Raw genomic sequence first — 109,508 nt, 5'->3', positions numbered from 1 at the left:
GCGCATCGAGGACATCACCCATGACCGCGTGCTGGTTTCTCCTGCCTTCGGGCAGCCGGGCAAGCTTCCCTTCTGGAAGGGCGATTCCCTGGGCAGGCCGGTGGAACTGGGCCGGGCACTCGGCAAGTTCGTCCGCGAACTTTCGAATGCATCGGAGGACGACGCCGCTGCCCGGTGCCGCGCGAGCGGCCTGGACGAGTGGGCGGCCGGCAACCTGCTCGCGTATCTCCGTGAGCAGCAGCAGTCCACGGAAGTGGTGCCGAGTGACCGCACGCTGGTGGTTGAGCGCTTCCACGATGAGCTCGGTGACTGGCGGGTAGTCCTCCACAGCCCGTTCGGCATGCCCGTGCATGCGCCGTGGGCGCTCGCGGTCGGTGCCCGCCTTGAGCAGCGGTACGGGATGGACGGCTCCGCCATGGCGTCCGATGACGGCATTGTGCTGCGAGTGCCGCTGATGGAAGACGAGCCTCCCGGCGCCGACCTGTTCCTCTTCGATGCGGAGGAACTGGACGGCATTGTCACGGCGCAGGTAGGCGGGTCAGCGCTCTTCGCATCCCGGTTCCGGGAATGTGCAGCGCGGGCGTTGCTGCTGCCACGGAACAACCCGTCCAAGCGCAGCCCGCTGTGGCAGCAGCGGCAGCGCTCCGCACAACTGCTGGACGTGGCACGCAAGTTCCCCACCTTCCCGATCATCCTCGAGACAGTCCGCGAGTGCCTCCAGGACGTTTATGATCTTCCGGCGCTCAAGGACATCGCCGCGCAGATCGACCGCCGTGAACTCCGGATTGTCGAGACCACCACGTCCCAACCGTCGCCGTTCGCGCGCACCATGCTGTTCGGGTACGTTGCGTCCTTCCTCTACGAGGGCGACTCACCGCTCGCCGAGCGCCGCGCCGCAGCGCTCTCGCTCGACCCCACGCTCCTCAACGAACTGCTGGGCCGGGCGGAACTACGTGAACTCCTCGACGCCGGCGTCATCGCTGACACCGAGCAGGAGCTTCAGCGCCTCGCTCCTGACCGGAAAGCACGCGGCCTCGAGGGCGTCGCGGACCTCCTGCGCCTGCTTGGCCCCCTGACCCCCGCCGAAATCGCCGAGCGGTCCGAGGAACCCGGGGAAGCGGCCACGTCCGCGGACGCGCTGGTCAAGGCCAACCGGGCACTGCGCGTCAACGTTGCCGGGGAAGAACGCATTGCTGCCATCGAGGACGCCGCGCGGTTGCGTGATGCCCTCGGAGTGCCGCTGCCCATGGGTGTCCCGCTGGCGTTCATCGAACCGGTCCCGGACCCGCTGGGTGACCTCGTCGGCCGCTACGCCCGCACGCATGGTCCCTTCACGGCAGCGGAAGCCGCCGCGCGGCTGGGACTGGGTGTCGCCGTCGTCGTCACCGCCCTGCAGCGGCTGGTCGCGGATGGCCGCGTGGTGGAGGGCGAGTTCCGCCCCACGGCTTCAGCCCCGGGCCATGAGGCTGCCTCGAGCGAGTGGTGCGATGCCGAGGTGCTTCGCCGGCTCCGCCGCCGGTCGCTCGCTGCGTTGCGCCACGAAGTGGAGCCGGTGGACCCTGCCGCCTATGGCCGGTTCCTGCCCGCGTGGCAGCATGTCGGTTCCGGCCTGCGCGGTCTCGACGGCGTGGCCACGGTGATCGACCAGCTTTCCGGAGTGCCGATTCCGGCGTCTGCGTGGGAACCGCTGATCCTGCGCACGCGGGTCTCCAACTACAACCCGGCCATGCTGGACGAGCTGGCGGCAACGGGTGAGGTGGTCTGGTCCGGTGCCGGATCCTTGCCCGGGAACGACGGCTGGATCTCGCTTCACCTCGCGGAGAACGCGCCGCTTACCCTACGCCCGGATCCGGAGTTCGAGCCCAGCCCCCTGCAACAGGAACTCCTTGACCTGCTCTCCGGCGGCGGTGCCTATTTCTTCCGGCAACTAGTCCAGGGACTGACCAACGGGAACCAACCCGCGGACGGCGCGGTGACCGCCGCGCTATGGGAGCTGGTCTGGGCCGGACGGATCGGCAACGACACGTTCACTCCGGTGCGTTCCCTGCTGGCGGGCGGGAAGACTGCGCACAAGCAGCGCACACCCGCCCCGCGGGCACGGACCGCAAGGATAGGTCGGCTCGGCAGGGCGCCGTCCCTGACCGGCGGCAGCCTGCGGACGGGCGCATTGTCAGCCGGGAACGACGGCGGAACCGGCTACCAGCGCAGCACTCCTCCACAAGTGGCCGGGCGGTGGTCGCTGCTGCCGGGCATCGAAGGTGACACCACCATCCGGGCGCACGCCACCGCGGAACTGCTCATGGACCGCTACGGCGTTCTCACCCGCGGTTCCGTTGCGAGTGAGGGTATTCCGGGCGGATTCGGGCTCATGTACAAAATGCTGTCGCGCCTGGAGGAAATGGGGCGGTGCCGCCGCGGCTACTTCATCGAGCATCTCGGCGCCGCGCAGTTCGCGGTGCCGGCCACGGTGGACCGACTGCGCTCCTTCAGCGCGGACGCACGCCCGGATGCCGCCCTCGCGAAGAAGCCCACCGCCGTCGCGCTTGCTGCTACAGATCCGGCGAACCCCTTCGGAGCGGCGCTGGGCTGGCCACAGCACGACGGCGGACACCGGCCCGGCCGCAAAGCCGGCGCCCTGGTGGTACTGGTCGACGGGCAGCTTGCGCTCTATGTTGAGCGCGGCGGTAAAACCATGCTTACCTACACCGCAGACACCGAACCCCTCACCGCCGCAGCGGAGGCGCTGGTTGCCGCAATCCGGCACGGGGCAGCGGACAAGATGGCCGTCGAGAAAATCAACGGCGAATCCGTCCTCGACTCCGCAGCCGGACGAGCCCTTGCCGATGCCGGCTTCTACAGCACGCCCCGGGGGCTGAGAATCCGTGCCTGAGGGAGATACCGTCTGGCGCGCCGCCCGCGACCTCAACCGCGCACTCCACGGCAAGGAGCTCACCCGCTGCGACATCCGCGTGCCGAAATTCGCGACGGTGGATTTCACCGGCCGGACGGTGCGCGACGTCGTCGCCCGCGGCAAGCATCTGCTCATCCGTGTGGAGGAAGAGTGGAGCATCCACTCCCACCTGAAGATGGAGGGCCTCTGGCACGTCTATCCCAAAGGCGGGAAGTGGCGCCGCCCAGCGTTCAAGGCACGCTGCATCCTGGAAACGGAAACCTCCACAATCGTGGGTTTCGAACTCGGATTCCTCCGCATCATCCCGCAGGCAGAGGAGGACGACGCCGTCGGCTACCTCGGACCCGACCTGCTCGGGCCCGACTGGAACGCCGAGGAAGCGCTGCGCCGGCTGCGCGCGGACCCGGCTCGCCCCGTGGGCCTGGCGCTGCTCGATCAGCGGAACCTCGCCGGCATCGGTAACGTTTACCGATGCGAGTTGTGTTTCCTCGCTGGGGAGCATCCGCTCACCCCGGTGGGCGAAGTCAAAAACCTTCCGCGTATGGTGGAACTCGCTCACCGGCTGCTCGAGGTGAACAAAGGCAGGTCAACGCGCGTCACCACCGGGTCCATGCTGCGTGACCCGCTGTGGGTGTACGGGCGGACGGACCGGGGCTGCCTGCGTTGCGGAACCCGCGTTGTGCGCAGCGAGCTCGGCGACAACGAGTTGGAGCAGCGGGTGCTCTATCACTGCCCGCACTGCCAGCCCGCGCGGGATACGGCGTGAGCATCATCCGCGCGCACATGACCATCCGCAGCACCCTGACCATCCGTACCATCCGCACTGACTACCGAGGGAGACCATGAGCTGGCTCAGCACGCTTCCAGGCTTCTTCGTTGCGCTGCTGGTGCTCCTTGGCCCCGGGCTGCTGTGGGGCGCCGTCTTCGGTCTGCGTCGCCTCACACTGCTTGCACTGGCCGGTCCGCTGAGCGTCAGTGCCGTGGTCATCGCCTCCGAGTCGGCCGCGCTGGCGGGCGTCCGCTGGTCGATTGTGCCGCTGCTCGGAGTCACCGCCGCTGTAGCACTCCTGCTCTGGCTCATCCGGCGACGCTTCGGGGAGGCGGTCGCCACGGACCCCGGCGGGCCACTGCGGCACTCGCTTGCTGCGTGGGCTGCTGCGGCGATCCCGGTCGGTCTGATCACGCTGTGGATCTTCGGTGACCCGGAAAACATCGCGCAGTCACACGACAACATTTTCCATCTCAACGCTGTCCGGTACATCGCGGAAACCGGCAACGCGTCCTCCCCGGACCTCGGATACCTGGGAACACGGGCGGCCACGTTCTACCCGGCGGGATGGCACGCCATCGTGTCGGTGGTCCTCCTGTCTTCCGGGCTGTCCGTACCCGCAGCCATCAATGTGGTGAACCTCGCCATAGTCCTGGCGATCTGGTGTATCGGGTGCCTTTTCCTCGTGACCCGTGTGACCGGCGAGCGCCGCACGGCCCTGCTTAGCGCCGCCGTGCTGTCCGGTGCCTACAGCAGTTTCCCCTACCTCCTGTATGAATTCGGCGTGGTCTATCCATTCATGCTGTCCATCGCCCTGCTGCCGGCTGTGCTCGGCCTGGTGGTGCAGCTGATGCGCGTCGGCGCACCGTTGCGTACGACGACGGCGGCCAACCTCCTGCTGCTGTTGGGGGTTCTGCCGGGGCTGGCTCTGGCGCACCCATCGTCGGTGGTCGGCGCACTCGGCCTCAGCCTGCCCATGGTGCTCGCGGCAGCGTACAGCAGACTTCGCCGCAGCGCTGAGCCGGCCTGGCGCACCCTCGTACCCACAGCGGTTTTCCTGGTGGTCCTCGCAGTTGTCTGGATGCGGATCCGGCCCTCGCGCGGCAGCTCGGACAACTGGAACGAACTCGGTAACGCCGGCGTCGCCCTGATCGAGGTGGTCCTGCACTCCCCGCTTTTCCGGCCACCAGCCTATTTGGTGGCGGCGCTGACACTAGTGGGTGCCGCCGTCGTACTCCGCCGCAAACGGCACCGCTGGACGCTTGCCCTGTACGGCTTCGCGGCGATGCTGTTTGTGGTCGCGAACTGGAAGGAAGCCCCGGACCTGCGGTGGATCGTGGCCGGCGTCTGGTACAACGACTACTTCCGGATCAGCGCCATGCTGCCGGTGGCTGGGATCATCATTGCCTCCCTCGGAGCGGTGGCCCTCGTCGACCTCGCGAAACGCCTGCCGAAGGTGCGTGCTCTCCTCCGTGAGGGGAGCAGGAAGCGGGGAGCCGCCGTCGTCGTCGTGCTGGTTGTTGTGGGTGTGCTGCTGGCGCCGCTGGGAGCGGTACAGCGCGGGGTTGCGGAAGCCGCCGCGAAGTACCGGTTCACCGAGGATTCCCAACTGCTGACTGTCGATGAGCTCGCGCTCATCGAGCGGGTGCCGGAGACTGTGGAGGAGGGGTCAGGCATTGTGGGGGTTCCGCTGACGGGGGCGTCGTTGTCCTACTCCTACACGGGAATCCCCACGCTGCTGCCGTACGGAACCCTACCTGCATCGGCCGCCGGCAAGATCATCTACGAGTCCCTGGACGAGCTCACCACCAATCCGGAAGTCTGCCCTGCGGCTCAGGAGATGGGGGTGGAGTACGTCCTCGATTTCGGCATCAGCTCCGTGCATCCGGGAGAAACGGAGGTAGTGCCGGGGCTGCAGGATCTGACCCCGGAGAACGGGTTCGAACGCGTGGACAGCGAGGGAGAAGCCGTTCTCTACCGGATCGTGGGTTGCTGAGAGCGTGCCGGCTCCCAGTCCCGCTACCCTAGATAAGTGATGCAATCCCCTCTTCCCGTGCGCAACGGCGTGAACGCCACGCGGCTGCGGCTTCCCTCGGAGGGGCCGTGGGATACCGCGCTGGAGTACATCCTGGACCGCTGGAACCACGTGGACCCGGACGGAATTGCCGAGCGCTTTGACCGCGGTGAAGTGGTTGCCCTGGGCGGTGAGCGGCTTACCCGGGCAACTCCCCTCAACGAGCACACGTTCATTTGGTACTACCGGGAACTGCCGGTGGAGAAGCGCCTGCCGGTGGAGCTGAGCATCCTGCACCAGGACGAGAACCTGCTGGTCGTGGATAAACCGCACTTCCTGCCGACGACGCCGGGCGGAATGTATGTGGCGGAGTCGGCTCTGGTGCGGCTGCGGGTGCAGCTGGACCTGCCGGACCTGATTCCCATGCACCGCCTCGACCGGATGACCGCCGGAATCCTCATGTTCTCCATCAACCCGGCAACGCGCGGCGCGTACCAGCTCCTGTTCGAGAATCGCCGCATCCGCAAAGAGTATGAGGCCGCTGCTCCCATCGATCCGTCTTTGGAGCTCGACACTCATCCGCGCACCGTCCACAGCCGCATCGTTAAATCCCGCGACTACCTCCTCGCGCAGGAGGTCCCCGGTGACCCCAACGCGGAAACCAGGGTGCAGCTTGTCGGGGAGCACCACGGCGTGGGCCGCTACCGGCTGCAGCCGCACACCGGGAAGACGCATCAGCTGCGGCTGCATATGGCCGGCCTGGGCCTCGGAATTGTCAACGATCCGTTTTACCCGGTCCTGCAGCCGCAGCAGGAAGACGACTACTCGAAACCCCTGCAACTCCTGGCCCGGCACATCGAGTTTGTCGACCCGCTGTCCTCCCGGCCGGCGTCCTTCACGAGCGGGTTGGAACTGTCTTCGCTCGGGTGAGGTCCCAGAATCTGTGCCGGCAGCCGGTCACGCCTTGGCGTCCCGCTGTAAATTGGTACGGGTGGACCTGTCAACCATTGCCGAGTGGTCCCTCATGATCCATCCGGTCACGCTTCTGGTGGTCATCGCTGACGTTTTCGCGCCCATAATGCCCTCTGAATTCCTGGTCATCGCATCAGGCTCGCTTGCATCCGAGGGCTCAGTGCTCCTTTCCATCGCCCTCCTGACCGCTGCAACCGGCAGCCTGCTGGGGGACCTCGCTCTGTACCTGCTCTTCCGAAAAAAGCTGACACACTGGCTGGACCGCTTCCGCTGGGGCCGCGCCGTCCACCGCGGCATCCGCAACGCAGTCGAGAAGGCGGGCAAGTCCCCCACCTACGCCGGCCTGGTTGCTCTCCGGTTCCTTCCGGGCGGTCGGACCGCGGGTATTGCCGCTGCCGGGATCGCCGAACTGCCCCTGCGGCCTTTCCTGGGATTTGCCGCCGTGGGCGGGGTGCTGTGGTCCATTTGGCTGGTGGGCCTTGGGTACATTTCGGACGTCACAACCGGTTTCCCCATGTGGGCCAGTGCACTTCTGGGAATGGGGGTGGGTACTCTGGTGGGACTGATCATTGCAGCGTTCTTCGCGCTGAAGCAGCGCCGGGAGGTCCGAAAGACACATGAGCATGCCGACTCCGTCCAACCACCGGCTGCCCCAGGCTCCGCCCGTACCGCCCGGGGAGAACACCGAAGCGTCCCCTCCGCGGACCGAGACGAGCAGCGTCCTTGAGCGGCTGAAAGCCGCACAACCGAAGGCGCCGGTTTCCGCCGGAGATGAAAAACCAAGAACGACGACGGCGGCACCGCCGGCCGCTGGTCCTGCTGCGACCGCCGGTCCCACAGCGCCCGCCGGTGCTGCTCCCAGCACAACCCGCACCCCGAACCAGACGCAGGACGACCAGGCGCAAGCACGTGAGAAGGCCCGCGCTGCGGAACTCAGGGCGGCGCGTGCAGAGAAGTTGAAAGCGGCCTCCGCCGCCGCCTCCGCATGGGCCGCCAAGTCAGGGAGACAGACCGCCGCCTGGACCGCGACCACCTCCCGGAGCGCTGCAGCAAACGTTCGGTCGTGGCGGGCTGACCAGGTACGACGCAATCTTGTCACCCTGACGGTGATCGGCGCACTGGTGGGAACCGCGTCCGTGGCCGGGTTCTTCGGTGGAACTGAAATCTGGACCAGTGAACTGCTGCGTCCCGACCTCACACTCGTCTCCCCCAGCCTCAACTCGCTGTACATCTGGGCCTTGATCGGGCTCGGCCTGATCGCCTACACCGTTCACCAATGGCTGCCCGGCCAGGCAGACAGCCCGCGGCACCGCCGGTTGGGCTGGGTGGTCATCGCCGCCCTGTTACTGAATCTTGCGTTGGCCCTCACCATCCAAGCGGAGCTCTACGCACCGAGCCTGATGGTGCACGGCGTGCTGCTCGTCCTGCTCCTGGTGTCGCTGCGCTGGCTGAACCGGTGGTCGGCCGCCACCCGGCTGGAAGGAACGCTGGTCGACGTACCGCTCGGCCTTTTCCTGGGCTGGACGGGCTTCACGGCGCTCAGCCATACCGCGGCGTTCCTGTCCCTTGAGGGGTTTTCCTGGCTCACGGAAAACGAGTTCGCCTGGGCACTTGCGGGCCTCGGCGTCGTCGTCGTGATGGGAAGTGCAGTCTGCTCGATGGACCGCGGCCGCATTGCGGTTGCCCTTGCCCTGGTGTGGGGCCTGGGCTGGATTATCGTGGAGAGGCTCATCGGGGAACCGCAGTCGCTGCCCACGGCCGCGGCGACGGCGCTGGCGGTCTTCCTCGTCCTCATCACCGCCGGATCGCGCCGTCACCGCGTGGACCACTCCTATCGCCGGGCCCTGCGCCGTCACCAGACCGCCAACCTCCCACCGATTGACCTCGCTGATGATGACGACGATGAGTACGAATACGACGACGACCACCACGACGGTGAGGAAGTGCACGGCGGCCCGGCGCGGGCTTAGCCGACCGTGATCGCGATCTTCCCGCGCGTGTGACCCTCCATGTTGGCTGCAAAGGCTTCCGCCGCTCGCTCCAACGGATAGGTCTCGGCAAGCACCGGCTTCACCGTGCCGGCTTCGATCAGGTCAGCAAGCGTGGCGAGGTCGGCAGCTACCGGGCGCACAAAGACGTACCGCCCGCCGTGTTCCTTCACACCGGCGTCGGCAATGGATGCAACGCGCCCCTGCCGGGTGAGGTTGTCCAGTGATGCCTGCCAGTCGTCGCCGCCCACGAAGTCGACGACGGCGCTGACACCGTCCGGTGCAATCTCACGGACACGATCAGCGACACCCTCGCCGTAGGAGACGGGTTCAGCGCCGAGTTCACGCAGGAAGTCGTGGTTCCGCTCGGACGCGGTGGCAATGACGCGGGCTCCGCGGCCACGTGCAATCTGGATGGCGAAAGTGCCCACGCCGCCAGCACCGTTGTGGATCAGCACGGTGTCACCGCTGGAGACGTCCAGCGCGTCCAGCGTCTGCAGTGCGGTGAGGCCGGTCAGCGGGACAGTTGCCGCCTCTGCCCACGAGAGGTTCGCGGGTTTGCGGGAGAGGGTTCGCACCGGCGCGGCGACACGCTCCGCGAAGGTTCCCTGGCCAACGGTGTCCATCCGGACGTAGCCCATGACCTCGTCACCAGCGGAAAATTCAGGAACTGCGGGGCCGGGCTGAACAACGACGCCGGAAACATCCCACCCCGGGATTACCGGGAAGTGCGCGGTGATGGCACCGTCAAGGTAACCCGCCATGACCTTCCAGTCCACCGGGTTGACCGATGCCGCTTTGACCTCGATGAGGACCGTGTCCGGGCCTACCTTCGGTTCCGGCTGGTCACCATACTCAAGGACGCCCGGGTCACCGTACGTTGAATAGAACACTGCTTTCACTGCTGATTCCTTCCATCGGGTACTGAGGACTCACTCGGTGGAACCCCGGACACCCGCGCGTCATTCCAGAATCGAACCGTGCATCGGGTCACAGTAGGTGCGGTAACTTCCTCAACGGTAGGCAGGGGCCGTCGTGAAGCGCAGTGAATAGTTGTCGAGGGTGCCCGGCAACGGTCCGACATTCAGCCGCTCCGCCGACTCCAGCTGCAGCTCCGTTCCGTCCAGAACGTGGGCAAGGAAGGCGCTGGTCAGCATCAACACGAGGTGGCGTCCCGGGCACGCGGCAGGGCCTTCACTGAAGGGAATGAGCGCCCAGTCGCCGTCGTCGTCGTTGTTCAGCCAGCGTTCCGGAGTGTACGCATCCGGCTGGGGGACGGTCCGCTGATCGCGATGGAAAAAGGGAGCGTAGATGAGAACACCGCACTTGGTCGGCATGGTCCCCGCGTCCCAGGACACCTCCCCCGTGGACTGCCGCAGCACCATGGGCGTGGTCGGCCAGAGCCGCAGGGACTCCAGGACACAGGCCCGGAGCCAGGGGAGATACTCCCGCCGTGAGCGGTTTTCGGCGACTTCCCGAAGCGCCCTGGCTCGAACCTCCGGATGCGCCGCCACGGCAGCGAGCGCACGGAACGTTGCCATGCCGGCAGGATCGAAGGCGAACAGCCACTGCGGGATCTGCTCAACCGGCGCGGTGCTGTCCTGTGGGTTCATCCCCGACATCACAGACGCGAGGCTGCCCTGCGGTGCCGCCTGCATCCGATGCCCGACGGCGGCGAGAAACTGTGCGCGCAGTTTCCGTTTGCGGGGCTTCAGAAACGCCCAGTTTCCGTCAGCGCGGAGCTGGGCGAGCATATCCGTGAGTTCCTCGTCATGTGCGGCCGCATCCCCGAAGACCACCCGCCGAACCATCCGGTACCAGGACTGGATGAACTCATCCCAGGTCAACGCGCCGGACCTGCGCACCACGCGCAACAGATCCTCCGCCTCCTCGGCGACGATGGGAAGGAACGACTCCGCCAAGCGGTGCACAGGGCTTCCTGAATCCAACACCTGGTCCTGCAGAGCCCGCCGCACGCTCCGCTCCCTGCCCGAGGAGATGAGGGAGTTCCGCGGCTGGAAGTGCGACAGGGCTGCCTTCTTTTCGCTGCTGGCAGCGGCGAAAGGCTCCGGAGTTTCGGCAAGGATACGGTGCACGTCCCTGGGCTCCAGGACTATCGCCTGTCGGCGCAGCGGCAAGCGGAGGAGAACGGGCGAGGCCGGATACTTCGCCGCCAACTGAGTGAGGGTGGCGACTGCCCGCTCATCGAGGTGCAACTTCTCTGCAAGCGCGACCATCCGTGGCCGCCGGATGATCGGTCCCTTGGCCAGGGTGGGCACAAACACCTTCGACAGGAAGGTTGCGGTTTCCCGGACTGTCAGCTGGGGCAGCGATTCAACAGAGCTCATACTCCACTGTCCCGGTGGATTGCTCACCCTGGCAACCACCACTTCCGCGCTGGCTGCAGCAACAACCGTCAGAGGATCGCAGATACTCCCGTGACCGCACGCCCCACAATGAGGGTATTGATTTCGAAAGAACCCTCGTAGGTGTAGATTGCCTCGGCGTCCGCGAAAATCTTCGCCATCTTGTAGTCCGTCACGATCCCGTTGCCGCCGAAGATCGACCTGCCCATTGCCACCGTCTCCCGCATCAGGGACGACGTGTAGGACTTCGCGAGCGCGGCCTGCGCCATGTCCGCTCCGCTGCGCTGCTCCTGCTGCTGTCCTTCATGCAATTCGCGGTGCGCGTCCTCCTGCAACTGCGCAACCCGCGCCATCATGCCGAGGCTCGCGGTGGTGTTGCCCAGCATGCGCACCAGCTGCTGCTGGATGAGCTGGAAGCTCGTCAGCGGACGCCCGAACTGATGGCGTTCGACGGCGTAGGCACGCGCAGCGTCGAACGCCGCCAACTGCTGGCCCACCGCCTGCCAGCCCACCAGGATGCGGGAACCGCGCAGCAGGTGCTTGGTGTCAGTGAAAGTGTTGATCCCTGCGAAGCGGTCTGCTTCTGACACCCGGACGTTGTCCAGGATGATGTCCGCGTTCTGCACCGTCCGCAGCGCAATCTTGTTTTCGATGGCCGTCCGGGTAACCCCGGGCAGTGTTGCGTCCAGGATGAAGCCCCGCACGGCGCCGTCCGCGGTGTCCCGCGCCCACAAGAGCATGTAGTCGCAGAACGTTCCGTTTCCAATCCAGCGCTTTGCGCCGTTCAGGATCCAGGTGTCCCCGTCCCTCGTTGCGGTGGTTCCCATGCCGCCCGCCACATCGGACCCGTGCTGGGGCTCGGTGAGGGCAAAGGCACCCGTGATGGTGAGGTCCATGGCATCGTTCAGCAGCCGTGCCTTCTGATCCTCTGTCCCGAACTCGTGCAAGGCCTCAACGAAGAGATCGTGATGCACCATGAAGAACGTTGCCAGCGACGTATCGGCCCGGGTGAGTTCGGCGATGACCATGCCGCTGAACAGGTAGCTGTACCCCTGTTGGACCGGCGTACTCAGGTTCAGGGCGGCAAGTTTGGGCAGCACCTCCAACGGAAATTCCGCTCGGTTCCACCAATCGGTGGCGAACGGCGCCACTTCCTTGGCGAGGAAGTCCCGCACGTCCTGCAGCTTCGCCCGTTCGGCGTCACTGAGCAGGGACTCGAATCCGTAGAAGTCTGCGGATGGGAGGCTGCTCTCCATTGAGCTGTCCTTTCGGGTGTTCTCAGAAATCAAGAGGATCTACTTCGGTGCCATGCGGATGGCACCGTCAAGCCGGATGGTCTCGCCGTTGAGCATCTGGTTCTCAACGATGTGCGCAACCAGCGAAGCGTATTCGGTGGCCTTGCCGAGCCTGGATGGGTGCGGCACCTGCTTTCCGAGGGAGTCCTGGGCCTCCTGCGGCAAGCCGGCCATCATGGGGGTTTCGAAGATGCCCGGTGCGATGGTCATGACGCGGATGAAGGACCGCGCGAGTTCACGCGCGACGGGCAGGGTCATCGCCGCGACAGCACCCTTGGACGCGGAGTAGGCAGGCTGGCCGATCTGCCCGTCGAACGCCGCGACGGATGCCGTGTTGATGATGACCCCGCGCTCGTTCGTGCCGGTCGACGTCTGTACCGGCTCGGTGGCTACCATGGCGGCCGCCGCCAGCCGCAGCACGTTGAAGGTGCCGATCAGGTTGATGCTGATGACCTTGTTGAACTGCTCCAGCGGCAGCACGCCGTCCCTGCCCAGTACCTTGCCGGGCGTTGCCACTCCTGCGCAGTTGACAACAATTCGTAGCGGGCCCCGCTCAACCGCCGCGTCCACCGCGGCCTGAACCTGTTCCTCGCTGGTCACGTCAGCAGGAACAAACCGCGCCCGCGCCCCCAGCGACAGGGCAAAATCTGCGCCATCCGACTGCGGAAGATCCAGGATCACCACTGATGCGCCGTCGTCATACAGCCGCTGCGCCGTCGCCCGGCCGAGCCCGGACGCTCCGCCGGTCACCAGGGCTACCGTTCCTGCACACTCCATGACATCTCCTTTGCGTCGGGGGTCGATTCGAGGGGTGAGTCGAAGACTCAGCTGCGAACACTCCTTCGAGCCTACTGTGATGCAGCACACCGCAGCATCCACCGGCCGCCGCACTGTGCATAGTGCTCAAACATAAGGACGACGGCGCCCTTTAGGGTGGCTCTATGCCCACAGAACTGCCCGCCGAGAAACTCCCTGAAGAACATCGGGAAGCACAACTGCGCGCCGCAGCAGCCGCCGCGTCCGTCCCCGCGGCCTTCGGCCACCGGCTGCTCGGCCTGCCCGGAACGCACCTCGCGCAGGTCAATCTCCCGAACCGGAGCACAGTTCCGTGGCACTACTGGTGGCAGGCGCACTATCTCGATTGCCTCCTCGATGCGGCGGAGCGCGCAGACATCACCCATCACGACGACGGCGCCGCTCACCGCACGCGCGCTCGCCGCCTCCTGCGCACCATCCGCCTGCGCAACGGCGGGCGCTGGAGAAACAGCTACTACGACGACATGGCCTGGCTAGCCCTCGCTGCCCTGCGCTCAGCCGATATCGCAGGCACCAGACCGCTTCCCACACTGACCGCGGCCCTGATCTCAGCACACACTTCAGACCTCGGCGGCGGCCTCTTCTGGAACACATCCCGCGATTTCAAGAACACCCCGGCTACGGCCCCGGCGGCGCTCTACTTCGCACGCATCGGGCGGAAGGACGAGTCGGCACAATTGGTGGACTGGCTCTTCGCCCGGCTGCTGGATCCGGCAACCGGGCTCCTCTTCGACGGCATCCGCATGCCCGGCGAACGGCTGGTCACCGACCTCTACACCTACAACCAGGGCCCGGCCCTCGGCGCTTTGCTGGCCCTCGGAGACCAACGAAGCCTTGACCGCGCCAGCGGCCTGATCACCGCCATAGCAACCCACCTCGTCCAGCCGGACGGCGCCCTGCGCACCCACGGCGGCGGCGACGGGGGCCTGTTCACGGGAATCCTCGCCCGCTACCTTGCGCTCGCGGCGGTTTCACCGCACCTGCCGGAAGCAACCCGCACAATCGCCCGCACCCTGATCACGACGACGGCGCGCGCCCTGTGGGAGGGGCGCACGGAGCGGGAAGCCGGCGGCCGCCGTCGTCGTACTGTCCTGGTCTTTTCTGCCGCGCCGGGAGCTTCGGCCGGTAAGGGCCCAATGGAGCTGTCCACGCAGCTTCAGGCGTGGATGATTTTCGAAGCCGCGTGGCAGGTTACTGGTAGGACCGGACGCGCGGGCGGCTGAGTGCTACGAGCAGGATCCCCGCCGCGAGTGACCCGAGGGTGGCAACGGCGAGGTCGCCCATGGTGTCCGCATAGGTTACGTAGATGTCCTCGGTGACCCAGGCATCACCGGCCCACTCGGCGAATTCCCACAGGACGCTGAGCGCCATGCCGAGGAGCACCACCTGCAGCACCACACCCACGCGGTTCCGGCGTCCGTGGCCGGCGGCGGGCAAGACCTGCAGGTGCGATCCAAGCACGTACGCCATGCCGGCCACCGGCCCGGTGCAGACGCAGTGCACCAGCAGGTCCCACCAGGCAATAAGTTCGTACACATTCAGGACGCTGCTCCAGCATGCGAACAGCAGCGCGCATCCGTACACCGCATCGAACACCGGGTGCGGACGGGCATAGCGGGACAACGTGAGGCCACCGAGCGCGAGGAAGAACACGGCGACGTCCACCGGCCCCCACCAGAACACCATCACGATGGTGCTGAGTGCGGCTGCAGCCCGCACGCCGTCCGCTGCGACTTCGGCGTGCGTGGCCGGCCGTCGGATGAGGTCGGCGATCATGAACTCAAGCCTACTGGCCGCGTTGCGCGCTGTGCGTGAGGCCTTCCAAAGCGCCCCTGCCTGGCAGTGAATGGCGCTTGACAGTAGACAGCGTGTAAAGCAAGCTTGTCATGTCAAGCAAGGTTTACATGATGGAGAGGAACCAATGCACGATCAACAGGTACGCACACCGTGGGGCACCACAAAAAGGGGCGGTTTCCCAGCACTGGGGGTAGCTATTCCCGCCGGGCTGGCGCTAGCGGCAGCGCTCGGGGTGGTGGCAGCTGCAATGGGCGTCACCGAGTCCAATCCGATGCTTGGCGGCGTGGTCTTTGCCCTTTGCCTGGCCCTGCCCTTGGTCGCCCTCGTCTACGCCGTCGTGGTGGACCGCGGCACCATCAAGGGTGCCGCCGACCGGCCGGAGGAATCCGTTGAATCCGGGTGGTATGACCGTGCGGCCGCCGGCGCATTCACCGACCTCATCCTGCTCGCCGGAGCGGGCGCGACCATCCTTGCGTTCATCCCCGCAAACTTTCCCGTCGACCTCAAGCTCGTCCTTCCCGCTGTTGTGCTCGCCTGCTTTGCCTCCTTCGGCATCCGCTACCTGGTCCTCCAACGCAAGGGCTGATGTGCGCAACTCTGTCCACGATTCCCGCCAGCGGTTGGCGTGGTCCCAACAGCGGCTCGCCGATGAACTGGGCGTCTCGCGACAAACCATCATCTCCATCGAACGCGGCCGGTTTGATCCCTCCCTGCCGCTGGCATTCCGGCTGGCCGCGATCTTCGGCTGCACCATCGAGGATCTCTTCTTCCCTGGAGACGACACCGAAAGAACTGCAGGCGGCGGCTAGGATCAGCACATGCCGTCCCTGTCCGTGGTGATCCCCTGCAAGGACGACGCCGGTCCGCTGACTCGCTGCCTTGAAGCACTCGCCGAGCAGACAACGGCCCCGCTGGAGGTCATCGTGGTGGACAACAATTCCATCGATGACAGTGCGGAGGTGGCTGCCCGGTTCGGTGCCCGCGTGCTGAGGGAGCCGGCGCCCGGAATCGCTGCTGCTGCCTCCGCCGGCTACGACGCCGCGCTCGGCAGCATCATTGTCCGCTGCGACGCGGACACGCTCCCGCCGGTTGACTGGCTTCAACGCATCGCGGACCGTTTTGACGCGGAACCCGACCTCGCCGTGCTGACCGGTCCCGGGAACTTTTACGACGCCGGACCCCTCCGTGCGTGGCTGGCCAACCTTGCTTATATGCAGGCGTACTTCGTCTCCATGGGGCTCGCCATGGCCCACTGGCCGCCGTTCGGCTCGAACTGCGCCTTCCGGCGCGCGGACTGGGAGAGCGTGCGTTCACGGATCCACCGTCTGGACCCGGAGGTGCACGACGACGTCGACTTCGGCTTCGCGCTCGCCCCCTCCAGACGCACGGCCTACGACCGGTCACTCAAGGTTGGGATTTCCGCCCGCTCATTGGCGGGCGGCACTGCCGGCCGCCGCCGTTTCCGCCGCGCGTTCCATACGCTGGCCCTGCACTGGCGGGTGGCACCGCCGTGGGAACGCTGGGCCTGGACGCTGCACCAGAACCGGGAGCGCCGTCGTCGGGCACTGAGCTCGTGACCAGCCCTCAGGCGGAGGCAGGGAACCATTCCGGATAAAGCAGCGGAAGCTGCAGGGTCAGCCACGGGCTGAAGGCCCAGGGTGCGGCGGCAACGGCCGCGGTGAGCTGCAGCGGGTCCGCCCACTGCACCTGCATCACCTCGTCCTCGCGGGGGTTCACCGGGGAAACCGCGCGTGCCGTGTAAACGGGGCAGATCTCGTTTTCCACCACGCCCGAGGCATCCACCGCCCGGTACCGGAAGTCCGGAAGCCGTAGCTCAATCAGATCAAGGCGCAGCCCCAGCTCGTGGTCCGCGCGGCGCGCCACGGCATCCTCGGTTGCCTCACCCGGGCCCGGGTGGCCGCAGAAGGAGTTGGTCCACACGCCCGGCCAGGTGCGCTTGGACAGCGCGCGGCGCGTGAGGAGGATGCGGCCGGCGTCGTCATACACGTGCGTCGAGAAGGCCAAGTGCAGCGGGGTGGAGGTCGAATGGACCGTCGCCTTGTCCGCCGTGCCGACGGGCGTTCCGTCGTCAGCCGCCAGGACAACCAGCTCTGCGGTGCGGTTCATTTCCCTCCAATGGGTGACGCGTGTTTACTTTACCTATGGACAAGGAGATCACACTGGCTGGATCCACCGACAGCCAGCTGGTAGATGACGTCCTGACGTCCTTCTTCGCCCGGTCCAAATCACGCGCCGAAGCGATGCATCCCGATTACCGCACCATGTGGGAGCACCTCGAAACGTGCACCGTGGGAGGCAAGCGGTTCCGCCCCCGCCTCGTGATGACTGTCTACAGCCTGCTGGGCGGCACTGAAAGGGTCACGGCGGCCACCGTCGCTGCATCCTTCGAACTCCTCCACACCTCGCTGATTGTGCATGACGACGTCGTGGACCGGGACTTTACCCGCCGTGGAATCCCCAACGTGTCAGGGACGTACCGCAACCTCGCCGCCGCGCAGGGAAGCAGTCCCTCGCGTGCCGAGCATGCCGGGCTGTCCGTGGGAGTGATTGCCGGTGATTTGGCGCTGTCCAACGCCTACCGGCTGCTCGGCGAGGTGGACACAGACCTCGCTACCCGGCAGCGGCTGGGAGATCTTCTCGATGAAGCCATCTTTGCGTCCGCGGCCGGCGAACTACTTGATGTGTTAGCTCCTTTTGATCCAACTCCGCAGCCTGTTGAGGAAGTGCTCGACATGGCGCGGCTGAAAACTGCTGTGTACTCCTTCGAAGCGCCGCTGCAGGCCGGTGCGGTGCTTGCCGGCGGCGATGACCTGCTGGTGAACGCGCTGGGAGAGTTTGGCCGCTGCATCGGGATTGCGTACCAGGTGGCTGATGACCTGATCGGCGTCTTCGGCGACGAGAGCCGCACGGGCAAAGTCGGCTGGAGTGACCTGCGCGAGGGTAAACGTACTGCGCTGATCTCCTACGCAGCGGACCAGCCGCAGTGGCCGCGGATCGCGGCGCTGCTGGCGGACCCGGACCTGACCGCAACCGGTGCGGCGGAGGTCCGAGAGCTGCTGATTGAATCGGGTGCGCGCGACCAGGCCACCCGTCTCGCCGCCGACCTGACCGAGCGCGCGCTGCAGGCCCTCGTGGAACCGTATGTGCCGCAGGCCCTGCGTGACGGTCTGGCGCCCATCTCCGACGTCGTCAGCGAAAGGGTTCGGGCGTGAGCCGGGACCGCGATGCGCTCGCTGACTACACGGCTGCTGCACTGAAGTCTTCCGCCGTAGTGCTGCGCTCCTACTCGACCTCCTTCGGGTTGGCTTCGCGGCTGTTCGAGGGCAGCGTGCGCCGGCAGGTGGAGTCCGTGTACGCGCTGGTGCGGGTTGCTGATGAAATTGTCGACGGCGTCACCTCCGCCGCGGGATTGACTCCTGAGGACACCCGGCGCCAGCTTGACGACTTCGAACGCGAAACGGAACGCGCGCTGGATACCGGGTACAGCACCAACCTGGTGGTCCACGCTTTTGCCCATACCGCCCGCCGCACCGGGATCGGCACTGACCTTACCCGCCCATTCTTTGCCTCCATGCGCGCGGACCTGGAGCAGGCGGAACACACCCCTGAGTCCTTCGCCGTGTACGTCTACGGATCCGCGGAAGTAGTCGGGCTGATGTGCCTGAAGTGCTTCCTCGACGGGCACGCGGTGAGCGCCACGGAAACGAAGAAGCTCGAGCGCGGCGCCCGGCACCTCGGCGCAGCCTTCCAGAAGGTCAACTTCCTCCGGGACCTCGCCGAGGATTTCGAGGCGCTTGGCCGCAGCTACTTCCCGGACGTCTCCCCGGACAACTTCGATGAGGCGCACAAGGAACGGTTGCTTGCGGACATCGAACACGATCTGAGCGAATCCCGTGCCGTGCTCCGCGGGCTGCCGCCATCCAGCCGCAGGGCCGTGGCCCTGGCACAGGAACTGTTCGCCGAACTGGCCGCGCGCATCCGCGCGACTCCTGCCTCAGAACTGATGCGCACGCGAATCAGCGTGCCCAACACGGTGAAGCTGCGCATCGCGGCCGCTGTCCTCACCGGCAAGCGCGGGCTGGAATCCTCCAGCCCGCATCCATCCCGCGTGGAGGCACAGTGAAGGCACGCACACCGTCCGGACGCGCCGTCGTCGTCATCGGTGGCGGTATCAGCGGACTGGCAACCGCAGCGCTGCTGGCCACCGAAGGCCATTCCGTCACGGTGCTGGAAAAGCAGGACACCGTGGGCGGCAGGGCCGGCTCCTGGAGCGAGGACGGCTTCCGGTTTGACGCCGGGCCCTCCTGGTACCTCATGCCCGAGGTGATCGACCACTACTTCCGGCTGCTGGGCACCTCGGCCGATGAGCAGCTGGACCTCGTGAAACTCGATCCGGGCTACCGGCTCCTGTCCGAGGGCTACCCCGAACCCGTTGATGTTCCCGCCGAGAGGCACCGGGTGGTGGAACTCTTCGAGCGGCTGGAACCGGGTGCCGGCGCAAAGCTGGAGCAGTACCTCGATTCCGCTGCGGACACATACACCATGGCCACGCGCCGGTTCCTCTACTCCACCTTCGAATCGTTCACTTCGCTGTTGACACCGGATGTGCTCGGGCGCCTGCCGCGGCTCGGTCGGCTGCTGCTGGAACCGCTCCACAACTACGCCCGCCGCTATGTGAGCGACCCGCGGCTGCAGCAGATCCTCGAATACCCTGCGGTGTTCCTCGGGACCTCCCCGTTCACCGCGCCCAGCATGTACCACCTGATGAGCCATCTGGACCTCGACGACGGCGTGCTCTATCCCATGGGCGGCTTCACCCGGCTGGTGGACGCGCTGGAGGGCCTGGCCCGGAATGCCGGCGTCACCATCACCACGGGCGCCGAGGTCACCGGGATCGAGACCACTGCGACGGCCTCCCGCAAGCGACCCGCGGCCGTCCGTGGGGTGAGCTACCGCTCCGCTGACAGGAGGGAGCACACCATCGCGGCCGACGTCGTCGTCTCCGCAGCGGACCTTCACCACACCGAAACCACGCTGCTCCCCCGCGAACTGCAGACCTATCCCCAGCGGTACTGGAACCGCAGCACAGCCGGGCCCAGCGCGCTTCTGCTCTACCTGGGCGTCCGCGGCGAGCTGCCGGAGCTGCAGCACCACACACTGCTGTTCACGGGTGACTGGGAGGAGAACTTCCGTGCGATCTTCGGCCGAACTCCCTTCATTCCCACGCCCGCGTCCATGTATGTGTGCAAGCCCAGCGCCACGGATCCCACCGTGGCTCCGGAGGGACACGAGAACGTCTTTGTCCTGGTCCCGATCCCGGCGGATCCAAGCCTGGGAGGTGCGGGCGGCGAGCGCATCGAGCGCGTCGCTGATGCTGTTATCCAACAGCTGAGCGAGTGGGCCGGCATCCCGGACCTCGCTGAGCGCACTGTGCTCCGGCGCAGCTACGGCCCGGCGGACTTCGAGCGCGACTACCACTCGTGGAAAGGCACCTCGCTGGGCCCGGCCCACACGCTGCAGCAGAGCGCGTTCTTCCGGGCGGGCAACGTCAGCCGCAAGGTCCAGGGCCTGTACTACGCGGGCGGTTCCACCATCCCCGGGATCGGGATCCCGATGTGCCTGATCAGCGCCGAACTGGTGATCAAGCGGCTGCGCCGGGATTTGAGCACCGGTCCGCTTCCTGTGCCGTTGCGGGCCGGCAAGGTCCGCGAAACCACGGTCACCTGATGGGCGCTGCCTACATGCTGTTCCTCCTGATCTCGCTGGGCTGCATGGTGCTTCTCGACCAGCGTCTGCGCCTGTTTTTCTGGCACGACGCCCGCCGGGCCGCCGTCGTTCTGATCACCGGAGTGCTGTTTTTCCTCGTGTGGGACCTCGCCGGGATCGGGTTGGGGATCTTCTACCGGGGTACCGCAGCGATGACGGGAGTGATGCTCGCGCCCGAGTTGCCCCTGGAGGAACCGATCTTCCTCGCCTTCCTGTGCTATCTGGTGATGAACCTGTTCCTGTGGTTCCGGCGCATCTTCACCGAGCGCAGCAGCAGTCCCCGGGATGCACGGCAACTGTCGGACGAGCCGGGAGGGCAATCGTGACCTACTGGGCGCTCAATGCGGTGTTCCTCCTTCCGGCGCTTCTTGTCGGCGGCCTAACAGCGGCGGCATTGAAAGACGGCAGGCGCAGGACTGCGCTCGCTGCGGCAGGTGCCGCCGCCGTCGTCGTGCTGGTTCTGACCGCCGTGTTCGACAGCATGATGATCGCGTTCGGGCTCTTCAGTTACTCCGAGGAGCTGATCTCCGGCGTCTACATCGGGTTCGCTCCGATTGAAGACTTCGCCTATCCCGTGGCGGCTGTGCTCCTGCTACCCGCGCTGTGGATCCTGCTGGGCAAACGGGCGGGGAAGCCGCAGCCATGAAGACCCTCCGCACCTTGCTGGTGTCCTCGCGCCCGCTGTCCTGGGTGAACACGGCGTTCCCGTTTGCGGCCGCCTACCTGCTGACCGCCGGGCGGATCGACCTCGCCTGGATTATTGGAACCCTCTACTTCCTGATCCCCTACAACCTGGCGATGTACGGGATCAATGACGTGTTCGACTACGAGTCTGACCTCCGCAATCCCCGCAAGGGCGGCGTGGAAGGTGCCGTGCTTGACCGGACCATGCACGCGACCACTCTCCGCGCGGCGATTGCCACCAATGTGCCGTTCCTCGCGGCGCTGGTTTTGCTGGGCGGGCCGTTGTCCTGGCTGGTGCTGGCCGTCAGCGTCTTCGCGGTCATCGCGTACAGCGCTCCGAAACTCCGCTTCAAGGAACGCCCCTTCCTGGACTCAATCACCTCGAGCACGCACTTTGTCAGCCCGGCGGTCTATGGGCTGGTGCTGGCGCAGGCCGAGTTCACGCCGGCGCTGTGGGCACTGCTGGCCTCGTTTTTCCTGTGGGGCGTGGCGAGCCAGGCGTTCGGCGCGGTGCAGGACGTCGTGGCAGACCGGGCCGGCGGTATCGCCTCCATTGCGACGGTGACCGGTGGCCGGGCGACCGTGAGGTTTGCTATCGCCTCCTATCTGGTCAGCGGTGCTCTCCTGCTCTTCACCCCGTGGCCTGGACCGCTGGCCTCCTTCCTGGTTCTGCTGTATGTGGTCAATATCGTCCCCTTTGCTTCCCTGGAGGACGACGACGCCGAGCTCGCCCACCGCGGTTGGGAACGGTTCCTGTGGCTGAACTATGTCACCGGGTTCTTTGTAACGATGCTGCTCATCTGGTACGCGGTAATCCGCTGATTCGGCAATTACGCAACGCTTTTGTTGCTCCGGCGCAGCTGGCGGCTGGTCTGCTGACCGCACTGCTCGGTGCGCCGTACTTCGTATACCTGCTGTTCCGTAGCCGGCTTACGCGGTGAGGGTTCAGGATTTCGACGCCGCAGCGCGTCTCTTGATCTCGCGATAGATAGTTGTCCGGGAGACTGAGAATATCTCCGCCAGTTCCATCTGTGTGTACTTGTCTTCGTCGACCAGCTCGTATAGGTGACGGCGGCGAGTGAGAGACAGTTTGGGCGGCTTGCCCCGCAGCCGGCCTTTGGCTTTCGCCACGGCCATGCCTTCGCGCGTGCGGGCTCGAATCAGGTCTGACTCGAACTCGGCGACCATGCCGAGCACGTTGAACATGAGGCGGCCCACCGGGTCAGTCGGATCGTAGACACTGTTACCGAGACTTAGCGACACACCTTTTCGGGTAAGTTCATCGGCGATATCCCGGGCGTCGGGTAACGACCGCGCAAGCCGGTCAAGTTTGGTGACGACAAGCGTGTCACCGGCCCGGACTGCAGCCAATGCCTGGAGAAGTCCGGGGCGGGCTCGGTTGGTGCCGGTCAGCCCGTGGTCGACGTAAGTGTTGTCCGCTTCTACTCCGAGAGCGGCCAGGCCTTCCCTTTGAATGGTGAGGTCTTGCTGATGTGTAGAGACTCGCGCGTAGCCGATCTTCACCATTTCAGTGTTGCACTTATCGTTCCTTCACGGGGCTTTTCATCGTGCGGGTTTTACGCGCATTTGATGGTCGGTCGAGCACTCGATGGCATTTGGGCGCCGTGAACGCCGACCGATCGAGTCGCGGTGCTACGAGCCGCAGCCGCTAGGATGGCGCCGTGAAGCTTCTCCTTACGTCGGCTGGCGTCACCAATCCAACGATCTTCGCAGCACTCGAAGAACTGATCGGCGAGCCGATCAGCGAGTCCGACGCACTGTGCATTCCCACCGCCCAATATGGTCACCCATGGGTCAGCCCCGGCATCAAGGCATGGGAATTTATCAGTGGAAGATCCGAGAATCCCATGGTTGACCTGGGATGGGAATCGGTCGGCGTGCTGGAATTGACCGCGCTGCCGAGCATCGATGAAGAGCGGTGGAAGCCACTCGTTCTCGAAACCGACGTGTTACTGGCGGCTGGCGGTGACGCTCTATACCTCAACCACTGGGTGCAGCAGTCCGGACTGGCCGATATGTTCCCGTCGCTGACGAAAACTGTGTGGGTTGGGATGAGCGCTGGCAGCATGGTGATGACCCCGCAGATCGGTCGTGAGTTCGTCGGCTGGAAGTCGATGACCGGTGACGACAGCACACTGGGAGTAGTTCCCTTTTCGATTTGCCCGCACCTCGCGCCCGACGGTGCACCCGGTAACTCTTTAGCGGCAGCAGAGAAATGGGCTGGCGGTATACAGCAACCGTCCTACGCCATCGATGACCAAACGGCCATCAGCGTGACTGATGATGCGGTAGACGTCCTCACAGAGGGCATCTGGCGGTACTTCCCAAAGTAGACGACGGCCAACCTCACCGCCAGAAGGACCGGCTTGCGGGCAGTGGGGCAGTCGTCAGATGCCTATCGGAACGCTGAGGGTTCGGCTTACGACCACCTTTCAGACCCGCTGCGCAGGAAGGGTCAGCCTGGCCCTCCTACTCTTGTCTGCAATTCTGAGGGCGATACTGTTGCATCGTGACGAACTCCTACGACCAAAGCGATCTGAACATTTACGGTGCCGAAGATGACTTCGAGATGGACGCCATCCTCGATGCGATTGACAAGGCGACTTCGTCGACAACGTCCGACTCCGCTGAGCCTGCGGGCAAGGATTGGAGTCGACTCCTTGCGGTGCCGAGACGTGCTGCAAGTGGTTTGACCCGCGCGGATGTGCCGAATGAGCCGGGGGTTTACCTGTGGTCGCGTGGTGGGGCACCGCAGTATGTCGGTACGGCGACGAGTCTGCAGAAGCGGCTCTCGACGCACCTTGGCGGAGGTGTGAGCCTCGCGGGATCTTCGTTGCGTCGGAACGTATGTGAACTGCTATTTCAGATCCCGCCCAATGTCACGGGCAATCCGACCCGACAGAAGGTAACGACTGGTCAGGCGACAGCGATTCGGAGTTGGCTGCTGGGCTGTGACGTCTCTTGGCTCCGAGCGCGTAATGAGCGTGACGCTGCCGCGTTGGAGGCTCGGCTTCGGCACGTATTTCGGCCGCCGTTCAACCGGGTGTAGCCCTCAAGCTACGGACAGCGAGGCCACCACGGCCATGCGCGCCTATCGACTCCTTCCATGGGCGCGAGCGACCAGTATCTGGCAGTCGAAGAGCTGCCAGGCAAATTCATTGAGTCGCCCTGCAAGCTGTGCCAGGTCATCGACGGTGAGCGTTCGGTCTGGGTTACCCCGCGGGCTACGAAAGGTTGCGACTCCTGCACGCGCTGACGTACCTACCATGGCGTGAATCACCGCGTTACGTTCTTGAAGTAGTTTTCGGACCTCATCCAGGACCCGATACACCTCGTTCCGCTCGTCGGGCAGTAGAACAGCGCTGTCGCGCACTAGCTTCCGATTCTTCTTCACCGCTTCAGAGCCGGAGAGAGTGGCGTTCTTCTTGTTCGCGGCAGAATCGGCGCCTTCGAGAAAGCGGATGAGGTCCACAAGATTCCGCTCCGCCATTGCTGCCCAGATTGCGATACGACCTACAGCTGCCTCCCCTTCAGGGGTTAGCTGTGTGGTCTTTACCATGCTCTCAGCCATGATTTGATCCTAAAGCCATCGGCGTACGCCCTCCGCTTAGGATGCAGTGATGAGCTCCTTGAACGTCCTGACGTTCCGTCCGCAGGATCCTGTCTTTGTCGCTTCGGAGTTCAGCCACAGATCCCGCCGCTCAAGACGTCGAGAGAGCAAGCGGTTAGACATCCTCATTGATGGCCGGCCTTTGCGATTGTGGTGGCGGGACTGGGAACAACCGGAGTACGACTTCGACGTACCCGTACCGCCCCTAGTCACTCGCCTTTCTCGATCATCGATGCGGGAAGCTCTGATACAGCTAGGGCAGCTCCGTGGGTCAAGTCCCGGAGGTAGACCGATGACCGCTGAGCTGTTCTATTGCGGGGAATGTTTCGACGTATCGGACGGAATCCTCGGCGTACAGGTCAGTCGGGGCCAGAGCACAGTGACGTGGCAGAGGTTTGGTTGGATTGATGAGTCCGACGGCATCACCGAAGATGCTCTGATCACCAACGCACCACCCATCACCTTCGATGCTGCCGCGTACGACCGCGCCCTCGATGCTGCTCAAGCCGCCCTCGCCAGCTTTTTCCGCCGCAGTCGGTAAAGACAAACAGCTCCGGCATGAACTGTCCGGTCAGGGATCGGCGATTGGGTGTAGTTCCGCGATTGATCACTCTGTTGGCTTCACCCTTCGGCTTATTTGTGGAAGAGTGCCTTGAAAGTCCATGTGGGGGTGGGAAAGTGATGAAATTACGACGTTCGCTGGGTGCAACCGCTGGCGCCCTTCTTTCTCTTGTCTTTCTAGCGGGATGCACCAATCAACCCGAGGACAAGGGCCTGTCTACATTCAGCTCGATGGATCAGGCTTACGCGGCCGTGGATGAGGTATTAAAATGCGAGTCCGATCCGGTCGGTGATCCGATCGTGCCTGTGGGAAATTCCGGGAAACTGACTACTGAGCAGAGGCTGTGCTCCGAGCACGTGCAGGTCGACCTGTATCCGAATGAAGCCGCACTGCAGACAAGCTTCGAAATTTTGGTCAATTCACACCAGGGCGAAGTCCATCTGGTCCGAGGGGCTAATTGGATTGTTGTCGACGTGACCGATGTAGCGACCGGCGAGCCGACGACCTGGGACATCCAACGCCTAGCCGAGGAACTGGACGGCCGGTACACGACTGCTGGCACATAACCGATCCATAGCCGCTGAGGAGCCCATCATCTTGAACAGCATATTGGTCGCCACTTCGCCCGCTTCCCCAACTATCGGAGGAATCGTCGGATTCGCGATACTCCTGATCATCCTCGTGGGCGTCCTCGTTAGGTTGATCATCGTCATGGTGCGCCGTGGAAAAGACGGGGTCAAAAAGGAAGTACTCGGACCGGTCTTCAAGTCCGGTGGCGTTCAATCCGAACTATATGGCTTCAAACCGACCGAAGCCCAAGATCTAAAGCCAGAAGAACACGGCTATGGATCTGACGACTCACGCCGGAAGAGGTAGTCGGCCGCTGCTGTCTGAGGGAGCTTGTCTCAGTCGACCTAGGTCGGAGAGGTGCGGTGAGAGGGATCAGTGATTGCAAGCCTCCGTCTAGAGTTGAGGTAGTTTTCGTACAGGACGGACGGAAGTATTAGGGGAACTGTAATGCTTGCATGGACAACTCAAAGCTCCTCTAACCCGCTCATCCCAAATCAGTGGGAGTTCACTGTCCTAGGGATCGGAATGCTCGCGCTGTTCCTCTTCGTCGTAGCTCTCATCGACATTGCGCGCTCCCGCCATCTCACCGGACTTGCACGGGCCGTGTGGGTGCTTGTCGTGCTTGCCTTGCCTCTAGTGGGTCCGCTGCTGTGGCTCGTCATCGGTCGTCTTGGCAACGCCACGACCCGCGTTGCCAAGAAGAGCCCCGCTAGCAGCGCCAGATAAAGACCCGCTTCTTGCTGGCACGGTGAGGGATCCGTAGGGAGTCTGCCTCCTGCCCACCCGTGCACGACACAAGCCCCCTCCGCTTCGCTGCTTGTCCCGCACACACGACGCTCCTATAGCTGTCAATTGCCGTGAAAGTGTGCGCTCTTCGTACCGCTGTCCACCACCGGGGACAGTTCCTACGGGTTATCCACCGCTACTACTGCCAGGGAGCTACTGATTGGCTCCCAATTCCAAGCCGTGGATAACCCGACTGCCCCCAGTCATGGACAGCTCAGCCAAGGAGTTGCGAGTGCCAAAACGCTTTCTACGCGGTGGCCATCTGTCCCTCATGGACGGGACCAGAATCCGAAGGAACTACACGGAAGTCCACGACGTCGACGAACGCATCAACGGGCATCAGCGGGTAGTGCTGCCGGAGGCCCTCGATGTATCCCTCTACTGATCCGCCCTCCGGAAGCCGCAGACGTTCAGGAGTTAGGTCATCGATCTGATACCGCTTTGCTTCAAGAATCTCACCCCGCAGCGGCGCGCACTCTGCATCATCTTCGAAGTAGAAAATTGCAGGACCAACGGCAATTTGCTCGTCCCATCGGACTGAGGAGGTTTTCCGTCCGCTCACCACGGCGTCGTAATAACGCCGGTTGAAGCGGAATACTCGCTCAGCCTGGGCATCCGGAAAGAAGTACGTGTCCGATAGGAGCTTCGCGATCGGTCGCATCTGGGGTCCAGTCTCTGTTTGGACAGCGACAAGGAGATCGGGATGTAAATCCAGCATCACCTGCCGACAGCGGCCACACGGTGGGATGAGGCCTCGCCCCCCGTCTCCAGCTGCCGCCATCGCGACCAAGGGCCCAGCTTCAGCAGTTGCAGCAACTCCCAGCGTGACCAGCTCCGCGCAAGGTCCGCCGGTGAAGTGATAAACATTCACAGCGGTGTGGATGCGTCCATTCGTGTCCATAGCGGCGGCCGCCACGGTGTGGTTCGGGTTGTTGCCGAGGGAGAGGGCAAGCGTCTCTGCCGCCTCGATCACGCGGCGTTCCGTGTTCAGGGGTTCCATAGGAACCAGCATTCCATGCACTCTGCGCGCCGTCGTCCTTCGGCAGCCGGGTAATGAAACGCCCTTGGAACGCTCAGTTCAGAGGCCTCGGAGCTTCGTGCAGGAGCAGGTCGGTCATGCTTATGCCGCCACCACCGCTATCTACACCGGAGTCTCTGATGCCTACCGCAACACCTTGCTTCGCCGCGCCATCTCGGCGCACCAACCTGACCTTTGGCGGACCGAAAAAGGGGATGAGTCGCCGTGAATAGAAAGATGGGCGTTGAATGGAACCTTCGCTTGCGCATGGCCGAACGCGGATTGTTCGCCACCACCGATCTGGTGCCCCTTCTGGCAGAACGCGGCATTCACCTTTCGCGAGAACAGGTCTACCGACTTGTCACCTCAGCGCCACAACGCTTGAGCACCGACATCTTGGCAGCCTTATGCGACATTCTGAGTTGCACCCCGAATGATCTCATCACCGTTGTGAAGGTCGATGCCCAGGTAGCGAAGCGGTCGGCAGCAGGTGGCGGATCGGCAAGCAGCCCGCCGGTTCGGCGTACGACCATTCGACGCCCGAACTTGGAATGATCTCGTATAGGAGCCAGCCGTGATTGCCCTATGCGTAACGTGCGGGCAGACCGCTCGGCGGGCCGCCGAGTGGCCGATCGGCGCGATCTGCTTCTCCTGCTACCAGAAGGCCCGCTCGCGGCCGGGTCAGTGCTCGAGCTGCTCTGAATTACGCGTCCTCGTGGCTGGTGCGCATCTGGATCCGATTACCGGTCTGATTACGCCGACCGTTTGTGGTGGCTGCGTGGGCAGCAAGTTCGTCTACTTGTGTCAGCGATGCGGCGGAAGTGAAGAACCTTACAAGGGCGGTCTATGCGTGCGTTGCGCCGCCCGAGAGCAACTGCAGGCAGCGTTCGCGTCCGCGAGCAACACAAGTCCCGCAGATCCGGCAGCGATTCTCATAGAAGCGCTCAGCACTAGTCGGCGACCCCGGTCGGTGATCAAATGGCTTTCCAATCCTCGAGGAGGCGCGCGGGTTGTGAAGGAGCTGCTCGGCCAGAACATCGCCGTTGATCATGCAGCCCTCGACACTTTCGATGAGAGGGAGGTCTGGTCTTTGCGGCGAAGCCTCGTCGACTTGGGCGCCCTACCGGAACGACATGAACCCATCGCACGCCTGGATGCCTTACTGGCGAAAAAGGTTGCTCCCCTTCCAACCGAGATGCACCAACTCGTTCACACCTACGGCTCCTGGTGGCTACTGCGGCGATCACGGCAACGATTCGAACGGACAGGCAAATTCACCTACAACTCCTTCCGCGCTATCTGGAATCGCTTGGATCAGGTCATTGGCTTCCTGTCCTGGCTGGCAGACAACGGCATTCCCCTTGACGCATTAGACCAGCGAACCGTTGACACTTGGCTCGCTGACCCAAAGAAGGACGCCCGAGCGGTTTCCGATTTCCTGCGCTGGGCCTCACGCCACCATCTGGCACCGCGGCTGACAACGACCGGATCACCCGACCGTGAACCCGCTGCAGGGATGACCGAGCAGCAGCGCTGGGCTGAGTTATCACGCTGCCTCACCGACGACTCGATCCCCGATGATGTGCGCGCAGCTGGTGCGCTCGTGCTGCTTTATGGTCTGCAATTGGCGCAAGTCATGCGGCTCACCACCGACCACCTCCACGGGGACAAAACCAGGCCAGGAAAAACCATAGAGGGCTTTTCGGTTCACGTCGGCGGTCCGTTCATCCTCGTACCTCCGGCGCTCGGGCTCATTCTTGACCGGCTACCGGCCACCCCCGCCACGCGAGGCAGATCGCTTATCACCGCAAACCCCGAAGGACCATCGTGGCTTTTCCCAGGAAGGGGCTCCTCCGGCCACATCACGTACACGGGTCTGGCCACCAGAATGAGAAAACACCAACTGCGGGTGCGTCCTGCCCGCAATACAGCCCTAATCTCCCTGGCTGCTGACCTTCCCGCACCGGTCATCAGCGACCTGTTCGGAATCAGTATCGCTGCCTCCGTGAAATGGACCAGGCGCGCCGGCCGAGACTGGCAGGGCTACATCTCAGCGCTACGACAGCGCGAACGCCGAACTCACGACCAGAGGATCCGCAATCCATACGCGGGCGAGCTTGGATGAAACACGAATCCAAATAATCGGTCAACAGCGATATGATCGCCTAGTGACGATCATAGAGACCGGCGAGGACGTTCGTCCTGCCGTAGCCCTGTTCCATTCCTTGGCGGACCAAACGCGGCTGGCGATTATCCGGCGGCTCATGCTGGGCGAGCAACGGGTACGGGACCTCGTCGGGGATCTGGGTCTCGCCCAATCGACTGTGTCAGCGCACATGGCTTGCCTACGTGACTGCGGCCTGGTCGAGGGACGCAACGAGGGACGGCAGACGTATTACTCGCTGAGTCGGCCCGAACTGATGGACACGTTGGTCGCGGCCGAGGCGCTGCTAACGGCCACTGGCAACAAGGTGGCGCTTTGCCCGAACTACGGAAACCCCGAGGAGGCCCGATGAGCACCGAAACACTCTCGGAGCAGAAGATCGAACAGCTGACCCGCAAAGGCCTGCGCCTGGCTCAGTTCACCGTGGCCTATAACGTCTTGGAAGGCGCGGCCGCGATCACCGTAGGGTTGATGGCCGGGCTGGTGTCCGTCGTCGGTTTCGGCATCGATTCAGGCATCGAATCCATCGCCGCCATTCTCGTCGGAATCCGCTTAGCGGCACGCCTTCGCCACGGCCACGCGGATGAACGCAAGGAACGGATCGCCCTCAAACTCGTCGCGGTGACATTCTTCATCCTCGCCGCCTACGTGACGTTCGAGGGCATCCGCAGCCTCATCGAAGCCGAAACACCGGAGAACTCCCCGATCAGCATCGTCATCCTGGTGCTGTCCCTGTTGATCATGCCTGTCCTGGCAGTCATGAAAAAGCGAGTCGGCACTGCACTCGGGGACAACCTAATCCTCGCGGACGCCGCAGAAACGAAGATCTGCGTCCTGCTGAGCATCTCCACTCTGCTCGGCGTGGGCCTCTACATGCTCACCGGCGCCACCTGGCTTGACCCAGTGGCCGGCTTCATCATCGCCGCCTTCGCTATCTGGGAGGGCAAGGAAGCGTGGGAAGGCGAACTCGTCGAAGACGACGATGACGATGACGACTGACCTCCTTCTGGATCCTGGGGCTCCGTCCATGTCCTATCCAGATTGATCACCCCTGCACGACGTGTACCGCCAAAAAAGGAACATCCATCCCATGGCATCCCGCCCCGCGCTGAGCACACCCAACAAGATCGCGATCGGACTGCTACTGGCCGCAGTACTGGCCGTCATCGCCATCGTGGTGACAGCGAACATCAGAAGCACCGCGAACCAGACTGCACTGGCAGGCACGGCGCAGATAGTACGCCCGGACAGCCACCGTCTGTCCACCGCAACCAATGAGAAGGCCGTCCTAGTCGAATTCCTCGATTTCGAATGCGAATCATGCCTGGCCGCCAAGCCTTTCATCGAGGACCTGAGCGTGAAATACGGGAACGAACTGACCATCGTGACCCGTTACTTCCCCCTCCCGGGACATCCGAACTCCGTGACGGCCGCCCTCGCGGTGGAAGCCGCAGCACAGCAGGGCGAATTCGAGAGCATGTACCACCGGATGTTTGACACCCAGACCGACTGGTCACACAACGAGGAATCCCAAGCCGACACCTTCCGCGGCTATGCAGAAGAGTTGGGGCTAGACATGGTGGCCTATGACGCGGCCATCGCAGATCCAGCCACAGCCGATCGCATCGAAAAAGACAAAAACGACGGCATCGGTCTCGGTGTCAGTGGCACCCCAACCTTCTTCCTCGACGGGGAACTAATCGAACCGGCCACCCTCGAAGAGTTCGAACAACTCGTCGCCGACGCGGTCTCCAAATAGCAGGACGGCGAGAGAATACCTACGGCTTCGAATACCGGATCCCGCCAGGTGTCCGTCCGGAGCTCGACCCTACCGACGTCGAACTCCCACCGAACCTCCAACCCCGCTAACATCCTCCCGTTCCACAGGATGTTCAAGCAGCCTACGCGGGGTTATTCTCGGGAGATGAACGACAACTTGGTTCCGGCCGAGGCCGAGGGATACACATTTCAGTTCGGCATCAGCCGAACTACGCTGCGGATAGTTGGGTTATGCGCAGTCGTTGCGGTGACAGTCCTTACTGTTTTGATAAACGCCACTGAGCCGTTCCGCATCCCATTGGGCATTACTCTCGGAGCCCTCGCGATCACCTTGCTAGTCGCCTACGCCGTCAGCTCCTCCGCCCGCGCTCGTAAGCTGAAACCGGCGAGGAATGAAAACACCAGGGAGCGCCAAGTGGTGTTCGGCAAGATAACGGGCAGGAAGTCCTTAGCAGCGGAACTAGCTCTCCTTTCAGAACTCCATAGGAGTGGTGAGCTTTCGGACGAGGAATTTACCGTCGCCAAACGCCGCACCCTCGACAGCAAGTAGCCCAGGAGCGCGTTTCCGCCTCCGAATAACGGACTCCGCCAGGTGCCCGTCCCGAGTTGGCTCCAAACAATGTCGCGCTCCCCCAGCACCTTGTCCGTGGCCTCTGATACTGGGCGGTACGGTGGCAAGAATGGAACTCACAGGCACGATCCGCGACGCGGAAGCAGCAGAAACCAGCCATCTCACCGCTACTGGCGCAACCTACGACGAAGCCCGGGCGGCCCTGGATGCCCTAATTCCGGACGGTGCCCAACTGATCGCTCTGCGCACCGACCGCACATGACTATCATTCGAACTCGTGTTCTAATTTAAGCCATTCCCTCGAAGGGGTTAAACGACCAGTGCCGGCGCCGTACGAATGGGGGAAACGTACGGAAAACCGGCACCGGGAGGAAAAGTCCTCTATCGCTACCACCAATTGAGGGAATCGGTGTTGCTGTTGTTCAGCCTATCGACCGCACTCGTGAGGTGCTGGGATGTTCGACCTGAGCGTGCCCGCACTGCCAGTCGGAAGGGAGGTGGCGGCGATCGGCGAGAGCAAAAGATACCGCGCCAACCCTGCGGAAATGCATCAGATGCAAGTCTCTTGATCCATAAGGGCGTCGAATACCGTCAACCTCCTCCCTCTTCGGAGATTCCTGACTTGACTTACCGCATCGGACTCGCATCTAATGCATGATATGGGCATTGGATGGGAAGGTTAGGGGTGGGCGTAGGGCACCCGTTCGGGCTTTCCGCGGTGCACTTGGTGGAGGGTGTCGCCTTCATTAAGGAAGACTCATCTGTTTTCGAGGCAATGCTGGATGGTTGGCATGCCCAGCAATCTGGCGGGCGTCGTCTTCAGAAGAAGACTGTTGAGGACCGTCTGCTGATGGTGCGTCGGTTCCAGGCACACTCAGGCGTCTGGCCGTGGGAGTGGACGGCCGCCGTATTCGATGAGTGGATGACCGACTTGGTCTCGATCCGTAAATTGACGGCGGCGACGATTCGTGGATACCAGATCGCCATCCGGCAGTTCTGCGATTTCATCTGTTCACCCCATTATGGGTGGGTCCAGCAGTGTGAGGAGCGCTTCGGAACGCATCCGGTGCAGATTTGCCATGAGTGGAACACTCGCCCCCATGTGCAGGAATACGAGGGAGATCCGCATCGACGACCACTGACACGCCCGGAGCTGCAGCTACTTTTTGATCGGGCAGACGAGGAGGTCCAGCTGCGCTTGTCGGCCGGCCGCAAAGGAGCCGCCGCCGCGTACCGTGATGCCACACTGCTGAAAGTTGTGTACGCGTGGGGTTTGAGGGCAAATGAGGCCGTGCGACTTGATGTGACCGACATGTACCGCAACCCAAAAGTGAGCGCCTTCGGGGACTATGGCTTCGTCCGGATCCGGTATGGAAAGGCTTCCAGAGGGTCACCCCCGAAGCCCCGGACGGTGACAACAGTGATGCCTTGGGCGGTGGACTCGCTGCGTGACTACGTTGAGAATGTATTGCCGCTGATGCGCGCCGGTTCGAGTACGGCAATGTGGTTCTCGGAGCGTTCCGGCCGACTCAGCGCACGATCGCTGAGTGACCGCTTCGCGCTCTACCGGGACGAACTCGGATTGGATCGGCAACTTTCACCGCACTGCCTGAGGCACAGCTACGCGACGCACCTTACCGAGGACGGTCATGATCCGTTGTTCATCCAACGACAGCTCGGTCACGCATACCAATCGACAACCGGGATTTATACGCACGTCTCTGAAGACTTCGCGAACCACATCCTGAACGAAGCTCTCACCAAGATCCCAACGTTCGCCACGCTGAAATGAGGACAAGATGGGCAAGATCATCGGATACGAATGGCGCCTGCGAGAGCAGTTGGCGGCAGCTGGAATGTTCAGCACCACAAAGCTCATCCCGCTCCTCGAGGAACGAGGTGTCCACTTGTCTGCCAGCCAGGTGTATCGGCTCGTCGCTGAGCGACCGGAGCGTTTGAATCTTCACGTGCTGATGGCCCTGACCGATATTCTTGGCTGCAGTGCCGATGATCTCGTTGTGAAGGTAGACCTCGGTCAAGCCCAGAAGGATAAGGCCGTCGGTGAACAGGGCAAGGCAGATCCCGCGTCTGCTGTGATCCGCTCCCGCGCGCTGCGCCCTCGACCAGCACGCATAACTGAGTAGCCCGGTGATTCATGCACCTTCGGAAAGTTCCTCGACGACGTGCGGCCACCCTGGCCGCACTGCTCTGATCCTGCCCAGCGGTAGGTATTGCGAACACTGCTGGAAAAATTCACCTGTAACACGCCGCAGGTGCTTGCGGTGCAACGAACTGGACCACTTGAACCGGCCGGGTCTTTGCAAACGGTGCCGAGCCACAGACGCGATCAACGAACTGTTCTCTGAGATCGTACTCCTTCGGCGCCCCGAGCTGCTCCCAGTCCGCAATCACCTCATGGCAGCCGACGGGCATTACCTGCTGCAACTCATCAAGAGCAAGAAGACCTGGAGGGTGCTCAGCACCGTCGTGTCGCTTCCAGATACCGCCCGACACGAAGATCTCGACCAGATGGGAGCTGCGCGGTCCGTTAATCAGGTCCGCTCACTCCTAGTCGAATTGGGCGCTTTACCGGAACGGGACGAGTATCTGCACCGCCTCCAGAAGTGGACCACTGACCAGATCGCAGCGATACCGCATTCAGCCGATCAACTTGCCCTTCAACAGTTTGTCCGTTGGTGTCAACAGCGACGGCCAAGGAAAGGGCCGACAACCAACACCCAGGCAGCGAACGACAAGCGCGAACTCCGCCTCATTTTCTCGCTGCTAAGCCACCTTAACGCAGCCGAACAGACTGCATCGACGGCAACCCAGGGACATTTAGACGCGTGGGCAGTGAACGCACCACGCGATGCCTTCCGTGTCCGTGGCTTCATCCGCTGGTGCGCTAAAACCGGCACCAATCGATTTCTTACTCCGCCCGACTACCCACGACTCTCCTTTCGGATTGGAGGCAGCCTTGGACCGGGGAACGAAGGCGCCTTGCAATCGGCCCTCTCGGACCAGAACCACGATCCACGGATGGCGTTGGCCCTCCTTCTCAACGTTGTTTACGGAATCCGGGTGCATCGAATCGTTGCCTTGCAACTGGCTGACCTCTCGATCACCGACGGAATTGCAAGCATTCAACTTGGCTCAGTCCGGTTGGATCTTCCAGCAGCGGCAGCTGCTTGGGTGGCCGTTATCCTGGCCGGGAAGATAGACAAACGTCGCTTCGGCGGCGCGGCTCATGATGAAACGTGGGTCTTCCCCGGGTACCGACACGGCAATCACCAACTGGCATCAAGTCTCGCCGCGCGTCTCAAGAAACTGGGTGTCGAGCCCGCCGTGGCTCACCAAGCGTCAAGCGCGGCGATCATCACTCAAGTACCGCCCGCAGTCGCAGCACGGATTCTCGGCATCAGCATCACCACGGCAGCTCACTGGCACAAGCTCACCGGCGACGCTCCAACCTATCGATAGCCCTGTCCGAAATTCCTAGGCCCCGCCTCCCACGCTTGCCGTTCGTGAGCAGGCTCGGAACCAGGAATCCGTGCTGCTTGCCTCAAAGACCACGAGTAGGGAACCGCACGACCTCGTCCTAATCAGTCGCTGCTCCATACTTTCTCGAGATCACGCCTCGGGCGAGAATCAGCCCAATCCCAAGTATCATGAAGGCAAGCCCGAAGTATAGGATTCCTCGCTCCGTGGGATTGATACTGACTAACTGTCTGAATGCTTGCGAACTCTCATCGATGCCGGAGTCTTCGACCCAGAAATACCGGGACATTAACGACATCCACAAGGTTGCGTCGACTGCCACACCGGCCACGAGGGTAAGAAGACCCGCCGTAACAACATCGCGTCGAATCTTCGATACTTCCAAACCTTCACTGGTCATCATTGAGTTGCCTAGCTAGGACCATGCGCCGTCGTAGGGATTACAACGATATTGCACTAGGGATATGGACCAGTTGATCGTCGGCCGCCAAGATTCCATATTGTAGGTAGGCAAGGACGCTGGGTACCCATGGATGTGACAGTAGAACTGCTCCTGAATGGAATTGGTCCACCGCCAAGCGTTGTTTCCCATTTTACTAACCACTTCATCCCGGTGGGCCCACCACATTTCGAATGCCCGGTTCTGCTGGCCCCAGCTCGTCGGCGTAACGTTCACCTTGTAACCTTGCGAGACGAAGCTGTAGAACGGCTGATAATAGAGGTGTATACCAAACCAGGGGTCGGCGACGACCGGGTAAGAACTGTCCGGGAGGTTTGAGTGGTGCACCTCTTGAACGATGTTCTTGCCGCGAATCTTGAACTCGGTAGCGACTGGATTACCCGCTACATCCCTGGCCCAGGGAGCAGTGGCACCTCCAAGGTATGCTCCATCTGAGCCGATTATCTGTACGCCACCCTCAGGCGTCAACGACATCTTCGCTTGTGGTGGGAGATCTAGCTTGTACACATACTCGGTGGGTGCATCTCCATGGGAAAGAGTGTTGATGAACTGAAGCGAACCACCTTCCTTCGGGATGGCTGTGGTCATACTGCCATCTCTGTTGTCGTACTGAATTTCTTTGTTCGGCCCGATAGTTGCTTTGGCCCGATTGCCCGGTTTGGGCATTGTGATCCCGATCTTGTGTCCATTGGACCTGATCTCAGCAGGAATGTCCGTGCTTGGTGGAAGGTGCACCTCCGCGCCAGCGGCAGCATCTTCGAGGTTGACGCCTGTTATAAACCCACCTCCCTCGAGTGGGACCAGCTCCTCGACCGACAGCGCATCTTCGAGCACTTCGGGTGCTAGTTCATTGAGCGTTTTCTGCGTGCTCGCTGACTGCATTGACGGGAAACCAGAACCGGTAAGTAGCAGCGTGGCGGCTATCGCGGACGCCATCAAAGCATGCCTTGGCAAGGCTTTCATTCGAACCCCCATATAAGAACGCGATCAGCTCGTCCTGATCGTCGCAATTCCAGTCAAACACTGCGGGCTGCAGATGGATATAGCGTTCGCTCATGCCAACTCGTTACGTTACGAAGCTGTGATATCGGCCCGTCAATACCCGTGCCCATGGGAGCTCCAGCTAGCCCATTCCCAGCGTTCAAAAAGGGGTAGTAAGAAGCGCCATACGCCGGGTATGCCAACCACGAGGCTGGCCGCCAAACAATTGCTTCAAACCAGGATCACCGCACAATCGAATTGCGCACGTTACCGACATACTACGACCGGCTCCTGGATGATTGGATTGAGCGTTTCGTGATGCGCGAGGAGCCGATAATGCTCACCGAGGCCGAGGTCGACCTCGGACGCCATCCTGCCCACGAGTTCCAGCCGGCACGGAGTGTGTATGCGTGGATCCGCTACCCCTCCCAGGCGTACCTGGTGCAAGCCCAAGCCACCGCGTGGACAGAGACGGCGATCCGGATCTGGTTCTTCGAACCCACGATCAAGATCCACCGGGAGGGCTGGGTGTGGCGCAACGCCGTCAGGCCCAGCTCTCCCGAGGAGAGACAGTAAACCGACTCCTAGCCTTCCTGCTCTTGTTCTTCGTCGCCGACTTGGACACCGCGCTGCAGTGCTGCCGCTGTGCGGGTGTATGCGTCGGCAATGTAGTCCTCGAGTTTTGAGCGTTCGATACGCCATTGCCCTCGGTTATCTTCAGTGCAGTTTATGGTGCTCGTTTCATGAGAATCGATCAGGTTCACCGCCCGATTCTCAGTGCCTCCCGTTCAAGTGAGTAACGATGGTTCTCTCAACCGGTCAAACGCGCCGTTGCTGGTCTCTTGGCAGGGGTAGTTAGAGTATGGAGCCCAGGTCGGAGCCGGTTGATGGGTAGACGGCGGTGGTTGATTTCAGTTGCCGGGTTGTCAGGCCGTGTTTCATGGCGACGCTGATGGTGTTCGCTAGCTCGGCGTAGCCATGTCCGAAGAGGTGGGCACCGACGATGAGATCGGTGTCCTTGTCGACCAGTATTTTGGTGGCTCCGGCGGTTTCACCGATCCGGTAGTTCGAGTACCAGCCACTGGTGTCGGTATAGCGGACGTCGATGTTCAAGCCATTGCTCTGAGCTTCGTGCTCGAGCATGCCTACCCGGACGAGTTCGGGGACGGTGAAGACAGCCGTTGGGGTTGCAGCGTAATCCGGCACAGTCGTGGCGGATTTCAGCATGTTCGAGGCGGCGACCTTCGCCTCGATGACCGCTACGGGAGTCAGCGGTAGTCCGGCGGTGTCCGCTGCGTCCCCGGCAGCATAGACGGCAGGGTTCGTGGTGCTTTGCAGGTGCCCGGCTACCTCCACACCATGGCTGCCGTGCGCCACCTGACCGGCGTCCAGGTCCAGCCTGGATAGTTCAGCGACTCTGCCGGCACCATGGACGATGAGGTCCGCCTGGATCGAGTCCGGGGTGCCGGCGGTGTCGGTCTGGATGGTGTATCCGCTGCTTGACTTGGTGATAGACGTGATGGTGGTGCGGGGCCGCACGTCGACGCCCGCGTCTGATCCGCGCTTGACCAGGACGTCGACGAGGTCGGCGTCGAACGCCTTTAGGGGTCTGGCTCCCCGATCGAGGATGATCGGCGTGCTTCCTGCCCGGGCAGCGATATGAGCGAATTCGAAGGAGATGAAGCCGCCGCCGAGGAACACGATCCGGGGAGGAAGTGTCTCCAGGTTCAGGAAGTCGCTGCTATCGATCAGATGCTCGTGTCCTGGGAAGTCAAGCGGACGCGGCACTGCCCCCGTCGCTATCAGGATTTTGGCTGCCTCGTAGGGTTTGTCTGCGATGTCGACCTGAGTGGGCCCGGTGAAGGTTGTCGGACCATGCAGGGTTTCCACGCCATGAGCGCGGAGGTCCTCTTCCATATTGTGTGGAACGGGGTCCGTGAAGCCGTGCTTATGCTTCATCAGGTCTTCCCAGTTAATGGAGAGCCCATTGCTGTCGATGCCTTTGCCCCCCATGAGCCGGGCAGCGTCGATTACTTCGGCGCCGCGGCGCAGGATCTTCTTGGGATCACAACCGCGCAGGGCGCATGTCCCCCCGTAGGGAAGCGCGTCGACGATGCCGACCCGCCAGCCCTTGGACGAGGTTTTCGTCGCGGCGGCAACCCCGGCCATTCCCGCCCCGATTACCAGCAGGTCATAGGTATCAGTCATCAAGGAAGCTCCTTCGTGAGTCAGTGGGAACGTTGATCTCTCAACGGGTGAAGCGTGGATGCCCGCCCATCGTGGGCTTCGCCGTGCAATGGACAGAGCGGGCAGTCAGTCGACGGCGCTCCTCAGCTGGGCCAGGCTCGGCGCGCCCGCCGGCCCGTCATCGGTCATATACCTGCGGCAGGCTAGACCGACCGGTGTGGAGTCATCGCCAAACGCGTCGACGCCGTTGATGAGAACGGTAGGAGACCCGTGGAACCCAACCCGTTCGGCGGCTTCCACCGACTCGATGAGCTGATACCCGAGCACGATGTCGGGGCGCTCCTCAGCAAGGATGCGCAGCCGCTCGTCTGCGACCGTCCAGTTCGGGCAACCATCAAAGTACTGCAAGGTGATGTCCATGCACCCCACGGTAAACCTTGCAGTCAGATATAAGGTCAAGGCTAGAATTGGACCATGCTGATCGGGGAAGTTTCTGCCGCCACAGGCGTGGACAATCAGACCATCCGCTTCTACGAGCGTGAGGGCCTGCTGCCCACACCTGGCCGGGCTGCTAACGGTTACCGGACCTACGAGAGCGCAACTATCGACCGCTTACGGTTCATTCGCGCAGCGCAAAGTGCAGGCCTTGCCCTGGCTGAAATCGCTCAGGTCCTCAACCTTCGCGATGCAGGACAGACGCCCTGCACCCACGTATCACTCGTCCTCGAACAGAAGCTTGCCGAGGTCCGGGCACGCCAACAAGAACTCGCCATCCTGGCACGCGAACTCAAGAAACTCATCGAAACCAGCCACACCCTGGACCCAGCAGATTGCGGGCCCGCCGAGATCTGCCACATCCTCACCACCAAGTAAGCACCCCAGAGCAGGCAGTCCCGGGGCCGCGTGCGCACTCCTAAACTGGCATATGACCGCAGCCAGCAAGCCCGATGGAGCTACCGTAACCTGTTCATGCTGCGGACGTGACCTAGCCCTGACAAAGCTGCACGCGGTGGAGGATGGAGCCGCCTACATCTGCCGACGATGCGGATTATGGATCGCTCTTCGCCTCCCGAGGCGACTATGACCGGCTCAATGTTACGTTGCTTCGACCTTGTCGCTGAGTGGCTTCTGGCGCGTTTGGATCGACTTTGGTGGAGTTAGCCCACTAGATATGTTTGCGTTGGATTGATGCCCATCGGTTGCGAGGTAGGGTCAGGCCTCGTGACCACTTTCAGCGCGGTTGAAGTCCCTCTTTCTACGGGAGAACGGGTCTACGTCGTCGTTGACGCGGACTTCACGGTGCCTGAGGAGAGCAGGCTCTACTCACTGTGGTTGAGCCAGGCGGGCCGATCTATCAACACTCAACGGTCTTATCAGACGAAGTTGGCTGTTTTCCTCACGTGGGCGGCTTCAGAAAGTGTGGACTGGCGGAATCTGACGCTGCTCGATTTGATCAGATACAAACTGCATCTGCAGACTTCCGCTCCCGGCCAACGTTCCCGGTCGGGAAAGACTGTGAACGTGTATCTTGTCGCGGTCCTGCAGTTCTTGAGGTTCTGCGTGCACGAAGGCTTATGCGATGTTGACGTCGATAGAAGGTTCTTCGACCAGGCTGGGCTGCGGTCCGCGAACCCAGAGGACGGAAGCGGAGATCCCAATCGCATGCCGCGGCTGAGCCGGATGCTCAAATCGCGGGAACTGACGAAACGCCCCCAGCCGATCAGCGCTGATGAGGAATTGCAATTGATGGCGTGCGCGACGAACCCGCGCGATGCACTGTTGGTGCGGCTGATGCTGCACAGCGGGTTACGGGTCGGAGAGGCCTTGGGTCTGCGCCTGGAGGACCTCCACTTCTTGCCGGAATCGATCCATGCCGGGTGCTTCGAACGCGGTCCGCATGTCCACATTCACCCCAGAATCAATAGCAATGGCGCCCTGGCCAAATCTTCCGACACTCGCAGTATCCCGGTGACAGATGAGGTGACACAGGCGTACGCCGCCTACCAGGATGAGCGCTACCAGCTCCTCGGCGGGATCTCGAGCGACTACGTCTTCGTGAACCTCTACTCCCGTAATAGCCCACCCGATGAGCCGCTCCGCTATGCCAGCGTTCATGCCATGTTCAGGCGATGGGACGGAAGGACAACGGTGCGGGTGCGCCCGCACCAGCTCAGGCACACTGCCGCCACCAGATGGGTTCGGGCAGGACATCCCCTCGATGTGGTCCAGGAACTGTTGGGCCACAAAAGCCTGGACTCGACGCAGGTCTATCTGCACGCGTCCGCGGAGGAGATGAGAACAGCGGTCGAATCGGTCACCGGCGGAAGTAGCGAGAACAATGGCAGCTGAGTCCCGGCACCTGCTACTCACAGAGTCCCCCAGCACGGAACCGGGGACGTACCTCGCCTTCCTGCGGCAACGCATCAACAGAAACTGGCGGCCCAGCGAATGGGACAGCAAGCACTGGCATTTCACCTCGGATCCCGCCAACCCGCTCACAGCCGCCTATCCGTGCAGGGCTGCCGGCTGCCCCGGGTTAGCCAGAGGCAACGGAGCCCTCTGCGTGCCCTGCAAGTCGGCCGCCAGGAGCAGCACGAAAGGCAGGCGCCGCGCAGACCATGGGGCAGATCGGACCTCAAAGGCCGCCGAACGGTGCACCATCACCGTCAGCGGACAGCCCTGCAAGGCATTATCGAGCCACCACGGTCTGTGTTACCACCACTATCACGCCTGGCGGAAACGTCTCACCACCGCAGGCGGTGACTACCCACTGGAAAAGTATCAAGCGACAGCCCGGGGCGTGTTCCCACGTGGCCAGCAGTGCGCGGTGCCGGAATGCCGGACCGAGGAATGGCGCTTTGAGAAGGCACTGTGTCTCGGCCACCGTTTCCAATGGAAACGGCTCAAAAGCCAAGGCATCTCTCTGGAGGAATTCATCGCCGTCCCGCGTCCCATCGGCCGGCAGTGGTCCACCACCGAATTCTCACTGGTCGATCTTCCACCAATTCTTCGGCATGAGTTCCTCCTGACTCTGCAACAGCGTGACCAGGAGGGCTACCGGCTGGATCCCTGGGTGCTTCGGCGCTGCATCACCATCGCCTTGGAGCATGGGGCGCGAACGATGGAGAAGCTTCACCAGATCATGCTGTCGAGCTCGACGGATCAGCGGTTGCAGAAGGGTTTCACGAACTACGCACGGATGTGGTCGGCCCGCTGGCGGTACCAGCACACAGGCACCGATGCGAGGAAGGACGACATCTGGGACGCCGCGGTCCTGATGCTTCGCACACAATCCGGCAGCGACACCATCTGCTCGAAAGGCACCCTGGATTTCCGCCCCGTCCGAATCCAATGGCTCCGTGAAGCGGTGAAGGAATACGCCGCCGTCTTCGAACTCCCCGCCGATACAATCCGCGAGCTGATCCGGTCGTGCAGCATCGCCTCGGACGCACTGCTGCGCCGCCCCTATGGAACCACCCCGGATCGGTTGGGAAGGGCTGACGCGAAAGCGGTGTTCCAAGCCTATTCGACGCTAACTACCCACGATGGGGCACCTCGCCCCGAGCGATACAGATACGAACATTTCCACCGGTTCCGTCGGCTCCTGCACGAAGGACGAGAGCTGGACGCCCTTCAGTGCTTGGCCCCCGCGTTCCGGTTTCTCGCCACCGATACCCTCCCCAGCGGCCGGAAGCGCAGCACCGTCAACAAATCCATTCCCGACGAGGTCATCAAGGTGCTGGACGAGAACCTGCACCTGTTCACCGTCGCCGAAGATCACCCTTACACCAATGGTCGTCCAGCCGACCTTTATAACCACATGCATCAAACCATTTATCAGCTGCTGCGCGACCTGGGCCGGCGTCCCTCTGAGATCCTCGGCCTCAAACGCGACGCACTGCAGCACTACGATGACGCGCGCCCTTTTATCCGCTACGACGCCCCGAAGACCGGCGACATCGGCCTGGAACTACCCATCCATCACTCCACGGCAAACATCATCACAGCCTGGCTTGACCGTCTCAACGCAGTCACGGACATAGAACCACGGGCAACTGACCTGTTGTTCCCTTCGCTCTCAGGATTCGGGCCAGCAGCACGCAAACCCATCACGATCAGCGGGTACCACACCGTCTATTGGCGGTGGATCGAGCGCATCAAGAACCTGCCCGACCACATCCAGGGCCCAGGCGGGGCTGCCGAAACCTTCGACCGTTCCCGCCTGCGCCTCTACTCATGGCGGCACACCTATGCCCAGAGGCTCTCCGACAACAACACCGCTCCGGACGTTATCCAGGAACTAATGAACCATAAAAGATTCGAAACCTCCGCCGGATACATCCGCATCAACCGGCAACGCAAAGCCGACGCCATCCGCATCGTCGACCGCACCACCATCGACCGCCACGGCGCAGCCCAACCCCCGCACAGCTATCCCGCATACGCTCGCGGATCGGTAGCCACACCGCTGGGGCTCTGCACCGAGCCGACCAATGTCAAAGCAGGCGGACAGGCGTGCCCGGCACGCAGTAAATGCGGTGGATGCACCTACTTCCGCGCCAACGTATCCCACCTGCCCTTGATCGACGCTCACATCGTCGCGCTCACAACCGACCTGGAACTCGCCCGACCCATCGCCGATACCTGGGTATTGGAGAGCCTTACCGCCGAGATAAGCTCCTACCGCAAAATCAGACGGCTGCTCGCCGATACCAAGACCAGACTCTCCCCAGCAGAGCAAAACGAAATCGACCGGGCGACAGAACTCCTACAGGCTCTCTCCACCGCCCCGGCCCAGGACCCGCTTACCGCCGTCCCCCTGAAGCTCCTGCCACTAACGCCCAAAGAAGCATGAAAACTCACAACAACGAGACATCGAGCAAGTCTGCACTACGTACAGCACGGCTCATCGCGGCCAAAAGAGCCGACAACCAACGACGGCGTGAAGCAGTGCTCAAGGCAATAGCAGCGCACACACAAGCAGGAAAATCGATCACGGCCGCGGGCATAGCCCGGTCTGCTGGAGTAAGCACCTGGTTGATCTATAACGTCCCCGACCTCCTCGACGCCGTACGCAGCGCTGCCGCCCAAAATCACGCGAAAGAGGACACCGCGAGAAAACCCGCGCCCACCATCAACGGCCTGCACAATGAAATGAGCTTGCTCAACGGCAGGCTCACAAAAGCCACCGCAGAAAGGGACCAGCTGAAGAAAGCGCTGAAAACCAAGCTCGGTGCACAGCTCGAACTTGAAACCACAGGTGAACTCAAAACCCGGATCGGGCTACTTGAACGGTCCCTCGAACGGGCCCGCCTGGACCTTGAAGATTCCCAATCTCGCAATAGTCTCTTGCGGGACGATCTGGAAGACGCTCAGGATGAGCTGCGGGCGGCCAGAAGAATCAACCAGATGCTCGTGAAGGAAAACTCTCAACGGGGATCTGTCGTATCTTTCAGGTCAACCGTCTAGGAGTTAGTCTCCTCGGCTTCCTGTAAGTTCATCTCCTTGATCGAGGCAGCGGTGCGCTCATAGGCATCCGAAATATACTCCTCAAGCTTGGAAGCCTCGACTCTCCACTGACCCCGGCCACCCACCTGAATCGCCGGCAGTTCACCAGAACGAACGATCGCATAAGTCTGAGAAGAAGAGATGTTCAGAACTTCTCCAACATCAGCCAGAGTCAGGAAGCGCTTCTCCGCCACCGTGCCCCTCCCTCGTCACAAACATGCTCAACACGGCCCTATCGAAACCCACGATACTCAACATCACCAAACGACCGACTACGAACCATTTACACAGGTCAGAAGCGCAATCACTCGGCAGGCACGGGGCGAAACTTAAGATAACCGCGGCCGCCAATCTGAATAGCCGGCAGGTCCCCACAGCTGAGTAGCGCCCGCACTTGGGACTCACTCGTAGCGAGCTCCACGGCGACGTCCTTGATGGTGAGGAAACGTGGGCTTTCCTGGTGTTCAGTCAATGGTTGTCCTCGTCAATGAAGGTGGGGCCGGGGCTGCACCACACAGCTCCCGACCCCGTTTCTTTCTTGTTTTCCCTGCGAAAAGGAAACCTATTCAGTCCGGTGCCTCTCCTCGGCGAGGTTCCGCCTGCCCGTACGGAGCGCACCTGGCGGCACCGGTTCCCAGGCTTTACCGCCGTTGTACTTGCGCTGCAGCCGGCGAACTTCTTTCAGGACCGCTTTCTCGATTAAGTCTGACACGGACGCATACCCTTCACCTGTCCCTGCAGCGAGGAACGCGGCACGGACCCTGCCCGCGTCTTCCTGGGTGAAGTACGGGGTGAAGGAGGCCTGCTTCCGCTTACTCATTGATCCTTCTGTGCGGGATCTTCAAACCTGGCTCGGGCTTCGCTGGCCGTGAGGTTCAAAGCTTCCCCGATCTCATGCCAGTCGCCTCCTTCATTGAGCGCGAGTTTCACCGCTGCCTTTAGTTCCCGTTCGGCCCGTTCATGTTTTTCCTGGTGCCCCTCCAACAGGCTCCGCCAGTCCTCGATGAGCCATCCGCGGCCCATCATGTCCGCATCATCGGAGAGCTCGAAGCAATCCCCCAGCAGCCGGTAAGAGTTGAGCAGCTTCGCGGCCTCGTCCGGACTGAGCTCGTCGAAGTCATTGGTGTCATTGGGGCCTGCGTAGGGCGTATCCCTCATCATGTGATCCTTACACTTGCGGCTAGAGTGCCGGCGACCAGCGTAACGCTGCACTGCCGCCGACACTCCCCAGCGTTGGGCAGAAACGGTTTTAGAAGGGCGGGTCGATTGCTTCGGGTGCGTTACCCCATCCGCTGCTGCTGGTGGCGCCGGCTGGTGCGACCCATGGGTCGGGTTGTGCGCCTTGGTTGCGTGGCGCTCCCCCGCCCTGGTCGTTGTTGCGTTGTGTGCGGTTGATTTTGGCTGTTTGGAATCCCGCAGGTTCATCCATGAGCAGCTGGCCTCCATTCCGCGCGGGATCTGGCGAAGGTCCGGGTTTTGATGGGTGGAACGATTTGTGACGTAGTTTCATGATTCCTGAAGTCTTTGTGATATTCATGATCAGTGCTAAATATTACCGAACCCAGGTGTGCGTGATGGCGCTTGCTACCGTCCGCTCCATCGGTTTCAGTCGGGCACTGCAATCTTTACAGGACGAGGAGGATTTTGAGCAGGAGCTGGTGGATCAGTTCGCGCTGGCCCAGGTAGGTGCGGGGCTTACTGATCAGTTCGTGCGAACAGAACGGTCGGTGATTTTCGAGTTCACCCGTTTCTTGGGGCAGCCGGTCTGGACGGCCTCGCCGTCCGATGCCGATCGATTCCTGACTTATCTGCGGCAAGAGCGACGAAACACTCGGAGCACACGGGAAAGTAAAGCAGGAACCCTTGCCCGTTTCTTCGACTTCCTAATCGCCAGATACCAAGGGGATTTCCATGCCCTTACCGGTTATGCACTCACGCAGCCGATCGACGAGTTCAACCGCCCTTCAAGTTCCTCCTCACCGGCCGTTCGGGTTCCGCCCAGTGACCCTGAAGTTGAGGCTCTCTTCGGGCAGTGGCGTGATGCGTTACCCACCGCACGCAAGTACCTCCCCGCTGCACGTGACTATCTCGCCGCGTCCCTCTGGCGCCGGGCAGGACTGCGGATCAACGAGACCGTGATGCTCGACGTCAAGGACTGGCGCCCGGACCTCGGCGACCACGGCAAGCTCCACATCCGTTACGGGAAGGGCAGCCGCGGCCGCGGCCCGAAACCGAGGCTTGTCCCCGCGATCAATTCCGTCGATGCACTGCTGGATTGGTGGTTCACCGACGTGCGTCACCAATTCGGCGATGACTACCGGAACCCTGACGCCCCGCTGCTTCCCAGCGAGCGGCACGACCAGCACACAGGGGGCTGTGCTCGGGCCGGCGATGATGCTCTGCGCGCCGGCCTGGCAGGGGCTGTGGAACGTTGGCTGCCAGGTTGGAAAGGGCGACTGAGCCCACACGGCTTACGCCACTACTGCGCATCGTCCCTCTACGCTCGTGGCCTGGACCTGAAAGCAGTGCAGGGTTTACTCGGACACGAATGGCTGTCGACCACAACCCGCTATATCCATGTCCACGAGAACCACGTTAACCACGCATGGGCGGTCGCTAACGAACGAGTGGCCGCCCGGCTGACAGGAGAGTGACACGATGCGTTGGAATCTACGGATGGTCGCCGCCGAGCGCGGAATCTGGAAATCGACCGAACTGCGCCGCCAACTCGCTGATGCCGGCCTGGAGATCAGTGCTGGCAAAATGTCCGGTCTCTGGACGGGGACCCCGACCACCATCCGCCTCGAAGACCTCGACATCATCTGCTTCGTACTCAACTGCTCGCCCACGGAACTGCTGATCCGTGAGCCGGAGAAGATCGCCGCGGCACGCCCGCAAAAGGCGCAAGTTTCATCAGGCGGGTCCGTGCCTTCCATGGTTCCCCGGCTCGGCCGCAACCGAACCACTCCTCCCGCATGAGGGGATCCAATCCACCACCGAACTGCACGATCTGCGCCCAGCGGCCGGTCGCATGGAGCGCACCCCGGCGCACGAAGTTCTGCTACGACTGCATGCCCGGCGGCCCCTACGTCCCGCCTCCGTGCCGGCGCTGCGGACGCACCGACGGCTACTACTCCGCCGGCCTATGCGACCGATGCCATCGCAGCGCACCCCAACCAGTGGCTGCATGCAGGGACTGCCACGCTTGGGGCGTGATACGCACCCACCAATGGCTTTGCGACGCGTGCCGACACTGGCGAAAGAAGCACCCCCAAGGGCGCTGCAGAATCTGCTCTGCGGACGTCGCCGTCAACGACGACCAGGCATGTCGGCTCTGCCGGAGCCAATTCGTTACCAGTGGAGGTAGGAAAAGCGGGATCAGCTTGGTAGAGGCCAACCGGTTCGGACAGCAACTGTTCCTAGCGAATCTCCGACATGCCAGAGTGGGGCAGCACCGCGGCACCCGACGGAAGCGCACAAAGCCCCCCATCACAAGCCCAGCACCAACCTTCGAAGCGTTCGACCACCGCCAACTCACCCTGTTCCCGGCATTTCGCAACCTTGCCAACGGAGCCATCCATGGGTTCCCGGCACCTGCTGAACCGAAAATGGCTGCATTCCTGAATCAATTCCTGATCGAACACGCCCGCGACCACGGGTGGAGTCTCACAACCACGAAAAGGACACGTCGCGGACTGGCCATCGCGCTTGGCCTGCAGGACACTCCCGGCGCCCCGCTACTCGCCACTGACCTCGTGAACCTGCAAAGTATTGGAATCACGTCCCTTCGGCTGCAGGAAGTCTGCGCAGCAGCAGGCCTGCTCGACGACGACAGAGAATCCGCCGTAGACAGATGGTTTGAGACCACCGTGTCTGAACTGCCAAAACAGATAAGGACCGAGCTCGAGCGCTGGTACACCATCATGCTCAAAGGCAGCAACACCCCGCCCCGCAGCAAGCCCCGCTCAGAAACAACAACGCGCCTATACCTGCGCTGGTCTCTGCCTGCCCTGCAAACTTGGGCCGCCGCCGGACGGACTTCGCTTCGGGAGATCACACCCGAGGAAGTCAGAGACGTCCTTCCAGAAGCAGGCAACCCTCGCGCCCGGATGGGACAAGGATTACGCTGCCTGTTCCGTGTGCTCAAGGGTCACCGCCTCCTGTTCCTCAACCCGATCGACCGCATTCGAACCGGCACCCATGAAACTCTTCTTCCGATGCCTCTGGCCTCAGCTGCACTGCGCGACGCAATCAACTCCGTAGACCCGGCACGGGCAGCCCTCACAGCGATAGTCGCTTTTCACGGTCTTAGATCCGGTCAACTGCGCACGCTGCAGTTGACCGATATCCATGATGGGCGCCTCCATTTAGGCAAGCGCACCATTCCGCTGGCACAGCCTGTCCAGGACCGACTTTTCCTCTGGCTGGCCTACCGCGAACAGCGGTGGCCCTCAACGAGAAATCCACACATCTTCATCAGCAGGCGCACCGCCCTCGACAGCGCTCCAGTCGGCGTCCAATGGATTACCACCTCGATGGGGATGACCGCTCAACGAGCCCGCGAAGACCGAATCCTAAATGAGCTACATGCCAGCGGCGGCGACCTCCGCCGTATCTGCGACATGTTCGGTCTAAGTATCGCCGGAGCGAGCCGCTATTCGACCGTCCTCCCCCACTCCGGTCTCCAAAGAGGTTAGATCGCGTCCGTTCATCACCCAGCGGGGCCTTGCGTGAGTCTGTCCGGAGTCCCTAGTTGGCGGACGCCCACCGAATCGCCAGAACCGAGAATGGGAAGCTCGTGGGCAGTCCCCGCCGACCGGGAAGTCGGTCCCACATAGCTACTACGTAGCGTTACAGGTTTCGCCAGTCTCCTGTGATGAATTCGCCGATGACAGTCTTACCGTCGTTCTGATAGACGGTGGCGACTTCGACGGTTCCAGCGACGGACTCCTTCCAGGCAGCAACGTCCTCAGGAGAGGAAAGTTCGACGGGCTGAAGCTCCTCCGCATATATGTAGCCCATCTTGCCGTTCGTAGCGATGACCCTGACTAAGTCGGGATACTCCTCGCCCACTTGCATCCCATACGTTTGACCGAATTCATTCTCGGGCCAGTCGGGTGTTTGAGGGAGAACTGGATAACACTGCCCGTCAACGGCTTCTTCGCAAGGGATGTCGAACCAGCCAGTGCCGGAGATGGCCAGAGCCCCGCCTCCTACGGCGAGGGATCCAGTCATGATTGTGCCGGCAAGCAACACCTTGCCGCGGGTTGAAATGGATTTAAGCTCTGAGTTGGCAGCGCCTGCGTCGCTTCCGCCCGCATGTTCGACGAGCATGTGGCGCATTGCCTGGAGCCTGGCCGGGTCAAAGTCAGTCCGCGTGTTCATTGTGCCTCCTCGATCAAAGCTATATGCATGCGAAGATGGGGAACTAGGTCAGCCAGTTTTCTCTTCGCCCGGGACAGCCGCGACTTCACGGTGCCTATCGGAACTCGTAGGACCTGCGCGGCTTGGTTGGTGGTCAGTTGCTCGAGCACGCACAGGGTGAGAACGTCCTGATCCTTGCGATCCAGCAGTGCAAACGCCGCGCGAAGCTCTTCCCTGTCCTGTCGAAGCTGAACCTCCCCCAAAGTAGGGTCAACCAGCTCTCCAGTAAACGCATCGGGTAGCTTGGCGAGAAATGCTCCGTACCGCCGGTTCGCCCGGGAGGCGTTTCGCGCGATGTTGTTGGTGGTCACCAATAACCACGCGACAACGGAATTATTGACGATCCGTATTCGGGACTTCAGGCGCCAGGCCTCAAGGAACACCATCGCAGTGATGTCTTCCGCCTCGACTGCTGATCCAACATGGCGTCTGGCTTGCATTAAGACGCGTCGGTGATGTCTGTCGAAGATCAAACCGAATGACTCGCTGTTGCCCGCAATGGCGCTTTCCAGAAGCTCGGCATCACTGAGCTGGTGCTGTTCTGGTTCCATACCTAACAGTGTCCGCTTACCCACACTTGGTTCCACAACAGCAACAACAATTTTCCTTGCAGAACTGACGGGGCGTTGAGAACCCTTGACAGGAGACACCAATTTACTTGGTGCATCGTTTACTACATATGGGGGACAAATTGCAAATCACCGTACGTCGTCGTGCCTCAGCCGCGGCCCTTCTCGCCTTCCTAGTAAGCCTGGTACTACTAGTGCCGGTAGGTGCGGCGCAAGCAGCGCCACAGTACTCACTCTGGTACCTCTACAACGCAGGGAGCGTCCAATACGCTCACCGCTCCGGCATTTCTGTCGATTCTGGTGCCCACACGGCGTATGCGGAAGTAAGACGGTCGAATTTCTCTACCTCGCCGATCAACTGGCTTGGCGCAAATGCTCGTTTGTACTACGGCACGGCAATGTGCAAACAATCCGGCATCATCTATAACGGTTTCGCAAGAGTCACTCAAGTTGCTACTACCTCCTACGGAGGCTGCGCGACGGGAAACGCATACGGATGGGCTAGTTTCCGCGTCTACAACGGTGGCGGCTATAACAGCTTCACGGGAGTGCAGAGCCCACTCCTGGATGATCCCTCCTTCGCCGCTTTGAAAACCTCAGGAGCACCAGACCAATTTGAAACCAATGAACGCGGTCTCACTTATGGATCCGCTGTAGGCGCTGCCTCACCCGCAGCGGAACCGCAACTGATCGAAGTCATTGCCAACAACGGCAAAGTCGGATACGCCTACAAGTCCGCGCTGGACGAAGGAACGGATTTGAAAACGCCAGAGGAAGTAGGTGCATGGCAAGCTTCCAAGCGTGGCAAACCGACCGTCATCCCGGTCTATCTGAGCGACGGTTCAACCAAGATCGGGACCTTCACTCACCATCCCGGAGTATCGACCAAGTAGCTCAACCCGGTTCTCGGACAGCACTCCGATGCTCGCGAGGAGGACTCACCGGTAACGGTGAGTCCTCCTCTCTTCACCCTTACCTGAGTGTGTCAAGTAAAACTGGCCCCGGTAGGACGGTTATTTCTGGCCCCACCTTGGTCTACTGTTTCGCGGACGGCAGCGACCACTGTGAAGCGGCCGAACTCTGTCGATGCAGCGGGCTGGGATGCATACCGAGGGTTTCAGCGTGTCACGTGTAACGATTTGGCCATCGCGACTGCCGCACCCTTGCGGTTGTAGCCGGAGAACCTTACGTTCAACTCACTTACTACTTTTGTGAATAAGGGGGATCTGTGTTAAAAGCTCAAAAGTCTCTTAAAGCTACGGTGATCACGATGATTGCCACGCTCATGATTCTGTTCTCCGCGTCTGGTGCTAATGCGTACGTTTACAACGGAGGAAAATGGGGGTCTGCAAACATCACTGTCTACATGTACCCCATGTCGTCGAAAAGCGCGTCAGCGTGGACCGCTGCTCGAGATAACTGGTCCCAAGCGACCGATGTAAACCTGTATGCGGGTTCCCCAGGAAGCAACATCACCTTGAATGAAACCTACAATGCCAACGTCACCTGGGACGGCATCGCTTACACATCCAGGTCCGGCGGCGTCTTCCTATCACCAGCTAATGCATACCTGAACACCAGGTACACGAATGGGTACACGAACATCAAGACCCGGGGAGTCGCCGCACACGAGATCGGCCACACCATCGGGCTGGCTGATGTGAACTACCAGACGCTTATGGCCGGAAATACGCCACTCCGTGGAGGGATCTACTACCCCACCAACGACGAGATCACCGGAATTAACAGGCTCTACTGAGGGGGATAAGGACGATGAACAAGACAAAAATAGGTGGCATACTGCTGGTCGCAGGATTGATGCTGACAGGGTGTGGCACCGGACAGAGTAGCGAAGCGAACAAGGTAATGAGCCTTACCCCAAGCTACGCAGAACTGTTCACGACTGTTCCTGGTCTGACTAAGGCCGCCGATGCAGTGGTCGTGGGAACGGTGACCGCATCCGTCGATGCTCCACCTGTGGACGGACTTCCATTTACCAATGCTCTGGTGGAGGTTGAGGAATGGGTGAAGGGCGGCGCGGAAGATAACCAAGTCACCATCCACCAAACTGGGGGCACCCTCGACGGCGTAGCCTTCCTGGATGAGGACAACCCGCTATTAGAGGTAGGAGAGCGCGGTATCTTCTATCTCCAGAAAGTTCCGGCCGGCTATGTAACCCTGAGCGGCCCAACTGGACGAATGACCATTGCCGAAGGCAAAGCACTACCTCTGCCAGCATCCACACTGACCGACATCGGTACATTCAAGGATGTCTCTGCGGTTATCGCCGAAACCGAAAGACTCAGCACCGAATAAGGCCGACGCGCAATAGAGGGGGACGTTATCACCGTGTAGAGGTAACGTCCCCCTTTTGCTGCTTTTTCCAATCTGCCCCATAAAGTCACTACTCCTTGACTGCGTCCAACGGTGGCGCTGGGGCCACGCATAACCGTCACAACAACCCGGCGAGTCATGAAGTGGGGCCAGAAATAGCCGTCCTACCGGGGCCAACTAAACCTGTCACAGCCACCTGACCTCCCGACAACCAAACCGAAGGCCAACTCACGGGTACTCGACCAGCACCTCAGACCCCCTAACTTGAGTTCCCACCTATCGAGGCTTCAGTTTTCTCGAACCCACGGGGGACGGTGATGTACGCGAATGCTGCGGGACTTTGGTGATTTCGACTTCGCGGAAACCGACGCCTTTTCGTTCGAAGTAGCCTTCGGCCTCAAACGCAGAGGGGGCAGTTTGGCTTGGTGTACAGGGCGTAGGTAGCCATTGTCATTTCTCATCGTTATTCGTACTGAAAGTAGTTTCCGCTCCGCAACGGCGCAATGGCGCCTACCTCTCGCGTTGCCGCAAAGCTAGCCGGCTGGCTTGCCGGAATCCGTCTGACGCAAACCGTCGACCCTCGCACGTGACTCCTGGGATGCTTCATGCCACAGCATGTCGCGTTCACGCAAGAGCTTCTGGAGGTCTGACCAGGCAATTTTCCGAAACTGTGTCCGCGGTCGCTGCTTCGAAGCCTCACGCATTCTGGCCATCCAGTCGGGTTCTTCTTCACTCGTCGTCATGCCCTGAAGCTTTCAGCAAAACCTGTACGGGAGTCAACGACATGGACCCTGTACATTCGACCGAGTTATCCCCCGCATCCGACGAAACGCCGATAACGGCCCATACGTCGTCCTGCCGGTGGACACGGAATGGTTGGCAACGATGTGGGGGCCGCAAGCATACGGGAGACCCCGGTCACGAGAACCGTTCAGGCGTTGTCTCGTGACCGGGGACGCGGGTAGCGGGTAGCGGTCCTACAGCACGGCCGGCTCCCCCTTTTCACAGTTGCCGGTGAGGAGCTATTTGGATATGTCTGCAGTGGACGTCGCCTTCTCGTCGGCCTCGGGATCCTCGACCCGGTCGTGTGCATCGGCGGTGATCACCGGTTCGCCGTGAACCAATCCGCGGGCGTTCTTCTTCGCGTCGCCGCGGGTCTTGAGCAGACTCGCCACAGTTGCGACGACGATGGTGGCGGCGATAAAGAGCAGCGAGAGCCAGATGGGGACCTCGGGCACCCAGAGCAGCGGTTCCCCGCCGTTGATGAAGGAGAGCTCGTTGACGTGCAGGGCGTGGAAAACCAGTTTCACACCGATGAAGCCGAGGATGACGGCCAACCCCTGGGCTAGGTAGACCAGACGCTCAAGCAGTCCTCCAATGAGGAAGAACAACTGGCGCAGACCCATCAACGCGAACGCATTGGCGGTGAAGACGATGTACGCCTCGTTGGTCAGCCCGTAGATCGCCGGGATCGAATCGACAGCGAAGATGAGGTCCACGAAGCCGATCGCGATGATTGTGAGCAGCATCGGCGTGACGAAACGCTTCCCGCCCTGCATCACGGTGAGCTTGTCCTCGTGGTACTCATTAGTGACGGGCAGGACCCGGCGCACGAGTGTCATGAACTTACCGTCCGCCGGGTTGGACTCGTGGCTGCCGAACGCTTGCTTGTAGGCCAGGACGAGGAGCAGGGCACCGAAGATATAGAAGACCCAGGAGAAGTTCTCGATCAGGGCCGCTCCGATGGCGATGAACCCACCGCGCAGGATCAGGGCGATGATGATCCCGATCATCAGCACCTTCTGCTGGTACTTCTTCGGAACCGCAAACCCGGCCATCACAATAAGGAAGACGAACAGATTATCGATCGACAGTGCCTTCTCGGTGAGGTAGCCGGCGAAGTACTCGCCGCCGAACTTCCAGCCCGACACCATGCCGATCCCCACACCGAACAGCAGCGCGAGTCCGATGTAGAACGCCGACCAGCGCGCCGATTCCCCAATGGACGGCTCGTGGGGTTTACGCACGTGGGCGAAGAACTCGTAGACGAAGAACAGGATCGTCACAGCGATCGTGATGAACCAGATCATAGGTGTGACCTGCATAAGGGGTGCTCCCAAGGGGTAGGCGTTGAACAGATACGCCAAGGTCTCCTCCGCCCGGACGACACCGGAACCGACGACCCGAGATGCTTCAGTGCATCCGTAATGACGGGCCGATCACAGACGGGAGTACTCCCCTTGATGAAGTAATCCTAACCCACCAAAACCGTCCTAACCGACACGATCATGCCAATGACCGTGCGATGTTTGACCACCGTGGAACCCACGGACGGCGAGAAATTAGATCAAATAGTTGGGTCTTTTTGATGAGGTTGGACTGGCCTACCGTAGGTGTTGGAGCCGCCCGGCCCGGGCGACCGAAGTACGGAGGACCCCCGATGACAACGCACGTAGCCGACTGCAGCGTAACCAACTGTTCGTTCAATGATCACTCTGCCTGCAATGCCGCCGCAATTACCGTCGGTGGCACACAAGACCACGCCTCCTGCTCCACCTTTATCGACACCGGCACACACGGCGGCCTGCCCAAGGTCCTGGCCGGTGTCGGGGCATGCCAGCGAGCCGAATGCATCCACAACGATCATTTGATGTGCACGGCGGCCGAAGTCCACGTCGGACCGGGCCCGGACAACGCCGACTGCCTCACTTACGCACAAAAATAGGCCAAAAGCTGCACAACAATAGATAACATCGCTTGGAGGGTCCTGCTGCTCATCTGGCTGCCCAACACGCTGTGATACGGAAGGGATTCCGCGGTCTGACAGTGGCTGCTGGAGTGGTGGCTGCCCTTCACCCATATCTGGTCCATTGGGCGGCTAACCACGCCTGTCCCCTTGAGTGCATTTGTCCGCGTGACTGCTTCACCGGGCACAGGAATAACATGATGCGTTCTGGTATGCGCCTGTTGGCTGCGGTCAGCCGCCTGTGACTATTGCTCCGACTGGAGGTTTTTCGCGACTTAGTCTGGTGGTTCCAGTCACGACCGGATTTCTACTACGCTGTGTAGAAGAGAAACCATCTGCGTAAGGAGCGGCATGCCTCGCATCACCATTGGACTCGGCGTCATTCTCATCGCCCTCGGCGTCACCGCTTACATCGCCGCAGCATTCGCCAGCTGGACGGCGCTGATCCCGGCCATCCTGGGAGGTGTCATCCTGATCTCCGGCCTCATCGGCCTGAAGAATCAGAAGATCGGCATCCACATCGCCCTAGTTGTGGCAGTGCTCGGCATCCTCGGCACCACGATGAACGTCCTGCAGCTCGGCGCGCTCTTCGCCGGCGAGGCGGAGCGTCCTGCTGCGGTGATCACCAGCACGATTACTTTCGTCCTGCTCCTCATCTATGTGGCGCTCGGCATTCGCTCGTTCATCGCCGCTCGCCGCAGGAAATCAGCAGAGGCTTGACCTCCGGTTCCGCCGCAGGCGGGGTCGGATTACGGCTGTGACTATCCGTGAGGGAGGTGGCTTCCGCCGATCTCACTTGCTGGTGCGTTTATCCCTGGTGAGTTCCAATGGAAGTACCCGTCGCAGGACGTCGGCGAGTGTGATCACCTCGACGAAGCGGCCGTTTCTCATGACGGCGGCGAGTTACTCGCCTGCCTGGTGGACTCGGGCCAGCGCCTCGTAGACCGTGTGCTGGTGTCGAGCACGAATGCCGCCCGGGCGAGTTCGCTGACGGGCCGGTCCGACGGTTCGAGAAGCGTGTGGCGGACGTGGATGACTTGGGGAGCAGCCCCGGTGGGATTCTGGACGAGGACGCGCATGTCTCCGGTTCGCGCGGCAGCGTCCTGAACGTCGGCGTGTCATTTCAGTGCGTTGTGCCGCCGTGTCGCCAGCCTCGGCACGCGCACTTAGCCTGGCGCGGTCGACCGACATGTAGGCGAATCCTGCGCAACGAAATGGCCGTTAGCGGCAATGATCGCAAAAATAACGATGATTCCGAGGAGCAGAGTCAGGAACGCTTCGATCACCGGAAGCGCGCCTTTGGCTGAGGGGAACCGTACAGAAGCCTACGGCCGTCTCCAGTAGTCGTCGGACGAGGGCAACTGTCACTCGGACGACCCGGCACTGGCAGACGATCGGCCCATTGCGCTGGTACCCACTCCAAGGATTGATGCTCTCGACGTTTCAGACAGTATTCACCTCTCCCGAATAACCGGTCAGGAGGCAACACGGGGAAGCCCCCTTACCCGCGAGACCGCATCGCCCTCCTCGACGTGCAACTTACCGCCGTCCCTGGCTAACAGTCACAGGTGGCTTCCTTTTCATGGACAGAAGGTAGGCAACGCGCTTGGATCGGCGCCGAGGGGGCAGGGTTCGAAGGTGAAGATGACGAGGGATCCGAGCGCGATGATGACGATGGAGCAGGTAAGCAGTACGGCTTTGAGCCAGAGGCGCGACCTGGCGGTGTCGGCGTAGTCGTTGATGATGATGCGGAGACCGTTAGTGCCGTGAAGCATGGCGAGCCAGAGCATGATCAAATCAAACCATTGCCAGAAGGGGTGTGCCCATTTGCCGGCAACGAAGGCGAAGTCGAGCTGCTGGATGCCGTCACCGAGCACAAGGTTCACGAACAGGTGGATGAAGATCATCACCAGAAGGAGGACCCCGGACCACCGCATGAACAGCCAGGCGAGCATTTCGAAGTTGCTGCTGGCCTGCAGGCGGCTGCGCGGAGGACTGAAAGGCATCCTGACGCGGTCTCGTTGCGGGCGGGTCATTGAAGGCCCAGTCCACATGTTCTGAGCTCCTGCAGCACGTCCTCGACAAGCTGCTCCGAGGGGCAGCTCGCGTCGATGACGATGAAGGACGGAAAGGCTTGAAGCGCTCGACAGGCGTTATTGAACATGCCATCGCTCAAGGCTGTCTCGTCCGGCGTACCTGGCGGCATCGTGTTCCATCGTCATATCGTTTTTCAACCCCTCACTGGCCACTAACTGTTAGTCCTGCTTTAGTGCCGCTAGTCATCGTCCTGCTCGTTCTCCTGTTCACCGTTTTCCTCTTGGTCATCAGCGCCGTCTTGTTCTTCCACGCCTGGCATTTGCGGAAGTGGTGTGTCGTCGCAACCGGTAAGAAACAGGGCACCGGTCAGGAGAAGACCTGTGCCTAGGAGCGCTGCGGTCCGGGTTTTCATGGTGATTCCTTTCGAAAGTGCCCGTCGATAGGGGCGAGGAAGTTGAGCAATTCACCAATCTCTTGGTGTGCGATGGAGGGGTGGAGGAAATGTTGGTGTTTCTCCACTGTGTAGTGGGTCCGCCGGCCTGACTTGATGCGGTGGATATAGCCGCCCTCTTCAAGGTCCGCGAGTATATGGAGCGTCCCGCGCGGGGTGATCCCGACCGTTTGGGCGATGTCTTGCACCAGCATGTCCGGGTTACTGGCCACGGTGATCAGGACATGGCCGTGATTGGTCAGGAACGTCCAGGGTGGGCGGTGGGCTGGTCCAACGCCTTGGCTGGCTGTTTCATGGGCCGGACTTTCAGCGGCCGGATTCGTTGAACTTGTGTGTGACATTGGAAAGGTCCTTTCCGTGGACGCCGGTAGATCTTTTCTGCCCTGCGTGCTGTGTTAGTGCGCGTCATCATCTGTTAGACACAGGATCTTCATCCCGCGTGTCAATGCCGTCGGCAGTTTGATCCCAGTGACGACAACGGCCGCGTGTGCCCGGCGCGCGGCACGGGCCAAGGCTGCGGCTCGGGCCGGACGGGAACGCCTGAAAGACCTGGCGCCGTGCCACGCCACACGCGTAGGACTGGAGAATCCTGCCGCTTCCAGTATTGGCTGTGCTTGGGCGGCGAGAGTTTCAGCGTCGCGGAGCAACCGGTAATTGATTCGTGCCACTATCGACGGGTCGATAGTGAAGGCTGGCCGTTGGATGGGTACTAAAAGAAGTAATGGCCGGTCCTGTTCTGAAGCTATCCCGACCGCGGTGTGCGCCACGATCGTTGCATCCGATTCATGGGTAATGATGGCAACGATGGGGCGACGCGGAGCGATTACGACCGCGGTCATCGTTTACCTCCGTCCTTAGTTGAGGGTTCACGGTCGCCTCCGACCTTGTTTTCCTTGTCGGTGTTTCCGGCGTCGGCGTGCTGGCTGGCATGGGCTTTGGTTCGACGACGCTTCCACACCGGTTCCAGCTCGGCGTCCTCTCCCTCGGTGGCGACCCGGAAGGGAGGATCGGAGGGCTGAGGGAGAGCTTGACGGCCTTGACCGCGCGTGGCCCTCAGGCTGGCCACGATGGAAACCGTGAGGATTGCGGCGACCACGGCCAGGGAGATAGTGGTGGGGATGTAGAAAAGGTCGATTTTGAGGAGCATTTTGATGCCGACCCAAATCAGGACCAGGGCGAGTCCGATCTTGAGGTAGATGAAGCGATGGATCAGATCTGCTAACAGGAAGTACATGGCACGTAGGCCCAGGATCGCGAAGGCATTGGCGGTGAAGACGAGGAACACTTCATCGGTCACGGCGAAAATCGCGGGGATAGAGTCCACAGCGAAGACCACGTCGGTGACCTCGATCAACACCAGCACCGCCAACAGTGGGGTAGCGAGCAATACGCCGTTACGTCGGACCAACAGTTTTTGTCCGTGATAGGACTCGGTCATGGGAATCCACCTGCGGAAGAGGCGCAGGACAGCGGATTTCTCGGGGTCCAGGTGTTCGTTGCGTTGGCGGATCATCCGGTAACCGGTGTAGAGCAAGAAAGCAGCGAAAATGTACAGAATCCAGGCGAAGTTCTGGATCAGCACGGCGCCCGCGGCAATGAAAATTCCCCGGAAAATGAGTGCGCCCAGCACGCCCAGGAACAGCACACGGTGCTGGAACTCCCGCGGGACGGCGAAGTAGCTGAAGATGATGGCCCAAACGAAGACGTTGTCAACGGCGAGGGACTTCTCGATCAGGTACCCGGCGAAATACTGTTGGCCGAACTCGGCGCCCCAGTTCATCCAAACCAGTACGCCGAATGCGACACCGAAGACCACCCACACGCCGGACCATACGGCCGCCTCCCGCACGTCGATGACATGAGCTTTGCGGTGAGCGAAAAGGTCAACGGCAAGCATCACAACGATGAAGCCAAGCACCGCGGCCCAAATCCAGAATGGGACATCCATTAAAAATCCTCCGATCAATTCGATCGGAGGTCTTTCCCAGCCCGTAAGGGCCTTGCCCGCCGGACCGCTGCGGGCCGTAGTGACGACGGGACAATCAGGGGATACTCCCCTCCATATACGTAATAAGTGAAACACGCTTCACCTATCAGGGTCAAGGATCGGCTTACGGGGCAACGATCTGATACCCCTGCAACGTTCAGTCAGCTATCCCCAGCAGACGACAACGGCAACCGGCACTGCCCCCGGTCCAGTTGATTCCACAGTGGGTTGACCGGTTGCTACCCACCGTGATTTTTACCATCGGGGGGGTGGAGTTGTTTGCGGGCACCGGTCGCAGGATTGGGCTGTGCTTTGTACACTCCTTCCCATGGATGCACTTGACGTGGGACGGATCGTGGCTGGGCTGGTGTTGCTGGTGCTGGGCGGGGAATTCCTGGTGCGGGGGGCCTCAGCGCTGGCCCGTCGCGTGGGGATTTCCTCGCTGGTGGTCGGGCTCACCGTGGTTTCGGCGGCCACCTCGGCACCGGAGCTGGCCGTGACCATCGGTGCTGTCCTGCGCGACGAACCGGGGCTTGCTGTGGGCAACGTGGTCGGCAGCAACATCGTTAACGTCCTGCTCATCCTGGGACTTTCCGCACTGGTTGTTCCGCTTGCCGTGAAGCAGCGGTTGGTGCGCTTTGACCTGCCCTTGATGGTCGTCCTGTCAGTCGGGGTGCTCCTCGTGTCCTTGGACGGGAGGATCAGTGCCGTGGATGGGTTGCTCCTCTTCTGCGTCGTGGTTGTGCACACTGTAATGACCGTCGTCATCGGCCGCCGCGACGCGAAGATCCCCACGACGCCGGACCCGGCCGGGGGTTCGCCCACCGCCGATTCAGCTACCGCCGATTCGGCCGGCGAGAAAGAGGCGGCGCCTGCGGACTCTTTCGGCAAATCGCTCCTGCTCGTGCTGCTGGGGATCGCCTTACTGGTGGCCGGTGCCACGCTGCTCGTGGAAGGCGCGGTGAACATTGCCGCCACACTGGGCGTGAGCAGTCTCGTTGTTGGTCTGACTGTCGTGGCCGTCGGAACGTCGCTGCCCGAACTGGCTACATCCATCATTGCGGTGCGTCGCGGTGAGCGTGATCTGGCCGTGGGTAACGTGGTCGGCAGCAACATCTTCAACATTGGGGTGGTGCTCGGTCTGCCCGCACTGATCTCTCTTGAAGGCATTCCCGTATCCGCAGCTGCGGTGGCCTTCGATATACCGGTGATGCTGGCAGCCGCGGTGGCACTGCTGCCCGTCGCGTTCACCGGCTTCGCGATCGCGCGTTGGGAGGGCGTCCTGTTCGTGGGGCTGTACATCGCTTACACCGGATACGTCGTTCTGACCGCCACCGCACACGATGCCCTGGAAGGGTTCACCGCAGCCATGGCCTGGTTCGTACTACCATTGATCGCAGCCACCCTCATCTCCTTCACAGCCTACGAAATCGGGCTCCACAAGGGCCGCCGGAACCCGGACCAGACCCGAACCTCGCCCTAGTCCGGGGCCCTTGGTTCGGGCCCGGACGACAAAGGGGACAAATCACCGGCACAAGCAATAGGAACCGTTGGGTGTAATCGTCCCCAGGCCTCATCTGGTTGCTGCCCGGAGGCGAACCGACCAGGGGCTGTCGGTCGATTCGGCCCGTACGTAGACTGTCGATCTGGTAAGCCTCGAAACTGACTCGGCACGAGCAGATTCGAAGAACCCGAAAAAACCGAGGAGCCCACCCATGTCCAGCCACGACGACCCCACCACTGGCCCGGAGGATCACAGCCACGATAGCCTCCACCGTGGCAGCTACCGCGAGGTGCTCCGTGTCGGGGAGATCCTGCGTAAAGAGACCGTCGGGGGCATACTGCTGGTCGTTGCAGCACTGGCCGCCATCGTGTGGGCGAACTCTCCTGCCGCGGATAGTTACTTCGCCCTCCGTGACTATGAAATCGGTTACGAGCCCTGGAACCTGCGGCTCAGCCTCAGCAAATGGGCGGCCGACGGGTTGCTGGCCATCTTCTTCTTCCTCGTGGGTCTGGAATTGAAGCGCGAGTTCGTGGCCGGTGACCTGCGCCAGTTCAGCAAGGCCGCGGTCCCGGTCGCCGCAGCCGTCGGTGGGGTTGCTGTTCCGGCGCTCGTCTACGTAGCATTCAACGCTGTGAACCCGGAGACGGTCAGCGGGTGGGCTATTCCCACAGCCACCGATATCGCTTTCGCCGTGGCGGTGCTGGCCATCATCGGCTCCCACCTACCTCCCGCGCTGCGGTTGTTCCTTCTGACTCTTGCGGTGGTGGATGACCTGTTGGCCATAACAATCATCGCCGTCTTCTATACCGACGACGTAGCGCTCACGCCCTTGCTGCTCGCATTGGTCCCGCTGGCAGTCTTCGCCTTCTTCACGCATCGCTTCTCCCGGTTCTTCAGCCGGCACGCCTGGGCATTCTGGATCATCCTGCTGCCCCTGGCACTGGTGGTCTGGGTGCTGGTTCACGAGGCCGGCGTCCACGCCACCGTTGCCGGCGTTTTGCTCGGTTTCGCGGTCCCGGTGATGCGCAGCAAGGCCAGCGGCGGACCTGAGGCCGGCCCGGGTTTGGCCGAGGAATTCGAACACCGCTTCCGCCCCATCTCTGCCGGGTTCGCAGTGCCAGTGTTCGCCTTCTTTTCTGCCGGTGTGGCAGTGGGTGGCTGGGAAGGACTCACCACAGCCCTGACCGCCCCCGTCGCTGTGGGTATCATCGCCGGGCTCATCATGGGCAAACCGATCGGGATCGTCGGTGCCACCTGGCTCACCACCAAGATCACCCGCCGGCGCCTGGACCCGTCCTTCCAATGGATCGACCTGGTGGGCGTGTCCTTGCTGGCAGGGATTGGCTTCACCGTCTCCCTGCTCATCGCCGAGCTGAGCTTCGCTGCAGGCAGTGTCAACACCGACTACGCCAAGGTCGCGGTCCTCACCGGCTCTGTGGCAGCGGCTCTGCTGGCCGGAGCGTTGCTGCAGGCCCGCAACCGCCACTACCGGGCTATCGAGAATCTCGAGTCCATCGACACCGACCACGACGGCGTCCCCGACATCTACCAGAACGATGAAGCCAGGGACGGGCCCCCGTAGGAGCGGCACTCAACACCTGATCCTCGACCGGAACGATCCCTGCACTCTCGGTTCCGGACCGCCCCCAGGGTTTTCACGATTCCCGGATTCGATAGGTCTCAGGCCGTAGAGTGCCGCGATTAAGTGTGGCTGATCGCTGGCCTCAGGGGGCTCAAGCCCGCCCTTCTCGCAGTTTTCGACCGTTCCCGGAGTTGTTGCTCCTCCGGCGCTCCGCCCGTCATTGACCGGTGTGCTTCTCCTGGGTGAGTTCTCGGGGAAGGACCCGGCACAGGACGTCGGAAAGGGTAACCACCCCGACGAAACGCCCGTGGTGCATGACGGCGGCGAGTTGCTCCCCGGCTGCCCGGATCTGGGCAAGGGCCTCGTAGACCGGTGTTCCGGCGTCGAGCGTGAACGCGGGGCGGGTCAGCTCACTAACCGGCCTTTCCAGCGATTCGAGCAGTGTGTCGCGGACGTGAACGACTCCGGGGATGCCCCCGTCCAGGTCCTCCACGAGGATGCGTAGGTGGCCCGATCGGGCGGCGGCTTCCTGCACGTGGGAGGCCGTTGCTGTGGCCGGCACCGTGGTCGGTGTGCCGCCCGGTGCGATCAGCGCTTGGATAGTGAGCTTCTCGAGCTCAAGGACACCGGAGAGCTGGGTGCGGAAGGATGCGTCTAGGGCACCGACGGACGCGGAGTGCTCAACGAGGTGTCGGATCGTGTCGACGTCCTGGCCGCCGACGACCGCACGGTTCAACGGAGTTACTCCGCTGGCTGCGACCAGCCGGTTGGCGATCTCGTTGACCCAGCTCAGCAACGGTCGCACCAGCCAGATGAAGCCGCGCGCTGGAACACCGATGAGCTTGGCCGAGGTTTCCGGGTGCGCGATCGCCCAGGACTTGGGCGCCATCTCGCCCACGACTAGATGCAGGAATGTCACGAACAGCAGCGAGAGGGCGAAAGCGGCGCCGCCGGCAAACTGTTCCGGAGTTCCCCAGGACGCGAGCACGGGGCCCAACCATGCGTCGATGGCCGGTTTGGTAACCGCGCCGAGGGCGAAAGTGGCTGCGGTGATACCCAGTTGTGCACCGGCGAGCATGATCGTCAGCTCGTTGATGCCGCGTAGCGCCGCACGGGCGGACCGGTTCGTCGCAGCTTCGGCCTCGAGCCGGTGGCGGCGGGCACCGAGCAGTGAGAACTCGATAATGACAAAGAACGCGCTCAGTACGATGAGCAGCACGGTCACGGCGGTCACGATCAGCGGATCACTCATCGATCCTCCTCGGTCTCGGCCTCGGTGCCGATCGCGGTCTCATCCGTGCAGCCTGCGCCGTCAGCGGCGGTATTGCTACGCGTGCATGCCCGGCGGGCCCCAACTCCCTCCGCCATGCCGACGCTGCAGCCGCACTGAGGGTTACTACACCGCAGGCTTGTGCGATCGCTGCCACCCGAACGCCCCGCAACCGATGGCCTCCTGCCGCGACTGCCATGCTTGGGGCGTGACCCGGATGCGTGAATGGCTCTGCACCGCTTGCCACGGATGGCGCAAAACCAAGTCGATGGGCACCTGCCAGTCCTGCCACGCCGCTCTGGCGGTCAACGACGAACAGGCCTGCAGACTCTGCTGGCACCAATACCGCGTCACCGGCGCCAAGGCTGCGGGCCTGGGACTGCTGGCGGCAAACCAGTCGGGCCAGCAACTGTTCTTTGCGGACCTCCGACACGTCGCAGCCAGCCAGCGTCGAGGCTACCGGCGCCCCGGGTTCGACCCAGCTCCGAGCGCCCGACCGGATGTCCTGCCGTTCACTGCCGTCCCATACCACCAACTGGTCTTGTTCGACTCCGAAAGGGACCTGCGCAGGGGACGGATACAAGGCTTCCCATCCACCGCGCACCCGGAAATGGCCGCCTTCCTCAAACAGACCACCCTGGAACTCGCCGCCCGCCAAGGATGGAGCAGCAACAACGTCGAGAATGTCCAGCGAGGATTGGCGATCGTGCTCGCCCTGCAGGACACGCCCGGAGCCCCGGTCAGAACCACCGAGGTCCTCCGGCTCAAGCAACTCGGCCTGAACCGCACCAGAGTGCTGGAAGTATGTCAGGCCGCCGGGCTGCTCCACGACGACCAAGGGCCAGCGATCGACCGCTGGGTCGCCGGCGCCATTGCCCTCCTGCCCCAGCAGATGCAAAGCGAACTCGCCCACTGGTACTCCGTCATGGCGTCCGGCAGCAAGACCCAACCCCGTAGCAAGCCCCGCTCGGAGACTACTATCCGCCTCTATCTCAGATGGTCCCTGCCAGCCCTGCGCACATGGGCGGCCACTGGGCACACCTCCCTCCGGGAAATCACTGCCGATGAGATCCGAGCGGTCCTGCCTTCCACAGGCAATCCCCGCTCCACCATGGGCCGCGGACTCCGATGCATTTTCCGAATCCTCAAAGCGCACAAGCTCGTGTTCCTGAACCCCCTGAACCGGATCCAGACCGGCGTCGAAGCAACGACGATTCCACTCCCGCTCCCACCCACGAAACTCAGGGAAGCACTCGAGTCCACCGACCCCGCCACAGCCGCGGTGACTGCACTGGCCGCCTTCTACGGTCTCCGAACAGGCCAACTCCGCAGCCTGCTTTTGACTGACCTGCACAGCGGATACCTGCACCTGGACCAGCGGAGGATCCCCCTCGCAACCCCGGTCCGCGATCGGATCAAGGCCTGGCTCGAATATAGGGAAGAGTGCTGGCCCAATACCGCGAACCAGCATCTGTTCATCAGCAGACAGAGCGCCACGGAACACAGGCCAGTCGGCTATGACTGGGTCACACGGCGCATTGGCACGACCACCCAGAAGGTCCGCGAAGACCGCATCCTCCAGGAGCTCATCGCCACCAACGGGGACCTCAGGCGCATCTGCGACATGTTTGGACTCACCATCGGCGGGGCCCAACGCTATGCAGCGATCTTGGGGCTCACAGATCTCGCGAACGGCTGACGGCATCCATCACCAGCAAATTGCGCAATAGAGTCGCCGGACGCCGTCAAGTTGATCGAACCCAAGGATTCTCCGCAGCAAGGACACACCAAGACCCCTGAGTTCGGCCGTTTCGAGGCTTCAGTATTCATGAACTCACGGGAGACGGTGATGCACTCGAACGCTGTGGGGACTTTGGTGATGTCGACCTCGCGGAAACCCACGCCTTTTCGTTCGAAGTAGCCTTTGGTCTCAACGCAGAGGGGGCAGTTTGGCTTGGTGTACACGGTGTAGGTAGCCATTGTCAGTCCTTGGTTTCGTATCGGTTTTAGTAAGAGTCAACTGCTGTACTGCTAGCTCAATTCTAACGTTTTTCATCTGAATAAATAGGTGTTCTTGCTTGAATTGTAGGGGTTTAGTAGTTAACTCTGTACTGATGCAACAACACGGATCTACAGAAACACAGAACACGGAAAAACAGATCTGTCGCCTGCTCTTGCTCCCTGGTTTTGGTGGTTGTCTTCTTGTCCCTTCCCGACGCTTCTATATCTGTCAAGCGGCTGGAATCGGGTGCTGGCGTGGACCAGTGGAGAGGCGGCTTTGGTGACCAGCCAGCTTCTCCTCCTCCGTTGTTTTGGCTGCTGGTGGAGCTTGCGGAGCTGTGGCCGACGGAGGCATGTCTACCCGCAGGGCAAGGGGCGGGAAATTCCCGGAGAGAATCAGCAACGTAGGAGCGCCGCAGGGACATTTTCTGCACCGCAGACCCTGTCGAAGGAGGGGCTAGACCGGTCGGAGCGGACACGTACAATCCGTCAGCACAGCAGCAAAAACAGAGAAAGGGTTTTACAGCCCGAGCGAAGCGAAGCCCGTGCAGGATGCCCAGACGCTTGCTGATGGCGTGTTCTAGTTCCTGGTCAGCTCACGGCGACCTGCTACTGGTCAGCAAACAACTTTCTGATGGCACTCACCAGTCTAGCTATTACTATCAGTATTGATACTGATACCATTTGATTATGGTTACTTCTGCTGCTCTTCTGCATCCGGTTCGACTCCGGGTGGTACAGGCGCTTCTGACGGGTGACGGGTTGACGACCCAACAGCTTCACGAGCGGTTGTCGGATGTCCCGATCGCTACCCTGTATCGGCATGTGGGGCATTTGGTCACGCACGGGTTGATTGAAGTCAGTGATGAGCAGCCGGTTCGTGGGGTGACCGAGAAGACTTACCGGGTCGTTGAAGGACTGGCCAACCCCTCGGCGGAGGAGTTGCGGGCGTTGTCACCGGAGGAACTTGTCACGACCTTCACGATGTTCACCTCCGGGATGACCCGAGACTTCAGTGCCTATGTGGATCAGGGCGAGCTTGATCTTGTCGAGGACCGGGTGAGTTTCGCACAGGCCGATTTCTGGGCGACGACGGCCGAGGTCGACGCTTTCTTCGACATTGTCATGGTGGCGTTACGCGAGCTGATGACTCACGAGCAGGGCCAGGGCCGCACACGGCGCGTCCTGACAACGGTGTTGATTCCTCGACCGGAAAACGCGGTGCCCAGTGACAACGCCTGATCGCAGGTCGGCGGAAATCGTCGCTGAAGCTAAGGACCTGGTGGTCGGGTATGACCGGGCAGTGGTGGGTCCGATCAACGTACGCCTGGGTCCGGGAATCACTGCGCTGCTCGGGCGGAACGGGGCGGGTAAGACCACGCTGATGCGGACACTGTGCGGGGTGATCCCTGCCGTGTCGGGGCGGTGCTCTGTGTTCGGCAGGGATGTCAGCGATGGAGCGGCAGTCCGCTCCCAGGTCGGTTACCTCGGTCATGAGCTTGCGCTGGCCAGTGCACTTACGGTGAAGCAGAACCTGGCCTTCTGGCGTGAGGTATGGGAGAGCATCCCTCAGGCCACCTTGATCGATCACGACGATCTCATCGGAAGATTCGATCTCACTGCGTTGCTCGGTCAACGGGTCAGGTCGCTGAGCCGCGGTCAACGTCAACGCGTCGAGATGGCGCGCCTGGCCATGACCGACCCCGACTTCGTCGTCCTTGATGAACCGTTAACCGGGTTGGACCCGGTGTACGCGGCGCAAACACGAGAACTCCTGCGCGAGTGGGGTGAGACGCGGACGGTCCTGTATTCCACCCACAGTGTCCCTGAAGCACTGGAACTCGCCGACAGGTTCCTACTGGTGCAAGGCACAGACCTCATCGACCTCAGCCATGACGATAGCGAAGTCACCGAGCAGATCATCCTCAACCACCTGGAACCAGCCGCATGAATGCCACCCTCACACCGGCCGGCCGCCGGGTACGGGCCTTCGCCAAACGAGCATGGATACAGCAGGGAACCATGGCCCTGTGGCTTTCCGTCCTCATCGGTGCCGGCTACGGCCTCCTCGTCCTCCTGGCACCAGGTGGCACGGAAACGATGCCCGAGATGAGCGCGATCATAGGCTCCCAAACCACTGATCTCGCCGCGGTACTGGGTTCCGACGGCAAGGCGCATCTGATGAGCTCCTACATGCTCGTCATGGCTCCCGCTCTGCTCGGCGCTTTAGTCGGTATTGTCGCCACGCTCACCCTGCCCGGTGTGGTCGCAGACGATGTGAGCGGCGGTGGCATAGAAGTACTCCTCGCCAGTCCCATCCCACGCAGGAACCTGTTCCAGGCCTACCTCGGCGCCGGACTGCTCCTCACGAGCGCCTCCTGGGCTGCAGCCACCCTGAGCTTCACAGCCGCGGTCACCCTCATCGCACTGCTCACCCAAACAGCAGTAACCATGACAATGCCGTATCTCATGGCCCTTATCGTCCTGCCGCTGTCCATGGGCATCTGGTCGGCAACCATCACCCTCTTCGGGGCACTCCTATACCCGCGTGCCCTCGAGTCCCGCGCAGGCATGAACGGCGGACCCATACGCCTGCTCGCCATCGCCCCCACGCTGTTCGCCGTCCCCTCAGTCGTATTCCTCGACCAATGGGTCCTCCCCGTACTCGGCGCCGCACTCCTTACAACACTCGCCGCAAGCATCCTCATCATCCACACCACCGCCCGCCGATTCCAGAGCACCCGCATCCTCGGCAACTAACTCAAAACCAAACTCATCCACAAACTCAGACTCGCTAACCACCATCGACTCATTCAAATCACATGGCATGAGCAGCAGAACACCCCTCACGCATACTCGATGATGCGACGGGTGTACCGAACGCAGCGTTTCCGACGCTGACCGGCTATACCGATAGGCATCCTCGCCGTGCACGCTAGAGCATCCCTCACCGTGTGTCTCTGATTGTGTGAACCTTCGAGAGCGGAACTGCCTTGAAAGCTCGCGTCACCGTCAATGGATTGTGAGTCCGAATAGCCGAGCGACGTCGACCAGAGCCGGGTCGGACTTCTCAATCGCCGACTGCTGATCGATGAAAGTCTCGGTTTCATCAAAGATGGCCCAGCACTCTTCGTTATCCAGCTTTGACACATAACGTATGCCGGAATACCGGTACTGACCTTCTTCGTCGAGTGACGAATAAGCCCACCGCGCTATCTCTCGGGTCAGCAACCGGTTCATCCCGCGCACGTCCGGCACATCGAGCGTTTCGACCCCAAGGGGCTCTAGGAGATCCCCGATCTGTTCGAGTATGTACTGGCGAGTTTCCAAGTCCTCGAGATCGATGAACGAAGCGGGGTTTGTGGTTCCAATTTCGAACTTCCGCCTTTCATCTCGCCACGATGCCGGAATGTGGTTAGCTGCCATGAAGCCAGAGGGATCGGACCTGACTAGGGCGGCGATTTTCCGAGATACTCGTTTACCTGCAAGCGTCTCCAGATACGACCCCCGGACAGTCGTGGCGCAATACAACACTCCTCCGCCTGGCACGTCGAATCTGTTGCCGGCATCCGGCAACAGAGCGTCATCGGGAGATATCCGCGAGAATCGCTGCCCACATGGAATGAGAGCGACTCGCCAAACCCTGTCGGGAATTTCTACCGTCCTTGGTTCGAGCAAGTCGCCCCCACCCATGCCTCATCCCCCTGCCTGGTATGCGCGAGCCGCAGCCATGGCTTCTCGCGTACGATTCTCCGCGAGAGCTTCTGCAGGAGACACATCGTCCAGCTGTCCGTTCATGCCCATGAACCACGCCCTGACAGTGTGGGGAGACTGGGGCGCGTGAGGATCGCGGGCTAGGAACACGAAAATTTGGTAGGCCGCTCGGATACGCCGCTCCACATCCAAGGACTTGGGAAGTTGTTTACCGCTCATCCAGCGAGCCACAGTTTGTCGGTCTTTCCCTGCGATGAGCTGCGTTAAAGCAGGTCCCAGGTTGTCATTGAGGACTCTGACCATGTCCTCAAACCCCGTTTCAAATCCTCTAGCGGTCGTGCCCGTGGCACTTCCCCGACCATGCCTCGTCCTCGTCGTAATCCCGTCGCCCATGATGGTCTCTCTATAGGTAGAAGTGCAGGTAATCACATCTGCATGTGCTTCATATATACATGTAAACGATTATCAAACGATACATGTTCCGACCTATGAAAGATCGTGTTGATGGTAACTCGTCAGTCTTGGAAGCTCGACCGCTCACATACCTGCAGCTCCAGGATCGTGCTGATGCGGGAAGGAAAAGAGCACGCCACCCATTTGCCTGGGATCCTTAGTCACGTCGATACGGCAGGATCCCCTCACCGCGCTTATCTACGAGGGGCGGCGTTACTACGACCGAAGCCTTCAATAAGCCGGTCAATCTCCTCCAGGCACAACAGCTGGACAGTCTCGTTGCCCGGCTCGAGAGTCCACTCCTGGTACGCCACCTCACCTAATACGGACACATCATGATCCAGGTTGTCGTACCAGACCTCCAGTGCCCTTTCGGGCTCCTCGACCATCGCAATGTGGGAGTGCCATCCGTTGACGGCCTCGCGTTTAGCCTCCCAGCCTTCGTAGGCGTGATTCACAGCGATAGTTGATCTATTTCGAGCCACTGCCGCATCGATTGCCGCATGAAGGTCGACCAGGAACTTCGGCTTATCGGGCTCGATTAGTACTTGGCTTTTCCGCGGACGCTTGCGCATATTCGGCTACCCTCCCTGCGTGCCTCTTCAGTCTGCCAGCGTTCAAGACGCACGTGTGGTCATTCGAGGCCAGGCCATGAATCCTTCCGAACCGAGGTGATCCTAGATTCTTCGATGCTCAACGGTCCAAAGTGGTGCTGTAGCAACTGACATTGTGGGAACAAGCCGCTTTCGGATCGAGGCCGAGTGAAACTGTACATATACGCCGCCGTGGGTCTGCTCCTCACGGCTGGGGTGATCAGCTTCTTCCTGAAAAACTGGGATGTACTCATCGGGGTTTCGCTCGGGCTAGCCTTTGTCTTCGTATGCGACTTGGGCATCGAATGGAGTGCCAGATACTCGGAAGAAACCGAGAGACATCGCGAGAAACTGTTGGGCAAGAAAGCCTCCGAGACGACGTACTACTACTTCGATGATGACGGCGAAGAAACGCCTTCCCCAGACTCCGATGGCAAGAAGAGCCCGAGTGAGTAAGTCCGCGTCGGATCCCTCACCGTTCGAGCACTGGGCTTGGGTAGTCTGTAGCGATCATCTCAGTCTCGTCTTTGGGGGAAGCTAGTGCAGGTTGGTGGGATCGATTTCGTTATTGTCATGCTCGTTCTGTGGATTCTTTTGATCGCAGTTGTTGCCTTTGTCCTGTACTGGATCATTCGATTAGCCGTGAAACACGGCTTGCGGTCGTACCACGAGGGCGCCGACCAAGGGTCCAAGAAATAGTCAGCGCACGCCTTGTTTTGTCATTGTGTGCGGATGTCGCCGTTGCAGTGACCTCGGCGCTGGACGGTTACCGCGAAATTGCTCCGCTCCTGCATCCCGACCACAAATGAAGGAGACGGTATGTCCGACACGAGCGGTGCTTCCCATGACCGAGGCCCGACATTCGACGGGATAAAAATCGGTCGGCCAGCAACCGGCGCCCTCATCGACGCTGGTTACAACTCGCTGCCGGACCTGCCCGCCGACCTTGATGAGTTGAGGGACATCCATGGAGTCGGCCCAAAAGCCCTAAAGCTACTGAAGGATGCACGCAATCTGTAACCGGCAGGGTGATTGCATGGAAGCGACCGTCTGGGCTGAGCCGATGGTTCACCGGACGTGGCGAGAGGCCACGATAAGGCGCTCAACGGCGTCAGCCAGTTCTGAAACGGGTCGCCGACCGTCAAGTTCAAGAGTTGCGCCCTGTCGTAGCAGCGGTTCGACGTCGAGGACCTGCTGGCGGATCACGGACTGCTCTGTCTCTGCGTTGCCGTAGGGGTTGTTGGTACGAACCGCTACGCGCTCGATGAGCACTTCCACCGGTGCGCTGAGGAGTACGACGGCCTCGAAACGGTCATAAAAGTGTCCCTGGTTTTCGACAGTTCCCGAGACGACCACAGACAAGTTCGAGGCGAGGTACGCGGCCATGCGCATTTCGTCCCAGGTACCGTCGGCAAGCACCCAGCCGTCATAGTCGGTGTCGAGCGTCTGGAAGCCCCGTCGGGACAGCTCGCCCAGCACCGTTGTCTTTCCCGTGCCCGACATGCCGGTTATCAAGACTCGAGACATGAATTCAGCGTAGCGACCCAACAGTTGCCCGGAAATCGGACCACACCTTGCGGATCCCGCAGCGAACACTCTTCGCGTTTAGCTTCTGGGGTTCTTGTTGCGATGGAGCCGGACCGTGGCGATAGCCAGCAGGATTGCGCCAGTCGCACCAATACCGCCACCGAGAATGAGCAAAAGCCCAGGGAGGATAGGCACCGAATTCGGGTGAAGCATCCTTGAGTACAGCATCAAAGCGAACATAGCCGCCACAAGGGTCGCTCCAATAGCCATGATGATCATGCCGATCAGCCTTAAATCCTTCATTTCCCCCTTAATTTTCGGATCGTACCTTCCTTGCAGCGTTACCCGCTTCTTGAATCCCGCCCAAAGTCCTGGTCTGGCAGCTTTGCACTGACTTGGCCCCGATCAGTCACCTTGTATGGCTTGCCGTCTTTGTCATATGTGGTCCATTGCCCCACCGGCTCGCCGGCGTCGAAATATCCAGACCGTTTTACGGTGCCATCTATTCGGTACCACTCCCAGTAGCCGACCGGATTCCCATTCTCGATGCGTCCCTTCGACCACCGGGTAGTACCGTTCGCGTGGTACTTGACGGTGTAACCATCGATGACTTCAGACTTCTTCGCGTTTGCAGCCATCCGCCTACTCTATGCCCGGGAAATTTCACAAACGGGAACAGGCGTTCAGCGCCTGGTCTCGTACCTGGCCACGACCACATCATTGGGGAACGTCCGGATTTCTACCAGGCTTAGGTTCACCCAGTTGTCCAGGGCCGTGAAGAACGGCGTGCCGCCGCCCACCAACACGGGATGGGTGACGAGTACATACTCGTCGATTAGGCCTGCCCGCATGGCCGCCGATGCGAGGGTGGCGCCGCCGATGTCCATGCGGCCGCCGTCGTCGGCTTTGAGCCGGGTGATCTCGGCAACCGCGTCGCAGGTAACCAAGCGGGCGTTCCAGTCAACCGTGCTGATTGTCGAGGAGAACACCACTTTCGGCATTTCCCGCCAGCGGCCCGCATACTCAAGCTGCGCCGGTGTTGCGCCTGGCTGCTGGTCCGCCGTCGGCCAGTGTGAGCTCATCGTCTCCCACAGTTTGCGCCCGTACAGCGCCAAATCCGTCGACACCACGCGGTCGGACCACCATTGGAACAGCTCGTCGCTCGAAACACCCCAGCCGAGCCCGTCACCCGGCGCAGCGATATAGCCGTCCAAGCTCAGATTCATGGCGAAGGTCAGGTTGCGCATGGCATCGGTCTTCCCGGGACGGCATCCATCAGCGCGCCCTTTCTCGCACCAACTCTGCGATGAGGGCGGGCTTCTCGAGGCCGGGCAGGTGTGCCACCTCGGGTAAGACCTGTACGGCCCCTTGCCCGATCCGGCGTGCTGTCTCCTCGTAGAACGGCACATCACAGGGCAGATCGAGATCACCCCAGGTGCACAGCACCGGCACGCTCACCTCACCAAGTCGGGTCCAGGCATCAGTACCGCTGCTGCCGGCTGAGTCTGGCGCAGCGACCGCGAGAATCTTCCGGTTCATCGCATTGAAGAGGTCCCGGGCTTCACCCGCGACTCGGCCTTCTGCGGCCCTTGGCCCATCCAGCCAGAGATGAGCAAGCGCACGAATCCTGTCGTCATCTGTCGCCTTGGGGTCATCTGCGCGCGCCATGAGCGGTCCGGACGCGTCATCCGGCTGCCAGTCAAACGGAGTGTCCTCGTCGGTCATGCCAGACACCGCAGCACCGATGATTACCAGTCCCTTGACTCGATCAGGGTGCATCAGCGCAGTATCGAGCGCGACTGCCCCACCCATCGAGTTGCCAACGAGGAGGACTCGCTCGAGGCCCAGATTGTCGATGATAGTGAACAGGTCCTCAACGTGTGTAAATGACGAAGACTCTGCAGCGGCCGGGGTGTCACCATAACCCCTCCGATCATATGCGACGAGGTCGAAACCATCTCCCTGGAGCTCAGCCGCAACCGCGATCCAGGAACGTCTATCCGCTACTCCAGCGTGTAAGAAGACGATTGCAGGTCCCGGGGCTTGCCACCGGCTCACAGCGAGCTGGCTGCCATCCGAAGCCTCGACCAGGAGGTGCTGGGGATTCATGGGCCCAAACTTACTTCAAACATGAGGCGATCGTCAGGGGTTCATGTTCACAGCGGCGGTTCACCGGGCTGGGGTGGCGTTGCGTCGTCGTCGGCTTTCGACAACGTGAATATCCCATAGCGCATCGCGCCGGTGCGGTAGGCCAGGATCAGACGCGGGATGCTTAGAACGAAGATGCGATTGCGCGCTCTGAAAGCGAGGCGCCGGGTGTCACGGTCGAGGAGCAAGGCCTTCACAAGTCGACGGGCGCAAATCGTCCAGGTGCGCGCAACCCGGCCGCTGACATCCTCATAGTCAGTGACCACGAAACCCGCCGCCATTGCCATCGCCTCATACTCCTCGCGAGTGCCCATCGAGGGCAGGCGTCCCTCGCGGCAAATCGGCTCGAGCAGGTGCCGAACCTTCCAACCGCTTGCATCTGTCTCCGCGAGCCACGCGCAGACGACCAAGCGGCCGCCAGGCGCCAGCACGCGATGCGCCTCGGCGAAAAACCGGGGCTTGTCGACCATGTGCTCGCTCGACTCGATCGCCCATGCGGCATGGGCCGAGGCGTCGCTCAGCTCGTTGTCGAGCCAGTCGCGAACTTGAATGTCCACGTTGGGTTCGGGATGCTCGGCAGCGTAGTGGGCCTGTTCAGCGGAGAGGGTGAAGCCGGTGACGTGAACCTTACGTGTCTCAGCGAGCTGCCGAGCGGTGGAACCATAGCCGCAGCCGATATCAACGCATTCGTCGCCAGGCGTCAAGTTCAGTCGATCGCCGACCGTCTCAGCCAGTGCGACGACGGCCTCGGCGGGTGTCTCACGCCCCGTCGCCCAGAGCCCATGATGGACATGATCGCCCCATACGTGCCGGTAAACCGGATCGAGCTCGTCGTAGTGATCGGCGACTGCCACGGCGTTTTGAACGGTGTTGGGAAGGATCACGCGATCACACTACAGCGCTGATTCGTCCCATCGGAAGGTCTCAGGGTGTCCGGCGGCATCAACCGTCCTCTGAAGCAACCGCCGGAGGTTCAGTCAGTCCCTCCACGCAGCACGTCGACATGCACATGATCGAGGTGGCGCAGGATCTCGTTGCTCGGGTCAGGTGCGTCGTAGTCGTGCCATCCACCGCGAGCCAGGTGCGCGCTCCAGAACCGATCGTCGAAGATGACGTACTGAATGTCGAACTCTTCGGCATGAGCCACAAGCCAATGGGCCAGAATCCACCCTTCGCGCCGGTTTTCCTCGGTCACCGGACGGAAGAAGACGTCAATGGCGCGTCCGTCATAGTGGGTCGAGTCAGCTCCGTGCCCCTGACCGACACCTCCCGGAGCAAACCCGCCTAGGCTCTGGTCACCGAACACCTCCATCATCGCCACGCGCAACTGCTCCGCGCGCGGCGTCAGCCCGGTGGCAGTCAACTGCTGTTCGGGCAGGTCGCTGGCCGCTGATCCGCGGCAGCTCAAGCTGGGACCGGCGTCCTCGGGCGGGCCCTCGGCCAGCCGCTGCAATACCGCCTCGTCAATGGTGGAAGTGTCCGGAGCGTCCATACCGCGAGCCAACAGCGCCACGGCCGTCGTCGCCAGCTGAGCCTCGTCACGGTTGAGTCCAACTTCTCCTTCCGAAGTCTCCACCGTGCATTCAGCGAGTCCCAGCAGAGAGCCGCCGCCCGCCTGCAAGCCGTCGACCAATCGGGGACCGAGGAACACCACCGAGGCGAGCAGCGCGAGCAACACAGCGCTGGTCACAGTGATCCTGCGTACGATGACGTGTGCCTTCCGGTGGATCGCGGAACTTCAGCGAAAGCGAACTTCAATGTGAAGACTTAACCGCCAGTCGAAGCTGATAGTTCCGGTCACGAGCCGACGGCGGAGTACTCCCCATTGAGTTCATCGGCAACGCGCTCAATGTCCCAGGTTGATGGCTCACCCGTTGCCACATCCGTCAGTCTCTGCTCCGAGGTCAGTTTGCCTTCATCTGCAGGCACAATCGGCCTGCCAGCCGGATCAGCTTCACACTGCAGCACTTCGTCGACCGCTGCGTAAGCGTCATCCATGGAACTGAAGGTCGCCAGACCGTCGTCGTCGCTTTGGTTCTGGCCTGAGCACGCTGTCAGGAGGACAGCGGCAAGGAGAGCCGTCGCTACTGAGCCGGTGAGACGTCGTCGTCCTATCACTTTTGAACCCCCATATGCGTGTTGACAGCACTCTTCCACTAACCCGCCCACAGGTGAAGCCTTCGCGCGCCGTCGAAACCGCAGACGCCCTTTCACTAGCCCGGCTGATGTGTCTATGGTGGAGATAAAGCGAGGAAGGGAGAACCGATGACTTCGGATCGGGTTCGGCAGACCGGCGTGACGGTTGCCTTTGTTCTGTGCATCATCGGCACCGCCATCGGTTCCGGCGCGCTCGGCGGCATACCGATCGACGAGGCCGCCGGCGGCGCACTCAGCTCGGACGCCACGCTCCTGGCACCGGCCGGCGCGGCGTTCAGCATCTGGAGCGTCATCTACGCAGGCCTGGGCGCGTACACCGTCTACCAGTGGTTCCCCTCGCAGCGCACCGCGCGCCGCCAGCGCCGCCTCGGCTGGTGGGTTGCCGCGTCGATGCTGCTCAACGCCGCGTGGATCCTGTCGATCCAGGCCGGCCTACTTGGCGGCAGCGTCCTGGTCATTCTCGTCCTGCTCGCAGTGCTGGCTGTTCTCTTCGCCATCTTCACCGCCACGAAGCCCACCTCCACGATCGACGGAATCGTCACGGACGGCACGCTCGGACTCTACCTGGGCTGGGTCTGCGTGGCGGTCTGCGCGAACATCACCGCAGCTCTCGTCGCAGGGGGCTTCGGCGGCTTCGGCATCCCACCGGCGGCCTGGGCCGCAATCGTTCTCGCCGTCGTCGCCGGAATCGGCGTGCTCCTCGCATTTCGCGGCAGCGGACGCTTTGCGATTGCGGCTGCCATCTGTTGGGGGCTGGCCTGGATCGTGGTGGGGCGCACCTTCGGCGCGCCGGAATCGACGACGACGGCGGTTGCGGCAGGACTCGCGGCGGTCACCGTCATCCTCACAACCGTTGCGGTCAGAGCCAGGCGGCGGTCACATCCCGCGACTGGCAGCTGACGCTAGCCTCAGGGCTTCCGCTTCTGCGGATAGGGCGCCTCGTGCCGTGCGAGCATGTCCACGAAGGCCTCGATTCTTTTCCTCCGCCCGGCCTCTGTCTTCAGCTGACCGAGCCGGAAGATGAGCGCATACCGGTTCTGGGAGGTGAGCACATCGAACATCGCCTGCGCGTCCGGATTCACCGCTATTGCGGCTGCAAGATCATCCGGCACGACGGCGGTGGCAGACCCCGCATACGCGCGCTCCCACCGGCCGTTGGCCTTTGCCCGTTCGACGGCGGCGCGACCCGCATCCCGCATCTTGCCTTCAGCTTCCAGCCGTTCAATGTGCCCTACATTTCGCAGCGACCAGATGCTCTGCGGCCCGCGAGGCGTGAATCGCTGGAAGCTGCTCTCGCCGTCGCGCTTTCTGGCCTGGCCGTCAATCCAACCGAAACACAACGCCTCGTCGAGGGCAGTAGCCCAGGTCAGGGTGGTCACCGCTCCACCCTTCTTGTGGAGGACCAGCCACACGCCCGACGACGACGCATGGTTCTCCTCCAGCCACACCCGCCAGCGCTGGGCATCGGGCAGGAGGAGTTCGGGCAGTTCAGCGGCCATGGGTTGAGAGTACTGAACGCCGTGTTGCGCTAGATTGCAGACGGCACATCCAGGTGGAGGAGAAGTAAATGCTCAGGGTACGACCCATCGTTTTCACCCCGAACTTCGACGCCTTCTCGGAGCTGTTCGCCGCTCTCGGATTGCGCCAGGTCGAGGATGCACCGGGTTGGCGGGTTTTCGCCGCGGACAGTGGGCACGTTGCCCTGCACGTTGCACACCAGCTGTCAGTGAGCTTCAGCTTCGAGGTCGGGGCCGTCTCCGAGTTCGCCCGCCGTAACGCTGAAGCAGGGACAGCCGCCGTCGTTATTGACACTGCAGATGGGCCGGCAGCGCAGGTTACCGCGGAGGACGGGCGGACGTTCCTCGCCTATGAGGCCGCGCTCCGCGGTACAGCGCCCGCGGAGGAAGGGCTGGCGGTTATGCCCATCTGGTTGGCGACGAACGTGGCAGCCGCCGCGAAGGTGTTCAGTGACATCGGCGCCCGAAAGCGGTTCAGCTCGGAGGCGGGGTCCCGGGTGGACTTAACGGCGAAGAACGGCGGCCTGATCGCGGTTCACGGAGCCGACAAGGGCAGCACGGAGCTCGCCTTCGAGTTCTCCGGCGACGTGGAGATCCTGCAGCCGCGCATCCCCACCGCGACGATCCTGATCGATGAGAACTACGGGCGATCCCTGCGACTTCCCAACCCGGACGGCGGCGAGATCCGGGTCAAGCAGCGGCAGGAAGACCTCAACGACTACACCAAAAACACCGCTTCCTGAGCGTCCCCCGCTATTCAGCCATTGGCCGAAGTGCAGCGAGTCAGGGACGCCGCAGCCCTTCTCTGCTATAAAACAGAAGGTATGAACCTGCGCACCCCAGACCCCAACCCCGGCTGGCTCAATGAGGATGACCTCTACGAAGCACGCCGCCGGCTGCCCATGGTCTATGTTGAGGCCATCCCGGTCCGATGCGATTCCCTCGGGTATGTCACCGAGGTGGGGTTGCTGCTGCAGGCCAATGACCAGGGCGAGATGGTGCGCACCTTCGTATCCGGCCGCGTGATGTACCGGGAAACTATTCGGGCCGCCCTGCTGCGGCACCTCGAGAAGGACCTCGGGCCCTTCGCGCTCCCCCAGCTGCCGCCTTGCCCCACGCCGTTCACTGTTGCGGAGTATTTCCCCTCCCCCTCCGAGACCGGGTTGACCGATGACCGGCAGCACGCCGTCGCGTTGGCGTACCTCATTCCGGTCACGGGCGAATGCAACCCGCGGCAGGATGCCCTGGAATTGACGTGGCTGACGCCCGAGGAAGCTCTCAGCCCCGCAGTCAGCGCCGAGTTCTCCGGCGGACGCGACAGCCTCCTGCGCCAGGCCCTCGCCTACGCCGGTTGGGGCCGCTGAGGCGTTACCGTTTCTTTATCGACCGGTTCCGTTCGAACCGGGGCAACAGGTGCAGTGAGGCAGGACTTCCCAATGATCGACAGCGACGTGGACGCGCAGCTACAACCGCTCGCCGCCGAGGCCGTGAAGGCCGGCCGCAAACTCCTCCTTCCGGGAGGCGAGCGCACCAGTGAAGTGGTGGACACCGCCGTCGAGCATGATGATTTCGGTGTTCCGGCCATTGTGGTGGCCACGCTTGAGTCGGGTGAAACGGTGCGGATTGCCACCGGATCGACCGTCCAGGCGGAGGCGCCCGATGAACTCGCGCACATCGTCACCGACGAGGGGTCGCCGGAGGCGCTGGTCGCCCACGTCGCCGCCATCCATGCCGAGAGCCCGCGTGTGAATGAGCTCGCCGAACGGCTCACCCGCGGCGTCAATTTCAAGTCGGGCAGCAGTCTGCAGGACATCCGGGACCTCGCGTTGACGCTGTACGTGGACCTCTCCGACGCCACGAGCGCGCTCCGGGTCTGCGACCTGCTCACGGACCAGCCGTTTGACGGCAACTTCGGCCGCTGGAATTTGATCGAGGGCTGCCTGGCGCTCGCTGCGCACCTCACCCAGGACGACGGCGACGGTTCCCGTGCCGCTGGGTATTCAGCTGCGCTTCGAACAGCCGACGACGCCGAGACAGACCCGCTGAAGGCGAAACTCGCTGCTGCAGTGCGTCAGCGGCAGCTGAACGAGCCGAACCTGTATGACCGGGAAATCGCGCGGTCCGCGAAGAACCCCGCGGCCGAGAAGGACTGGCGGGGCCTGCGCCTGACAGTCCTGCTGTACCTGCGGGCGCACGGCGGCTCTGAGACCCTTGGGGCTGAAGCGCTGGACCGGCGCATCGGGCATGAGTTGCTCGCCATTCGTGCACTGAACGGGAAAACCGCCGCCTCTGGTTAGCCTGCAGGTGCGGGAGTAGAGTGGCGCGCATGAGCGAGCAGGCGGATTCCCTCACACAGTCCAGCACCGAACAGCACCCTGCGCAGGAGGTGCCGGTTGCAGATTCAAACCCGTTGAGCGTGCACATCAACGCGGACGCCCGGCAAATCTGGCTCATGCTCCGGGAACCGCGCCTGGTCCGGCAGTGGCACGGCTGGGAAGCCGACACCCTGGACGAGGAAATTCAGTCCATTTTCTTTGCGCCGTCAGTGGTTGAAGGACCCAACCATACGTTCCTGACCGTCAACGGAGGTGACACGTTCCGGATCGAACCGGTGCAGGACGGCTGTGTGGTCACGATTGAGCGGGTTGAAGCCGAGGCTGATGAGATCACGGAGGGCTGGATCACTTTCCTCCAGCAGCTGCGTTTTGCGCTCGAGCGGCACCCCTCCAGCTCCCGGCGCACCGCATTTTTCATGGGTGAGCCGGCTGACGGCGGTTCGATCATCGGGAAGCTGAGTGCCGAGCAGCTACAGCAGCCCGGGGACTCCTACTCCCTCAACCTCCCGGACGGGCATGAGCTGACCGGATCGGTGTGGTTCCGCACGGAGAACCAGGTGGGTTTGACGGTCTCGGAGTACGCCGATCATGGCGAGGGGCTGGTGATCCTCGCCGATCAGCCATCTCTCGAAGGCCCGGGGTCCAGCCTCGTTGTCATCTCAACTTATGGTCTGGGGGCGAAGTCACTGCGCACTGCCTGGGGTAGTTGGGATGCTTTCCGGCGGCAGCACTACCCGTCTTCGGGTCCCCTCGAGACCTCGCAGCTGGACAGCTAGCTTCTTCCCTGACGCGGGCGCCTCCGTCTATTCCTGAGAAGATGGGCGGGTGCCACAATCAGACTTTTCGTTCTCCATCGGTAAACGCCTCAGCGAGACCACCGCGTCCGGCGAGGGCCTGCATGGCCGCACCGGGACCATCACCACTCCCCATGGCGAGATTCAGACGCCGGCCTTCATCGCCGTCGGGACCAAGGCCACCGTGAAGGCAGTGCTCCCGGAGTCCATGAGGGAGGCCGGCGCGCAGGCGCTGCTCGCCAACGCCTACCATCTCTACCTGCAGCCGGGAGCGGACGTTCTTGACGAGGCCGGCGGGCTGGGGAAGTTCATGAACTGGAATGGGCCTACCTTCACCGATTCGGGCGGCTTCCAGGTGATGAGCCTGGGGTCGGGATTCAAGAAGGTCATCACCATGGACTCGGCAGCAGCTGCCGAGCACGCCGGGGATGATGACCGCGTTGCGGTGGGCAAGGAGCGCCTTGCCCACATCGACGACGACGGCGTGTGGTTCGTCTCGCACCTCAACGGAGACCGGCACAGATTCACCCCGGAGATTTCGATGCAGGTGCAGCACCAGCTCGGAGCCGACGTCATGTTCGCGTTCGATGAGCTGACCACCCTGATGAATTCGCGGGGGTATCAGGAGGAGTCACTGGAGCGGACCCGGTTGTGGGCGGAGCGGTGCATCGCCGAGCATGAGCGGCTGACCGACGTGCGGTCGGACAAGCCGTACCAGGCGCTGTTCGGCGTGATTCAGGGAGCACAGTATGAAGATCTCCGGCGGAAGGCTTCGCGCGATCTCGGGGAGATGAATTTCGACGGGTTCGGTGTCGGAGGCGCACTAGAGAAGGAGAACCTCGGTACCATTTTGGGCTGGTGCGCGGATGAGTTGCCGGAATCGAAGCCGAGGCATCTGCTGGGCATCTCGGAGCCGGACGATCTGTTCACGGGTATTGAGAACGGCGCGGACACCTTTGACTGCGTCTCCCCCACCCGGGTTGCCCGGAACTCAGCGTTCTACGTGCCCGATGGTCGGTGGAACCTGTCCAATGCCCGGTTCAAGCGCGACTTCACGCCCCTCATGGAGGGCTGCGACTGCTACACCTGCACCCACTACACCCGGGCCTACATTCACCACCTGTTCAAGGCCAAGGAGATGGTCTCGGCAACGCTGATCTCGATCCACAACGAGCGGTTTGTGATCCGGATGGTCGACGACGCCCGGGCCGCGATCGAGGACGGAACGTACTTCGACCTCAAGGCCGAGGTGCTGGGCCGCTACTACGCGTTGAAGCGCTAGCTCGCACTCTCGCCCGCGCACCCCGCACCGCCACGCACCCCGTCTCTTCCGCCCTCCTCTCCACCCTCCCGCAAAAGCGCCGTTCTTGTGCAGGATCGTGGGGACGTCCCCACGATCCTGCACAACGTCGGCGTCTTTGCGTACTGGACGCAGAGGTTTATCCACAAATGCGCGACGACGGCCACGGGGCCACGCTTCGCCGGTCAAGCTAGTGCAATGGACGCGAACGCATACTCCTGGCTGAGCGGATCGGCCCGTTCCTGGCGCACCACCGAGCTGGAGCAGATGGGGGTCAGCCGCCGCGCGATCACGCGACTGGTCGAGCGGGGCATCCTCGTCCGTCTGCAGGTCAACGCCTATGTGCCAATAAAGTACTGGAGATCCCTGACCGAAGCTGAGCAGGATCGGTTCAGGATCACAGCCCACAGCCGTGCCAGCCATGCGCTGACGCAAGCCGCGTATAGCCATACGTCCGCAGCACGCGTTCACGGCCTCAGCCTGTGGGATGTGGACAGCAGGATTCACATCACGCAGCCGCTTTCCGGATCATCGCGGGAGCACAACGCTGATGTTGTTCGACACCGAGCAAAGCTGCTGCCCGGCGAGGTGGACATGGTCGACGGGTTGCAGGTTACCTCGCGCGCCCGCACCGTTGTGGACTCGGCCAGACTGTTGTCCTACAGGCAGGGGCTGATCACTGCGGATCACGCGCTTCATCTGGGTGTCCAGCGCGCCGAGCTACACCAGGTCCTTCAACGCCAGGCAGGCTACAAGGGCGTACAGATTGCTCGTGAGGTCGTGGAGAATGCCAGCGTCCTGTCTGAGTCAGCGGGTGAGTCCCTTACCGCGCACCTGATAGCCGGCATGCCGATACCCCAGCCGGAACAACAGTTGGTCGTGCGCACCCGATTTGGTGAGCACCGCATCGATTTCGGTTGGCGCGAGCAGAAGCTTGCCCTCGAGTTTGACGGCAAGACAAAGTACTTCGACTACGCTCCGACCCCCGAGGTGCTGTTTCAGGAGCGTCGACGTGAGAAGGCACTCATGGAACAGGGGTGGGTTTTCATCAGGCTCGAGTGGGCGGACCTGTTTCAGGAAGCCACCCGGGGGAGAATTCTGAAAGCGTGGTGGAACTGCGCCAGGAGTGCCGCGTAGTGACAGGATCGTGGGGACGTCCCCACGATCCTGCACAACAACGGCACTTTTGCGGAGGGCGGCGCAAGGGGACGGGGTTCTTGACGGGCGCCGCTAGGCGGCCGCGTAGCTCGGTTCCCGACGCTTCACCCAGCGGATGGCCGCGGTCGTGACCGGCAGCAGGAGCACCTCCACCAGCGTCTTGTAGACGAAGCCGAAGAAGAGGTAATTCAGAAACGTCGGGAAATCCGTAATGCCGATCACCGAAGCGGCAATGGCGCAGAAGATCAGCGTGTCAGCGAATTCCCCGACACCGGTCGAGGCGATGAGGCGGGCCACCATGCTGCGCTCGCCGAACCGCGACTTCATCCGCACCAGCACCAGCGAGTTGAGCGTCTGCCCCACAACGAACCCCAGCAGAGACGCGAGCACAATCAGCGGTACCGGACCGAGCGCCAACTCCAGCGCTTCCTGCTTGGCGAGACCAAAGTCATCGTCGAACCCCGGCAGCGCAATGATGACGGCGTAGGCGAGCGATGCAAAGACCGACAGCACAAACGTCACGATGATCCCGAGCCGGGCGGCCTTGAAGCCGTACACCTCGCTGATGACGTCACCGATGATGTACGCGAGCGGGAAGAGGAAGAACCCGCCGTCCGTGATGATGCTGAAGTCGCCGATGATCGGCCCGATCACTACACCTTTCGATGCGCCGATATTGGAAAGGATGACGACGACGGCAAGAACCGCCAGCATGATCGAGAAGTTTGCGCTGCCGGCGGTCGCGTAACGCGCGCGGGCATGGTCCTGCAGTTGAGTCATTGTTTCTCATTCGTGGAAGTGGTTCGCGCAGCCCAAAGGGCCCGCTGTATTAGCACTGTCGCCCGGCTGCCCCCAGGCGTCTGATAATTGTCCCACGTCGGCCGGTGAGCGGTCGCGGAGCATCGAATTGAACATGTGCAGGGCCAGTCCCTACATTGAACTGAACACGTTCACAAAGGAGCGGCCGTGCAGCACCTCCACCAGCACGACGACGACGCGCAGCCGGCTCCGCATCATAATGGCGCCGGCCGCGCCCGCCGGGTTGCCTTCGGCCCGTTCGCGCTGCTGACCGGAACGGGGGTCACTCACCTTTTGCTGGCGACTGCTGTCGGCATAAGTTTTGGCTGGTCAATGCCGTGGGAGACGTTTTCCTTCGTAGCGCTTGCAGCCATCTTAGGTATCCCCATCACGGTCGTCGGATTCGGCGTCGCGCTGCTCCTCGGCCTCGCCCTGCGGCCGGTGGCCAATCAGGTGCTGCACATCGCGGCATTCTTCGGGGTCTTCGCGCTCCTATCCACGCTCATTACTCTCATCGCGGGCGGCGGCGGATTCGAATCCTTTGCGACGGGTGCTGTGGTCGGGACTGCTGCCGCCGCCGGCCGGGCAAGCGTCTGGAAACTCGTCACGATCTACCCGGAGAAAGCCGAGACAAGCGGGGCACGATCGGGATAATCTGCAGCCAACGTCGTTCAGAGCAGCTCGACAGGTGGAGGCAACGATGCAGTTTCGCGCTGAGCTCGAATCATCCGGCAAGAACACGGCAGGGTTCGAAGTTCCGGAATCCATCGTCGAGCAACTCGGGGGCGGGAAACACCCGAAGATTGTCGCGACCGTCAACGGCTTCACCTTCCGCACTTCGATCGCGTCAATGGGTGGCCGGTTCATGTTCGGACTCAGCGCGGACAGGCGCCAGGAAGCCGGTGTCCAGGCCGGCGAAGTGCATGATGTCGAGGTGGAACTCGACACAGCCCCACGCGAGGTGGAGGTACCTGAGGACCTTGCGGGCGCGCTCGAGAAGGACCCTGCAGCCAAGGCGTTCTGGGACACCCTCTCCTACAGCAACAAGAGTTGGCACGCGCTGCAGGTCACCGGCGCCAAGAAAGCTGAGACCCGGGCAGCACGGATCGAGAAGTCCGTCGGGATGCTGCACGAGGGCCGGGCACGGTGATGCTGTTGGCGCAAGCCGCGAGGCGTCGGGCAGACTGGTGCAATGGCTACTGACGCACCCGCAATTACGCTGACCATCGCAGGTTCCGAGGCCACCGGCGGCGCCGGCGCGCAGGTGGACCTGAAGACGTTCCAGGTGCTGGGCACCTACGGCATCGCCGCTCTCACCTGCATTGTCTCGTTCGATCCGAAGGACAGCTGGAACCACCGGTTCGTTCCCGTTGATGCCCAGGTCATCGCAGATCAGCTTGAAGCTATCCAGTCCTGCTATGCGATCGGCACCGTGAAGATCGGCATGCTGGGCACTCCGCAAACCATCGACACTGTTGCCGGTGCGCTGAAGTCCCAGGAGTGGAAGAACGTAGTGCTGGATCCCGTGCTGATCTGCAAGGGCCAGGAGCCTGGCGCGGCACTCGACACTGATCAGGCGCTGAGGGCGAACATCCTGCCCCTGGCAACGTTCGTCACGCCGAACCACTTCGAGGCGGAGTCGCTCGCGGGAATCGAGATCCGTTCGGTGGAGGATCTGAAGGAAGCGGCGCGGCGCATCCATGAGGCAAGCGGCGCCGTCGTACTGGCGAAAGGTGGCGTGAGGCTGGAAGGCAGCGACGCCGTGGATGTCTATTACGACGGCGAGACGCTGGAAGTTCTCAGCGCCCCCAAGGTGGGGAACGTCGCAGTCAGCGGTGCCGGCTGCACGCTTGCGGCCGCGGTCGCTGCGGAGCTGGCCAAGGGTGCAGCGCCGCTGGAAGCCGCCCGTACTGCCAAGGCTTTCGTGACCGAGGGGATCAGGAACAGGGTCTCTTCGAACGCACCGTTCGATGCGGTCTGGCAGGGCGGCGCTGCGGCCGTCTAGCGCCGCGTAGGAAAATCTCGACCGGTTAGCTACCTTAACGAACCAAATCCGTTGACTTGTGACTCGTGACACATGAAGCTGTAAGGGTGAAGCCTGAACGGGCTTCACATCTCTGCTGGCACCCATCGCAACACATGGAATAACACTCACACCGGTCTTGGCCGTGCCAGCAGTGCTGCGGGGGGCTAGGAATGGACTCAAGCGGTATGGGCCTTGACTCTTCCTTCGTAAGGAGCAGCATGAGCAAGTCATACCGCCGGAGATCAGGAAGGGCTGTGCTGGCGTCGCTGACCGGCCTCGCCCTGGCCTCCAGCATGTGGGCACCGGCTTCGGCAGTGCAGGCGCCGGATTCCGACAGCCCCACCGCTGAGGGAATAACGCTTCAGCCCGCAATCGATTCCAAAATCAGCCGGGACCTCGCCGAGAAAACGGGAACGACGGCGGCCTACGTCCAGTTCGCTGGCAAGGGAGCCTTTGAGCAGACGCAGCCGGCTGAAGTACGCAGCAACGGGTTCACCACGCCGATTCAGCGGACCGACCGCGTTCTTGAAATCCGTGCCGGCATCCAGGCACAAGCGGACGAGGTGGCAGCCGAAGCCGGCGCTTCCCAGCTGTACACCACCACCAACACCCTTCCCGGCGTCGCCATCCAGGGCGATGCTGAGGCAATCAAGGCGCTCGCTGCCCGTCCGGACGTCGTGAAGATCACCGGAATAGTCCCCAAAACCATCGAGAACAAGGGCGCGGATATTGACACTCGCGCGCTCGAAGCATGGACGGCCCGGGACAATACCGGCGAGGGAATCACCATTGCCGTGCTGGACACCGGTCTTGACTACACCCATGCGGGCTTCGGCGGACCGGGCACCATAGAGGCCTTCAATCAGGCCAAGGCTGATGCCGAACCTGATCCCGCGCTCTACGATGCCGCCAAGTTCCTCGGCGGTTATGACCTGGTGGGCGATGCCTACGACGCCGGCTCAACCGATCCCGCACGCACAATTCCCCAGCCGGACCTCAATCCCCTTGACTGCCAGAGCCACGGATCACACGTTGCAGGCACCTCTTCGGGTTATGGAGTCAACGCTGACGGCACCACGTTCGAAGGTGACTACAGCACCCTCACGGCGGAGACCGTCAACGAGATGCGAATCGGCCCGGGATCTGCCCCTGAGTCCGGCATTGTTGCCCTCCGCGTTTTCGGTTGCGAGGGTTCAAGCCTCGTGGTGGGAAAGGCCCTGGACTACGTCCTGGACCCCAACGGCGACGGCAACTTCGACGACCGCGCACAGGTAGTCAACATGTCGCTGGGCTCCTCCTTCCCGGCGTACGACGACCCCGAAAACGACATTGTCAATGAACTGACCGAACAGGGCGTCCTGTCGGTCGTATCCTCCGGTAACGACGGCGATGTCTACGACATCGGCGGCTCACCCGGCAGCGCCGAATCCGCACTGACTGTTGCGGCCAGCGTTGGTTCCCAGGTAACCCTGGACCGCGTTGATGTTCTGGCACCCGAGGCCGTGGCGGGACCTGCTTCCGGGCAGTACACCGTCAACTTCGATTACGCCGCTGAAGGAGTTACTCCCGAAACGCTTCGGGGTGAAGTGGTCATGGGACCTGACGGAGCCAACAATGACGGCTGCGACGCCCTGCCTGTGGCCGGAGCCAACGCCGGCAAATGGGTGTGGCTGTTCTGGGATGACAATGACACCACTCGTGACTGCGGCTCAGCCGATCGGTGGAACAACGCTGCGACAGCCGGGTACGCCGGCGTCGTCATCGGCACAACGCTTGACGTGTTCCCTGCCGGTATCGGCGGCAACGACAAGATCCCGGGCCTCCAGCTCACCGCCGCTGACACCGCCAGGCTGATGCCGGCGGCGGAGGCGGGAACGCTTGTCCTCCAGCTCGACCCCTCGTATCAGGCAACGGCTACCGGACCCTCCAACGCGAAGGACACCCTTGCGGCGTTCTCCTCGCGGGGCGTCCATGGCTCCAACGGCGTGGTCAAGCCGGATGTGACTGCTCCCGGTGTTTCCATTGGCTCAGTTCAGGTAGGAACCGGCAACGGGGCCTCGACGAAGAGCGGCACCTCGATGGCCGCACCTCACACGGCAGGCATTGCTGCGCTGGTCCTCTCCGCGAACGAGTACAACCCGTACCAGGCCAAGAGCGTCATCATGAACACGGCGACGCATGATCTCCTGACTGCAGATGGAATTCCCTACGCACCGAACCGCGTGGGATCCGGACGCGTTGACGCGATGCAAGCCCTGGAAACATCCGTTCTGGCCTACGCGACGGAGCAGCCGGCCCTCACCTCGGTAAACTTCGGCGTGCTGGAACTCGGCACTGAAGCTCTGACGGTCACCAAGCAGGTCACCGTCCAGAACACGTCCAATGCTCCGGTCACTTATGACGCCAGCTACCTTGCAGCGTCGACAATGCCTGGCGTTGCCATCTCGGTGTCACCAGCGGTGATTTCTGTTCCGGCCAACAACCCGGCAACGCTGACCGTCACACTGACGATTGCCGATCCTGCGGCTCTCGCCAAAACAATCGATCCGGCGGCAGAAGAGATTCAGGCCGGCATTCCGCGTCAGTACCTCGCCGACGTTTCCGGCCGGATTCAGCTCCTCGGCGCTGATGGGCAGGAACTTCGTGTGCCCGTCTACTCGGCACCGAAGCCCACCTCGGATATTTCGGCCGGAACTGAAATTGCCTTCGACGGCGCCTCTGACCTCCTGAGCGGCATTGCACTCGAAGGCCGCGGGCTCTCGCAGGGAGTTCCTGGAGAATCCGCCTACCAGTCCATCGTTTCACCGCTGGTCCTCGGCGCTGAGAGCCCCAAGGCAGCGGAGCGTCCGCTTGAGTCTCTCTACTCGTTTGACCTCCGCGCAGTAGGCGCTGCCTCAACGGTTCCGGCGCTGGTTGATGCTGCCGGAGACCCGACAACCGGTGTGCTGAACTTCGGTATCAGCACCTGGCAGAACTGGGCGCAGCTCGGCGGCAACAACGGAGTGTCAATCGAGCTCGATACCGACGGCGACAGCACGGTCGATTACGTTGTCCAGACCCTCCGTTACTCGGATCTTGGTCCCGGAGCTCCAACACTGGACATGATCCTGTTCGAGGTTGTCACCATCGATGATGCGGGAGCACCCGTCTTTGATACCGACCTCTACTTCGCCAACGGGGTGGACGGCAGTGTGGACACCAACACGTTCGACACCAACGTTGTGACCCTTCCGGTTCCGGTAACGGAGCTGGGTATGAACGCCGCAACGCTGGGCGCCTCGGCGCCGATCAAGTACCGGGTGTCGACGGCGAGCGCTTTCAACGTTGACGAGAACGGTGTTTCCGGTGGCCCGGTCGACACCACCGACTGGATCGACTTCAACGTCACCGAACCGGCACTGTGGTTCGAGGGCGGCGAGCCGGCAGCGGCGTCCTTCGCTTCGGCGGCTGGAGTCACACTGAACGTCAACCGCCAGGAGTCCGTCACGGACGCCAAGGCGCTGTTCATTCATCACCACAATGCAACGGGTGACAAGCAGGAGATCGTCCCGATTTCGGTCGCGGGTGCAACCGTCAACGAAGACCTGGATGGTGACGGCAATCCGGATGTGGTTGTCCGCAACTCCGCCGGCCAACTGCTGCTCTACCCGGGCAACGGCACCGGTGGGTTCCTGAAGAGCCGGGTCATCGGTACGGGCTGGAACTCCATGAACGCCATCCTGATTCCGGGTGACTGGGACGGCGACGGCAACTCCGACGTCATCTCTCGGGACAGTTCCGGACGCCTGTGGCTGTACAAGGGCACCGGTACCGGCACGGTCACGGGAAAGACGCAGATCGGGCAAGGCTGGAGCGGCTTGACCATGGTCACCCCGGGTGACTGGGATGGCGACGGCAACGTTGACCTGATTGCCCGTCTTGGTGACGGCAAGCTGCGACTCTACCCGGGGAATGGTGCAGGCGGCTTCCTGACGCCGACCCAGATCGGATCGGGCTGGAACGGCTTCACCATCGTTGGTCCGGGCGACTTCAACGGCGACACCGCCGCTGATCTCCTGGCCCGCGACTCCGCCGGCAAGCTGTTCCTCTACCCGGGCACCGGAACCGGTGGCTTCGGCACCCGGACGCAGCCGGGCCAGGGCTGGAACAACTTCACCCTCGTTGCCCCCGGCGATTTCGACGGGGACAGCAACGCGGATCTTCTGGCGCGTGACTCCGCCGGCAAGCTGTTCCTCTACTCGGGAAATGGCACCGGTGGCTTCGCGGGCAAGGTCCAGAACGGAACCGGTTGGGGCGGTTTCACCTGGATGGTGCCGTAACCTCACCGTTGAGTAGGTAGGTACTGATCGAAGAAACCCCCGGTCCAAAAAATGGGCCGGGGGTTTCTTTTTGCCGGACTCGAAAGGTCAGGCGGACTCCGCACGCTCAGCGAGCCGGGCGCGGTACGCCGCCGCCGCAGCCCGGTTCCCGCAACCCGATTCGCAGAACCGCCGCGACCGGTTCTTCGACAGATCCACCAGCACGTTCCCGCAGTCCGGCGATGCACACAGCCGCAATCGGCTCAGCTCCCGGCTACGCACCAGGTCAACGAAAGCCATTGCCGCCTCGACGGCCATGCGCGCGGACAGCGGCGCCTCCCGCGGGACTGCGTGGATGTGGTAATCCCAGGAATCATGCCGCACCAGCTGCGGCAGGGCGTTGAACTCGCGCAGCAGGGAGTTCACCGTCTCCACCACGTAGTCCTCATCGCCGTCCCATAAGGCGCGCAAACGCGGGCGAAGGCGACGGACGGCGCCCAGTTCTGCGTCATCGAGCGCCAGGTTGCCGGTCCAGTTCCAGTTCCGGGCAAACCGGTGCAGGGAGCCGACGTCGGGAAGCTGCTCCCCATCCTCGGTATTCACGAGCGCGGCCGCGCTGCGCAAACCCTCTTCAGTGTCATTGGCAAAAAGCATGAGGCTCCTGTCAGTCTCGCTCCAGACTAGCCCGAGTGCGCCTGCAGGAAGGAGTACACCTCGGTCTCGTCAACACCGGGAAATGCGCCGGGCGGCATGGCCGCCAGCAGGTGGGAGTGCGCACGCGCGCTGGGCCAGGCGAAGCCTGACCACTCACCCGCCAATGACGACGGCGGCAGCTTGCAGCATGATTCCTCCGGACAGCGGGACTCACCACGGATGGAAGTTTCACGTCCGCGGAACCACTTCACATGCGCATAGGGCACGCCGACGCTGAGGGAGAACTCGCCGGCAGCGGCCCGCTCGGTGCGGGCAGTGCACCAGTAGGTGCCGCTCGGTGTGTCGGTGTACTGGCTGTAGGCGGAAAAGCGGTCCGGAACATCGAACACCACGCGGGACGTCCACTTCCTGCACGAGGGCTGGCCCTCGATGGCGCCGGTGTGATCCTGCGGAAAGGTCACGCCGTCGTTCTCGTAGGCCTTGTAAATGATCCCGCTCTGGTGGGTCTTTTGGAAGTGGGTGGGGATGCCCAGGTGCTGGGTTGCGAGGTTGGTGAACCGGTGGGCCGCGGTCTCATAGGAGACGGCGAACGCGTCCCGAACGTCCTCGACCGCGATCTCCTTGGCGGACTTCGCCGTCTGGAGGAAATCGACCGTTGCCTTCTCGGGCAGCAGGAGCGCCGCCGCGAAGTAGTTCGTGGCCACCCGCTGCCTCAGAAACTCCCGATAGTTTTCCGGTGTCTCATGCTGCAGAACGTAGTGGCCGAGAGCCTGCAGCAGGACCGACCGCGGGTCATGGTCCGTCCGTTGCGACTGCGTGAGATAGATACGCCGGTTCTTCAGATCCGTCACCGATCGGGTGGAATGCGGCAGGTCCCCCACATGGTGCAACGTGAACCCGAGATGCGCAGCGATATCGGCGATGAGGTGCTGCGAGAGCGGCCCGCTGGTGTGGCCGACGGAGGCAAGGACCTTCTGTGCCTCGGCCTCGATATCCGGGAAATAGTTGTTCTGCCTGCGCATGATGCCGCGGAGCTCGGCGTTGGCGCGGCGGGCCTCCTCCGGCGTTGCCACCTGCTCATTCAACCGGCGCTCGAGCTCCGCCTGCAGACCCACCAACGCTTCAAGGGCCTCCATCGGCAGCCGCGCCGACGTGCGGACTTTCGGCAGCCCGAGCGACTCGTACAGCGGACCCCGCTGAGCCCGCTCGAGGGCGATCTCCAACGCAGCCCGCCGGCTGGGCGGTTCCGCACCCAGCAGTTGGTCGATGCTCACCCCGAGCGCTTTCGCGAGCGACTGCAGCATGCCCAACCGGGGCTCACGCTTGCCGTTCTCCATCAATGAGAGCTGGGACGGCGCTGTCCCGACGACGGCGCCCAGCTCCTCCAGCGTCATGCGCCGGCTCTTGCGGAGGTGCCGCAGGCGGCGGCCGAGGCTGATCGCGTCCTCACCCTCGGGAACGGATTCAAGTTCGGGCTGCCGGGTGCGATTCCAGCTCGAAGTAGTCATTTCTTGACGATACGCGAAGAAATGCGTTTCTTTCCATAGGTTTGCTCTGGTTCGGGGGTGCAGGATGCTGAATCGTTGCTCTCACCAGCAGTTACCGCAGAGGCACCAACGCCTCCCGGAAGGAGAAACGCAATGACGCAGGAAGCCGGAACCCCAGGCAGCAATACCCGCACCGAAGCGGTCCACGAACTCGAGCTGGAGTGGGCAGCTGATCCGCGTTGGGAAGGGATCCAGCGTGATTACTCGGCCGCCGACGTCGTACGCCTTCGTGGAAGCGTCCAGGAGGAACACACACTCGCCCGCCGCGGCGCCGAGAAGTTGTGGCAGCAGCTCACCTCCCAGGCAGAAACGGGCGAATACACCCACGCCCTCGGTGCGCTGACCGGCAACCAGGCAGTGCAGCAGGTGAAGGCCGGGCTGAAGGCCATCTACCTGTCCGGTTGGCAGGTTGCAGCCGACGCCAATCTCTCCGGCCAGACATACCCGGACCAGTCGCTGTACCCGGCCAACTCGGTCCCACAGGTGGTGCGCCGCATCAACAACGCGCTGCAGCGTGCGGACCAGATCGAGTGGGCCGAAGGGACGCAGTCAGTCGAAGACTGGCTCGTGCCGATCGTCGCAGACGCAGAGGCCGGGTTCGGCGGGCCGCTCAACGCGTTCGAGCTGATGAAGTCGATGATCGTAGCCGGCGCTTCAGGCGTGCACTGGGAAGACCAGCTGGCGTCCGAGAAGAAGTGCGGGCACCTCGGCGGCAAGGTCCTCATCCCCACGCAACAGCACGTCCGCACGCTGAACGCGGCGAGACTGGCAGCCGACGTCGCCGGCGTTCCATCGGTCATCGTGGCCCGGACCGACGCCGAAGCGGCGACACTTCTCACGTCCGACGTCGACGAGCGGGACCGCCCGTTCCTCACCGGAGGACGCACACCGGAAGGGTTTTACGAGGTCCGCAACGGAATCGATCCCTGCATTGCGCGGGCACGCGCCTACGCTCCGTACGCGGACCTGATCTGGATGGAAACCGGCACCCCGGACCTTGAGCTCGCCAGGCGCTTCGCTGAGTCCGTCAAGACCGAGTTTCCCGATCAGATGCTCGCCTACAACTGCTCGCCGTCGTTCAACTGGCGCAAGCACCTCGACGACACGACCATCGCCAAGTTCCAGCGCGAGCTCGGCGCCATGGGTTTCACCTTCCAGTTCATCACCCTCGCCGGGTTCCATGCGCTGAACTACTCGATGTTCGACCTCGCCCACGGCTACGCGGCCGACGGCATGAGCGCCTACGTGGAACTTCAGGAAAAGGAATTCGCCTCTGAAGCACGCGGCTACACCGCCACACGCCACCAGCGCGAGGTCGGCACCGGTTACTTCGACCAGGTGGCAAGCGCCCTCAACCCCAAGGGCAGCACCCTGGCCCTCGCCGGCTCCACCGAGACCCAGCAGTTCCACTAAACCCCTCCCCGTTTTGAAGGAGCACCTTCCATGAACACACACGGCATCAGGCTGACCGCACCGCCCATCCCCCGCCAGGACGAAATCCTCACCCCCGAAGCGCTCAATTTCCTCAGCGAACTCCACGCCTTCGCCGAGCCACGACGCCAGGAGCTGCTCCAGCGGCGCAGGGAAACCCGGAACCGGATCGCGCGCGGCGAGGACCCGCGATTCCTGGCCCACACCGCACACATCAGGAACGACGGCGGCTGGCAGGTTGCGCCCCCGGCTCCCGGCTTGGAGGACCGCCGGGTCGAAATCACCGGCCCGGTGGACCGCAAGATGACGGTCAACGCCCTGAACTCCGGCGCCAACGTATGGTTGGCGGACCTGGAAGATTCGCTGACCCCCACCTGGCCCAACGTCATCAACGGACAGCTCAACCTGCATGACGCGTTGCGACGCCGCATCGACTTCACCACCGAGGAGGGCAGGGAGTACCGGCTCGGCGAAAAGCTGCCCACCGTCGTCGTGCGTCCGCGGGGCTGGCATCTGCCGGAGCAGCATCTGCTGGTCGACGGCGAACCGCTCTCGGGCAGCATCGTGGACTTCGGGCTCTACTTCTTCCACAACGCCCACCGGCTGATCGATTCCGGCCGAGGACCCTACTTCTACCTGCCGAAGCTGGAGAACCACCTCGAAGCGCGGCTGTGGAACGACATCTTTCTCCGCTCCCAGCAGCTGCTCGGCATCCCCCGCGGCACCATCCGCGCCACCGTGCTCATCGAGACCATCACCGCCGCCTTCGAGATGGAGGAGATCCTCTACGAACTCCGCGAGCACTCGTCCGGCCTGAATGCCGGGCGGTGGGACTACATCTTCTCGCTCATCAAGAACTTCCGGCTCCGTGGCCCCCGCTTTGTCCTGCCTGACCGGACCATGGTCACCATGACCGCCCCGTTCATGCGGGCCTACACCGAGCAGTTGGTGCGCGCCTGCCATCGGCGCGGCGCCCACGCCATCGGCGGACCCGCCGCCTTCGTTCCCAGCCGCCGCGATGACGCCATCAACGCCATCGCCAGGGAACAGGCCCGCACCGAAAAGTCCCGCGAGGCCGGCGACGGCTTTGACGGCGCCTGGGTGGCTCACCCGGACCTGGTCCCGGTGGCGCGGGCCGTGTTCGACGTGGTGCTCGGCGACCGCCCACACCAGTTGGACCGCCAGCGCACGGACGTGGTGCCCGATGACCGCGCCCTCATCGACCTGACCGGAACGCAGGGCCTCATCACGGAAACCGGGATCCGGACCAACCTGACGGTGGGCGTCCGCTACCTTGAAACGTGGCTCCGCGGCCATGGCGCGGTGACCCTGAAGAACCTGATGGAGGACGCCGCCACCGCGGAGATCTCCCGTTCGCAGATCTGGCAGTGGATCCACGTCCATGCCGTGACTGACACCGGCGAGTTCATCACGCGTGAGTGGGTGGAACAGATGTTGGAGGATGAATTTGACCGGCTGCCGCGCTTCGATGATGACCGGTACGACGACGCCCGTCGGCTCTTCGAGGAAGTGGCCCTCCGCGAGGACTTCCCCGAATTCCTGACTCTCCCCGCCTACACCCGGCACCTCCGCGCCGGGCAGCGGCCGGCGCTGGCCCTGCAGCGCTAACCCCGGCCGTTGATCTGGCAGGACACCCCTCTTGCGGAGCGCTAAGGGGCGTGTCCTGCCAAATCAACGCGAGGTGGTGCGGCGGGAATAGCGCGCCGCCGTCGTCCCGTTGGGAAAGGTATGCACATTGAAATCTGGTCTGACGTCAAATGCCCGTGGTGCTTCGTCGGTAAGCGCCGCTTCGAGAAAGCCCTTGCTGAATTCCCGCACCGGGACAGCGTGGAAGTGACGTGGAAGAGCTTCCAGCTGGACCCCACCCTCCCCGAGCACTATGACGGAACCGAGCAGCAGTACCTTTCCGAACGCAAGGGAATTGCCCCTGAGCAGGTCCGCCAAATGTGGAACCAGCTCACCACGTCAGCGGCCGATGTCGGCGTGAACTTCGACTTCGACTCCGTGGTTGTTGGCAACAGCTTCCCCGCCCACCGGTTCCTGCACCTCGCGAAGTCGCTTGGTCACGGCAACGAAGCGAAGGAAGCCATCCTTTCGGCGCACTTCGAGCAGGGTCTGAACACCTCCGATACCGACGTGCTCGTGAAACTGGGCAATGACCTCGGCATCGATGAGCAGTCTGTCCGCGACACCATGGCCGGCGACCGCTTCGCCGACGACGTACGGCGGGACATCAGCGAGGCCCAGACCCTCGGGGTGAGCGGCGTGCCGTTCTTCGTGATTGACCGGAAGTACGGCATCTCCGGCGCACAGCCCGTCGAGCTCTTCCGGCAGGCTCTGGACCAGGCGTGGCAGGAAGCCCATCCCCTGATCCCGGTATCCACCTCGCCCGATGGCGAGGTCTGCGGACCAGACGGCTGCTAGCTGACCGGCGCGCGCCGTCGTCGTCTGCGGTTCCGTTCCTACGGAGCAGCTGACGACGGCGCGGGCGTGGGGCTCGCTGTGGACGGCAGTTCACAGACCAGCCCGCCCGGTTCGGCGTTGACTTTCTCAGCGGGCACCAGCGCCTCGAACTCGGACCCAAGCACAACGTCCACGGTGGCGTCCGGCCGCTCATCCTCGACGTAGATTGTTCCGGGAATGGTTCGCTGCAGCGTAAATGCCTGTGCATACCCGGACGGCCCGGAGACGATGATCGCGGTCATGTTGGTCTGACCAACGGACCGGTTGCCGACGGAGTTCACCGTGAAGCCGCGTTCCTCCAGAGCCGCCGAACCATTCCCTGCCAGCCCGGCGATGCTGGTGCTGTTGAGCACGTTCACGGTCACTGTGGCAGGATCAACGAGCTCGAACGGACCGGCAGGGCAGGCGCTGACGGGGCTCGCCGATGGCTGGCTGGCGGTGAGCTGGATGTCCCCCCGGGCCAGGGCCAGCGCGAAGAGCACGGCGGCGGTCACCAGAGCGAGGAGCAGTACCAGCACCACACCGTGGCGCAGCCTGCGCATGTAGACGTGCGGGCGTTCGACATTTCCGTCATCGGCGAAGACCGTCTCGAGATCGTTCTCGGTCACAATGCGGTGACCGTGCCATTCGATCGGGTTCTTCTTCGATCGGATCGGCTTGCGTTTCGGTGTCCTAGCCATCGATAACCAGAACGCGCGCGTGCAGGATGGTCCGCTGGTGAAGTGCCGTACGGACTGCCCGATGCAGCCCGTCCTCCAGGTACAACGTGTTGTTCCACTGCACCACATGCGGGAAGAGGTCCCCGAAGAAGGTTGAGTCTTCGGCCAGCAGCGCCTCGAGGTCTAGCGTGGTCTTGGTGGTGACGAGTTCGTCCAGCCGAACCTGGCGTGGGGCTACGTTGGCCCAGTCTTTGGGGGTCACGTGTCCGTGGTCGGGGTACGGGCGTCCATCGCTCACTGCTTTGAAGATCACCAACACAGCCTAGGCAAGATATTGCCCCAAGGGAATGTGGCGCTCTGGCAGCGTGCCCGTCGTCGCCAAAGAGTTACCGGAAAAGTCCTCCTTCACGGGGTGGCATTGAGTGTCAGGTCGCGTCGATCGGGATGGTGCGTGTACCGAGGACCGCCCCGGTGACCCAGTCCTCCCACTGCACCCGAAGGTAGTACCGACCGGCCGTCGGCGGATGCAGCAGCATGTCGAAGCGCTCGGCGGCGCCGTAGGCGAGCCTGCTGGCGGTCAACGGATAACCGGCATCACGGCAACTCGGTGCGGGGACATTCGGAACGGAAGTGTCCCGGAACGGCCGGCCATCGTGGGAGATCAATTCGGCGATACGCGCTTCGGTTCCATCCGCGTCGGTAAAGATCAGCGTTGTGGGCAGGTAGTTGGCGTTGAGCGTCCGCAGGAGCGTCGGCTTCTTCGGACCGCCCTTCACATTGGCGCGCAGGCTGGAAAGACTCCACACCACTTCCTTGCCGGCAGGACGGCGGGCAAGTTCCCCGCCCAGGACGTAGAAATGCTCGGGCTCAAACCGGTTGAGGCCGGCGTCTTCTCCAGACAGACCGTCAGCATGGTTCATCTCATGCCACCGCGGATCCAGCGAGTAGGGCGCGAGCAACGCCTCGGTATCGATGTCATACTCCGGTCCGTCCACAAAGGCACGGCGAGCGCCGGGGCTCACCGGATAGGCAGGGTGCACCACCGGATCGATGACCAGTGGACCGAACATCCCCATCTGGACGTGCAGCGGCGTATTGACGTGACAGTGGTAGAAGTACGTTCCCGCTGCCCCGTAGTTCGGGTCGCCGGGCCGTCCCGGTTCGGGCTGCATCTGGTAGGTGTATTGCCCGTCCACCTCGAATGACGTGTGCCCCACGCCGTCGTTCCGGGGGTCAGGTTCCATGCCATGCCAGTGAATGGTGTGCGGTCCCTTGCTCGGGTGCACCGTTGCGTGAAACACCTTCCCCTCCTGGACCCGCAGGGTGGGGCCGGGAAAGCCCCGCTCGTGCGTGTCGTCCTCGAAGCTCCACATCTCGAATTCCGCGCCATCGTCCATAACGAGGTCGCGGCTGTGGAAGTCGAAGTCGACGGCAACCGCGGGGGTCTGCAGGAATTCCGTCACGGGGTTTTCCACCTCCAGCTGGTCCGAGCTGAAATCCACCTGGCTCTGGAAGCGGTGATGCAGCACCGGTTCCACCCCTCCGACCGGATCCGGCTGTTCCGTTGGTTCAGCCGTTGCGGTCGGCTCCGCGGTGGTGGTGGGCTCCGCTGTGACCGTTGGATCCGCTGTCGCCGACGGCGTGACGGATTCAGAGGCGGTGGCCGTTGGAGTGGCGCTCTGGGTGGCGGAAGCGGTGGCACTGGGAGTGGCGCCCGCCGTTGCGGTCGCGCTTGCCGACGCAGACGCCGACGACGACGCACTCGGCTTCGGTGACACGCTCGGCTTGGGCGAAGACCGCCGCCTGCGGCGCTCTGCCGCCGCCGCTCGCCGGCGTTCCTCCTCCCGCCTGCGGCGCTCAGCTGCCTCCCGCCGTCGTTCCTCTTCACGACGACGGCGTTCGGCGACTTCCTGGGCTCTTTCGATTGCGCGGATCGAGCGGCGACTCGAGCGTCTCTCACTCCGCTTGCGGCTGAAAATACTCACGGTGTGGCTCCTGGGATCGGGCCCTTGAGGGTCCAGTGGGCAACAAGCCCGCCGGGGTACATGCCGCCGGCGGCGGTCTGAGACGGCTCAGCGTGGCAGTGCATCGGGTAGACCCAGTCACCGGTACGTGCAAACCAAACCGGGTCGATGGCGTCCGGCGGACGTTTGATCGGGATGATGCAGTCCTTGGTGTCCATCTGCGCCAGTTCAACGACGTCCTCCCACTGCTGGAGGACCACGTGGCCTTCGTTGTCGACGAACCCCTCGTGCCGCGGCCAGTCCACGTTGTTTCGGCGGACCGTCCAGATGTGGTTCCCATGAAAGTGCATCTGGTGCAGGCAGATCCCGGGGTTGATCAGGCGCACCAGCTGGCCGCCGCGGAGCGTGCCCGCCTCCGTTCCCTCACCGAACTGGCGTACATCCAATTGCCGCGGATAGCCCGAGATCAGGGTTTCCTCCTCGGTGGCGAGATTGACGGTGTCGTCGAAGGTTATGCCCAGGGATTCAAACCCGCTGCGCCCGTTGAGCGTGAAGTAGCGCGGCAGCGCCGGCGTCTGCACAGGATCCACGGTTTGTCCCGCAGCTTCCATGGACGCCCAGCGTGATTCCACGCAGTGGCAGATCCACACCCACTGCCGCTCAAACGTTGCAAGGTCCTCCGCAATATCCCACTGGTGCTCCGGGTCCATGACCACGAGCACCCCGAACAGGCCGAGTACACGTTCGACCGGCGCGTTGGTCGGGTCGGCGAAGATGTAGGTTCCCGGTCGCGGGCAGGGGAAATCAAGGGTGGCCACGGAGTCGGGGGCAACAGGGCCGGTCGTGAGGTCACCGCCGTCGGCCCCGGCACCGAAGACGGTGAGGGTGTGCGGTTTGCCCAGGCGGTTCTGAATGCGCAAGCGGATGGTGCTGCCCAATTCGGCGATGATGGTCCGCGCCGGGAAGTAGCTCGCCCAGTAGTTGCGGCGGATCAGGAACTGGCCGGGATTGGCCGCATCAGCCCGCAGCGGCGCCGGTGTTCCGCGCGTAGGCAGCGGAGCCTCGAGCGGGTAGCTGCGGCTGGGAACCACGTCACCTGCAACGGTGATCACCGTCGGGTCCATGGTGAGGCTCGGGCTCGGGTCATCAACGTCGGTCGGTCGGCTGCCGAACCCGCGGTGGTAGACAAGCGTGTCGTCCACCATCTTCAGGTAGCCCTCGTTGATGTAGAGGTCCAGCACCCCTGGCTGCGCAGCGAGCGCCAACGGGACCGGCGTCCGTGCAACGCGGTTCCGCGGAGCGGAGGGCTGCACCAGCGGCAGGGCCGCAAAGCCCAGCCCGGCCGCTGCTCCCAACTTGAGGAGATCCCCGCGCGCCAGTATTTCGGGAGGGAGCTGCTCAGCCATGGTTGTCCTCCAGTGAGCCTGGTCGAAGGGAGATCCGGGGAAGCGCCAACGCCAACGGAGCCGGGCCGCCCCAGGGATCGGTGAACTGTGCGGCTAGTCCTGCTACGCCGCTCGGAACCAGGAAGCTGACCCACACGCTGCGGTGGGAGCCGGCCGTGAGCAGGATCTTGGCGACGTCGGCACCACGGTTCGTCACCGTCGTCGTCTTCGCCACGAGGAGGCGCAGCTGTCCCGGCGCAAACAGCACGTTGCGCTCGGAGGTGTTGCGTACCTCCAGTTTCACTGCCAGGTGTTCGCCCCAGGTGTGGTTGAACGGTTGCGCCGAAGCGCCTGGCGGAGCGGCCCCGTGCGCTGCGCTACTCGCGTGGCCTCCCACCGCGCCAACCATGCGGGCCTGCCGCTCAGCCGCTGCAATGCGAACGGTTCCGAACGACGTCGGAACCTCCTCGGTGCCACCGGCGGCGGAGACTATCCCCCAACCCGCTGCGGTGCCAAGTGCACCGGTACCTATCAAAATGCCAAACACTCGTCGCGTCAGTCCGATGGGACGGTCGGCTGCCTCCCCAGGCATCAGGTCAGCCGCATCCTGCTCGGCCAGCGCGATCTTTTCAATCGCCATTACTCGCCTCAATATCGTGCCTTGGATGCTGCAGGAATTTAGTGTCATCTTCAGACCTTGGGGAAACCCTGCGCGTCACCGATTTCCTCGCGGCGGCCCGAGACGCGGATACTGGGGCGGTGACTGCTTCGGTGTTCTCCTCCACAACCGCGCCCGCTCCCATCGGCCTGCTTCTCGACGTCGACGGACCCGTTGCCAGCCCCGTTACACGTACCGTGCGGCCGGAAATCATTGATGCGCTGATCGCGCTGGCAGGAGCAGGATGGCCGGTGATCTTCAATACCGGCCGCTCGGATGAGTTCATCCGCGCAGAGGTTCTGAAGCCGATGTTGGCCGCCGGGATCCCTGCCGGGATGACGTTCCACGCCATCTGCGAGAAGGGTGCAACCTGGTTCAGTTTCACCTCTGAGGGCGCCACCGAGGTGCACGTCGACGAGACCCTCGCGCTGCCGCAGGAGTTCGGTGATGAGGTGCGCCGGCTGGTGGAGGAACAGTTCGCCGACCACATGTTCTTCGACGAGACCAAGCGCGCCATGGTGTCGATCGAGCAGCGCGTTGATGTCGGGAACCAGGACTACCTCGACAGGCAGGGCCCCTTCGATGCCGCCGTCCTGGACATCATGCGGCACTTCGACATGGGCGTCTGCCGGCTGGCGCACCACCTGCCGGACAGCGATGACAGCGTCGACTACCGGGTTGACCCCACCATCATCTCCACGGACATTGAATCCGTGCGCGTCGGCAAGGACCTGGGTGCAGAGCGTGCACTGCGCCTGATCGACGGAGACATCCCCCATACCTGGCGGACCGTAGGCGATTCACGCACTGATTACGCCATGGCCGACTACCTCCACGAGCATGGCTACAGCGTTGCGCACGTCGATGTCCGGCCAGCCGACGGCGTTCCGGAAAAGCCCTACCCGGTCCTCATCGAAGGTGAGCTGACCAACGACGACGCCGGTGCCGCCTTCCTGCTGCGCTGCGCCGAAACGGCGGTTTCCCGCGCCTAAGCGGCGAGTGCGGCCTCGATCGCCGTGACAATCTCCTCGGAGTCCGGCTCCACTGTGGGGGCGAACCGCGCAACGACGGTGCCGGCGTCGTTCACCAGGAATTTTTCGAAGTTCCACTTCACGAGGCCCGGCAGCACGCCCGTCCGGAACCGGGTCAGTTCTGCATACAGGGGGTGCTGGTTCCGTCCCCGGACGTCGCTCTTCGTGGTGAGTGGGAACGTCACCCCGAAGTTCATCGAGCAGAAGGCCTGGATGTCCGCTTCAGTTCCCGGCTCCTGGCCCATGAACTGATTGCTCGGAACACCGAGCACCACAAATCCCTGGTCCGCGTACTTCCGGTAGAGCTCCTCGAGGCCCGCGTACTGAGGGGTGAAGCCGCACTGCGAGGCGACATTCACCACGAGGACCGTCTTGCCCCGGAAATCGCCGAAGCTGCGCTCGGTCCCGTCGATCATGGTCAGCGGGATGTCGTGAAGGTTCTGCGGGGACACTGGTGCTCCTTGAAGTGAAACGGTGTTCGGCTTGAAATTGTCGCTGAAGGCGGTTCGTCAGCCAACCCTTTCTGGATGGGACTCACGGGTTGACCCTGCATACTGGTGCCATGGCGTCACCCTTCACCCGCCTCCGCGTCGAGCTCAAGAACACTTTCACGGGCACCGGCGCCCACCCGCCTGCCTGGACGGAGGAACTGGCTGACGGCGATGACGCCGGCTACTTCGCTCCCGGCTCAGCCGTCTGGGCAGTCCACAGTTCAATGACCCCGACAGTGGGCGGCATTCGTGCCCTCCTGCTGCAGGCGTTGCATCCCGGGGCGATGGCGGGAGTGTATGCCCACTCGAACTTCCGCGAGGACCCGCTTGGCCGGTTGGCCAACACCATCCGTTGGATTTTCACCGTGACCTACGGGTCAACGGATGCCGCACGCGGCGCGTCCGCCTGGGTGCGCCGCCTGCATGAGAAGGTGACCGGCACGTACGTGGACGCAAACGGCGTCGAACGCGCCTACAGCGCCAATGATCCCCATCTGCTGCGCTGGGTGCATCTGGCCTTCACCGACGCCTTCCTCAGCGCGCACCAACAGTATGGGCTCAGCTTTCCCGGCGGCGCGGACGAGTATGTCCGGCAGTGGGCGAAAGCCGGTGAATTGATGGGCGTGAGCGACCCGCCGCGGAGCGCCGGCGAACTGCGTGAGCAGCTTTCCGCGTACGACGGCGAACTCACTTCCAGCGAACAGGTTCAGGACGCGCTGGCCTACATCCGGCGTCCGCCGCTTCCGCGCTCACAGCGCCTTGGGTACCGGGTACTGTTCGCCGGTGCTGTGGCCACGCTGACTCCCCGGCAACGCGAACTCCTCGGCCTGTCCCTGCCACATCTTGGGCCGGTTAGGCTGCCGGTGAAGCCGGCGGTCCTGCTCGTGCTGGGGGTTATGAAGCTCGGCCTGGGCAGTCAGAGTCCCACCGAGCAGGCAGCACTGCGCCGGATCAGGCGGGTGCAGAAGCACCCGCCCGCCGGCGCCTGAAGTGCGCTGCGTCTCCTAGCTGGTCTTGGGCGTCCGGTCAGGAAGCGCCAGCCGGAAAACCTTGGCCCACGCGGAGCCAACCTGCTTCAGGAGCGGCCCGGTGGTGTACGGCAGGTTGTAGCGGGCACAGATCTCACGGATCTTGGGCGCTACCTCGTGGTAACGGTTGGACGGCAGGTCCGGGAAGAGGTGATGCTCAACCTGATGGGACAGGTTGCCCGTCATCAGGTGCATGAACTTGGAGCCGGAGATGTTGGCCGAGCCGATCATCTGGCGTACGTACCAATCGCCGCGAGTCTCGCCGTCGACCATTTCCTCCGTGAAGGTGTCAGCGCCGGTGGGGAAATGTCCGCAGAAAATGACTGCGTGAGCCCACACGTTACGCACCGCATTCGCGGTCAGCGTTCCGATCAGCGCCTGCTTGCCGGAACCGGTGAGCATGGCCACCGCGGGTGTCGCGGCGTAGTCCTTGCCGAACTGCTTGGCCGCTTTCAGCCCCAGTGCCCGGAGGTCCTTGCGCAGGGCCTCCTTGGACTTGAGCCCTTCCTTGTACTCCGGGAGCTCCAAATCATAGAGGGCGATTCCCCATTCAAAGACCGGCGCCAGGATGGCGTTGTACAGCGGGTTGCCCAAGTTGAAGGGCTTCCAGGGCTGGTCATCATCCATCCGCAGGAGGTTGTAGCCGACATCGCGATCCTTGCCCACAACGTTGGTCCAGCGGTGGTGCAGATCATTATGCGTGTGCTGCCAGGAGCGCGCAGGGGTGACGAAGTCCCACTCCCACGTGGTGGAGTGGATATCCGGATCCCGCATCCAGTCCCACTGTCCGTGGAGGATATTGTGACCGAGCTCCATGTTTTCCAGGATCTTGGCGAAGCTGAGCATTGTAGTGCCGGCTACCCAGGCCGCTTTGTTCCGGCTGAACAGCAGCGCTGCCCGTCCACCGAACTCCAGCGCGCGCTGCGCCTTGATGACCCGGCGGATGTAGTCGGCGTCGTGCTTGCCGCGGCGGTCGAGCACTTCGTCGCGAATGGCATCCAGTTCGCGGCCCAGCTCGGCAACCTGCTCATCGGAGAGGTGTGCAGCGGCAGGCGGACGGACCAGCGGGTGGCCGGTTGCCGCCAGCGCTCCCGGCCGTCGCCGGGGCTTCTCAACACTCGTGTCCTCTGACACTTTTTCTACGAGGTCTGTCATACCCACTCCTTCAGATATCGAGGTTCACCGGTCCGGCCGCCGCCGAAACGCAGGTTTGTATCAATTGACCGGGGTCTCCATGTACTTCGTTGGTACGGAGGTCCCGGACTTGCCCCGCTCGGAGCGGAAGCAAACAGCTGTGGCAGATGCCCATGCGGCAACCGCTCGGCATGAGCAGCCCGGCATCCTCGCCGACTTCAAGAAGCGGGGTATCTCCGTCAGCTTCCACCTCCCGGTCGGAGGCTTCAAAGGTGACCAGTCCGCCGTCGTTCCCGGTGCCATCAGCCAGCGCTGTGCTGAAGCGCTCGATGGTCAGGCTGCCCGAAGGCAGTTTCGCCTGCTTTTCCCACAGCGACTCGGCACTCTCGAGGAACTCCTCGGGTCCGCAAGCGTAGGCCGCCCGGTCCCGCCAGTCATCACAGATTTCGTCCAGCGCAGCCGGAGAGCTGAAATCAATGCGGCCTTGCTCGGAGGTGAACCAGAGCTTCACGCGGAACTGGCGGAACTGGTCGGCGAGTTCGCGAAGTTCCTCCACAAAGAGCGTCTTCATGGGAGTCCGCGCTGAATGAATCAGGACAACGTCCGCGTCGGGACGGCGGGGAACCAGCGTGCGGATCATGGACATCACCGGGGTAATGCCGCTGCCGGCCGTCAGCATCAACAGCGGCCGTGGCCGATCCGGCAGGACGAAGGTTCCCTGCGGCGGCGCCAGGAACAGGATGTCTCCCGGCTTGGTTTCACGGACCAGCACACCGGACACCGCTCCCATGTCTGTCACGGTAATTGCCGGATCCTGTCCCGCAGCAGTGCTCAGGGAGTAGGAGCGCCAGTGGCGGACACCATCAAGTTCAACTCCGATGCGCGCCCACTGCCCTGCACGGTGCGCTTTCCAGCCCCGCCCCGGACGAAAGTGGATGGTCACCGAGTCAGCGGTTTCAGGCACTACCTTCGTGACGATGCCGCGCAACTGCCGCGCTGAAAACACGGGGTTGAAGAGCGACATGAAGTCTTCCGGCGCCAACGGTGTGGTCAGCGCGGACAGCGCGTGGCTGAGCTTCGGTCGCCTGGTCATTCCTGCAGGTCCAATCGCAACTCCTCACAGGATGGGCACGTGGCCGAACGCATCAATCCCTGCGATTGACGCTTTCCGGTGTACTCCATGATTCACTCTTCGGACGGTTCACTCAAGATTACTTTACTCAGCAGGCTTATCATTACGGCTGGAGCGACATCCTTCAGCGCCGGAAAACACAACACCCCGACTACACGAGCCGGGGTGTTGCAGAAAGCGGAGGATGGGGGATTTGAACCCCCGAGGGCGTGAACCCAACACGCGTTCCAGGCGTGCGCCATAGGCCGCTAGGCGAATCCTCCTTGTTTGGAGCAGGTTCCAGAATACCCGTACATCCCCCATGTACCGAATCGGGAGATGTGCATCTCAGCGAGTGACCCTCCTGCCGGTTTGTGTAGACTATTACGCGGCCCCTCATGTGGTGTCATCCTGTTGAACTCCCCCAGGACCGGAAGGTAGCAAGGGTAAGCGGGCTCTGGCAGGTGCATGGGGGGTCTTTACGTTCCCTGGCAGCACATTGCCTGCAGTGATTTCCTGAAGGAGTTCTGTGACCGCCGGCCGCTTCGCGCCAAGCCCCACGGGTGAACTTCATGTGGGGAACCTCCGCACCGCAATCGTGGCCTGGCTCTTCGCGCGCTCCACCGGCCGGCAGTTCCTGCTGCGGGTCGAAGACCTCGACCGCGTCCGTGCGGGAGCCGAGGAAGCGCAGCTCGCTGAGCTCACCGCCGTCGGGCTCACCTGGGACGGTGAGGTCACCCGCCAAAGCGATCGGCAGGCCCATTACGACGACGCCGTCACCCGCCTGCGCAGGGCTGACCACCTTTTCGAGTGCTTCTGCACGCGCCGCGACATCGCCGAAGCAGCGTCTGCGCCGCATGTCCTGCCGGGCCACTACCCCGGCACCTGCCGGAACCTGTCGGAGGCTGAGCGGGAGGCCGCCCGCAGGGTGCGGCCGGCGGCGCTGCGGCTGCGCACCGACGTCGGGCAGTATGAAATCCGGGACGTACTGCACGGTGGATATACCGGGGCGGTGGATGATTTTGTGGTGGTCCGCAATGACGGGGTGCCTGCGTACAACCTCGCCGTCGTCGTCGATGATGCGCAGCAGGGCATCGACCAGGTGGTGCGCGGCGACGATCTACTCAGCTCGGCTCCTCGGCAGGCGTATCTCGGCTCGCTGCTTGGATTGCCGCCGGTTGAGTATGCGCACGTACCGCTGGCCCTCAACCCGGAACGACGCCGGCTGGCCAAGCGGGACGGCGCCGTAACTCTCGAAGCGCTCGCCGCGGAGGGCTGGGAGGCAGCGGCAGTGCGGTCGCTCATCCTGCGCTCACTCGGCCTGCCGGACACCTCGCTCGACGCTGCGCTGGGTGCGTTTGATCCTTTCCGGCTGCCTCGTGAACCATGGATTGTTGACCCGTCCCACCTGTCCTCCACCGATGCCGCGACCGTTCCACCCAACCGATAGAGTTCTTCTGTGAGTACAGCCCTTTACCGCCGGTATCGTCCGGAGACGTTCTCCGACGTGATCGGCCAGGAGCACGTCACCGAACCATTGATGACGGCGATCTCCAAGAACAGGGTCAACCACGCCTATCTTTTCTCCGGTCCGCGCGGCTGCGGCAAGACCACCTCAGCGCGCATCCTTGCGCGCTGCCTCAACTGCGCGCAGGGGCCAACGCCGGTCCCCTGCGGCACCTGTGACAGCTGCGTCGAACTGGCCCGTAACGGCTCGGGAAGCCTGGATGTCATCGAAATTGATGCGGCCTCCCACGGTGGCGTGGATGATGCCCGGGACCTCCGCGAGCGCGCCACCTTTGCACCGGTCCGGGACCGCTTCAAAATCTTCATCATTGATGAGGCACACATGGTCACCAGCGCCGGCTTCAACGCGCTGCTGAAAATCGTCGAAGAGCCGCCGGAGCACATCAAGTTCATCTTCGCCACAACTGAGCCGGATAAAGTGATCGGAACCATCCGTTCCCGGACCCACCATTATCCATTCCGGCTCGTTCCACCCGAGCCGCTCATGGCGTACCTGGAGCTGCTGTGCAACCAGGAGAACATCCCGGTGGCGCCGGGCGTACTGTCCCTGGTGGTTCGTGCGGGTG

The 109,508-nt window shown here is 62.5% G+C and carries 121 protein-coding genes, 1 tRNA gene and 1 other RNA gene (2 of these 123 cut by a window edge); 74 read left to right on the top strand and 49 right to left on the bottom strand.

Going from position 1 to position 109,508, the window contains the following annotated elements:
* The 6 genes from ABFX19_RS07880 to ABFX19_RS07855 form a co-directional block, all read left to right on the top strand.
* Window positions 1-2,890, top strand: partial view of an ATP-dependent helicase gene (locus tag ABFX19_RS07880; RefSeq protein ID WP_346027978.1) — the 3' portion only. 1,829 nt of this gene lie to the left of the window's left edge; only the last 2,890 of its 4,719 coding nucleotides appear in the window; its start codon lies off the left edge, out of view; it ends in the stop codon at window positions 2,888-2,890.
* A complete protein-coding gene (locus ABFX19_RS07875; RefSeq protein WP_346027977.1) occupies window positions 2,883-3,677 on the top strand; it encodes an Fpg/Nei family DNA glycosylase in 795 nt (264 codons plus the stop codon). Before ABFX19_RS07880 ends, ABFX19_RS07875 begins: the two co-directional genes overlap by 8 nt.
* A gap of 76 nt (window positions 3,678-3,753) precedes the next feature.
* Entirely contained in the window at window positions 3,754-5,676 is a 1,923-nt protein-coding gene (locus ABFX19_RS07870; RefSeq protein ID WP_346027976.1) for a DUF6541 family protein, read from the top strand.
* Window positions 5,677-5,715: 39 nt separating this feature from the next.
* Window positions 5,716-6,624 (top strand): RluA family pseudouridine synthase, encoded by a 909-nt coding sequence (locus ABFX19_RS07865; protein WP_346028054.1) that lies wholly within the window; start codon window positions 5,716-5,718, stop codon window positions 6,622-6,624.
* Between the two features lie 61 nt (window positions 6,625-6,685).
* Window positions 6,686-7,393 (top strand): DedA family protein, encoded by a 708-nt coding sequence (locus ABFX19_RS07860; protein WP_277359695.1) that lies wholly within the window; start codon window positions 6,686-6,688, stop codon window positions 7,391-7,393.
* Entirely contained in the window at window positions 7,290-8,636 is a 1,347-nt protein-coding gene (locus tag ABFX19_RS07855; RefSeq protein WP_346027975.1) for a hypothetical protein, read from the top strand. Before ABFX19_RS07860 ends, ABFX19_RS07855 begins: the two co-directional genes overlap by 104 nt.
* Here the strand turns inward: ABFX19_RS07855 and ABFX19_RS07850 are convergent.
* The 4 genes from ABFX19_RS07850 to ABFX19_RS07835 all read right to left on the bottom strand — a co-directional run bounded on the left by ABFX19_RS07850 (window position 8,633) and on the right by ABFX19_RS07835 (window position 13,092).
* Window positions 8,633-9,556, bottom strand: a complete 924-nt coding sequence (locus ABFX19_RS07850; protein WP_277359697.1) for an NADP-dependent oxidoreductase — start codon at window positions 9,554-9,556, stop codon at window positions 8,633-8,635. The two genes, ABFX19_RS07855 and ABFX19_RS07850, sit on opposite strands and share 4 nt — an antisense overlap.
* Window positions 9,557-9,667: 111 nt before the next feature.
* A complete protein-coding gene (locus tag ABFX19_RS07845; RefSeq protein ID WP_346027974.1) occupies window positions 9,668-11,002 on the bottom strand; it encodes a cytochrome P450 in 1,335 nt (444 codons plus the stop codon).
* A gap of 68 nt (window positions 11,003-11,070) precedes the next feature.
* Window positions 11,071-12,276 (bottom strand): acyl-CoA dehydrogenase family protein, encoded by a 1,206-nt coding sequence (locus tag ABFX19_RS07840; protein ID WP_346027973.1) that lies wholly within the window; start codon window positions 12,274-12,276, stop codon window positions 11,071-11,073.
* Between the two features lie 39 nt (window positions 12,277-12,315).
* Window positions 12,316-13,092 carry a 3-hydroxyacyl-CoA dehydrogenase gene (locus ABFX19_RS07835; RefSeq protein ID WP_346027972.1) on the bottom strand — a complete coding sequence of 259 codons (777 nt, stop codon included), beginning with the start codon at window positions 13,090-13,092 and terminating at the stop codon, window positions 12,316-12,318.
* 164 nt (window positions 13,093-13,256) lie between these two features.
* Between ABFX19_RS07835 and ABFX19_RS07830 the strand changes: the two genes are divergently transcribed.
* Window positions 13,257-14,354: a glycoside hydrolase family 76 protein gene (locus ABFX19_RS07830; RefSeq protein WP_346027971.1), complete on the top strand. Its 1,098-nt coding sequence runs from the start codon at window positions 13,257-13,259 to the stop codon at window positions 14,352-14,354.
* On the opposite strand, the gene ABFX19_RS07825 is transcribed toward ABFX19_RS07830, so the two are convergent.
* The gene (locus ABFX19_RS07825; RefSeq protein WP_346027970.1) at window positions 14,323-14,907 is read right to left on the bottom strand and encodes a DUF2238 domain-containing protein; all 585 of its coding nucleotides are present in this window, start codon (window positions 14,905-14,907) and stop codon (window positions 14,323-14,325) included. The genes ABFX19_RS07830 and ABFX19_RS07825 overlap by 32 nt on opposite strands.
* 145 nt (window positions 14,908-15,052) lie before the next feature.
* On the opposite strand from ABFX19_RS07825, the gene ABFX19_RS07820 reads away from it, so the two are divergent.
* The 3 genes from ABFX19_RS07820 to ABFX19_RS07810 are packed head-to-tail and all read left to right on the top strand — an operon-like array spanning window position 15,053 to window position 16,505.
* Window positions 15,053-15,514 carry a hypothetical protein gene (locus ABFX19_RS07820; RefSeq protein WP_346027969.1) on the top strand — a complete coding sequence of 154 codons (462 nt, stop codon included), beginning with the start codon at window positions 15,053-15,055 and terminating at the stop codon, window positions 15,512-15,514.
* Between the two features lies 1 nt (window position 15,515).
* The gene (locus ABFX19_RS07815; protein ID WP_277359924.1) at window positions 15,516-15,737 is read left to right on the top strand and encodes a helix-turn-helix transcriptional regulator; all 222 of its coding nucleotides are present in this window, start codon (window positions 15,516-15,518) and stop codon (window positions 15,735-15,737) included.
* Window positions 15,738-15,746: 9 nt separating this feature from the next.
* Window positions 15,747-16,505: a glycosyltransferase family 2 protein gene (locus ABFX19_RS07810; RefSeq protein ID WP_346027968.1), complete on the top strand. Its 759-nt coding sequence runs from the start codon at window positions 15,747-15,749 to the stop codon at window positions 16,503-16,505.
* A gap of 7 nt (window positions 16,506-16,512) precedes the next feature.
* Here ABFX19_RS07810 and idi read toward each other — a convergent pair whose 3' ends face one another.
* Window positions 16,513-17,055: an isopentenyl-diphosphate Delta-isomerase gene (idi, locus tag ABFX19_RS07805; RefSeq protein WP_277359032.1), complete on the bottom strand. Its 543-nt coding sequence runs from the start codon at window positions 17,053-17,055 to the stop codon at window positions 16,513-16,515.
* Window positions 17,056-17,090: 35 nt separating this feature from the next.
* Between idi and ABFX19_RS07800 the strand changes: the two genes are divergently transcribed.
* From ABFX19_RS07800 to ABFX19_RS07775, 6 genes are read left to right on the top strand one after another with little or no spacing between them, the layout of a single operon-like run.
* On the top strand, window positions 17,091-18,161 hold the full coding sequence (locus ABFX19_RS07800; RefSeq protein ID WP_277359031.1) for a polyprenyl synthetase family protein: 1,071 nt from the start codon (window positions 17,091-17,093) through the stop codon (window positions 18,159-18,161).
* Window positions 18,158-19,072 (top strand): phytoene/squalene synthase family protein, encoded by a 915-nt coding sequence (locus ABFX19_RS07795; protein WP_346027967.1) that lies wholly within the window; start codon window positions 18,158-18,160, stop codon window positions 19,070-19,072. The genes ABFX19_RS07800 and ABFX19_RS07795 overlap by 4 nt, the downstream gene beginning before the upstream one ends.
* On the top strand, window positions 19,069-20,676 hold the full coding sequence (gene crtI, locus ABFX19_RS07790; RefSeq protein ID WP_346027966.1) for a phytoene desaturase family protein: 1,608 nt from the start codon (window positions 19,069-19,071) through the stop codon (window positions 20,674-20,676). Before ABFX19_RS07795 ends, crtI begins: the two co-directional genes overlap by 4 nt.
* Window positions 20,676-21,041 (top strand): lycopene cyclase domain-containing protein, encoded by a 366-nt coding sequence (locus ABFX19_RS07785; RefSeq protein ID WP_346027965.1) that lies wholly within the window; start codon window positions 20,676-20,678, stop codon window positions 21,039-21,041. The genes crtI and ABFX19_RS07785 overlap by 1 nt, the downstream gene beginning before the upstream one ends.
* Window positions 21,038-21,361, top strand: a complete 324-nt coding sequence (locus ABFX19_RS07780) for a lycopene cyclase domain-containing protein (RefSeq protein ID WP_346027964.1) — start codon at window positions 21,038-21,040, stop codon at window positions 21,359-21,361. Before ABFX19_RS07785 ends, ABFX19_RS07780 begins: the two co-directional genes overlap by 4 nt.
* A complete protein-coding gene (locus ABFX19_RS07775; RefSeq protein WP_277359026.1) occupies window positions 21,358-22,221 on the top strand; it encodes a prenyltransferase in 864 nt (287 codons plus the stop codon). Before ABFX19_RS07780 ends, ABFX19_RS07775 begins: the two co-directional genes overlap by 4 nt.
* Window positions 22,222-22,344: 123 nt before the next feature.
* On the opposite strand, the gene ABFX19_RS07770 is transcribed toward ABFX19_RS07775, so the two are convergent.
* Window positions 22,345-22,923, bottom strand: coding sequence for a recombinase family protein (locus tag ABFX19_RS07770; RefSeq protein WP_346027963.1), 579 nt, complete (start codon window positions 22,921-22,923; stop codon window positions 22,345-22,347).
* Between the two features lie 158 nt (window positions 22,924-23,081).
* Here ABFX19_RS07770 and ABFX19_RS07765 point away from each other — a divergent pair, with 158 nt between their 5' ends.
* Window positions 23,082-23,753: a Type 1 glutamine amidotransferase-like domain-containing protein gene (locus tag ABFX19_RS07765; protein ID WP_346027962.1), complete on the top strand. Its 672-nt coding sequence runs from the start codon at window positions 23,082-23,084 to the stop codon at window positions 23,751-23,753.
* Between the two features lie 236 nt (window positions 23,754-23,989).
* Window positions 23,990-24,469 carry a GIY-YIG nuclease family protein gene (locus tag ABFX19_RS16085; protein ID WP_404800735.1) on the top strand — a complete coding sequence of 160 codons (480 nt, stop codon included), beginning with the start codon at window positions 23,990-23,992 and terminating at the stop codon, window positions 24,467-24,469.
* Between the two features lie 42 nt (window positions 24,470-24,511).
* On the opposite strand, the gene ABFX19_RS07760 is transcribed toward ABFX19_RS16085, so the two are convergent.
* Complete coding sequence (locus ABFX19_RS07760) at window positions 24,512-24,991, bottom strand: hypothetical protein (protein WP_277359023.1); 480 nt, start codon at window positions 24,989-24,991, stop codon at window positions 24,512-24,514.
* A 331-nt stretch (window positions 24,992-25,322) separates the two neighbouring features.
* Here ABFX19_RS07760 and ABFX19_RS07755 point away from each other — a divergent pair, with 331 nt between their 5' ends.
* The 4 genes from ABFX19_RS07755 (at window position 25,323) to ABFX19_RS07740 (ending at window position 26,888) form a co-directional block, all read left to right on the top strand.
* A complete protein-coding gene (locus tag ABFX19_RS07755) occupies window positions 25,323-25,571 on the top strand; it encodes a hypothetical protein (RefSeq protein ID WP_277359022.1) in 249 nt (82 codons plus the stop codon).
* 251 nt (window positions 25,572-25,822) lie between these two features.
* Entirely contained in the window at window positions 25,823-26,158 is a 336-nt protein-coding gene (locus ABFX19_RS07750) for a hypothetical protein (protein WP_277359021.1), read from the top strand.
* Between the two features lie 31 nt (window positions 26,159-26,189).
* The gene (locus tag ABFX19_RS07745) at window positions 26,190-26,468 is read left to right on the top strand and encodes a hypothetical protein (protein WP_277359020.1); all 279 of its coding nucleotides are present in this window, start codon (window positions 26,190-26,192) and stop codon (window positions 26,466-26,468) included.
* Window positions 26,469-26,609: 141 nt separating this feature from the next.
* Window positions 26,610-26,888: a PLDc N-terminal domain-containing protein gene (locus tag ABFX19_RS07740; RefSeq protein WP_277359019.1), complete on the top strand. Its 279-nt coding sequence runs from the start codon at window positions 26,610-26,612 to the stop codon at window positions 26,886-26,888.
* A 307-nt stretch (window positions 26,889-27,195) separates the two neighbouring features.
* Here ABFX19_RS07740 and ABFX19_RS07735 read toward each other — a convergent pair whose 3' ends face one another.
* Complete coding sequence (locus tag ABFX19_RS07735) at window positions 27,196-27,948, bottom strand: ASCH domain-containing protein (RefSeq protein WP_277359018.1); 753 nt, start codon at window positions 27,946-27,948, stop codon at window positions 27,196-27,198.
* A gap of 97 nt (window positions 27,949-28,045) precedes the next feature.
* On the opposite strand from ABFX19_RS07735, the gene ABFX19_RS07730 reads away from it, so the two are divergent.
* From ABFX19_RS07730 to ABFX19_RS07680, 11 genes are all read left to right on the top strand, one after another.
* Window positions 28,046-28,195 (top strand): hypothetical protein, encoded by a 150-nt coding sequence (locus ABFX19_RS07730; RefSeq protein WP_277359017.1) that lies wholly within the window; start codon window positions 28,046-28,048, stop codon window positions 28,193-28,195.
* Between the two features lie 8 nt (window positions 28,196-28,203).
* Window positions 28,204-28,521, top strand: a complete 318-nt coding sequence (locus tag ABFX19_RS07725; RefSeq protein ID WP_200954736.1) for a helix-turn-helix domain-containing protein — start codon at window positions 28,204-28,206, stop codon at window positions 28,519-28,521.
* Window positions 28,522-28,978: 457 nt separating this feature from the next.
* On the top strand, window positions 28,979-30,091 hold the full coding sequence (locus ABFX19_RS07720) for a hypothetical protein (RefSeq protein ID WP_056544881.1): 1,113 nt from the start codon (window positions 28,979-28,981) through the stop codon (window positions 30,089-30,091).
* A 43-nt stretch (window positions 30,092-30,134) separates the two neighbouring features.
* On the top strand, window positions 30,135-30,482 hold the full coding sequence (locus ABFX19_RS07715; protein ID WP_056544884.1) for an ArsR/SmtB family transcription factor: 348 nt from the start codon (window positions 30,135-30,137) through the stop codon (window positions 30,480-30,482).
* Window positions 30,479-31,129 (top strand): cation diffusion facilitator family transporter, encoded by a 651-nt coding sequence (locus tag ABFX19_RS07710; protein WP_056544887.1) that lies wholly within the window; start codon window positions 30,479-30,481, stop codon window positions 31,127-31,129. The genes ABFX19_RS07715 and ABFX19_RS07710 overlap by 4 nt, the downstream gene beginning before the upstream one ends.
* A 91-nt stretch (window positions 31,130-31,220) precedes the next feature.
* Entirely contained in the window at window positions 31,221-31,889 is a 669-nt protein-coding gene (locus ABFX19_RS07705) for a DsbA family protein (RefSeq protein ID WP_056544890.1), read from the top strand.
* 165 nt (window positions 31,890-32,054) lie between these two features.
* On the top strand, window positions 32,055-32,459 hold the full coding sequence (locus ABFX19_RS07700) for an SHOCT domain-containing protein (RefSeq protein ID WP_277359016.1): 405 nt from the start codon (window positions 32,055-32,057) through the stop codon (window positions 32,457-32,459).
* A 130-nt stretch (window positions 32,460-32,589) separates the two neighbouring features.
* Window positions 32,590-32,742, top strand: coding sequence for a hypothetical protein (locus tag ABFX19_RS07695; RefSeq protein WP_277359015.1), 153 nt, complete (start codon window positions 32,590-32,592; stop codon window positions 32,740-32,742).
* 423 nt (window positions 32,743-33,165) lie between these two features.
* Window positions 33,166-34,272 (top strand): tyrosine-type recombinase/integrase, encoded by a 1,107-nt coding sequence (locus ABFX19_RS07690; protein ID WP_277359014.1) that lies wholly within the window; start codon window positions 33,166-33,168, stop codon window positions 34,270-34,272.
* Between the two features lie 7 nt (window positions 34,273-34,279).
* Window positions 34,280-34,624: a helix-turn-helix domain-containing protein gene (locus ABFX19_RS07685; RefSeq protein ID WP_277359013.1), complete on the top strand. Its 345-nt coding sequence runs from the start codon at window positions 34,280-34,282 to the stop codon at window positions 34,622-34,624.
* A gap of 271 nt (window positions 34,625-34,895) precedes the next feature.
* A complete protein-coding gene (locus tag ABFX19_RS07680) occupies window positions 34,896-35,960 on the top strand; it encodes a hypothetical protein (RefSeq protein WP_277359012.1) in 1,065 nt (354 codons plus the stop codon).
* A gap of 433 nt (window positions 35,961-36,393) precedes the next feature.
* Here ABFX19_RS07680 and ABFX19_RS07675 read toward each other — a convergent pair whose 3' ends face one another.
* Complete coding sequence (locus ABFX19_RS07675; protein WP_277359011.1) at window positions 36,394-37,320, bottom strand: DUF2599 domain-containing protein; 927 nt, start codon at window positions 37,318-37,320, stop codon at window positions 36,394-36,396.
* On the bottom strand, window positions 37,286-37,495 hold the full coding sequence (locus ABFX19_RS07670; RefSeq protein ID WP_277359010.1) for a hypothetical protein: 210 nt from the start codon (window positions 37,493-37,495) through the stop codon (window positions 37,286-37,288). The genes ABFX19_RS07675 and ABFX19_RS07670 overlap by 35 nt, the downstream gene beginning before the upstream one ends.
* 260 nt (window positions 37,496-37,755) lie before the next feature.
* Between ABFX19_RS07670 and ABFX19_RS07665 the strand changes: the two genes are divergently transcribed.
* A complete protein-coding gene (locus ABFX19_RS07665; RefSeq protein ID WP_277359009.1) occupies window positions 37,756-37,995 on the top strand; it encodes a hypothetical protein in 240 nt (79 codons plus the stop codon).
* An 8-nt stretch (window positions 37,996-38,003) separates the two neighbouring features.
* On the opposite strand, the gene ABFX19_RS07660 is transcribed toward ABFX19_RS07665, so the two are convergent.
* The 3 genes from ABFX19_RS07660 to ABFX19_RS07650 form a co-directional block, all read right to left on the bottom strand.
* Window positions 38,004-38,183, bottom strand: a complete 180-nt coding sequence (locus ABFX19_RS07660) for a hypothetical protein (RefSeq protein ID WP_277359008.1) — start codon at window positions 38,181-38,183, stop codon at window positions 38,004-38,006.
* A 91-nt stretch (window positions 38,184-38,274) separates the two neighbouring features.
* Window positions 38,275-39,627, bottom strand: a complete 1,353-nt coding sequence (locus tag ABFX19_RS07655; RefSeq protein ID WP_277359007.1) for a dihydrolipoyl dehydrogenase family protein — start codon at window positions 39,625-39,627, stop codon at window positions 38,275-38,277.
* Window positions 39,628-39,732: 105 nt separating this feature from the next.
* On the bottom strand, window positions 39,733-40,026 hold the full coding sequence (locus ABFX19_RS07650) for a thioredoxin family protein (protein WP_277359006.1): 294 nt from the start codon (window positions 40,024-40,026) through the stop codon (window positions 39,733-39,735).
* Window positions 40,027-40,080: 54 nt separating this feature from the next.
* On the opposite strand from ABFX19_RS07650, the gene ABFX19_RS07645 reads away from it, so the two are divergent.
* The 4 genes from ABFX19_RS07645 (at window position 40,081) to ABFX19_RS07630 (ending at window position 45,075) form a co-directional block, all read left to right on the top strand.
* Window positions 40,081-40,479, top strand: coding sequence for a heavy metal-responsive transcriptional regulator (locus ABFX19_RS07645; RefSeq protein ID WP_277359005.1), 399 nt, complete (start codon window positions 40,081-40,083; stop codon window positions 40,477-40,479).
* 348 nt (window positions 40,480-40,827) lie between these two features.
* Window positions 40,828-41,955 (top strand): tyrosine-type recombinase/integrase, encoded by a 1,128-nt coding sequence (locus tag ABFX19_RS07640; protein ID WP_346027961.1) that lies wholly within the window; start codon window positions 40,828-40,830, stop codon window positions 41,953-41,955.
* A gap of 451 nt (window positions 41,956-42,406) precedes the next feature.
* Window positions 42,407-44,461, top strand: coding sequence for a tyrosine-type recombinase/integrase (locus tag ABFX19_RS07635; protein ID WP_346027960.1), 2,055 nt, complete (start codon window positions 42,407-42,409; stop codon window positions 44,459-44,461).
* Window positions 44,458-45,075, top strand: coding sequence for a hypothetical protein (locus tag ABFX19_RS07630; RefSeq protein WP_277359002.1), 618 nt, complete (start codon window positions 44,458-44,460; stop codon window positions 45,073-45,075). The genes ABFX19_RS07635 and ABFX19_RS07630 overlap by 4 nt, the downstream gene beginning before the upstream one ends.
* Here ABFX19_RS07630 and ABFX19_RS07625 read toward each other — a convergent pair.
* From ABFX19_RS07625 to ABFX19_RS07610, 3 genes are all read right to left on the bottom strand, one after another.
* Window positions 45,072-45,308 (bottom strand): helix-turn-helix domain-containing protein, encoded by a 237-nt coding sequence (locus ABFX19_RS07625; RefSeq protein ID WP_277359001.1) that lies wholly within the window; start codon window positions 45,306-45,308, stop codon window positions 45,072-45,074. The genes ABFX19_RS07630 and ABFX19_RS07625 overlap by 4 nt on opposite strands.
* Before the next feature lie 368 nt (window positions 45,309-45,676).
* On the bottom strand, window positions 45,677-45,934 hold the full coding sequence (locus ABFX19_RS07615) for a ParB family protein (protein WP_346027959.1): 258 nt from the start codon (window positions 45,932-45,934) through the stop codon (window positions 45,677-45,679).
* The gene (locus ABFX19_RS07610) at window positions 45,931-46,272 is read right to left on the bottom strand and encodes a hypothetical protein (RefSeq protein ID WP_277358999.1); all 342 of its coding nucleotides are present in this window, start codon (window positions 46,270-46,272) and stop codon (window positions 45,931-45,933) included. Before ABFX19_RS07610 ends, ABFX19_RS07615 begins: the two co-directional genes overlap by 4 nt.
* A 416-nt stretch (window positions 46,273-46,688) precedes the next feature.
* On the opposite strand from ABFX19_RS07610, the gene ABFX19_RS07605 reads away from it, so the two are divergent.
* From ABFX19_RS07605 to ABFX19_RS07595, 3 genes are all read left to right on the top strand, one after another.
* Entirely contained in the window at window positions 46,689-47,768 is a 1,080-nt protein-coding gene (locus ABFX19_RS07605; protein ID WP_346027958.1) for a tyrosine-type recombinase/integrase, read from the top strand.
* 4 nt (window positions 47,769-47,772) lie between these two features.
* The gene (locus tag ABFX19_RS07600) at window positions 47,773-48,093 is read left to right on the top strand and encodes a helix-turn-helix domain-containing protein (RefSeq protein WP_277358996.1); all 321 of its coding nucleotides are present in this window, start codon (window positions 47,773-47,775) and stop codon (window positions 48,091-48,093) included.
* Window positions 48,094-48,722: 629 nt separating this feature from the next.
* The gene (locus ABFX19_RS07595; protein ID WP_346027957.1) at window positions 48,723-49,811 is read left to right on the top strand and encodes a hypothetical protein; all 1,089 of its coding nucleotides are present in this window, start codon (window positions 48,723-48,725) and stop codon (window positions 49,809-49,811) included.
* 154 nt (window positions 49,812-49,965) lie between these two features.
* Here the strand turns inward: ABFX19_RS07595 and ABFX19_RS07590 are convergent, their stop codons facing one another.
* The gene (locus ABFX19_RS07590) at window positions 49,966-50,499 is read right to left on the bottom strand and encodes a hypothetical protein (protein WP_277359660.1); all 534 of its coding nucleotides are present in this window, start codon (window positions 50,497-50,499) and stop codon (window positions 49,966-49,968) included.
* Complete coding sequence (locus ABFX19_RS07585) at window positions 50,496-51,188, bottom strand: RNA polymerase sigma factor (protein ID WP_346027956.1); 693 nt, start codon at window positions 51,186-51,188, stop codon at window positions 50,496-50,498. Before ABFX19_RS07585 ends, ABFX19_RS07590 begins: the two co-directional genes overlap by 4 nt.
* Window positions 51,189-51,217: 29 nt before the next feature.
* Between ABFX19_RS07585 and ABFX19_RS07580 the strand changes: the two genes are divergently transcribed.
* The 3 genes from ABFX19_RS07580 (at window position 51,218) to ABFX19_RS07570 (ending at window position 53,423) form a co-directional block, all read left to right on the top strand.
* Entirely contained in the window at window positions 51,218-52,000 is a 783-nt protein-coding gene (locus ABFX19_RS07580; RefSeq protein WP_346027955.1) for a hypothetical protein, read from the top strand.
* Window positions 52,001-52,377: 377 nt separating this feature from the next.
* Window positions 52,378-52,866: a matrixin family metalloprotease gene (locus ABFX19_RS07575; protein WP_346027954.1), complete on the top strand. Its 489-nt coding sequence runs from the start codon at window positions 52,378-52,380 to the stop codon at window positions 52,864-52,866.
* Window positions 52,867-52,880: 14 nt separating this feature from the next.
* Complete coding sequence (locus ABFX19_RS07570; RefSeq protein ID WP_146070920.1) at window positions 52,881-53,423, top strand: hypothetical protein; 543 nt, start codon at window positions 52,881-52,883, stop codon at window positions 53,421-53,423.
* A 1,040-nt stretch (window positions 53,424-54,463) separates the two neighbouring features.
* Here the strand turns inward: ABFX19_RS07570 and ABFX19_RS07565 are convergent.
* Window positions 54,464-55,546, bottom strand: a complete 1,083-nt coding sequence (locus ABFX19_RS07565) for a TerC family protein (protein WP_346027953.1) — start codon at window positions 55,544-55,546, stop codon at window positions 54,464-54,466.
* 335 nt (window positions 55,547-55,881) lie between these two features.
* Here ABFX19_RS07565 and ABFX19_RS07560 point away from each other — a divergent pair, with 335 nt between their 5' ends.
* Window positions 55,882-56,166 (top strand): DUF1540 domain-containing protein, encoded by a 285-nt coding sequence (locus ABFX19_RS07560; RefSeq protein WP_346027952.1) that lies wholly within the window; start codon window positions 55,882-55,884, stop codon window positions 56,164-56,166.
* 372 nt (window positions 56,167-56,538) lie between these two features.
* Window positions 56,539-56,907 (top strand): hypothetical protein, encoded by a 369-nt coding sequence (locus tag ABFX19_RS07555; RefSeq protein WP_346027951.1) that lies wholly within the window; start codon window positions 56,539-56,541, stop codon window positions 56,905-56,907.
* An 860-nt stretch (window positions 56,908-57,767) separates the two neighbouring features.
* Here ABFX19_RS07555 and ABFX19_RS07545 read toward each other — a convergent pair.
* The 4 genes from ABFX19_RS07545 to ABFX19_RS07530 form a co-directional block, all read right to left on the bottom strand.
* On the bottom strand, window positions 57,768-58,193 hold the full coding sequence (locus tag ABFX19_RS07545) for a succinate dehydrogenase hydrophobic membrane anchor subunit (protein ID WP_346027950.1): 426 nt from the start codon (window positions 58,191-58,193) through the stop codon (window positions 57,768-57,770).
* A gap of 269 nt (window positions 58,194-58,462) precedes the next feature.
* Window positions 58,463-58,636: a hypothetical protein gene (locus ABFX19_RS07540; RefSeq protein WP_346027949.1), complete on the bottom strand. Its 174-nt coding sequence runs from the start codon at window positions 58,634-58,636 to the stop codon at window positions 58,463-58,465.
* A complete protein-coding gene (locus tag ABFX19_RS07535; RefSeq protein WP_346027948.1) occupies window positions 58,633-59,016 on the bottom strand; it encodes a helix-turn-helix transcriptional regulator in 384 nt (127 codons plus the stop codon). The genes ABFX19_RS07540 and ABFX19_RS07535 overlap by 4 nt, the downstream gene beginning before the upstream one ends.
* 494 nt (window positions 59,017-59,510) lie before the next feature.
* The gene (locus tag ABFX19_RS07530; protein ID WP_346027947.1) at window positions 59,511-60,623 is read right to left on the bottom strand and encodes a TerC family protein; all 1,113 of its coding nucleotides are present in this window, start codon (window positions 60,621-60,623) and stop codon (window positions 59,511-59,513) included.
* Window positions 60,624-60,990: 367 nt separating this feature from the next.
* Here ABFX19_RS07530 and ABFX19_RS07525 point away from each other — a divergent pair, with 367 nt between their 5' ends.
* The gene (locus ABFX19_RS07525; RefSeq protein WP_346027946.1) at window positions 60,991-62,145 is read left to right on the top strand and encodes a calcium/sodium antiporter; all 1,155 of its coding nucleotides are present in this window, start codon (window positions 60,991-60,993) and stop codon (window positions 62,143-62,145) included.
* A gap of 232 nt (window positions 62,146-62,377) precedes the next feature.
* On the top strand, window positions 62,378-63,748 hold the full coding sequence (gene nhaA / locus ABFX19_RS07520) for a Na+/H+ antiporter NhaA (protein WP_346027945.1): 1,371 nt from the start codon (window positions 62,378-62,380) through the stop codon (window positions 63,746-63,748).
* A 217-nt stretch (window positions 63,749-63,965) separates the two neighbouring features.
* Here nhaA and ABFX19_RS07515 read toward each other — a convergent pair whose 3' ends face one another.
* On the bottom strand, window positions 63,966-65,000 hold the full coding sequence (locus ABFX19_RS07515; protein WP_346027944.1) for a CNNM domain-containing protein: 1,035 nt from the start codon (window positions 64,998-65,000) through the stop codon (window positions 63,966-63,968).
* A gap of 226 nt (window positions 65,001-65,226) precedes the next feature.
* Between ABFX19_RS07515 and ABFX19_RS07510 the strand changes: the two genes are divergently transcribed.
* Window positions 65,227-66,717, top strand: coding sequence for a hypothetical protein (locus tag ABFX19_RS07510; protein ID WP_346027943.1), 1,491 nt, complete (start codon window positions 65,227-65,229; stop codon window positions 66,715-66,717).
* On the opposite strand, the gene ABFX19_RS07505 is transcribed toward ABFX19_RS07510, so the two are convergent.
* Window positions 66,675-66,998, bottom strand: a complete 324-nt coding sequence (locus ABFX19_RS07505; RefSeq protein ID WP_346027942.1) for a glutaredoxin family protein — start codon at window positions 66,996-66,998, stop codon at window positions 66,675-66,677. The two genes, ABFX19_RS07510 and ABFX19_RS07505, sit on opposite strands and share 43 nt — an antisense overlap.
* Before the next feature lie 711 nt (window positions 66,999-67,709).
* Between ABFX19_RS07505 and ABFX19_RS07500 the strand changes: the two genes are divergently transcribed.
* The 3 genes from ABFX19_RS07500 to ABFX19_RS07490 are packed head-to-tail and all read left to right on the top strand — an operon-like array spanning window position 67,710 to window position 69,779.
* Window positions 67,710-68,261 (top strand): helix-turn-helix domain-containing protein, encoded by a 552-nt coding sequence (locus tag ABFX19_RS07500; RefSeq protein WP_277359666.1) that lies wholly within the window; start codon window positions 67,710-67,712, stop codon window positions 68,259-68,261.
* On the top strand, window positions 68,248-68,970 hold the full coding sequence (locus ABFX19_RS07495) for an ABC transporter ATP-binding protein (RefSeq protein WP_277359667.1): 723 nt from the start codon (window positions 68,248-68,250) through the stop codon (window positions 68,968-68,970). Before ABFX19_RS07500 ends, ABFX19_RS07495 begins: the two co-directional genes overlap by 14 nt.
* Entirely contained in the window at window positions 68,967-69,779 is an 813-nt protein-coding gene (locus ABFX19_RS07490) for a hypothetical protein (RefSeq protein ID WP_277359668.1), read from the top strand. The genes ABFX19_RS07495 and ABFX19_RS07490 overlap by 4 nt, the downstream gene beginning before the upstream one ends.
* Window positions 69,780-70,031: 252 nt before the next feature.
* Here the strand turns inward: ABFX19_RS07490 and ABFX19_RS07485 are convergent, their stop codons facing one another.
* Together ABFX19_RS07485 and ABFX19_RS07480 are read right to left on the bottom strand one after the other, a co-directional pair.
* Window positions 70,032-70,712 carry an RES family NAD+ phosphorylase gene (locus ABFX19_RS07485; protein ID WP_346027941.1) on the bottom strand — a complete coding sequence of 227 codons (681 nt, stop codon included), beginning with the start codon at window positions 70,710-70,712 and terminating at the stop codon, window positions 70,032-70,034.
* Window positions 70,713-71,380: 668 nt separating this feature from the next.
* Window positions 71,381-71,644, bottom strand: a complete 264-nt coding sequence (locus ABFX19_RS07480; RefSeq protein ID WP_346027940.1) for a hypothetical protein — start codon at window positions 71,642-71,644, stop codon at window positions 71,381-71,383.
* Window positions 71,645-71,947: 303 nt separating this feature from the next.
* On the opposite strand from ABFX19_RS07480, the gene ABFX19_RS07475 reads away from it, so the two are divergent.
* Together ABFX19_RS07475 and ABFX19_RS07470 are read left to right on the top strand one after the other, a co-directional pair.
* Complete coding sequence (locus ABFX19_RS07475) at window positions 71,948-72,235, top strand: hypothetical protein (protein ID WP_346027939.1); 288 nt, start codon at window positions 71,948-71,950, stop codon at window positions 72,233-72,235.
* 363 nt (window positions 72,236-72,598) lie between these two features.
* Window positions 72,599-72,799, top strand: a complete 201-nt coding sequence (locus tag ABFX19_RS07470; protein ID WP_346027938.1) for a helix-hairpin-helix domain-containing protein — start codon at window positions 72,599-72,601, stop codon at window positions 72,797-72,799.
* A 48-nt stretch (window positions 72,800-72,847) separates the two neighbouring features.
* Here the strand turns inward: ABFX19_RS07470 and ABFX19_RS07465 are convergent, their stop codons facing one another.
* The 8 genes from ABFX19_RS07465 to ABFX19_RS07430 form a co-directional block, all read right to left on the bottom strand.
* The gene (locus ABFX19_RS07465; protein WP_346027937.1) at window positions 72,848-73,306 is read right to left on the bottom strand and encodes an AAA family ATPase; all 459 of its coding nucleotides are present in this window, start codon (window positions 73,304-73,306) and stop codon (window positions 72,848-72,850) included.
* A gap of 78 nt (window positions 73,307-73,384) precedes the next feature.
* Window positions 73,385-73,609 (bottom strand): hypothetical protein, encoded by a 225-nt coding sequence (locus tag ABFX19_RS07460; RefSeq protein ID WP_277359669.1) that lies wholly within the window; start codon window positions 73,607-73,609, stop codon window positions 73,385-73,387.
* Window positions 73,610-73,647: 38 nt separating this feature from the next.
* The gene (locus tag ABFX19_RS07455; protein WP_346027936.1) at window positions 73,648-73,944 is read right to left on the bottom strand and encodes a toxin-antitoxin system YwqK family antitoxin; all 297 of its coding nucleotides are present in this window, start codon (window positions 73,942-73,944) and stop codon (window positions 73,648-73,650) included.
* Window positions 73,945-73,989: 45 nt separating this feature from the next.
* On the bottom strand, window positions 73,990-74,553 hold the full coding sequence (locus ABFX19_RS07450; RefSeq protein ID WP_346027935.1) for a dihydrofolate reductase family protein: 564 nt from the start codon (window positions 74,551-74,553) through the stop codon (window positions 73,990-73,992).
* A gap of 28 nt (window positions 74,554-74,581) precedes the next feature.
* Window positions 74,582-75,415 carry an alpha/beta fold hydrolase gene (locus ABFX19_RS07445; protein WP_346027934.1) on the bottom strand — a complete coding sequence of 278 codons (834 nt, stop codon included), beginning with the start codon at window positions 75,413-75,415 and terminating at the stop codon, window positions 74,582-74,584.
* A 47-nt stretch (window positions 75,416-75,462) separates the two neighbouring features.
* Window positions 75,463-76,338 carry a class I SAM-dependent methyltransferase gene (locus ABFX19_RS07440; RefSeq protein WP_346027933.1) on the bottom strand — a complete coding sequence of 292 codons (876 nt, stop codon included), beginning with the start codon at window positions 76,336-76,338 and terminating at the stop codon, window positions 75,463-75,465.
* Between the two features lie 89 nt (window positions 76,339-76,427).
* On the bottom strand, window positions 76,428-77,144 hold the full coding sequence (locus ABFX19_RS07435; RefSeq protein ID WP_277359674.1) for a VldE C-terminal domain-containing protein: 717 nt from the start codon (window positions 77,142-77,144) through the stop codon (window positions 76,428-76,430).
* Between the two features lie 107 nt (window positions 77,145-77,251).
* Window positions 77,252-77,572, bottom strand: coding sequence for a hypothetical protein (locus ABFX19_RS07430; RefSeq protein WP_346027932.1), 321 nt, complete (start codon window positions 77,570-77,572; stop codon window positions 77,252-77,254).
* Between the two features lie 147 nt (window positions 77,573-77,719).
* Between ABFX19_RS07430 and ABFX19_RS07425 the strand changes: the two genes are divergently transcribed.
* The gene (locus ABFX19_RS07425) at window positions 77,720-78,511 is read left to right on the top strand and encodes a tryptophan-rich sensory protein (RefSeq protein WP_346027931.1); all 792 of its coding nucleotides are present in this window, start codon (window positions 77,720-77,722) and stop codon (window positions 78,509-78,511) included.
* An 8-nt stretch (window positions 78,512-78,519) separates the two neighbouring features.
* Here the strand turns inward: ABFX19_RS07425 and ABFX19_RS07420 are convergent, their stop codons facing one another.
* Window positions 78,520-79,110 (bottom strand): YdeI/OmpD-associated family protein, encoded by a 591-nt coding sequence (locus ABFX19_RS07420; RefSeq protein ID WP_277359412.1) that lies wholly within the window; start codon window positions 79,108-79,110, stop codon window positions 78,520-78,522.
* A gap of 68 nt (window positions 79,111-79,178) precedes the next feature.
* Here ABFX19_RS07420 and ABFX19_RS07415 point away from each other — a divergent pair, with 68 nt between their 5' ends.
* From ABFX19_RS07415 to ABFX19_RS07390, 6 genes are all read left to right on the top strand, one after another.
* A complete protein-coding gene (locus ABFX19_RS07415; protein WP_346027930.1) occupies window positions 79,179-79,871 on the top strand; it encodes a hypothetical protein in 693 nt (230 codons plus the stop codon).
* Between the two features lie 81 nt (window positions 79,872-79,952).
* Window positions 79,953-80,492, top strand: a complete 540-nt coding sequence (locus ABFX19_RS07410; RefSeq protein ID WP_056546148.1) for an NUDIX hydrolase family protein — start codon at window positions 79,953-79,955, stop codon at window positions 80,490-80,492.
* A 72-nt stretch (window positions 80,493-80,564) separates the two neighbouring features.
* Window positions 80,565-81,425, top strand: coding sequence for a DUF6707 family protein (locus ABFX19_RS07405; RefSeq protein ID WP_277359414.1), 861 nt, complete (start codon window positions 80,565-80,567; stop codon window positions 81,423-81,425).
* A gap of 29 nt (window positions 81,426-81,454) precedes the next feature.
* Window positions 81,455-82,240, top strand: a complete 786-nt coding sequence (locus ABFX19_RS07400; RefSeq protein ID WP_346027929.1) for an SRPBCC family protein — start codon at window positions 81,455-81,457, stop codon at window positions 82,238-82,240.
* A gap of 49 nt (window positions 82,241-82,289) precedes the next feature.
* Window positions 82,290-83,540 (top strand): tRNA guanosine(34) transglycosylase Tgt, encoded by a 1,251-nt coding sequence (gene tgt, locus ABFX19_RS07395; protein ID WP_346027928.1) that lies wholly within the window; start codon window positions 82,290-82,292, stop codon window positions 83,538-83,540.
* A gap of 216 nt (window positions 83,541-83,756) precedes the next feature.
* Window positions 83,757-84,695 (top strand): type IV toxin-antitoxin system AbiEi family antitoxin domain-containing protein, encoded by a 939-nt coding sequence (locus ABFX19_RS07390; RefSeq protein WP_346027927.1) that lies wholly within the window; start codon window positions 83,757-83,759, stop codon window positions 84,693-84,695.
* 93 nt (window positions 84,696-84,788) lie between these two features.
* Here the strand turns inward: ABFX19_RS07390 and ABFX19_RS07385 are convergent, their stop codons facing one another.
* Window positions 84,789-85,496: a queuosine precursor transporter gene (locus ABFX19_RS07385; RefSeq protein ID WP_277359418.1), complete on the bottom strand. Its 708-nt coding sequence runs from the start codon at window positions 85,494-85,496 to the stop codon at window positions 84,789-84,791.
* Window positions 85,497-85,682: 186 nt separating this feature from the next.
* Between ABFX19_RS07385 and ABFX19_RS07380 the strand changes: the two genes are divergently transcribed.
* The 4 genes from ABFX19_RS07380 to ABFX19_RS07365 all read left to right on the top strand — a co-directional run bounded on the left by ABFX19_RS07380 (window position 85,683) and on the right by ABFX19_RS07365 (window position 91,859).
* A complete protein-coding gene (locus ABFX19_RS07380; protein WP_346027926.1) occupies window positions 85,683-86,168 on the top strand; it encodes a hypothetical protein in 486 nt (161 codons plus the stop codon).
* A 46-nt stretch (window positions 86,169-86,214) separates the two neighbouring features.
* The gene (locus ABFX19_RS07375; RefSeq protein ID WP_056546138.1) at window positions 86,215-86,664 is read left to right on the top strand and encodes a YdeI/OmpD-associated family protein; all 450 of its coding nucleotides are present in this window, start codon (window positions 86,215-86,217) and stop codon (window positions 86,662-86,664) included.
* Window positions 86,665-86,706: 42 nt separating this feature from the next.
* Entirely contained in the window at window positions 86,707-87,519 is an 813-nt protein-coding gene (thiD, locus tag ABFX19_RS07370) for a bifunctional hydroxymethylpyrimidine kinase/phosphomethylpyrimidine kinase (protein WP_346027925.1), read from the top strand.
* 239 nt (window positions 87,520-87,758) lie between these two features.
* Window positions 87,759-91,859, top strand: a complete 4,101-nt coding sequence (locus tag ABFX19_RS07365; protein WP_346027924.1) for a S8 family serine peptidase — start codon at window positions 87,759-87,761, stop codon at window positions 91,857-91,859.
* An 87-nt stretch (window positions 91,860-91,946) separates the two neighbouring features.
* Here the strand turns inward: ABFX19_RS07365 and ABFX19_RS07360 are convergent, their stop codons facing one another.
* Window positions 91,947-92,492, bottom strand: a complete 546-nt coding sequence (locus ABFX19_RS07360) for a CGNR zinc finger domain-containing protein (RefSeq protein ID WP_346027923.1) — start codon at window positions 92,490-92,492, stop codon at window positions 91,947-91,949.
* 26 nt (window positions 92,493-92,518) lie between these two features.
* A complete protein-coding gene (locus tag ABFX19_RS07355) occupies window positions 92,519-94,000 on the bottom strand; it encodes a helix-turn-helix domain-containing protein (RefSeq protein WP_277359423.1) in 1,482 nt (493 codons plus the stop codon).
* Between the two features lie 132 nt (window positions 94,001-94,132).
* On the opposite strand from ABFX19_RS07355, the gene aceA reads away from it, so the two are divergent.
* From aceA to ABFX19_RS07340, 3 genes are all read left to right on the top strand, one after another.
* Window positions 94,133-95,452: an isocitrate lyase gene (aceA, locus tag ABFX19_RS07350; RefSeq protein WP_346027922.1), complete on the top strand. Its 1,320-nt coding sequence runs from the start codon at window positions 94,133-94,135 to the stop codon at window positions 95,450-95,452.
* Window positions 95,453-95,482: 30 nt separating this feature from the next.
* Window positions 95,483-97,099, top strand: a complete 1,617-nt coding sequence (gene aceB, locus ABFX19_RS07345; protein ID WP_346027921.1) for a malate synthase A — start codon at window positions 95,483-95,485, stop codon at window positions 97,097-97,099.
* A 120-nt stretch (window positions 97,100-97,219) separates the two neighbouring features.
* Window positions 97,220-97,915 carry a DsbA family oxidoreductase gene (locus ABFX19_RS07340; protein WP_346027920.1) on the top strand — a complete coding sequence of 232 codons (696 nt, stop codon included), beginning with the start codon at window positions 97,220-97,222 and terminating at the stop codon, window positions 97,913-97,915.
* Window positions 97,916-97,953: 38 nt separating this feature from the next.
* On the opposite strand, the gene ABFX19_RS07335 is transcribed toward ABFX19_RS07340, so the two are convergent.
* The 3 genes from ABFX19_RS07335 to ABFX19_RS07325 all read right to left on the bottom strand — a co-directional run bounded on the left by ABFX19_RS07335 (window position 97,954) and on the right by ABFX19_RS07325 (window position 100,142).
* Window positions 97,954-98,634 carry a LytR C-terminal domain-containing protein gene (locus ABFX19_RS07335; protein WP_346027919.1) on the bottom strand — a complete coding sequence of 227 codons (681 nt, stop codon included), beginning with the start codon at window positions 98,632-98,634 and terminating at the stop codon, window positions 97,954-97,956.
* Window positions 98,627-98,926, bottom strand: coding sequence for a type II toxin-antitoxin system VapB family antitoxin (locus tag ABFX19_RS07330; RefSeq protein ID WP_056546123.1), 300 nt, complete (start codon window positions 98,924-98,926; stop codon window positions 98,627-98,629). The genes ABFX19_RS07335 and ABFX19_RS07330 overlap by 8 nt, the downstream gene beginning before the upstream one ends.
* A 112-nt stretch (window positions 98,927-99,038) precedes the next feature.
* A complete protein-coding gene (locus ABFX19_RS07325; protein ID WP_346027918.1) occupies window positions 99,039-100,142 on the bottom strand; it encodes a multicopper oxidase domain-containing protein in 1,104 nt (367 codons plus the stop codon).
* Between the two features lie 82 nt (window positions 100,143-100,224).
* Here ABFX19_RS07325 and ABFX19_RS07320 point away from each other — a divergent pair, with 82 nt between their 5' ends.
* Window positions 100,225-100,626: a hypothetical protein gene (locus ABFX19_RS07320; protein WP_346027917.1), complete on the top strand. Its 402-nt coding sequence runs from the start codon at window positions 100,225-100,227 to the stop codon at window positions 100,624-100,626.
* Here the strand turns inward: ABFX19_RS07320 and ABFX19_RS07315 are convergent.
* Together ABFX19_RS07315 and ABFX19_RS07310 are read right to left on the bottom strand one after the other, a co-directional pair.
* Window positions 100,595-101,983, bottom strand: a complete 1,389-nt coding sequence (locus tag ABFX19_RS07315) for a multicopper oxidase domain-containing protein (protein ID WP_277359816.1) — start codon at window positions 101,981-101,983, stop codon at window positions 100,595-100,597. The two genes, ABFX19_RS07320 and ABFX19_RS07315, sit on opposite strands and share 32 nt — an antisense overlap.
* A complete protein-coding gene (locus ABFX19_RS07310; protein ID WP_277359817.1) occupies window positions 101,976-102,602 on the bottom strand; it encodes a hypothetical protein in 627 nt (208 codons plus the stop codon). The genes ABFX19_RS07315 and ABFX19_RS07310 overlap by 8 nt, the downstream gene beginning before the upstream one ends.
* Before the next feature lie 119 nt (window positions 102,603-102,721).
* Here ABFX19_RS07310 and ABFX19_RS07305 point away from each other — a divergent pair, with 119 nt between their 5' ends.
* Window positions 102,722-103,612 (top strand): Cof-type HAD-IIB family hydrolase, encoded by an 891-nt coding sequence (locus ABFX19_RS07305; protein ID WP_346028053.1) that lies wholly within the window; start codon window positions 102,722-102,724, stop codon window positions 103,610-103,612.
* Here ABFX19_RS07305 and ABFX19_RS07300 read toward each other — a convergent pair.
* On the bottom strand, window positions 103,609-104,067 hold the full coding sequence (locus ABFX19_RS07300) for a glutathione peroxidase (RefSeq protein WP_346028052.1): 459 nt from the start codon (window positions 104,065-104,067) through the stop codon (window positions 103,609-103,611). The genes ABFX19_RS07305 and ABFX19_RS07300 overlap by 4 nt on opposite strands.
* Window positions 104,068-104,213: 146 nt before the next feature.
* On the opposite strand from ABFX19_RS07300, the gene ABFX19_RS07295 reads away from it, so the two are divergent.
* Complete coding sequence (locus ABFX19_RS07295; protein ID WP_346027916.1) at window positions 104,214-105,131, top strand: oxygenase MpaB family protein; 918 nt, start codon at window positions 104,214-104,216, stop codon at window positions 105,129-105,131.
* 15 nt (window positions 105,132-105,146) lie between these two features.
* Here the strand turns inward: ABFX19_RS07295 and ABFX19_RS07290 are convergent, their stop codons facing one another.
* The 3 genes from ABFX19_RS07290 to ABFX19_RS07280 form a co-directional block, all read right to left on the bottom strand.
* Complete coding sequence (locus ABFX19_RS07290; RefSeq protein ID WP_277359820.1) at window positions 105,147-106,325, bottom strand: fatty acid desaturase family protein; 1,179 nt, start codon at window positions 106,323-106,325, stop codon at window positions 105,147-105,149.
* A gap of 10 nt (window positions 106,326-106,335) precedes the next feature.
* Complete coding sequence (locus ABFX19_RS07285) at window positions 106,336-107,397, bottom strand: ferredoxin reductase (protein WP_346027915.1); 1,062 nt, start codon at window positions 107,395-107,397, stop codon at window positions 106,336-106,338.
* A 217-nt stretch (window positions 107,398-107,614) separates the two neighbouring features.
* Window positions 107,615-107,699: transfer RNA gene (locus tag ABFX19_RS07280), tRNA-Ser, on the bottom strand.
* A 103-nt stretch (window positions 107,700-107,802) separates the two neighbouring features.
* On the opposite strand from ABFX19_RS07280, the gene ffs reads away from it, so the two are divergent.
* From ffs to ABFX19_RS07265, 3 genes are all read left to right on the top strand, one after another.
* An RNA gene (gene ffs, locus ABFX19_RS07275) (signal recognition particle sRNA small type) lies at window positions 107,803-107,899 on the top strand.
* Between the two features lie 45 nt (window positions 107,900-107,944).
* Window positions 107,945-108,865, top strand: coding sequence for a tRNA glutamyl-Q(34) synthetase GluQRS (gene gluQRS, locus ABFX19_RS07270; protein WP_346027914.1), 921 nt, complete (start codon window positions 107,945-107,947; stop codon window positions 108,863-108,865).
* 9 nt (window positions 108,866-108,874) lie between these two features.
* Window positions 108,875-109,508: the beginning of a DNA polymerase III subunit gamma and tau gene (locus ABFX19_RS07265; protein WP_346027913.1), read on the top strand. It continues 1,922 nt past the right edge of the window; only the first 634 of its 2,556 coding nucleotides appear in the window; its start codon is at window positions 108,875-108,877; its stop codon lies off the right edge, out of view.

Origin of the sequence: Arthrobacter parietis (genome assembly GCF_039530425.1) — a bacterium.
GTDB lineage: Bacteria > Actinomycetota > Actinomycetes > Actinomycetales > Micrococcaceae > Arthrobacter_D > Arthrobacter_D parietis.
Note: the sequence above shows the minus strand (reverse complement) of the source record. Positions and strands in the feature narration are given on the sequence as shown.

What these genes read in the sequence shown, in the direction of transcription:
- ABFX19_RS07870 (WP_346027976.1), top strand. Translation starts at nt 3,754, where the DNA reads ATGAGCTGGCTCAGCACGCTTCCAGGCTTCTTCGTTGCGCTGCTGGTG.
- ABFX19_RS07865 (WP_346028054.1), top strand. Translation starts at nt 5,716, where the DNA reads ATGCAATCCCCTCTTCCCGTGCGCAACGGCGTGAACGCCACGCGGCTG.
- ABFX19_RS07855 (WP_346027975.1), top strand. Translation starts at nt 7,290, where the DNA reads ATGCCGACTCCGTCCAACCACCGGCTGCCCCAGGCTCCGCCCGTACCG.
- ABFX19_RS07845 (WP_346027974.1), bottom strand. Translation starts at nt 11,002, where the DNA reads ATGAGCTCTGTTGAATCGCTGCCCCAGCTGACAGTCCGGGAAACCGCA.
- ABFX19_RS07840 (WP_346027973.1), bottom strand. Translation starts at nt 12,276, where the DNA reads ATGGAGAGCAGCCTCCCATCCGCAGACTTCTACGGATTCGAGTCCCTG.
- ABFX19_RS07835 (WP_346027972.1), bottom strand. Translation starts at nt 13,092, where the DNA reads ATGGAGTGTGCAGGAACGGTAGCCCTGGTGACCGGCGGAGCGTCCGGG.
- ABFX19_RS07830 (WP_346027971.1), top strand. Translation starts at nt 13,257, where the DNA reads ATGCCCACAGAACTGCCCGCCGAGAAACTCCCTGAAGAACATCGGGAA.
- ABFX19_RS07825 (WP_346027970.1), bottom strand. Translation starts at nt 14,907, where the DNA reads ATGATCGCCGACCTCATCCGACGGCCGGCCACGCACGCCGAAGTCGCA.
- ABFX19_RS07820 (WP_346027969.1), top strand. Translation starts at nt 15,053, where the DNA reads ATGCACGATCAACAGGTACGCACACCGTGGGGCACCACAAAAAGGGGC.
- ABFX19_RS07810 (WP_346027968.1), top strand. Translation starts at nt 15,747, where the DNA reads ATGCCGTCCCTGTCCGTGGTGATCCCCTGCAAGGACGACGCCGGTCCG.
- idi (WP_277359032.1), bottom strand. Translation starts at nt 17,055, where the DNA reads ATGAACCGCACCGCAGAGCTGGTTGTCCTGGCGGCTGACGACGGAACG.
- ABFX19_RS07800 (WP_277359031.1), top strand. Translation starts at nt 17,091, where the DNA reads ATGGACAAGGAGATCACACTGGCTGGATCCACCGACAGCCAGCTGGTA.
- ABFX19_RS07785 (WP_346027965.1), top strand. Translation starts at nt 20,676, where the DNA reads ATGGGCGCTGCCTACATGCTGTTCCTCCTGATCTCGCTGGGCTGCATG.
- ABFX19_RS07775 (WP_277359026.1), top strand. Translation starts at nt 21,358, where the DNA reads ATGAAGACCCTCCGCACCTTGCTGGTGTCCTCGCGCCCGCTGTCCTGG.
- ABFX19_RS16085 (WP_404800735.1), top strand. Translation starts at nt 23,990, where the DNA reads ATGGACGCCATCCTCGATGCGATTGACAAGGCGACTTCGTCGACAACG.
- ABFX19_RS07760 (WP_277359023.1), bottom strand. Translation starts at nt 24,991, where the DNA reads ATGGCTGAGAGCATGGTAAAGACCACACAGCTAACCCCTGAAGGGGAG.
- ABFX19_RS07755 (WP_277359022.1), top strand. Translation starts at nt 25,323, where the DNA reads ATGACCGCTGAGCTGTTCTATTGCGGGGAATGTTTCGACGTATCGGAC.
- ABFX19_RS07750 (WP_277359021.1), top strand. Translation starts at nt 25,823, where the DNA reads ATGGATCAGGCTTACGCGGCCGTGGATGAGGTATTAAAATGCGAGTCC.
- ABFX19_RS07740 (WP_277359019.1), top strand. Translation starts at nt 26,610, where the DNA reads ATGCTTGCATGGACAACTCAAAGCTCCTCTAACCCGCTCATCCCAAAT.
- ABFX19_RS07735 (WP_277359018.1), bottom strand. Translation starts at nt 27,948, where the DNA reads ATGGAACCCCTGAACACGGAACGCCGCGTGATCGAGGCGGCAGAGACG.
- ABFX19_RS07725 (WP_200954736.1), top strand. Translation starts at nt 28,204, where the DNA reads ATGGGCGTTGAATGGAACCTTCGCTTGCGCATGGCCGAACGCGGATTG.
- ABFX19_RS07710 (WP_056544887.1), top strand. Translation starts at nt 30,479, where the DNA reads ATGAGCACCGAAACACTCTCGGAGCAGAAGATCGAACAGCTGACCCGC.
- ABFX19_RS07705 (WP_056544890.1), top strand. Translation starts at nt 31,221, where the DNA reads ATGGCATCCCGCCCCGCGCTGAGCACACCCAACAAGATCGCGATCGGA.
- ABFX19_RS07700 (WP_277359016.1), top strand. Translation starts at nt 32,055, where the DNA reads ATGAACGACAACTTGGTTCCGGCCGAGGCCGAGGGATACACATTTCAG.
- ABFX19_RS07695 (WP_277359015.1), top strand. Translation starts at nt 32,590, where the DNA reads ATGGAACTCACAGGCACGATCCGCGACGCGGAAGCAGCAGAAACCAGC.
- ABFX19_RS07685 (WP_277359013.1), top strand. Translation starts at nt 34,280, where the DNA reads ATGGGCAAGATCATCGGATACGAATGGCGCCTGCGAGAGCAGTTGGCG.
- ABFX19_RS07680 (WP_277359012.1), top strand. Translation starts at nt 34,896, where the DNA reads ATGGCAGCCGACGGGCATTACCTGCTGCAACTCATCAAGAGCAAGAAG.
- ABFX19_RS07675 (WP_277359011.1), bottom strand. Translation starts at nt 37,320, where the DNA reads ATGCAGTCAGCGAGCACGCAGAAAACGCTCAATGAACTAGCACCCGAA.
- ABFX19_RS07670 (WP_277359010.1), bottom strand. Translation starts at nt 37,495, where the DNA reads ATGAGCGAACGCTATATCCATCTGCAGCCCGCAGTGTTTGACTGGAAT.
- ABFX19_RS07665 (WP_277359009.1), top strand. Translation starts at nt 37,756, where the DNA reads ATGCTCACCGAGGCCGAGGTCGACCTCGGACGCCATCCTGCCCACGAG.
- ABFX19_RS07655 (WP_277359007.1), bottom strand. Translation starts at nt 39,627, where the DNA reads ATGACTGATACCTATGACCTGCTGGTAATCGGGGCGGGAATGGCCGGG.
- ABFX19_RS07650 (WP_277359006.1), bottom strand. Translation starts at nt 40,026, where the DNA reads ATGGACATCACCTTGCAGTACTTTGATGGTTGCCCGAACTGGACGGTC.
- ABFX19_RS07645 (WP_277359005.1), top strand. Translation starts at nt 40,081, where the DNA reads ATGCTGATCGGGGAAGTTTCTGCCGCCACAGGCGTGGACAATCAGACC.
- ABFX19_RS07630 (WP_277359002.1), top strand. Translation starts at nt 44,458, where the DNA reads ATGAAAACTCACAACAACGAGACATCGAGCAAGTCTGCACTACGTACA.
- ABFX19_RS07615 (WP_346027959.1), bottom strand. Translation starts at nt 45,934, where the DNA reads ATGAGTAAGCGGAAGCAGGCCTCCTTCACCCCGTACTTCACCCAGGAA.
- ABFX19_RS07610 (WP_277358999.1), bottom strand. Translation starts at nt 46,272, where the DNA reads ATGAGGGATACGCCCTACGCAGGCCCCAATGACACCAATGACTTCGAC.
- ABFX19_RS07605 (WP_346027958.1), top strand. Translation starts at nt 46,689, where the DNA reads ATGGCGCTTGCTACCGTCCGCTCCATCGGTTTCAGTCGGGCACTGCAA.
- ABFX19_RS07600 (WP_277358996.1), top strand. Translation starts at nt 47,773, where the DNA reads ATGCGTTGGAATCTACGGATGGTCGCCGCCGAGCGCGGAATCTGGAAA.
- ABFX19_RS07595 (WP_346027957.1), top strand. Translation starts at nt 48,723, where the DNA reads ATGGCTGCATTCCTGAATCAATTCCTGATCGAACACGCCCGCGACCAC.
- ABFX19_RS07590 (WP_277359660.1), bottom strand. Translation starts at nt 50,499, where the DNA reads ATGAACACGCGGACTGACTTTGACCCGGCCAGGCTCCAGGCAATGCGC.
- ABFX19_RS07580 (WP_346027955.1), top strand. Translation starts at nt 51,218, where the DNA reads ATGGGGGACAAATTGCAAATCACCGTACGTCGTCGTGCCTCAGCCGCG.
- ABFX19_RS07575 (WP_346027954.1), top strand. Translation starts at nt 52,378, where the DNA reads ATGATTGCCACGCTCATGATTCTGTTCTCCGCGTCTGGTGCTAATGCG.
- ABFX19_RS07570 (WP_146070920.1), top strand. Translation starts at nt 52,881, where the DNA reads ATGAACAAGACAAAAATAGGTGGCATACTGCTGGTCGCAGGATTGATG.
- ABFX19_RS07565 (WP_346027953.1), bottom strand. Translation starts at nt 55,546, where the DNA reads ATGCAGGTCACACCTATGATCTGGTTCATCACGATCGCTGTGACGATC.
- ABFX19_RS07560 (WP_346027952.1), top strand. Translation starts at nt 55,882, where the DNA reads ATGACAACGCACGTAGCCGACTGCAGCGTAACCAACTGTTCGTTCAAT.
- ABFX19_RS07555 (WP_346027951.1), top strand. Translation starts at nt 56,539, where the DNA reads ATGCCTCGCATCACCATTGGACTCGGCGTCATTCTCATCGCCCTCGGC.
- ABFX19_RS07545 (WP_346027950.1), bottom strand. Translation starts at nt 58,193, where the DNA reads ATGCCTTTCAGTCCTCCGCGCAGCCGCCTGCAGGCCAGCAGCAACTTC.
- ABFX19_RS07540 (WP_346027949.1), bottom strand. Translation starts at nt 58,636, where the DNA reads ATGAAAACCCGGACCGCAGCGCTCCTAGGCACAGGTCTTCTCCTGACC.
- ABFX19_RS07535 (WP_346027948.1), bottom strand. Translation starts at nt 59,016, where the DNA reads ATGTCACACACAAGTTCAACGAATCCGGCCGCTGAAAGTCCGGCCCAT.
- ABFX19_RS07530 (WP_346027947.1), bottom strand. Translation starts at nt 60,623, where the DNA reads ATGGATGTCCCATTCTGGATTTGGGCCGCGGTGCTTGGCTTCATCGTT.
- ABFX19_RS07525 (WP_346027946.1), top strand. Translation starts at nt 60,991, where the DNA reads ATGGATGCACTTGACGTGGGACGGATCGTGGCTGGGCTGGTGTTGCTG.
- nhaA (WP_346027945.1), top strand. Translation starts at nt 62,378, where the DNA reads ATGTCCAGCCACGACGACCCCACCACTGGCCCGGAGGATCACAGCCAC.
- ABFX19_RS07515 (WP_346027944.1), bottom strand. Translation starts at nt 65,000, where the DNA reads ATGAGTGATCCGCTGATCGTGACCGCCGTGACCGTGCTGCTCATCGTA.
- ABFX19_RS07505 (WP_346027942.1), bottom strand. Translation starts at nt 66,998, where the DNA reads ATGGCTACCTACACCGTGTACACCAAGCCAAACTGCCCCCTCTGCGTT.
- ABFX19_RS07500 (WP_277359666.1), top strand. Translation starts at nt 67,710, where the DNA reads ATGGTTACTTCTGCTGCTCTTCTGCATCCGGTTCGACTCCGGGTGGTA.
- ABFX19_RS07490 (WP_277359668.1), top strand. Translation starts at nt 68,967, where the DNA reads ATGAATGCCACCCTCACACCGGCCGGCCGCCGGGTACGGGCCTTCGCC.
- ABFX19_RS07485 (WP_346027941.1), bottom strand. Translation starts at nt 70,712, where the DNA reads ATGGGTGGGGGCGACTTGCTCGAACCAAGGACGGTAGAAATTCCCGAC.
- ABFX19_RS07470 (WP_346027938.1), top strand. Translation starts at nt 72,599, where the DNA reads ATGTCCGACACGAGCGGTGCTTCCCATGACCGAGGCCCGACATTCGAC.
- ABFX19_RS07465 (WP_346027937.1), bottom strand. Translation starts at nt 73,306, where the DNA reads ATGTCTCGAGTCTTGATAACCGGCATGTCGGGCACGGGAAAGACAACG.
- ABFX19_RS07460 (WP_277359669.1), bottom strand. Translation starts at nt 73,609, where the DNA reads ATGAAGGATTTAAGGCTGATCGGCATGATCATCATGGCTATTGGAGCG.
- ABFX19_RS07455 (WP_346027936.1), bottom strand. Translation starts at nt 73,944, where the DNA reads ATGGCTGCAAACGCGAAGAAGTCTGAAGTCATCGATGGTTACACCGTC.
- ABFX19_RS07450 (WP_346027935.1), bottom strand. Translation starts at nt 74,553, where the DNA reads ATGCGCAACCTGACCTTCGCCATGAATCTGAGCTTGGACGGCTATATC.
- ABFX19_RS07445 (WP_346027934.1), bottom strand. Translation starts at nt 75,415, where the DNA reads ATGAATCCCCAGCACCTCCTGGTCGAGGCTTCGGATGGCAGCCAGCTC.
- ABFX19_RS07425 (WP_346027931.1), top strand. Translation starts at nt 77,720, where the DNA reads ATGACTTCGGATCGGGTTCGGCAGACCGGCGTGACGGTTGCCTTTGTT.
- ABFX19_RS07420 (WP_277359412.1), bottom strand. Translation starts at nt 79,110, where the DNA reads ATGGCCGCTGAACTGCCCGAACTCCTCCTGCCCGATGCCCAGCGCTGG.
- ABFX19_RS07415 (WP_346027930.1), top strand. Translation starts at nt 79,179, where the DNA reads ATGCTCAGGGTACGACCCATCGTTTTCACCCCGAACTTCGACGCCTTC.
- ABFX19_RS07410 (WP_056546148.1), top strand. Translation starts at nt 79,953, where the DNA reads ATGAACCTGCGCACCCCAGACCCCAACCCCGGCTGGCTCAATGAGGAT.
- ABFX19_RS07405 (WP_277359414.1), top strand. Translation starts at nt 80,565, where the DNA reads ATGATCGACAGCGACGTGGACGCGCAGCTACAACCGCTCGCCGCCGAG.
- ABFX19_RS07400 (WP_346027929.1), top strand. Translation starts at nt 81,455, where the DNA reads ATGAGCGAGCAGGCGGATTCCCTCACACAGTCCAGCACCGAACAGCAC.
- ABFX19_RS07390 (WP_346027927.1), top strand. Translation starts at nt 83,757, where the DNA reads ATGGACGCGAACGCATACTCCTGGCTGAGCGGATCGGCCCGTTCCTGG.
- ABFX19_RS07385 (WP_277359418.1), bottom strand. Translation starts at nt 85,496, where the DNA reads ATGACTCAACTGCAGGACCATGCCCGCGCGCGTTACGCGACCGCCGGC.
- ABFX19_RS07375 (WP_056546138.1), top strand. Translation starts at nt 86,215, where the DNA reads ATGCAGTTTCGCGCTGAGCTCGAATCATCCGGCAAGAACACGGCAGGG.
- thiD (WP_346027925.1), top strand. Translation starts at nt 86,707, where the DNA reads ATGGCTACTGACGCACCCGCAATTACGCTGACCATCGCAGGTTCCGAG.
- ABFX19_RS07365 (WP_346027924.1), top strand. Translation starts at nt 87,759, where the DNA reads ATGAGCAAGTCATACCGCCGGAGATCAGGAAGGGCTGTGCTGGCGTCG.
- ABFX19_RS07360 (WP_346027923.1), bottom strand. Translation starts at nt 92,492, where the DNA reads ATGCTTTTTGCCAATGACACTGAAGAGGGTTTGCGCAGCGCGGCCGCG.
- ABFX19_RS07355 (WP_277359423.1), bottom strand. Translation starts at nt 94,000, where the DNA reads ATGACTACTTCGAGCTGGAATCGCACCCGGCAGCCCGAACTTGAATCC.
- aceA (WP_346027922.1), top strand. Translation starts at nt 94,133, where the DNA reads ATGACGCAGGAAGCCGGAACCCCAGGCAGCAATACCCGCACCGAAGCG.
- aceB (WP_346027921.1), top strand. Translation starts at nt 95,483, where the DNA reads ATGAACACACACGGCATCAGGCTGACCGCACCGCCCATCCCCCGCCAG.
- ABFX19_RS07340 (WP_346027920.1), top strand. Translation starts at nt 97,220, where the DNA reads ATGCACATTGAAATCTGGTCTGACGTCAAATGCCCGTGGTGCTTCGTC.
- ABFX19_RS07335 (WP_346027919.1), bottom strand. Translation starts at nt 98,634, where the DNA reads ATGGCTAGGACACCGAAACGCAAGCCGATCCGATCGAAGAAGAACCCG.
- ABFX19_RS07315 (WP_277359816.1), bottom strand. Translation starts at nt 101,983, where the DNA reads ATGGCTGAGCAGCTCCCTCCCGAAATACTGGCGCGCGGGGATCTCCTC.
- ABFX19_RS07310 (WP_277359817.1), bottom strand. Translation starts at nt 102,602, where the DNA reads ATGGCGATTGAAAAGATCGCGCTGGCCGAGCAGGATGCGGCTGACCTG.
- ABFX19_RS07300 (WP_346028052.1), bottom strand. Translation starts at nt 104,067, where the DNA reads ATGATCGACGGGACCGAGCGCAGCTTCGGCGATTTCCGGGGCAAGACG.
- ABFX19_RS07295 (WP_346027916.1), top strand. Translation starts at nt 104,214, where the DNA reads ATGGCGTCACCCTTCACCCGCCTCCGCGTCGAGCTCAAGAACACTTTC.
- ABFX19_RS07290 (WP_277359820.1), bottom strand. Translation starts at nt 106,325, where the DNA reads ATGACAGACCTCGTAGAAAAAGTGTCAGAGGACACGAGTGTTGAGAAG.
- ABFX19_RS07285 (WP_346027915.1), bottom strand. Translation starts at nt 107,397, where the DNA reads ATGACCAGGCGACCGAAGCTCAGCCACGCGCTGTCCGCGCTGACCACA.